The organism is Aeromonas sp. s7(2024), from assembly GCF_040907825.1.
Lineage (GTDB): Bacteria > Pseudomonadota > Gammaproteobacteria > Enterobacterales > Aeromonadaceae > Aeromonas > Aeromonas veronii.
Genome location: NZ_JBFOCM010000035.1, coordinates 1 through 114,559 on the forward strand (window position 1 = coordinate 1; position 114,559 = coordinate 114,559).

108 protein-coding genes, 3 tRNA genes, 2 pseudogenes and 1 other annotated feature (1 of these 114 cut by a window edge) are annotated in these 114,559 nt (G+C 55.1%); of the genes and pseudogenes, 67 read left to right on the forward strand and 46 right to left on the reverse strand.

The features are described from left to right. The first annotated feature begins 153 nt into the window (after positions 1-153). The 8 genes from ribE (at position 154) to AB5Y73_RS14285 (ending at position 8,416) form a co-directional block, all read left to right on the forward strand. Positions 154-624 carry a 6,7-dimethyl-8-ribityllumazine synthase gene (ribE, locus tag AB5Y73_RS14250; protein ID WP_019445931.1) on the forward strand — a complete coding sequence of 157 codons (471 nt, stop codon included), beginning with the start codon at positions 154-156 and terminating at the stop codon, positions 622-624. Between the two features lie 14 nt (positions 625-638). Further along, entirely contained in the window at positions 639-1,052 is a 414-nt protein-coding gene (gene nusB / locus AB5Y73_RS14255; RefSeq protein ID WP_005343514.1) for a transcription antitermination factor NusB, read from the forward strand. A 57-nt stretch (positions 1,053-1,109) separates the two neighbouring features. Further along, the gene (thiL, locus tag AB5Y73_RS14260) at positions 1,110-2,069 is read left to right on the forward strand and encodes a thiamine-phosphate kinase (protein WP_075115601.1); all 960 of its coding nucleotides are present in this window, start codon (positions 1,110-1,112) and stop codon (positions 2,067-2,069) included. After that, positions 2,066-2,560 (forward strand): phosphatidylglycerophosphatase A, encoded by a 495-nt coding sequence (locus AB5Y73_RS14265; protein ID WP_075115414.1) that lies wholly within the window; start codon positions 2,066-2,068, stop codon positions 2,558-2,560. Before thiL ends, AB5Y73_RS14265 begins: the two co-directional genes overlap by 4 nt. A gap of 486 nt (positions 2,561-3,046) precedes the next feature. After that, positions 3,047-4,771 carry an ABC transporter ATP-binding protein gene (locus AB5Y73_RS14270; RefSeq protein WP_005358467.1) on the forward strand — a complete coding sequence of 575 codons (1,725 nt, stop codon included), beginning with the start codon at positions 3,047-3,049 and terminating at the stop codon, positions 4,769-4,771. Positions 4,772-4,841: 70 nt separating this feature from the next. Beyond that, entirely contained in the window at positions 4,842-6,398 is a 1,557-nt protein-coding gene (locus tag AB5Y73_RS14275; RefSeq protein WP_075115415.1) for an ABC transporter substrate-binding protein, read from the forward strand. 99 nt (positions 6,399-6,497) lie between these two features. Further along, a complete protein-coding gene (locus AB5Y73_RS14280; RefSeq protein ID WP_005338853.1) occupies positions 6,498-7,472 on the forward strand; it encodes an ABC transporter permease in 975 nt (324 codons plus the stop codon). A gap of 2 nt (positions 7,473-7,474) precedes the next feature. Next, positions 7,475-8,416 carry an ABC transporter permease gene (locus tag AB5Y73_RS14285; RefSeq protein WP_040068611.1) on the forward strand — a complete coding sequence of 314 codons (942 nt, stop codon included), beginning with the start codon at positions 7,475-7,477 and terminating at the stop codon, positions 8,414-8,416. 74 nt (positions 8,417-8,490) lie between these two features. Here the strand turns inward: AB5Y73_RS14285 and dxs are convergent, their stop codons facing one another. From dxs to xseB, 3 genes are read right to left on the reverse strand one after another with little or no spacing between them, the layout of a single operon-like run. After that, positions 8,491-10,359, reverse strand: coding sequence for a 1-deoxy-D-xylulose-5-phosphate synthase (gene dxs / locus AB5Y73_RS14290; protein WP_075115416.1), 1,869 nt, complete (start codon positions 10,357-10,359; stop codon positions 8,491-8,493). 21 nt (positions 10,360-10,380) lie between these two features. Continuing rightward, positions 10,381-11,271, reverse strand: a complete 891-nt coding sequence (ispA, locus tag AB5Y73_RS14295; RefSeq protein ID WP_005349523.1) for a (2E,6E)-farnesyl diphosphate synthase — start codon at positions 11,269-11,271, stop codon at positions 10,381-10,383. Continuing rightward, the gene (gene xseB, locus AB5Y73_RS14300; RefSeq protein WP_005338838.1) at positions 11,272-11,523 is read right to left on the reverse strand and encodes an exodeoxyribonuclease VII small subunit; all 252 of its coding nucleotides are present in this window, start codon (positions 11,521-11,523) and stop codon (positions 11,272-11,274) included. A 211-nt stretch (positions 11,524-11,734) separates the two neighbouring features. Between xseB and pomA the strand changes: the two genes are divergently transcribed. From pomA to greA, 3 genes are all read left to right on the forward strand, one after another. Continuing rightward, positions 11,735-12,493: a flagellar motor protein PomA gene (pomA, locus tag AB5Y73_RS14305; RefSeq protein ID WP_005349525.1), complete on the forward strand. Its 759-nt coding sequence runs from the start codon at positions 11,735-11,737 to the stop codon at positions 12,491-12,493. An 8-nt stretch (positions 12,494-12,501) separates the two neighbouring features. Beyond that, complete coding sequence (locus AB5Y73_RS14310; protein ID WP_005349528.1) at positions 12,502-13,395, forward strand: flagellar motor protein MotB; 894 nt, start codon at positions 12,502-12,504, stop codon at positions 13,393-13,395. Positions 13,396-13,551: 156 nt separating this feature from the next. Continuing rightward, positions 13,552-14,028 carry a transcription elongation factor GreA gene (gene greA / locus AB5Y73_RS14315; protein ID WP_005338833.1) on the forward strand — a complete coding sequence of 159 codons (477 nt, stop codon included), beginning with the start codon at positions 13,552-13,554 and terminating at the stop codon, positions 14,026-14,028. A gap of 76 nt (positions 14,029-14,104) precedes the next feature. Here the strand turns inward: greA and AB5Y73_RS14320 are convergent, their stop codons facing one another. Together AB5Y73_RS14320 and yhbY are read right to left on the reverse strand one after the other, a co-directional pair. Then, on the reverse strand, positions 14,105-14,686 hold the full coding sequence (locus tag AB5Y73_RS14320; RefSeq protein WP_107682540.1) for a PilZ domain-containing protein: 582 nt from the start codon (positions 14,684-14,686) through the stop codon (positions 14,105-14,107). 103 nt (positions 14,687-14,789) lie between these two features. Further along, a complete protein-coding gene (gene yhbY, locus AB5Y73_RS14325) occupies positions 14,790-15,086 on the reverse strand; it encodes a ribosome assembly RNA-binding protein YhbY (RefSeq protein ID WP_005338829.1) in 297 nt (98 codons plus the stop codon). 97 nt (positions 15,087-15,183) lie between these two features. Between yhbY and rlmE the strand changes: the two genes are divergently transcribed. From rlmE to pnp, 15 genes are all read left to right on the forward strand, one after another. After that, positions 15,184-15,813, forward strand: coding sequence for a 23S rRNA (uridine(2552)-2'-O)-methyltransferase RlmE (rlmE, locus tag AB5Y73_RS14330; protein ID WP_005338828.1), 630 nt, complete (start codon positions 15,184-15,186; stop codon positions 15,811-15,813). A gap of 45 nt (positions 15,814-15,858) precedes the next feature. Beyond that, positions 15,859-17,805, forward strand: a complete 1,947-nt coding sequence (gene ftsH, locus AB5Y73_RS14335) for an ATP-dependent zinc metalloprotease FtsH (protein ID WP_005343537.1) — start codon at positions 15,859-15,861, stop codon at positions 17,803-17,805. 59 nt (positions 17,806-17,864) lie between these two features. Further along, complete coding sequence (folP, locus tag AB5Y73_RS14340; RefSeq protein WP_107682539.1) at positions 17,865-18,710, forward strand: dihydropteroate synthase; 846 nt, start codon at positions 17,865-17,867, stop codon at positions 18,708-18,710. 15 nt (positions 18,711-18,725) lie between these two features. Further along, positions 18,726-20,060 (forward strand): phosphoglucosamine mutase, encoded by a 1,335-nt coding sequence (glmM, locus tag AB5Y73_RS14345; RefSeq protein ID WP_005338823.1) that lies wholly within the window; start codon positions 18,726-18,728, stop codon positions 20,058-20,060. Positions 20,061-20,191: 131 nt separating this feature from the next. Next, positions 20,192-20,956 carry a triose-phosphate isomerase gene (gene tpiA / locus AB5Y73_RS14350; RefSeq protein WP_107682538.1) on the forward strand — a complete coding sequence of 255 codons (765 nt, stop codon included), beginning with the start codon at positions 20,192-20,194 and terminating at the stop codon, positions 20,954-20,956. Next, complete coding sequence (gene secG, locus AB5Y73_RS14355) at positions 20,957-21,283, forward strand: preprotein translocase subunit SecG (RefSeq protein WP_005338811.1); 327 nt, start codon at positions 20,957-20,959, stop codon at positions 21,281-21,283. It abuts the gene before it with no gap. 7 nt (positions 21,284-21,290) lie between these two features. Then, positions 21,291-21,375 (forward strand) — tRNA-Leu (locus AB5Y73_RS14360). 92 nt (positions 21,376-21,467) lie between these two features. After that, positions 21,468-21,544, forward strand: a tRNA-Met gene (locus tag AB5Y73_RS14365). 166 nt (positions 21,545-21,710) lie between these two features. After that, positions 21,711-22,169, forward strand: coding sequence for a ribosome maturation factor RimP (gene rimP, locus AB5Y73_RS14370; RefSeq protein ID WP_005338809.1), 459 nt, complete (start codon positions 21,711-21,713; stop codon positions 22,167-22,169). A 14-nt stretch (positions 22,170-22,183) separates the two neighbouring features. After that, positions 22,184-23,686 (forward strand): transcription termination factor NusA, encoded by a 1,503-nt coding sequence (gene nusA, locus AB5Y73_RS14375; protein WP_005338808.1) that lies wholly within the window; start codon positions 22,184-22,186, stop codon positions 23,684-23,686. 20 nt (positions 23,687-23,706) lie between these two features. After that, the gene (infB, locus tag AB5Y73_RS14380; protein ID WP_005338806.1) at positions 23,707-26,400 is read left to right on the forward strand and encodes a translation initiation factor IF-2; all 2,694 of its coding nucleotides are present in this window, start codon (positions 23,707-23,709) and stop codon (positions 26,398-26,400) included. 55 nt (positions 26,401-26,455) lie between these two features. Further along, positions 26,456-26,893 (forward strand): 30S ribosome-binding factor RbfA, encoded by a 438-nt coding sequence (gene rbfA, locus AB5Y73_RS14385; RefSeq protein ID WP_005338799.1) that lies wholly within the window; start codon positions 26,456-26,458, stop codon positions 26,891-26,893. A 1-nt stretch (position 26,894) separates the two neighbouring features. Then, positions 26,895-27,845 (forward strand): tRNA pseudouridine(55) synthase TruB, encoded by a 951-nt coding sequence (gene truB, locus AB5Y73_RS14390; RefSeq protein ID WP_005338798.1) that lies wholly within the window; start codon positions 26,895-26,897, stop codon positions 27,843-27,845. Positions 27,846-27,989: 144 nt separating this feature from the next. After that, positions 27,990-28,259 carry a 30S ribosomal protein S15 gene (gene rpsO / locus AB5Y73_RS14395; protein WP_005338797.1) on the forward strand — a complete coding sequence of 90 codons (270 nt, stop codon included), beginning with the start codon at positions 27,990-27,992 and terminating at the stop codon, positions 28,257-28,259. Positions 28,260-28,427: 168 nt separating this feature from the next. Then, positions 28,428-30,575: a polyribonucleotide nucleotidyltransferase gene (pnp, locus tag AB5Y73_RS14400; protein ID WP_005338796.1), complete on the forward strand. Its 2,148-nt coding sequence runs from the start codon at positions 28,428-28,430 to the stop codon at positions 30,573-30,575. A gap of 98 nt (positions 30,576-30,673) precedes the next feature. On the opposite strand, the gene AB5Y73_RS14405 is transcribed toward pnp, so the two are convergent. The 11 genes from AB5Y73_RS14405 to AB5Y73_RS14455 all read right to left on the reverse strand — a co-directional run bounded on the left by AB5Y73_RS14405 (position 30,674) and on the right by AB5Y73_RS14455 (position 42,907). Then, complete coding sequence (locus AB5Y73_RS14405; RefSeq protein WP_005338795.1) at positions 30,674-31,732, reverse strand: chemotaxis response regulator protein-glutamate methylesterase; 1,059 nt, start codon at positions 31,730-31,732, stop codon at positions 30,674-30,676. Further along, positions 31,729-32,220 (reverse strand): chemoreceptor glutamine deamidase CheD, encoded by a 492-nt coding sequence (gene cheD / locus AB5Y73_RS14410; RefSeq protein ID WP_005338793.1) that lies wholly within the window; start codon positions 32,218-32,220, stop codon positions 31,729-31,731. Before cheD ends, AB5Y73_RS14405 begins: the two co-directional genes overlap by 4 nt. A gap of 3 nt (positions 32,221-32,223) precedes the next feature. Beyond that, entirely contained in the window at positions 32,224-33,027 is an 804-nt protein-coding gene (locus AB5Y73_RS14415) for a protein-glutamate O-methyltransferase CheR (RefSeq protein ID WP_005349557.1), read from the reverse strand. Between the two features lie 57 nt (positions 33,028-33,084). Next, positions 33,085-34,839 carry a methyl-accepting chemotaxis protein gene (locus AB5Y73_RS14420; RefSeq protein WP_181497562.1) on the reverse strand — a complete coding sequence of 585 codons (1,755 nt, stop codon included), beginning with the start codon at positions 34,837-34,839 and terminating at the stop codon, positions 33,085-33,087. A gap of 43 nt (positions 34,840-34,882) precedes the next feature. After that, on the reverse strand, positions 34,883-35,452 hold the full coding sequence (locus AB5Y73_RS14425) for a chemotaxis protein CheW (RefSeq protein WP_042080654.1): 570 nt from the start codon (positions 35,450-35,452) through the stop codon (positions 34,883-34,885). 12 nt (positions 35,453-35,464) lie between these two features. Then, positions 35,465-37,390 (reverse strand): methyl-accepting chemotaxis protein, encoded by a 1,926-nt coding sequence (locus AB5Y73_RS14430; protein ID WP_058057307.1) that lies wholly within the window; start codon positions 37,388-37,390, stop codon positions 35,465-35,467. 10 nt (positions 37,391-37,400) lie between these two features. Next, positions 37,401-39,611, reverse strand: a complete 2,211-nt coding sequence (locus tag AB5Y73_RS14435; protein WP_107682536.1) for a chemotaxis protein CheA — start codon at positions 39,609-39,611, stop codon at positions 37,401-37,403. A 22-nt stretch (positions 39,612-39,633) separates the two neighbouring features. Continuing rightward, positions 39,634-39,960, reverse strand: a complete 327-nt coding sequence (locus AB5Y73_RS14440; RefSeq protein WP_107682535.1) for an STAS domain-containing protein — start codon at positions 39,958-39,960, stop codon at positions 39,634-39,636. A 13-nt stretch (positions 39,961-39,973) separates the two neighbouring features. Beyond that, complete coding sequence (locus AB5Y73_RS14445; RefSeq protein ID WP_005338778.1) at positions 39,974-40,342, reverse strand: response regulator; 369 nt, start codon at positions 40,340-40,342, stop codon at positions 39,974-39,976. Between the two features lie 9 nt (positions 40,343-40,351). Beyond that, complete coding sequence (locus AB5Y73_RS14450; RefSeq protein ID WP_005338776.1) at positions 40,352-41,566, reverse strand: methyl-accepting chemotaxis protein; 1,215 nt, start codon at positions 41,564-41,566, stop codon at positions 40,352-40,354. Between the two features lie 252 nt (positions 41,567-41,818). Beyond that, the gene (locus tag AB5Y73_RS14455) at positions 41,819-42,907 is read right to left on the reverse strand and encodes a ketoacyl-ACP synthase III (RefSeq protein ID WP_118854247.1); all 1,089 of its coding nucleotides are present in this window, start codon (positions 42,905-42,907) and stop codon (positions 41,819-41,821) included. 226 nt (positions 42,908-43,133) lie between these two features. On the opposite strand from AB5Y73_RS14455, the gene AB5Y73_RS14460 reads away from it, so the two are divergent. The 3 genes from AB5Y73_RS14460 (at position 43,134) to AB5Y73_RS14470 (ending at position 46,769) form a co-directional block, all read left to right on the forward strand. Then, on the forward strand, positions 43,134-44,075 hold the full coding sequence (locus tag AB5Y73_RS14460) for a LysR family transcriptional regulator (RefSeq protein ID WP_118854246.1): 942 nt from the start codon (positions 43,134-43,136) through the stop codon (positions 44,073-44,075). Between the two features lie 128 nt (positions 44,076-44,203). Next, positions 44,204-44,812: a LysE family translocator gene (locus tag AB5Y73_RS14465; RefSeq protein ID WP_041207998.1), complete on the forward strand. Its 609-nt coding sequence runs from the start codon at positions 44,204-44,206 to the stop codon at positions 44,810-44,812. Positions 44,813-44,909: 97 nt separating this feature from the next. After that, the gene (locus tag AB5Y73_RS14470) at positions 44,910-46,769 is read left to right on the forward strand and encodes a U32 family peptidase (protein ID WP_118854244.1); all 1,860 of its coding nucleotides are present in this window, start codon (positions 44,910-44,912) and stop codon (positions 46,767-46,769) included. A 66-nt stretch (positions 46,770-46,835) separates the two neighbouring features. Here AB5Y73_RS14470 and AB5Y73_RS14475 read toward each other — a convergent pair whose 3' ends face one another. Next, a complete protein-coding gene (locus AB5Y73_RS14475; RefSeq protein ID WP_088870007.1) occupies positions 46,836-47,309 on the reverse strand; it encodes a methylated-DNA--[protein]-cysteine S-methyltransferase in 474 nt (157 codons plus the stop codon). Continuing rightward, the gene (locus tag AB5Y73_RS14480; RefSeq protein ID WP_118854793.1) at positions 47,306-48,844 is read right to left on the reverse strand and encodes an AlkA N-terminal domain-containing protein; all 1,539 of its coding nucleotides are present in this window, start codon (positions 48,842-48,844) and stop codon (positions 47,306-47,308) included. Before AB5Y73_RS14480 ends, AB5Y73_RS14475 begins: the two co-directional genes overlap by 4 nt. Before the next feature lie 411 nt (positions 48,845-49,255). Here AB5Y73_RS14480 and AB5Y73_RS14485 point away from each other — a divergent pair, with 411 nt between their 5' ends. The 6 genes from AB5Y73_RS14485 to AB5Y73_RS14510 all read left to right on the forward strand — a co-directional run bounded on the left by AB5Y73_RS14485 (position 49,256) and on the right by AB5Y73_RS14510 (position 53,133). Then, positions 49,256-49,645, forward strand: a complete 390-nt coding sequence (locus tag AB5Y73_RS14485) for a type IV pilin protein (protein ID WP_107682528.1) — start codon at positions 49,256-49,258, stop codon at positions 49,643-49,645. A 1-nt stretch (position 49,646) separates the two neighbouring features. After that, the gene (locus AB5Y73_RS14490; RefSeq protein ID WP_107682527.1) at positions 49,647-50,066 is read left to right on the forward strand and encodes a GspH/FimT family pseudopilin; all 420 of its coding nucleotides are present in this window, start codon (positions 49,647-49,649) and stop codon (positions 50,064-50,066) included. Next, on the forward strand, positions 50,063-50,455 hold the full coding sequence (locus AB5Y73_RS14495; RefSeq protein WP_107682526.1) for a prepilin-type N-terminal cleavage/methylation domain-containing protein: 393 nt from the start codon (positions 50,063-50,065) through the stop codon (positions 50,453-50,455). The genes AB5Y73_RS14490 and AB5Y73_RS14495 overlap by 4 nt, the downstream gene beginning before the upstream one ends. Further along, positions 50,449-51,009, forward strand: a complete 561-nt coding sequence (locus AB5Y73_RS14500) for a PilW family protein (protein ID WP_181497561.1) — start codon at positions 50,449-50,451, stop codon at positions 51,007-51,009. Before AB5Y73_RS14495 ends, AB5Y73_RS14500 begins: the two co-directional genes overlap by 7 nt. Positions 51,010-51,041: 32 nt before the next feature. Then, the gene (locus AB5Y73_RS14505) at positions 51,042-52,637 is read left to right on the forward strand and encodes a hypothetical protein (RefSeq protein ID WP_235686290.1); all 1,596 of its coding nucleotides are present in this window, start codon (positions 51,042-51,044) and stop codon (positions 52,635-52,637) included. A 94-nt stretch (positions 52,638-52,731) separates the two neighbouring features. Beyond that, positions 52,732-53,133, forward strand: a complete 402-nt coding sequence (locus AB5Y73_RS14510; protein WP_005343580.1) for a VOC family protein — start codon at positions 52,732-52,734, stop codon at positions 53,131-53,133. Positions 53,134-53,249: 116 nt separating this feature from the next. On the opposite strand, the gene AB5Y73_RS14515 is transcribed toward AB5Y73_RS14510, so the two are convergent. From AB5Y73_RS14515 to AB5Y73_RS14530, 4 genes are all read right to left on the reverse strand, one after another. Then, entirely contained in the window at positions 53,250-54,728 is a 1,479-nt protein-coding gene (locus AB5Y73_RS14515) for a carboxypeptidase M32 (RefSeq protein WP_181497560.1), read from the reverse strand. A 138-nt stretch (positions 54,729-54,866) separates the two neighbouring features. Beyond that, the gene (gene smrA / locus AB5Y73_RS14520; RefSeq protein ID WP_107682522.1) at positions 54,867-55,448 is read right to left on the reverse strand and encodes a DNA endonuclease SmrA; all 582 of its coding nucleotides are present in this window, start codon (positions 55,446-55,448) and stop codon (positions 54,867-54,869) included. 187 nt (positions 55,449-55,635) lie between these two features. After that, positions 55,636-55,815, reverse strand: coding sequence for a DUF3149 domain-containing protein (locus AB5Y73_RS14525; protein WP_005338733.1), 180 nt, complete (start codon positions 55,813-55,815; stop codon positions 55,636-55,638). Positions 55,816-55,951: 136 nt separating this feature from the next. Further along, positions 55,952-56,839, reverse strand: a complete 888-nt coding sequence (locus AB5Y73_RS14530; protein ID WP_118854240.1) for a TraB/GumN family protein — start codon at positions 56,837-56,839, stop codon at positions 55,952-55,954. 88 nt (positions 56,840-56,927) lie between these two features. Between AB5Y73_RS14530 and AB5Y73_RS14535 the strand changes: the two genes are divergently transcribed. Then, a complete protein-coding gene (locus tag AB5Y73_RS14535) occupies positions 56,928-57,260 on the forward strand; it encodes a DUF1904 family protein (protein WP_118854239.1) in 333 nt (110 codons plus the stop codon). Between the two features lie 91 nt (positions 57,261-57,351). On the opposite strand, the gene AB5Y73_RS14540 is transcribed toward AB5Y73_RS14535, so the two are convergent. From AB5Y73_RS14540 to AB5Y73_RS14555, 4 genes are all read right to left on the reverse strand, one after another. Then, the gene (locus AB5Y73_RS14540) at positions 57,352-58,179 is read right to left on the reverse strand and encodes an SDR family oxidoreductase (protein WP_181497559.1); all 828 of its coding nucleotides are present in this window, start codon (positions 58,177-58,179) and stop codon (positions 57,352-57,354) included. 141 nt (positions 58,180-58,320) lie between these two features. Next, on the reverse strand, positions 58,321-59,769 hold the full coding sequence (locus AB5Y73_RS14545; protein WP_005338723.1) for an OprD family outer membrane porin: 1,449 nt from the start codon (positions 59,767-59,769) through the stop codon (positions 58,321-58,323). Positions 59,770-60,269: 500 nt separating this feature from the next. After that, entirely contained in the window at positions 60,270-62,207 is a 1,938-nt protein-coding gene (locus tag AB5Y73_RS14550) for a methyl-accepting chemotaxis protein (protein WP_107682518.1), read from the reverse strand. A gap of 105 nt (positions 62,208-62,312) precedes the next feature. After that, complete coding sequence (locus tag AB5Y73_RS14555; protein WP_107682517.1) at positions 62,313-63,197, reverse strand: DMT family transporter; 885 nt, start codon at positions 63,195-63,197, stop codon at positions 62,313-62,315. Between the two features lie 407 nt (positions 63,198-63,604). On the opposite strand from AB5Y73_RS14555, the gene AB5Y73_RS14560 reads away from it, so the two are divergent. Then, positions 63,605-64,939, forward strand: a complete 1,335-nt coding sequence (locus AB5Y73_RS14560) for a tyrosine-type recombinase/integrase (RefSeq protein WP_368148126.1) — start codon at positions 63,605-63,607, stop codon at positions 64,937-64,939. A gap of 11 nt (positions 64,940-64,950) precedes the next feature. On the opposite strand, the gene AB5Y73_RS14565 is transcribed toward AB5Y73_RS14560, so the two are convergent. Beyond that, the gene (locus tag AB5Y73_RS14565; RefSeq protein WP_368148128.1) at positions 64,951-65,925 is read right to left on the reverse strand and encodes a hypothetical protein; all 975 of its coding nucleotides are present in this window, start codon (positions 65,923-65,925) and stop codon (positions 64,951-64,953) included. 471 nt (positions 65,926-66,396) lie between these two features. On the opposite strand from AB5Y73_RS14565, the pseudogene AB5Y73_RS14570 reads away from it, so the two are divergent. From AB5Y73_RS14570 to AB5Y73_RS14590, 5 genes and pseudogenes are all read left to right on the forward strand, one after another. Then, positions 66,397-66,530: pseudogene (locus AB5Y73_RS14570) on the forward strand (IS630 family transposase); the annotation flags it as partial. A gap of 184 nt (positions 66,531-66,714) precedes the next feature. Continuing rightward, positions 66,715-66,891 (forward strand): helix-turn-helix transcriptional regulator, encoded by a 177-nt coding sequence (locus AB5Y73_RS14575; RefSeq protein ID WP_368148130.1) that lies wholly within the window; start codon positions 66,715-66,717, stop codon positions 66,889-66,891. A gap of 428 nt (positions 66,892-67,319) precedes the next feature. Next, a complete protein-coding gene (locus tag AB5Y73_RS14580; protein ID WP_368148132.1) occupies positions 67,320-67,988 on the forward strand; it encodes an inovirus Gp2 family protein in 669 nt (222 codons plus the stop codon). Positions 67,989-68,111: 123 nt separating this feature from the next. Beyond that, the gene (locus AB5Y73_RS14585; protein ID WP_368148215.1) at positions 68,112-68,573 is read left to right on the forward strand and encodes a hypothetical protein; all 462 of its coding nucleotides are present in this window, start codon (positions 68,112-68,114) and stop codon (positions 68,571-68,573) included. Then, positions 68,512-69,129 (forward strand): Fic family protein, encoded by a 618-nt coding sequence (locus AB5Y73_RS14590; protein ID WP_368148211.1) that lies wholly within the window; start codon positions 68,512-68,514, stop codon positions 69,127-69,129. The genes AB5Y73_RS14585 and AB5Y73_RS14590 overlap by 62 nt, the downstream gene beginning before the upstream one ends. A gap of 31 nt (positions 69,130-69,160) precedes the next feature. Here AB5Y73_RS14590 and umuC read toward each other — a convergent pair whose 3' ends face one another. Then, complete coding sequence (gene umuC, locus AB5Y73_RS14595) at positions 69,161-70,420, reverse strand: translesion error-prone DNA polymerase V subunit UmuC (protein WP_368148133.1); 1,260 nt, start codon at positions 70,418-70,420, stop codon at positions 69,161-69,163. Then, positions 70,401-70,844, reverse strand: coding sequence for a LexA family protein (locus AB5Y73_RS14600; protein WP_368148135.1), 444 nt, complete (start codon positions 70,842-70,844; stop codon positions 70,401-70,403). Before AB5Y73_RS14600 ends, umuC begins: the two co-directional genes overlap by 20 nt. A 754-nt stretch (positions 70,845-71,598) precedes the next feature. On the opposite strand from AB5Y73_RS14600, the gene dpdE reads away from it, so the two are divergent. From dpdE to dpdD, 8 genes are read left to right on the forward strand one after another with little or no spacing between them, the layout of a single operon-like run. Beyond that, positions 71,599-74,700, forward strand: coding sequence for a protein DpdE (dpdE, locus tag AB5Y73_RS14605; protein ID WP_368148136.1), 3,102 nt, complete (start codon positions 71,599-71,601; stop codon positions 74,698-74,700). Further along, positions 74,700-77,180, forward strand: coding sequence for a protein DpdF (gene dpdF, locus AB5Y73_RS14610; RefSeq protein WP_368148137.1), 2,481 nt, complete (start codon positions 74,700-74,702; stop codon positions 77,178-77,180). Before dpdE ends, dpdF begins: the two co-directional genes overlap by 1 nt. After that, positions 77,164-78,036, forward strand: coding sequence for a protein DpdG (gene dpdG / locus AB5Y73_RS14615; protein ID WP_234932878.1), 873 nt, complete (start codon positions 77,164-77,166; stop codon positions 78,034-78,036). Before dpdF ends, dpdG begins: the two co-directional genes overlap by 17 nt. Beyond that, positions 78,033-81,230 carry a protein DpdH gene (dpdH, locus tag AB5Y73_RS14620; RefSeq protein WP_368148139.1) on the forward strand — a complete coding sequence of 1,066 codons (3,198 nt, stop codon included), beginning with the start codon at positions 78,033-78,035 and terminating at the stop codon, positions 81,228-81,230. Before dpdG ends, dpdH begins: the two co-directional genes overlap by 4 nt. Next, positions 81,227-82,063, forward strand: coding sequence for a hypothetical protein (locus AB5Y73_RS14625; protein ID WP_323909629.1), 837 nt, complete (start codon positions 81,227-81,229; stop codon positions 82,061-82,063). The genes dpdH and AB5Y73_RS14625 overlap by 4 nt, the downstream gene beginning before the upstream one ends. Positions 82,064-82,067: 4 nt before the next feature. After that, the gene (dpdJ, locus tag AB5Y73_RS14630; protein ID WP_368148140.1) at positions 82,068-86,507 is read left to right on the forward strand and encodes a protein DpdJ; all 4,440 of its coding nucleotides are present in this window, start codon (positions 82,068-82,070) and stop codon (positions 86,505-86,507) included. Between the two features lie 12 nt (positions 86,508-86,519). Continuing rightward, the gene (gene dpdK, locus AB5Y73_RS14635) at positions 86,520-87,050 is read left to right on the forward strand and encodes a phospholipase D-like domain-containing protein DpdK (RefSeq protein ID WP_016349787.1); all 531 of its coding nucleotides are present in this window, start codon (positions 86,520-86,522) and stop codon (positions 87,048-87,050) included. Then, positions 87,043-89,220 carry a protein DpdD gene (gene dpdD, locus AB5Y73_RS14640; RefSeq protein WP_368148143.1) on the forward strand — a complete coding sequence of 726 codons (2,178 nt, stop codon included), beginning with the start codon at positions 87,043-87,045 and terminating at the stop codon, positions 89,218-89,220. The genes dpdK and dpdD overlap by 8 nt, the downstream gene beginning before the upstream one ends. Before the next feature lie 38 nt (positions 89,221-89,258). Here the strand turns inward: dpdD and queD are convergent, their stop codons facing one another. After that, complete coding sequence (gene queD, locus AB5Y73_RS14645; RefSeq protein WP_368148145.1) at positions 89,259-89,621, reverse strand: 6-carboxytetrahydropterin synthase QueD; 363 nt, start codon at positions 89,619-89,621, stop codon at positions 89,259-89,261. A gap of 190 nt (positions 89,622-89,811) precedes the next feature. Here queD and AB5Y73_RS14650 point away from each other — a divergent pair, with 190 nt between their 5' ends. After that, a complete protein-coding gene (locus AB5Y73_RS14650) occupies positions 89,812-90,033 on the forward strand; it encodes a hypothetical protein (RefSeq protein WP_128836355.1) in 222 nt (73 codons plus the stop codon). Positions 90,034-90,070: 37 nt separating this feature from the next. Here AB5Y73_RS14650 and dbpB read toward each other — a convergent pair whose 3' ends face one another. The 3 genes from dbpB to AB5Y73_RS14665 are packed head-to-tail and all read right to left on the reverse strand — an operon-like array spanning position 90,071 to position 93,440. Next, positions 90,071-91,189 (reverse strand): DGQHR domain-containing protein DpdB, encoded by a 1,119-nt coding sequence (gene dbpB / locus AB5Y73_RS14655; protein WP_368148147.1) that lies wholly within the window; start codon positions 91,187-91,189, stop codon positions 90,071-90,073. 14 nt (positions 91,190-91,203) lie between these two features. Then, positions 91,204-92,433 (reverse strand): tRNA-guanine transglycosylase DpdA, encoded by a 1,230-nt coding sequence (dpdA, locus tag AB5Y73_RS14660; protein WP_013724047.1) that lies wholly within the window; start codon positions 92,431-92,433, stop codon positions 91,204-91,206. A 53-nt stretch (positions 92,434-92,486) separates the two neighbouring features. Further along, complete coding sequence (locus AB5Y73_RS14665; protein WP_368148149.1) at positions 92,487-93,440, reverse strand: hypothetical protein; 954 nt, start codon at positions 93,438-93,440, stop codon at positions 92,487-92,489. A gap of 258 nt (positions 93,441-93,698) precedes the next feature. On the opposite strand from AB5Y73_RS14665, the gene queC reads away from it, so the two are divergent. The 3 genes and pseudogenes from queC to AB5Y73_RS14680 all read left to right on the forward strand — a co-directional run. Beyond that, complete coding sequence (gene queC / locus AB5Y73_RS14670; protein WP_368148151.1) at positions 93,699-94,394, forward strand: 7-cyano-7-deazaguanine synthase QueC; 696 nt, start codon at positions 93,699-93,701, stop codon at positions 94,392-94,394. A 36-nt stretch (positions 94,395-94,430) separates the two neighbouring features. Next, positions 94,431-95,102, forward strand: coding sequence for a 7-carboxy-7-deazaguanine synthase QueE (queE, locus tag AB5Y73_RS14675; protein ID WP_042080749.1), 672 nt, complete (start codon positions 94,431-94,433; stop codon positions 95,100-95,102). A 215-nt stretch (positions 95,103-95,317) separates the two neighbouring features. Beyond that, positions 95,318-95,437: pseudogene (locus AB5Y73_RS14680) on the forward strand (ISAs1 family transposase); the annotation flags it as partial. 203 nt (positions 95,438-95,640) lie between these two features. Here AB5Y73_RS14680 and radC read toward each other — a convergent pair. The 7 genes from radC to AB5Y73_RS14715 all read right to left on the reverse strand — a co-directional run bounded on the left by radC (position 95,641) and on the right by AB5Y73_RS14715 (position 99,365). Further along, a complete protein-coding gene (gene radC, locus AB5Y73_RS14685) occupies positions 95,641-96,138 on the reverse strand; it encodes a DNA repair protein RadC (RefSeq protein WP_181270187.1) in 498 nt (165 codons plus the stop codon). Positions 96,139-96,249: 111 nt separating this feature from the next. Next, positions 96,250-96,507, reverse strand: a complete 258-nt coding sequence (locus AB5Y73_RS14690; RefSeq protein ID WP_368148153.1) for a hypothetical protein — start codon at positions 96,505-96,507, stop codon at positions 96,250-96,252. Beyond that, positions 96,500-96,910: a hypothetical protein gene (locus AB5Y73_RS14695; protein WP_368148155.1), complete on the reverse strand. Its 411-nt coding sequence runs from the start codon at positions 96,908-96,910 to the stop codon at positions 96,500-96,502. Before AB5Y73_RS14695 ends, AB5Y73_RS14690 begins: the two co-directional genes overlap by 8 nt. A 9-nt stretch (positions 96,911-96,919) precedes the next feature. Continuing rightward, a complete protein-coding gene (locus AB5Y73_RS14700) occupies positions 96,920-97,345 on the reverse strand; it encodes a DUF2787 domain-containing protein (RefSeq protein ID WP_368148157.1) in 426 nt (141 codons plus the stop codon). 61 nt (positions 97,346-97,406) lie between these two features. After that, positions 97,407-97,985, reverse strand: coding sequence for a lecithin retinol acyltransferase family protein (locus AB5Y73_RS14705; protein ID WP_368148159.1), 579 nt, complete (start codon positions 97,983-97,985; stop codon positions 97,407-97,409). Between the two features lie 87 nt (positions 97,986-98,072). After that, entirely contained in the window at positions 98,073-98,528 is a 456-nt protein-coding gene (locus tag AB5Y73_RS14710; protein WP_335827185.1) for an IrmA family protein, read from the reverse strand. Positions 98,529-98,531: 3 nt separating this feature from the next. After that, positions 98,532-99,365: a hypothetical protein gene (locus tag AB5Y73_RS14715; RefSeq protein WP_368148160.1), complete on the reverse strand. Its 834-nt coding sequence runs from the start codon at positions 99,363-99,365 to the stop codon at positions 98,532-98,534. Between the two features lie 161 nt (positions 99,366-99,526). On the opposite strand from AB5Y73_RS14715, the gene AB5Y73_RS14720 reads away from it, so the two are divergent. Then, a complete protein-coding gene (locus AB5Y73_RS14720; RefSeq protein ID WP_016349802.1) occupies positions 99,527-99,877 on the forward strand; it encodes a helix-turn-helix domain-containing protein in 351 nt (116 codons plus the stop codon). An 11-nt stretch (positions 99,878-99,888) separates the two neighbouring features. Here AB5Y73_RS14720 and AB5Y73_RS14725 read toward each other — a convergent pair whose 3' ends face one another. From AB5Y73_RS14725 to AB5Y73_RS14745, 5 genes are all read right to left on the reverse strand, one after another. Further along, positions 99,889-100,869, reverse strand: a complete 981-nt coding sequence (locus AB5Y73_RS14725) for a hypothetical protein (RefSeq protein ID WP_368148162.1) — start codon at positions 100,867-100,869, stop codon at positions 99,889-99,891. Continuing rightward, positions 100,866-101,855 carry a YqaJ viral recombinase family protein gene (locus AB5Y73_RS14730; protein WP_111896866.1) on the reverse strand — a complete coding sequence of 330 codons (990 nt, stop codon included), beginning with the start codon at positions 101,853-101,855 and terminating at the stop codon, positions 100,866-100,868. Before AB5Y73_RS14730 ends, AB5Y73_RS14725 begins: the two co-directional genes overlap by 4 nt. Before the next feature lie 94 nt (positions 101,856-101,949). Beyond that, positions 101,950-102,900, reverse strand: a complete 951-nt coding sequence (locus tag AB5Y73_RS14735) for a DUF932 domain-containing protein (RefSeq protein ID WP_368148164.1) — start codon at positions 102,898-102,900, stop codon at positions 101,950-101,952. 210 nt (positions 102,901-103,110) lie between these two features. Next, positions 103,111-103,187 (reverse strand) — tRNA-Arg (locus AB5Y73_RS14740). A 50-nt stretch (positions 103,188-103,237) separates the two neighbouring features. Continuing rightward, on the reverse strand, positions 103,238-104,392 hold the full coding sequence (locus tag AB5Y73_RS14745; RefSeq protein ID WP_107682666.1) for a flagellar assembly protein FlgT: 1,155 nt from the start codon (positions 104,390-104,392) through the stop codon (positions 103,238-103,240). Positions 104,393-104,598: 206 nt separating this feature from the next. On the opposite strand from AB5Y73_RS14745, the gene AB5Y73_RS14750 reads away from it, so the two are divergent. Next, entirely contained in the window at positions 104,599-105,219 is a 621-nt protein-coding gene (locus AB5Y73_RS14750) for a FlgO family outer membrane protein (RefSeq protein WP_005338718.1), read from the forward strand. A gap of 10 nt (positions 105,220-105,229) precedes the next feature. Continuing rightward, complete coding sequence (locus AB5Y73_RS14755; protein WP_005349622.1) at positions 105,230-105,655, forward strand: LPP20 family lipoprotein; 426 nt, start codon at positions 105,230-105,232, stop codon at positions 105,653-105,655. A gap of 77 nt (positions 105,656-105,732) precedes the next feature. On the opposite strand, the gene pheA is transcribed toward AB5Y73_RS14755, so the two are convergent. Then, positions 105,733-106,905, reverse strand: coding sequence for a prephenate dehydratase (gene pheA / locus AB5Y73_RS14760; protein WP_107682476.1), 1,173 nt, complete (start codon positions 106,903-106,905; stop codon positions 105,733-105,735). Positions 106,906-106,943: 38 nt separating this feature from the next. After that, positions 106,944-107,065 (reverse strand) — a sequence feature (Phe leader region). A gap of 170 nt (positions 107,066-107,235) precedes the next feature. Between pheA and AB5Y73_RS14765 the strand changes: the two genes are divergently transcribed. The 10 genes from AB5Y73_RS14765 to AB5Y73_RS14810 form a co-directional block, all read left to right on the forward strand. Beyond that, the gene (locus AB5Y73_RS14765) at positions 107,236-107,847 is read left to right on the forward strand and encodes an HAD family phosphatase (protein WP_107682475.1); all 612 of its coding nucleotides are present in this window, start codon (positions 107,236-107,238) and stop codon (positions 107,845-107,847) included. Between the two features lie 18 nt (positions 107,848-107,865). Beyond that, positions 107,866-108,144: a DUF6482 family protein gene (locus AB5Y73_RS14770; RefSeq protein WP_005338699.1), complete on the forward strand. Its 279-nt coding sequence runs from the start codon at positions 107,866-107,868 to the stop codon at positions 108,142-108,144. 79 nt (positions 108,145-108,223) lie between these two features. Then, positions 108,224-109,060, forward strand: coding sequence for a hypothetical protein (locus AB5Y73_RS14775; protein ID WP_279499303.1), 837 nt, complete (start codon positions 108,224-108,226; stop codon positions 109,058-109,060). A 106-nt stretch (positions 109,061-109,166) separates the two neighbouring features. Continuing rightward, complete coding sequence (locus AB5Y73_RS14780) at positions 109,167-109,739, forward strand: DUF3157 family protein (RefSeq protein WP_107682474.1); 573 nt, start codon at positions 109,167-109,169, stop codon at positions 109,737-109,739. A gap of 189 nt (positions 109,740-109,928) precedes the next feature. Further along, on the forward strand, positions 109,929-110,576 hold the full coding sequence (locus AB5Y73_RS14785; RefSeq protein ID WP_181497537.1) for an autotransporter: 648 nt from the start codon (positions 109,929-109,931) through the stop codon (positions 110,574-110,576). 180 nt (positions 110,577-110,756) lie between these two features. Then, positions 110,757-111,704: a DUF523 and DUF1722 domain-containing protein gene (locus tag AB5Y73_RS14790; protein ID WP_181497536.1), complete on the forward strand. Its 948-nt coding sequence runs from the start codon at positions 110,757-110,759 to the stop codon at positions 111,702-111,704. A 69-nt stretch (positions 111,705-111,773) separates the two neighbouring features. Next, positions 111,774-112,661, forward strand: a complete 888-nt coding sequence (locus AB5Y73_RS14795; RefSeq protein WP_107682471.1) for a MerR family transcriptional regulator — start codon at positions 111,774-111,776, stop codon at positions 112,659-112,661. After that, positions 112,658-114,079 carry a deoxyribodipyrimidine photo-lyase gene (gene phrB, locus AB5Y73_RS14800; protein WP_107682470.1) on the forward strand — a complete coding sequence of 474 codons (1,422 nt, stop codon included), beginning with the start codon at positions 112,658-112,660 and terminating at the stop codon, positions 114,077-114,079. Before AB5Y73_RS14795 ends, phrB begins: the two co-directional genes overlap by 4 nt. A gap of 1 nt (position 114,080) precedes the next feature. Further along, positions 114,081-114,509: a nuclear transport factor 2 family protein gene (locus tag AB5Y73_RS14805; RefSeq protein ID WP_107682469.1), complete on the forward strand. Its 429-nt coding sequence runs from the start codon at positions 114,081-114,083 to the stop codon at positions 114,507-114,509. Then, positions 114,506-114,559 carry the beginning of an SDR family NAD(P)-dependent oxidoreductase gene (locus tag AB5Y73_RS14810; protein ID WP_118854232.1) on the forward strand. It continues 681 nt past the right edge of the window, so 54 of the gene's 735 nt are visible here — the first part of the coding sequence; the start codon lies at positions 114,506-114,508; its stop codon lies off the right edge, out of view. The genes AB5Y73_RS14805 and AB5Y73_RS14810 overlap by 4 nt, the downstream gene beginning before the upstream one ends.

Consider the following 114,559-nt stretch of genomic DNA (forward strand, 5'->3'; position numbering starts at 1 on the left):
GGAGTATTATGGGTCTTATTGACTGGCTGTGAAAAAAGTTAATAGATGGAATTTGTCGGAGTTATGAAGCTGGTTTTTGTCGTGGGTCTGTTGTGCTAGAATGTGCGCACTTTTGACTCCGGCCCTTTTGATTGCACAGATACAGGATTTCCAATGAAGGTTATCGAAGGAAATATCGCCGCTCCTGAGGCGCGCATTGCTATTGTTGTTGCCCGTTTCAACAGCTTCATCAACGACAGTCTGGTGAACGGCGCGGTGGACGTACTGAAGCGTCAAGGTCAAGTGCAGGACAGCAACCTGACACTGGTAAAAGTGCCGGGCGCGGTTGAAATGCCATTGGTCATCAAGAAGCTGGCCAAGAGTGGTCAATACGACGCCATCGTGGCGGTCGGTACTGTCATCCGTGGCGGCACCTACCACTTCGACCTGGTGGCAAACGAGAACAGCAAGGGCATGGCCCAGGTAATGATGGAATATGAAATTCCCGTTGCCTTCGGTGTGCTGACCACTGAAAACATTGAACAAGCCATCGAGCGTGCAGGTACCAAGGCGGGTAACAAGGGTGCAGAGGCTGCACTGGCAGCGCTCGAAATGATCAACGTCCTGAAAGAACTGGACGTGTAACGAGGAGAAGTACATTGAAACCGTCTGAGCGCCGTAAAGCCCGCCATTGCGCCACCCAGGCCATCTACCAGTGGCAGATGACCAAGGCTAACGTGGGTGACATCGAAGAGCAGTTCAAGATCGATCAGGACACCAAGGGTGTAGACCTGAACTATTTCCGCGATCTGCTGTTCGGGGTAGCCCTCCACTGCAGCGAGCTGGACAAGGTGTTTGCACCTTTCCTCTCCCGTCCGCTGGAAGAAGTGGACATGGTGGACAAGGCGATCCTGCGTCTGGCGACCTACGAGCTGACCCGTCGTGATGATGTACCGCCGCGCGTGGTCATCAACGAAGCGATCGAGCTGGCCAAAGCTTTTGCTGCCGATGACAGCCACAAGTTTGTCAACGGTGTACTGGACAAGGTGATCAAGTCGCTGAACAAGCGTTGATCCTGCTGTCCGTCAGCATCTAAGAGAGGAGCCAGCTTATTGCTGGCTTTTTACTGTATGGGTGAATTTGAGCTGATTGATAAGTACTTCAAGGTCCCCCACGCCCGCAAGGATGTGGTGATGGGCCCCGGAGATGACTGTGCCCTGCTGACCCTGCCCCCCGATACCCAGCTGGCGGTGAGCACCGACACTCTGGTGAGCGGCGTACACTTCTTTCCCGACATGGATCCGGTGGATCTCGGCTACAAGGCGCTGGCGGTCAATCTCTCCGATCTCGCCGCCATGGGGGCCGAGCCGCGCTGGGTGTCGCTGGCACTGACCCTGCCTGCCATCAACGAAGGCTGGGTCGCCGGTTTTGCCGAAGGGTTCCTGGAGCTGGCCGAGTATTACAATGTGGCGCTGGTGGGCGGGGATATGACCCGCGGGCCGCTCTCCATCACCATCTCGGTGAAGGGGTCGGTGCCTGCCGGTCGCGCCCTGATGCGCAGCGGCGCCAAAGCCGGTGACGGCATCTATGTGACCGGCACTCTGGGTGATGCAGCGCTGGCGCTCTCTCACCTGCTGGGCAAACGCACCCTCAACGAGAACCAGCTGGCCGCCGTGCTGCCACGGCTCGACCACCCCCATCCCCGCATTCTGGCCGGTCAGGCGCTGCGCGGGCTGGCGGGCAGTGCGCTGGATCTATCCGATGGTCTGGCATCGGATCTCGGCCATATCCTCAAGGCCTCCGGCGTGCGGGCCCAGATCGATCTCGATCTGCTACCGCGCTCGCCGGTGCTGCAGGATGCGGTGAGCGAGCAGGAGGCGTGGCAACTGGCGCTGGCCGGTGGCGATGACTACGAGCTCTGCTTCACCGTACCGGAGGAGCACCGCGGCGCGCTCGATACGGCGCTGGCCCACAGCGGGGTCAAGTTCAGCCGCATCGGCCGCATCGTGGCGGGCGAGCCGGGCATCGACTATCTGCGTGGCGACCAAGCGGTCGAGCTGCAACTGAAAGGGTGGGATCACTTCGCATGAGTTTGTTCAGGATAAAGCCCGAGCTGACACGACTGGATCTGAAAAATCCGCTTCACTTTTTGGCGGTGGGGTTTGGTTCCGGTCTCAGCCCCAAGGCGCCGGGCACCATGGGCACCCTGGCGGCCATTCCGCTCTATCTGCTGGTGAGCGGGCTGCCGACCCACTGGTTTATCGTCTTGCTGGCGGTGGGTTTTGTCGTGGGGATCCGTATCTGCCAGAGCGCCACCGATGCCATCGGCATGCCGGATCACGGTGCCATCGTCTGGGACGAGGTGATCGGCTTTGGCGTCACCATGATCGCAGCGCCAGCCAGCTGGGAGTGGGTGGTGGCGGGCTTCGCGCTGTTCCGGTTGTTTGATGTGCTCAAGCCCTGGCCCATCTCCTGGTTTGATCGCCGGATCCACGGTGGTCTGGGCATCATGCTGGACGATCTGATCGCCGGCCTGTTCGCCCTGTTTTGTATGCAATTACTGGCATTCTGGCTCGGTTGAGAGCCATCTTCCGGGGGATGACCGTTCTGGCATCCCCCGATTTATATCTGCTTAATTTTCATTCATCGGCATATGCTGCCGTTTATCATCCATTTCACATAAATATTCACTACTCATTCGGGGCTCGTGATTGTTTTGGAAATAGTGATAAATGCTGCTTGTTGCGTTGTTGTTGAAATTAAAGTAATGATACCAATAGAAGTACGGACGCACCGGCCATTTGTGTGATTAAAATCATCATTTATCTCTGCCGAATTGATGATTATCTGCACAAAACATTGCGGAATTGTATAACTCAATCATTTACACCCGTGGTCAAACCGTCTAAGTTACTCGCGGGTTATTCCAAAAAAATGCAAAAAACCCGCCCGGATCGCTGGTTTAACTGCTTCATGGATTGAGCATTAATTGCCCTGAGTAGCACCGGCATCTGCGGCTGATTTACGGACGAATTATTTGGGACGGATGTCCCCCGCAGAGGTAAACATGTCCTTGCTCGAAGTAAAGAACTTGCGGATCGAGTACCCCTCCCGCTACGGGGTGCTGGCCGCGGTGAAGGATCTCTCTTTCTCTATCGAAAAGGGTGAGATTGTCGGGGTGGTCGGTGAATCCGGCGCCGGCAAGTCCACCATCGGCAACGCCGTTATCGATCTCCTGAGCCCGCCGGGTCGCATCGCCCGTGGCGATATCTATCTCAATGGCGAGCTCATCTCTGGCAAGAGCCAGAACGAGATGCGGGCCATCCGTGGCTCCCGTATCGGGTTCATCTTCCAGGACCCCATGACCTCCCTCAACCCGCTGTTCACCGTTGAGCATCAGCTGGTGGAGACCATTCTGGCCAATACTGACCTCTCTCGCGAGGCCGCTTTTGCCAAGGCGCTGGAGCTGATGGGGGCGGTGGGTATTCCGCAGCCGGAGCTGCGCATCAAACAGTATCCGCACCAGTTCTCCGGTGGCATGCGTCAGCGGGTGGTTATCGCCATCGCGCTCTCCTGCGATCCGGAGCTGATCATCGCCGACGAGCCGACCACGGCGCTCGACGTCTCCATTCAGGATCAGATCCTCCAGCTTATCCGCGCCCTCTGCAAAGAGCGTCAGGTGGGCTGCATGCTGGTGACCCACGACATGGGCGTGGTCTCCAACGTTACCGACAAGGTGGCGGTGATGTATCGCGGCGATCTGGTGGAGTTCGGCCTGACCGAACAGGTGCTGGGCAGCCCCAATCACCCCTATACCCGCAGCCTCATCTCGGCGGTCCCCCGCTCCGATGTGAAGCTGGTGCGCTTCCCGCTGGTCTCCTATATCGAGGATGCCAGTGCGCCGGATACCAATATCGACCTCAAGACCCACTGGCTCGGCCAGAGTCAGGACGAGCGTGCCTATGAAGGGGCGCTGCTGCGGGTGGAGAACGTCGATCTGAAGTTCGTCACCAAGGACTCCATCTTCCCGAGCCGTCGCCAATATGTGCGCGCCTGCAACAACATCAGCTTCGAGATCTTCGAAGGGGAGACCTTCGGTCTGGTGGGGGAGTCCGGCTCCGGCAAATCGACCATTGCCCGCGCCATCACCGGCCTCTATCCGCCTGATACCGGCAAGATTTTCTTCGAGGGGATCGATCTGACCGCCCTCAAGAGCGAGCGCGAGCGTCGCCCGCTGCGCCGCCAGATGCAGATGGTGTTCCAGAACCCCTATTCGTCGATGAACCCGCGGATGAAGGTGCGCGACATCATTGCCGAGCCGATCCGCTTCCATCAGCTGGCGAGCAGCGAGAGCCAGATTGAGGGGATTGTCGGCGATCTGCTGGATCATGTGGGTCTCGGTCGTGGTGCCGGGGTCAAGTATCCCCACGAGTTCTCCGGCGGTCAGCGCCAGCGTATCTCCATTGCCCGCGCCCTGGCCACTCGCCCGCGCTTCCTTATCTGCGACGAGCCGACCTCGGCACTGGATGTGTCGGTGCAGGCCCAGATCCTCAACCTGCTCAAGGATCTGCAGCAGGAGCTCAAGCTCACCATGCTGTTTATCAGCCACGATCTGCCGGTGATCCGCCAGATGTGCGACCGCATCGGGGTGATGCAGCACGGCCATTTGGTGGAAGTGGCCGAGACCGAGAAACTCTTTACCAATGCCGAGCATGAGTACAGCCGCAAGCTGATCTCCCTCATGCCGGAGTTCAAGGGAATGTCCCGCGAGGGGCTGGAAATCGCAAGCTAGGAGAGCGCCGGTGCGCCGGTCTGCTTGTCAAAAAAAGTGTCATAAGAAAGCCAAAAGCATGGAGAACAAGATGAAGAAAGGATTGTCCAAGATTGCCCTGGCGCTGTTTGCCGCCGGTTTCGCCTTCAGTGTCTCAGCCGCTGATATCAAGGTGGGTGTCGCTTCTGACGCCACTTCGCTGGATCCGCAGGAGCAGCTCTCCGGTCAGACCCTGGAGATGTCGCACCTGGTATTCGATCCCCTGATGCGTTACACCCAGGACTTGCAGTTTGAGCCCCGTCTGGCCGAGAAGTTCGAGCGTGTCGATGACAAGACTGTCCGCTTCCACCTGCGCAAAGGGGTCAAGTTCCACTCCGGTAACGACTTCACCGCAGACGACGTGGTGTGGACCGTCAACCGCCTGAAATCCTCCGTCGACTTCAAGGCGATCTTCGATCCCATCAGCGAAGTGAAGAAGGTCGATGACTACACCGTGGATCTCGTCACCGCCAAGCCGTTCCCGCTGGTGCTGCAGACCGTCACCTACATCTTCCCGATGGACTCCAAGTTCTACACCGGCAAGACCGAAGCGGGCAAAGACAAGGCCGAGATCGTCAAAAACGGCGACTCCTACGCCTCTACCCACGTCTCCGGTACTGGCCCGTTCACCGTCAAGTTCCGCGAGCAGGGTGTGAAGCTGGATTATGCCCGCAACGCCAACTACTGGGACAAAGCCTCCAAGGGTAACGTCGAGAACCTGACCGTGGTGCCGATCAAGGAAGATGCGACCCGTGTTGCAGCCCTGCTGGGTGGCGACGTGGACATGATCTATCCGGTTGCGCCGAACGATCTGGAGCGCGTGAAGAATGGCAAGGACTCCCAGCTGGTCACCCTGTCCGGTACCCGCGCCATCATCATCGAGCTGAACCAGAACACCAACCCGGCACTGAAAGACAAGCGTGTACGTCAGGCGATCAACTACGCCATCAACCAGGTGGGCATTGTCGAGAAGATCAACAAGGGCTTCGGTACCCCTGCTGGTCAGCTGAGCCCGAAAGGCTATGCCGGTCACAACGAGGCGCTGGTGCCCCAGTATGATCTGGCCAAGGCCAAGCAGCTGATGAAAGAGGCCGGTTACGAGAAAGGCTTCAAGATGACCTTCATCTCCCCGGCTGCCCGCTACGTCAACGACGTCAAGATTGCCCAGGCTGTCTCCGCCATGCTGGCCAAGATCAACATCAAGGTGGATCTGAAGACCATGCCGGTGGCCCAGTACTGGCCCGAGTTTGACAAGTGCGCCGCCGACATGCAGCTGATCGGCTGGCACTCCGACACCGAAGATACCGCGAACTTCTTCGAGTTCCTGACCTTCACCAAGGACGCCAAGACCGGTATGGGTCAGTACAACTGCGCCGGTTACGCCAACGCCGAAGCTGACAAGCTGGTGATGGATGCCAACGCCGAGACCGATCCGGCCAAGCGTGCCGAGATGCTGAAGAAGGTCGAAGCCATGCTGATCGAAGATGCTGCCTACGTGCCGTTGCACTGGGAAGATCTGGCCTATGGCGCCAAGAAGAACGTCGACATCAAGCCGGTGGTCAACGTGATGAACTTCCCTTACCTGGGTGACCTGGTGGTCAGCAAGTAAGAGAACGTCGCAAGGAAGGACGGGGCGGGGTGGTCAGCTGGCCACTCCGCCCACTAACAGAAGCCTGTGCCACGACACAGGCCACGTAGAAGGACAAGCATGTTTACATTCCTGCTGAAACGGTTCTATCAGGCCGTGATAGTGATGTTCGTCATCAGCCTGGTCGCCTTCTCCATCCAGGATAACCTGGGTGACCCGTTGCGCGAGCTGGTGGGACAATCCGTCTCCGAAGCCCAGCGTCACGAGTTGCGCGAGAAGATGGGCCTTAACGATCCCTTCCTCATCAAATACAGCCGCTTTCTGAAAAATGCGGTGCATGGGGATTTGGGTACCTCCTATTTCTTCAAGCGACCCGCTCTCGAGGTGATCCTCGACAAGCTGGTGGCTACCCTTGAGCTGGTGTTTGCTGCCGCGCTCATCATCGTGGTGGTCTCCATTCCACTCGGTGTCTATTCGGCGATCCGCCCGCGCAGCATCCCCACCAAGATCATCATGGCGGGGAGCAGTATCGGCATCTCGATCCCGGTATTTTTGACTGCCATCATGCTGATGTACCTCTTCTCCATCCAGCTGGGCTGGCTGCCGGCCTATGGCCGCGGCGAGACCCGCAACCTGCTGGGCTGGGAGTCGGGCTTCTTCACCTGGGATGGTATCAAGCACCTGATCCTGCCCGCGGTGTCGCTATCTTCCATCATGCTGCCGCTGTTTATCCGGCTGGTGCGCTCCGAGATGCTGGAGCAGCTCTCCTCCGAGTACGTCAAGTTCGCCCGTGCCAAGGGGCTGGACAACAACAAGGTCTACTACAGCCACGCCCTCAAAAACACCATGCTGCCGGTCATTACCGTCGGCGGGGTGCAGATCGGCACCATGGTGGCCTACACCATCCTGACCGAGAGCGTGTTCCAGTGGCCGGGCACCGGCTTCCTGTTCCTTGAGGCGATCCACCGGGTCGATACGCCCCTCATCACCGCCTACGTCATCTTCGTGGGACTGATCTTCGTGGTGACCAATACCCTGGTCGACCTGCTCTACGGGTTGATCAACCCGACCGTTAACCTGACTGCCAAGGGGTAAGCATGAGTAACGCTGTAACTGCAAGCCCAAGCCGTTGGGCACGATTCAAGAACTCTGACATCGTCTACTACTTCCTGCGGGACAAGGTAGCCATGTTCAGCTTTGCGGTGTTCGTGGTATTTGTGCTGGCGGCGCTGCTGGCGCCCTGGCTCGCCCCGCACAACGTCTATGACCAGACCAGTTTTGATCTGATGGATGCCGAGTTGCCCCCCTCCTGGCTCGAAGGTGGCGAGGAGCGCTTCTGGCTCGGTACCGACAACCAGGGGCGGGATATCTGGAGCACCATCCTCTATGGCGCCCGTATCTCCCTCACCATCGGCCTGTTTGCGGTGGCGCTGCAGCTGGTGCTTGGTATCGTCATCGGTCTGATTGCCGGTTACTTCGGTGGTCGTATCGACAACCTCTTGATGCGCTTTGCCGATGTGCAGCTGTCGTTCTCCACCATGATGGTGGCGATCATCATCTCCGCCATCTTTCAGGCAACCTTTGGCTCCGAGTTCTACTCGAAGTTCGCCATCATGATGCTGGTGGTGATCATCGGTATTGCAGAGTGGCCGCAGTACGCCCGTACTGTGCGCGCCTCTGTGCTGGCGGAGAAGAAGAAGGAGTATGTGGAAGCGGCCAAGGTGATGGGGTTCCGCGCCCCGCGCATCATGTTCCGCCACATTCTGCCCAACTGTTTGTCGCCCATTCTGGTGATCTCCACCGTGCAGGTGGCCAACGCCATCATGAGTGAAGCTGCACTCTCCTTCCTCGGTCTGGGGATGCCGGTTGATCAGCCCTCGCTCGGTTCGCTTATCAGCGTCGGCTTCAACTACATCTTCTCCGGCTCCTGGTGGATCACCGCCTTCCCGGGTATCTGTCTGGTGGTGCTGGTGCTGGTCATCAACCTGCTGGGTGACTGGCTGCGGGATGTGTTTAACCCCAAGATCTACAAAGGGTAATCCAAGTCAGAAACGCAAAATAAGAAGGGCGCCAGTGAGGCGCCCTTCTTATTTTGGATTGCGTTAACTCGTTATCAGGCTTGCAGCCAGCTTTCGATGCTGCGCTGGATCCCTGCATCGTCCAGACCGAGCAGGGCATAGATCTCCTGCTGGGTGCCCTGTTCAACGAAGCGATCCGGCAGGCCGAGGTTGAGCACCGGCTTGCACTGCTTGCTGCCCATCAGCAGTTCGTTCACCGCCGAACCGGCGCCGCCCATGATGGCGTTGTCTTCGATGGTGACGAAGTGATCGTGGCTGGTTGCCAGCGACAGCACCAGTGCCTCATCCATCGGTTTGACAAAGCGCATGTCCACCAGGGTGGCATCCAGCGCTTCGGCGGCCGCTTTGGCGTGGTGCAGAAGGGTGCCAAACGCCAGAATAGCGGTGCCTTTGCCTTCTCGCAGGATACGCCCCTTGCCAAGCGCCAGTGCCTGCATCTCTGACGAGATGGGGGCGTCGCTCAGGCTGCTGCCGCGCGGGTAACGCACGGCGGCAGGGCCCTGATGGAGATAGCCGGTATAGAGCATCTGGCGGCACTCATTCTCATCAGATGGCGTCATCACTACCATGTTGGGCACGGTGCGCAGGAAGCTGATGTCGAACGCCCCCTGATGGGTCGGGCCATCGGCGCCCACCAGACCGGCCCGGTCGATGGCGAACAGCACCGGCAGATCTTGCAGCGCTACGTCGTGGATCACCTGATCGTAGGCGCGCTGCAGGAAGCTCGAATAGATGGCGACCACCGGCTTCTTGTCGGCGATGGCAAGACCGGCGGCGAAAGTGACCGCATGTTGCTCGGCAATGGCCACATCGAAGTAGCGATCCGGATATTGCTGGCTGAATTTCACCAGACCGGAGCCTTCGCGCATGGCAGGGGTGATGCCGACCAGCTTCTCGTCTTTGGCCGCCATGTCGCACAGCCACTGGCCAAAGATGGCGGAGAAGGTGGGTTTGGCGCTGCTCGCCTTGGGCAGGGCGCACTCGTCCGGATTGAACTTGGGCACGGCATGATAACCGATAGGGTCTTTTTCGGCCGGCTCGTAACCCTTGCCCTTCTTGGTTTTGACGTGCAGCAGCTGCGGGCCCTTGAGGTTGCGCATGTTGCGCAGGGTCTCGACCAGCGCCTCGATATCGTGACCGTCGATGGGGCCGATATAGTTGAAGCCGAACTCCTCGAACAGGGTGCCGGGCACCACCATCCCCTTGAGGTGCTCTTCGGCCCGCTTGGCCAGCTCCTTGACCGGTGGCAAACCCGCCAGCACCTTCTTGCCGCCTTCGCGGATGGTGGTGTAGAGCTTGCCGGACATGACCCGGGCCAGATGGTTGTTCAGCGCCCCGACATTCTCGGAGATGGACATCTCGTTGTCGTTGAGGATCACCAGCATGTCCTTGTGAACATCGCCGGCGTGGTTGAGCGCTTCAAAAGCCATCCCTGCGGTAATGGCGCCGTCACCGATCACGGCAACGACCTTGCGACCCAGCCCTTCACTCTCGGCGGCGACAGCCATACCGAGCGCCGCACCGATGGAGGTGCTGGAGTGGCCGACGGAGAGCACGTCGTACTCGCTCTCGCCACGCCAGGGGAAGGGGTGCAGACCATCCTTCTGCCGGATGGTGTGGATCTGATCTCGGCGCCCGGTCAGGATCTTGTGGGGATAGGCCTGATGGCCCACGTCCCAGATCAACCGATCGAACGGGGTGTTGTAGACGTAGTGCAGGGCGACGGTCAGTTCGACCGTGCCGAGACCGGAGGCAAAGTGTCCGCTGGAGCGGCTGACAGAGCGCAGCAGATATTCGCGCAGCTCGTTGCACAGCACCGGCAGCCGATCTTTGGGCAAGGAACGCAGCTCGACCGGAGTGTCCGCGAGGGCCAGGTTGGGGAAATTGCTAATATCAACGCTCATATTGTTACTGTTATCCAGCGTTTAGTGGGTTCGCTCGATGATGTAATCGGCAAACGCTTCCAGAATGTCGGTATTGTAGGGCAAGGATTGCAGGGCTGTTAAGGCTTTCCCATGCAGTTCGCGAGCCAGCTCACGGGCATTTTCGAGTCCGAGTAGGGCCGGGTAGGTACTTTTTTCCAGCGCCAGGTCAGAACCTTGTGGCTTGCCCAGGGTGGCGGTATCACCTGTGATGTCGAGGATGTCATCCTGCACCTGAAAGGCGAGGCCAATCGCGGCGGCATAGGTTTGCAGGGCAGCCAGCGTGGCGTCATCGACATCGGCTTTGCACAGGGCGCCGAGCGCCACGGCACATTCAATCAGTGCTCCGGTCTTGTGGCGGTGTACCTGCTCCAGCTCGGCGAGCGAGATCTGGCGCCCTTCGGCCTGCAGATCCAGCGCCTGACCGCCACACATACCGAGATAGCCGGAGGCGCGAGCGAGGGTACTCAGCATCCGCACCCGGTTGGCCATCAAGGAGTCGGGCATGGGGTGATCGGCCAGAATGGAGAACGCCAGGGTCTGCAGCGCATCACCGGCCAGAATGGCGGTTCCTTCGTCAAACGCCTTGTGAACGGTTGGCTGACCACGACGCAGGTCGTCGTTATCCATGGCGGGCAGGTCATCGTGCAGCAGGGAGTAGGCGTGGATGCACTCCACGGCAGCCGCAGGGCCATCCAGCAGTTCGCTCTTGACGCCCAGCATCTCGCCGACCGCGTAGACCAGAAACGGGCGAACCCGCTTGCCGCCCAGCAGCAGGCCATAACTCATGGCATCGCGCAGGCGCGGCGCCATGGCGGGCAAGGATTCAAGTTGTGCTGACAAACAGTCGTCAATACGCTGACGATGCAGACGGGAAAAATGGTCCAGCGCCACTCACTCCTCTCCTTGTTCTGGCTGGAAGGGGGCGAGCTGGTCACTGCCATCGGCTTGACTGAGCAGGATCTGGATCTTCTGTTCGGCCAGTTCCAGCTTCTGCTGACCGGCCCGTACCAGATGAACGCCCTGCTCGAACTGCTTGAGTGCCTCTTCCAGGGGTAGGGAACCTTGTTCCAGCTGATGAACGATGGTTTCCAGCTCTTCCAGAGTGGCATCAAAACTCAGACGGTCGATTTTTTTACTGGCCATGTCCATCCTCGGGGATTGAAAAAAACGGCTTATATTAACATCGACCGTCCACAGGGGGGAGGCAGAAAAGCATTGCCCTCTCAAACTCTCGCTAAACTGGCCGATAATGAGCCATCATTCTCAGTGGATGCATGCTTGCCGCATGGGTCGCAATAGCAGAAAATTCAACAGACTATAAATAGACATAAGAACCGGTGACAGGAGTAGGGACGTGGATCTAGGCAGTCTGATAGGGATAGTGCTGGGTTTCGGGGTGGTGGTGTACGGCATGCTGCTGGGTGGCCCCATGAGCATGTATGTTGATATGCCATCGGTCTACATCACTGTATTGGGCTCAATCTTCATCGCCATGATGAAGTTCAACCTTGGCCAGTTCCTGATGGCATTCAAGGTGGCGGGCAAAGCCTTTATGTACAAGGGCGACAAGCTTGAAGACCTGATTACCAAAGCCGTTGAACTGGCTGACGCGGCTCGCAAAGGTGGCTTTCTTGCGCTGGAGGCCGCAGAGATCCCCAATGCATTTATGAAAAAAGGGATCGACATGCTGGTGGATGGTCACGATGCCGAAGTGGTGCGTGCCGTGATGGAAAAGGATATCGACCTGACAGCCGAGCGCCATGTCATTGCCATCAAGGTCTTCCGTACCCTTGGGGATCTGGGCCCAGCCATGGGGATGATAGGTACGTTGGTGGGTCTGGTGGCCATGTTGGCCAACATGAGTGACCCCAAGTCGATCGGGCCGGCGATGGCGGTGGCCTTGCTGACCACCCTATACGGTGCGATAGAGGCCAATATGTTGGCGATCCCGATTGCCGACAAGCTGGAGCTGCGCAGCGGGGAGGAGAAGCTCAGTCGTACCTTGATCCTTGATGCCATTATGGGGATTCAGGATGGCCAGAACCCGCGGGTGATCCAGTCCATGCTGCAAAACTATCTGAACCAGTCCAAACGTAATACTGGCACCGAATAGGGGGCGCTATGTCTGATTGCAAGTGCCCACCACCAGGTCTTCCTGGTTACATGGGAACCTTTGCCGACCTGATGTCACTGCTGATGTGCTTCTTCGTGCTATTGCTCTCCTTTGCCGAGATGGATGTGCAGAAGTTCAAGCAGATAGCCGGTTCCATGGACAAGGCATTCGGGGTACAGAACATCCTTGAGGTGAAAGATATTCCCAAGGGAACCTCGGTGATTGCCCAGGAGTTCAGGCCCGGTCGCCCGGAACCCACGCCGATTGATACCGTGATGCAGCAGACCATCGATCTGACCCAGACCGAACTGGAGTTTCTGCCCGGCGAGTCGGATCAGGCCGGTGGTCAGGACAAGAGTGATGGCAAACAGACGGGGGGCGATACCGCGCAGGATGCGAAGAAGGCGCAAGAACAGTCCAATACCCTGGCCAAAGCACTCGCCGAACAGATGAAAGATCAGATCCAGGATGGCGCTATCGAAATTGAGGCGCTGGGCCAGCAGATCATCATCCGGATCAGGGAAAAAGCATCTTTCCCGGCCGGTTCGGCATTTCTGCAGCCACAGTTCTGGCCGGTCATTCGCAAGGTAGCGACCCTGCTCAAGGATGTGCCGGGTGAAATCACCATCTCCGGTCACACCGACAACGTGGCGACCGAAGATGAGCTGTTCCAGTCCAACTGGGAGCTGTCGTCGCAACGGGCGGTTGCGGTGGCGCACCAGATGCTGAAGGTCCCCGGTTTTGATCAGGGGCGACTGGTGGTGCAGGGGATGGCGGACTCCCAACCATTGGTGCCCAATACGACCCCGGAAAATCGTCGGATGAACCGGCGGGTGGAGATCGCCATCATGCAGGGCAAACCGACTGTTTCGGCCCCCATTTCCGTACCGGAAGGGAAGTAAGTGAAGGGAATGTCGATGACGCAAGTGGGATCTGCATCAGGGGGCTGACGTGGATTTTGTGTTGGCTTCATATTAAGATGCCTCATCCGAACCGATTGCTGCGGCCTCCTTGCAGATGGCCGCAGTTTCTATTTTCAAGCAACCCAGGTTTCGACTATGAATCATACTCCGATGACTGTTCGCGGCGCTGAGAAGCTGCGCGAAGAGCTCGATTATCTCAAGACCGAGCTTCGTCCCCAGATTATCGAAGCGATTGCCGATGCCCGTGAGCACGGTGATCTGAAGGAAAACGCCGAATACCATGCCGCTCGCGAGCAGCAGGGGTTCTGTGAAGGCCGCATTCAGGAGATTGAAGCCAAGCTCTCCAATGCGCAGGTGATCGATGTCACCAAGATGACCAACAACGGCCGCGTTATTTTTGGCGCGACTGTGACTCTGCTCAAGAGCGAGACAGAGGAAGAGGTGGTTTACCGCATCGTGGGTGATGATGAGGCTGATATCAAACAGAACCTCATCTCTGTCAACTCCCCCATTGCCCGGGCCCTGATTGGCAAGGAAGTGGACGATGTCGCAATCGTCAAGACCCCGGGCGGTGATGTGGAATACGAAGTGCTGGAAGTCGCTTATATCTAAGCGAATGCTACAGAAGATGAAACAGGGGGGCTTGCGCTCCCCTGTTTGCCTTTATCTATGTGATTTTTGATAAAAATCAGGACAGATACGCCTCGGAAAAGGCGTCCTGATGACGCTGAAACAACCAGTGGCGCAGCCGTTCGATGTTGCTCTCGCTCATTTGAAAGCTCAGCGCCCAGGTGGCATGGTCGGCATTGGCTTTAATGCGCCTAACCAGTCGTCCCTGCAGTGGAAGAGGGGCCTCTTGCTCGATGCAGAGCTCGCCGTTGATGGGGGTGTCGGCCACCATGTCGATTGGCAAATTTTCCACGATGAGGCCGTTGAGGGAGAGGCTGAGTACCTGAAACAGGCCCAGCTCGCTGCATAGCTTGGCTTTTTGGGTGAGACGCCAGGCGCGCGGTTGCGCAACCCCCAGCTCCCTGATGACCGGTGCAGATAACCGGGGCTCGACGAAGCCATCTTCCCCTTGAGTAAAGCTCAGGGGAAAACGCAGCTGATGGCCTGCGAAGCGGGCTTCGAGTACAAGGTGTTCGGCTTTTTGCAGCAAGCCAAGCATGGGGGCATCGAGGTGACCACTCAGAACATGGGTGTCCTGATTGCTCCCCAAGTCCCGCAGCATGGCCAGCTCATCGTCGGTCAGAATAGGATGGTGAGCCATAATGCGTGTCCGGAAGTATTCATCGCAGGTTAAGGGCTTTGCGACTACTTTGGCAAGCGACTCGGGAAGAAGTGGAATAAGGAAAGAGCGATGCTCTTTCCTTTTACTTGCGGGGCAGCTGGATTTTGGGTTCGTTGGCTTGACGATAGATGGTCAGCACATGACCCATGCTTTGCACCTTGATTGAACCGGTTTCACGGACGATAGCATCCATAACCAGTTGTTTCATTTCGCGATCTTCAGAGGCAACCTTAACCTTGATCAGCTCGTGATGGTTCAGTGCCAGATCGATCTCGGCCAGTACACCTTCGGTCAGACCATGCTGACCCAGCAGGACGACAGGCTTGAGGCTATGGGCAAGGCCCTTGAGGTACTGTTTCTGTTTATTGTTGAGAATCATCGCAATTTCTTCATAAGTCAGGGTTGAAAGGGGCGTATTCTACCCCCACTTAGCCCTTAATACTAATAACCCTTGTGGTTTTTTAAAGTCGATTATCATGACCCAGAAAAAACGTTCCCCCAGTTCAACTCGCTGGTTAAAAGAACATTTCGACGATCAATACGTCAAAAAAGCCCAGAAAATGGGCCTGCGTTCTCGTGCTGTTTTCAAGATTGACGAGATCCAGGGCAAGGATCGCTTGCTGAAACATGGCATGACCGTAGTGGATTTGGGGGCAGCCCCCGGTGGTTGGTCCCAGTTTGCGGTTGAACAGGTTGGTGATTCGGGTCGCGTCATCGCATGTGACATTTTGCCGATGGATCCCATTGCTGGTGTCGATTTCCTGCAAGGGGACTTTCGGGAGGAAACTGTACTCGGCGCCTTGCTGGAACGAGTGGGTCCCGACAAGGTCGATGTCGTGATGTCTGATATGGCGCCCAACATGAGCGGTACCCAGCAGGTAGATCAGGCTCGCGCCATGTATCTGGTCGAGCTGGCGCTGGACATGTGCAATCAGGTATTGCGTAGTGACGGCAGTTTCGTAGTGAAGGTGTTTCAGGGAGAGGGCTTTGATGCCTATCTCAATGAAATTCGTAAACTTTTCTCCGCTGTCAAAATTCGTAAACCAGACTCATCCCGCGCCAGATCACGGGAAGTCTACATTGTGGCTACCGGTTTTAAACTGTAGTACCCTAACCTTCATCGTTAACTGTCAGTCTGCGAGGTTACTGATTTGAGTGACATGGCGAAAAACTTAATCCTGTGGCTGGTCATCGCCGTCGTTTTGATGTCGGTGTTCAATAGCTTCAGCCCCAGCGATACCACCAGTCGCCAGCTGGACTATTCCAGCTTCGTTAAAGAGGTGACCCAAGAGCAGATCCGTGAAGTGCGGATGGACGGTAAGGTCATTAATGGCGTCAAGCGTACTGGTGAACGATTCACCACCATTATCCCTGCGCCGGATCCCCAGCTGCTCAACGACATGCTCAATCACAATGTCAAAGTGATGGGTGAGAAGCCGGAAGAGCCGTCTCTGTTGACCTCTATCTTCATCTCCTGGTTCCCGATGCTGCTGCTGATCGGTGTCTGGGTCTTCTTCATGCGTCAGATGCAGGGCGGCGGTGGCAAAGGTGCCATGTCGTTTGGCAAGAGCAAGGCTCGCCTGATGAGCGAAGATCAGATCAAGACCACCTTTGCTGATGTTGCAGGTTGCGATGAGGCCAAGGAAGAGGTGAAGGAGCTGGTCGACTATCTACGCGACCCGAGCAAATTCCAGAAACTGGGTGGCAAGATCCCGACCGGTGTGCTGCTGGTTGGTCCTCCCGGTACCGGTAAGACCTTGCTGGCCAAGGCTATTGCGGGCGAGGCCAAGGTGCCGTTCTTCACCATCTCCGGTTCCGATTTCGTGGAGATGTTCGTCGGTGTCGGTGCCTCACGGGTGCGTGACATGTTCGAACAGGCCAAGAAATCTTCCCCTTGCATCATCTTCATCGATGAAATTGATGCGGTCGGTCGTCAGCGTGGCGCCGGTCTGGGTGGTGGTCACGATGAACGTGAGCAGACCCTTAACCAGATGTTGGTCGAAATGGATGGTTTTGAAGGCAATGAAGGCATCATCGTCATCGCAGCCACCAACCGTCCTGACGTACTGGATCCGGCACTGCTGCGTCCGGGCCGTTTCGACCGTCAGGTTGTGGTCGGTCTGCCGGATGTCCGTGGTCGCGAGCAGATCCTGAAAGTGCACATGCGCAAAGTTCCGTTGGCGGATGACGTGAATCCGGCGCTGATTGCCCGTGGTACCCCCGGTTTCTCCGGTGCGGATTTGGCGAACCTGGTCAACGAGGCAGCCCTCTTCTCTGCCCGTGAGAGCCGCCGAGTGGTCTCCATGGCTGAGTTCGAGAAGGCCAAGGACAAGATCATGATGGGGGCAGAACGCCGCTCCATGGTGATGAAAGAGTCCGAGAAAGAGATGACTGCATATCATGAAGCTGGCCATGCCATCATTGGTCGTCTCGTTCCTGACCATGACCCGGTTTACAAGGTCTCTATCATTCCGCGCGGTCGTGCGCTGGGTGTTACCATGTATCTGCCGGAGCAGGATCGCTGGAGCCACTCCAAGCAGCATCTGGAGTCAATGATCTCCAGCCTGTATGGCGGTCGCCTGGCAGAAGAGCTGATCTATGGTGCCGAGAAGGTTTCTACTGGCGCTTCCAACGACATCGAGCGAGCGACCGACATTGCACGCAAGATGGTGACCCAGTGGGGTATGTCCGAGCGTCTCGGCCCAATGCTCTACGCGGAAGAAGATGGTGAGGTGTTCCTCGGTCGCAGCATGGCCAAGGCCAAGCACATGTCCGACGATACCGCGCGTGTCATCGATGCCGAGGTCAAGCAGGTCATCGACCGCAACTACGCCCGTTCCAAGCAGATCCTGCTGGATAACATGGACGTGTTGCACAGCATGAAAGATGCGCTGATGAAGTACGAGACCATCGACGCCAAACAGATCGATGATCTGATGGCGCGTCGCGAGGTGCGTGCTCCGAGCAACTGGCATGACGAGCACGGTGATACCCCGCAAGGCGGTTCCACCGTGGCTGCCGAGGCCAAGCCTGCCGATGAGGCTGCACCGGTGGCGGATGTCACTATCGACAAAGCCAACGACGCTCCGGCCAAATAATCGTGACTATCCAAACCCCGGGCTTGCCCGGGGTTTTTCTTTATCAGATGGATGTGAAAATGCAGTTAACCAGCAAGGGGCTCAGCCTCTCCCTCGATCGTCCCCATGTGATGGGGATCCTCAATGTGACGCCCGACTCCTTCTCCGATGGCGGTAATTTCAACCAGTTTGAACGGGCAATGGCCCATGCGCGCCAGATGGTCTCTGACGGTGCGACCCTCATCGACATCGGTGGCGAGTCAACCCGCCCTGGTGCGCCCGATGTGAGCGAGCAGGAGGAGCTGGACAGGGTCATTCCTGTCGTAGAGCAGATGGCCCGTGAGCTGGATGTGATGATCTCCCTCGATACCTCCAAAGCTGCTGTGATGCGGGAGGGTTGCAAGGCGGGTGCCCATCTGATCAACGATGTGCGGGCACTGCAAGAACCTGGAGCACTGCAAGCCGCGGCCGAAGCTGCTGTTCCTGTCTGCCTGATGCACATGCAAGGTCAGCCGCGAACCATGCAGGTCGAGCCGCACTATGACGACCTGATCGGGGAGGTACGCGCCTTCTTTGATGAGCGTATTGCGGCTTGCCTGGCGGTCGGGATCCGTCGTGAAGAGCTGTTGCTGGATCCGGGATATGGCTTTGGCAAGACCCTTGCACACAACTATCAGCTGTTGGCGGCTCAACAGGAGTTGCTTGATTATGGCTTGCCGCTATTGGTGGGGATGTCGCGAAAGTCTATGATAGGCAACTTGCTGGGCCGTCCGGTGGATGAGCGTCTGGCGGGCAGTCTGGCATGCGCCCTTATCGGTATGCAGCATGGGGCTCGCATCATCAGGGTACACGATGTAAGGGAGACCATCGACGCATTGCGCGTCGGTTGGCTGGCAATGACGGGACAAGATTTTATTTCCAGATAATAAAGAGAACAGACAATGGCAAGAAAGTATTTCGGTACCGATGGTGTGCGTGGCAAGGTTGGCGAATACCCGATCACTCCTGATTTTGTAATGAAATTGGGTTGGGCTGCCGGCAAGGTGCTCTCCAAGAAGGGCACCAAAAAGGTGCTGATTGGAAAAGATACCCGCATCTCCGGTTACATGCTGGAATCCGCGCTGGAAGCGGGGCTCTCTGCGGCAGGCCTCAAGGCCATTCTGATGGGTCCCATGCCCACGCCGGCGGTTGCCTACCTGACTCGCACTTTCCGTGCCGAAGCTGGCATCGTCATCAGCGCTTCCCACAACCCCTTCTATGACAACGGCATCAAGTTCTTCTCCGCCGATGGCACCAAGCTGCCTGATGATGTCGAGCTGGCTATCGAAGCCGAGCTGGATCACGAGCTCAAGTGTGTCGAGTCGGCCGAACTTGGCAAAGCAGTGCGCATTGATGATGCCGCCGGTCGCTATATCGAATTCTGCAAGAGCACCTTCCCTTCCCACATGAATCTGGATGGGGTGAAAATGGTGGTCGACTGTGGCCACGGCGCCACTTACCACATTGCGCCGTCGGTTTTCCGAGAGCTGGGTGCCGAAGTGATCACCATGGGCTGCGCCCCGGATGGCCTCAACATCAACGATGGGGTCGGTTCGACTGCGCCTGACGCTCTGGTTGCCAAGGTACTGGAGTGCAAGGCTGATCTGGGGGTTGCCTTTGATGGTGATGGTGACCGTCTGATCATGGTTGACCACACCGGCTATCTCATCGACGGTGATGAAGTGCTCTATATCATCGCGCGCGATGCTCTGCGCAATGGTCGCCTCAAAGGCGGTGTCGTCGGCACCCTGATGGCCAACATGGGTCTGGAGCTGGCGCTGCAAACACTGGGCATCCCGTTTGCCCGTGCCAAGGTGGGTGACCGCTATGTGCTGGAGATGATGGAAGAGAAGGGCTGGCGTATCGGTGGCGAGAACTCCGGCCACATAATCTGTCTGGATCAGACCACTACGGGTGATGGCATCGTAGCCGCCTTGCAGGTGCTTACCGCCATGCGCAGTGCCGAGATGCCGCTTGCCAAGCTGCGCTCCGGCATGAGCAAGTTCCCGCAGGTGCTGGTGAATGTTCGCTTTGCCGAAGGCAAGGATCCGCTGGCTGCGGATGCTGTCATGGCTGAGGTTGCCAAGGTGGAACAGGAGCTGGCTGGTCGTGGTCGCGTACTGTTGCGTAAATCAGGTACCGAACCGCTGATCCGGGTCATGGTCGAAGGGGAGCATGAACAGCAGGTGCGTGACATGGCTCAGCGCATCGCCAAGCAGGTTGAATCGGCGTTTTAATGAACAACCAGGGCGGCTTTTTAGCCGCCCTGGTTGTATCTTGTTCAAACGATTCAAAAATTTAAAAATAGCACTTGTCAGCTGAGCATCCTCTGGATATTATCAGCCCCGCTTTCGCAAGGGAGTTGCCGATGGGACATCGCAAGCCGTTTGTAGCAGCCAACTGGAAGTTGCACGGTAGTAGGTCGCAATTAGAGCAGTTTACGAGTCAGTGCCTAAACGGCGTTGACGGAAAAGTAGATGTGGTTCTCTGTCCTTCCCATGTGCATCTCGACTTTAGCGCTTCACTGCTCAATGAGCAGAAGGTAATAAAGTTGGGGGCTCAGAATGTGAGTCAGCACGCGACTGGCGCTTACACTGGAGAAATCTCGTGTCGGATGCTGGTAGAGGCAGGGTGTCGTTACGTATTGGTAGGGCACTCCGAGCGTAGGCGTCTCTTTGGTGAGACCAGTTTTATCGTCGCAGAGAAGTTTGCGGCAGCCAGAGCGGCAGGCTTGATTCCCATCCTCTGTTTAGGTGAATCAGGTGCGGCTAGGCAGGCGAGAAGAGCCTTTGAGGTGATCGCTGAAGAGCTGGATATCGTCATAGAGAAAAATGGCGCGATGGCTTTCGATAATGCTATCATCGCCTACGAGCCGATTTGGGCTGTAGGTACAGGTAAATGCGCCACACCCGAGCAGGCACAAGAGGTTCATTCCTTTATACGTGGTCGCTTGGCGGAGGATACTCCGGTAATAGGTGAAAAAGTTAGAATCATCTATGGTGGGAGCGTAACGCCGAGCAACGCGAGAGATTTGTTTGCACAGCCCGACATTGATGGCGGACTGATTGGCGGAGCAAGCCTCGATAGCGATGCGTTTTTAGGAATTGTTGAAGCGGCAAAGGGTGCAAGTTAAATGTACGAGATTCTTTTAGTCGTTTATCTGCTGGTTTCACTGGCTCTGATTGGTCTGGTGATGATTCAGCAAGGTAAAGGGGCTGATATGGGCGCCTCCTTCGGCGCAGGGGCATCGAACACAGTATTCGGCTCCGGTGGTTCAGGCAGTTTCCTGACCCGAACAACAGCAATTTTGGCTACTCTGTTTTTCGTTATCAGCCTGGTGCTCGGATCTATGTCCAGCAACAAGGTAAAGCAGGGTAGTGAATGGGAAAATCTGCAACAAACCCAACAGGTTGAGCAGACCAAAGCGCCAGTGAAGAAAGATACTGACGTTCCCGAATAAGAGTTTTGCCGTGGTGGTGGAATTGGTAGACACGCTATCTTGAGGGGGTAGTGCTCTAGGGTGTGCGGGTTCGAGTCCCGCCCACGGCACCAATTAAGCAGTGAGCTCGGGAAGCCGAGTGTATTATAGCCAGTCAGTCTTGTATCTAGAGAGTGAAGTGGCTATAATCTCGCACGATTTCGGACGCGGGGTGGAGCAGCATGGTAGCTCGTCGGGCTCATAACCCGAAGGTCGTCGGTTCAAATCCGGCCCCCGCAACCAAATTTCACGCATTTCCTACGCTCAGGAAGGCGGTCGCTGCGAGGCGACAATCAGGGTAAAGCGCCAAGCCCCGATTTGACATCGGGGCTTTTTGTTATGTGCAATTTACTCTGAATCGATATCTATCTGGGCTTTATGCCCTTTTTTTGTTTTTCGGAGGGTGACTTTGGCTACGTTGGAACAACGTTTGACCGATCTGCTCGAGGCTCCGGTCGTTGCCTTGGGTTTTGAACTTTGGGGTATTGAGTTTATCCGTGCGGGTAAACACTCCACCTTGCGTGTCTATATCGACGGCGAGCAGGGTGTGACTGTCGAGAACTGTGCTGAGGTCAGCCATCAGGTTGGCGCCATCATGGACGTCGAAGATCCCATCACCGAGGAGTATTACCTCGAGGTATCCTCCCCTGGCCTGGATCGTCCCCTGTTCAAGGTTGCCCATTTCGAAAAATACGTTGGCCAAGAGGCGGCGGTAACGCTTCGGATGGCAACAAACAACCGCCGCAAGTTCAAAGGCGTAATCAAAGCTGTGCAAGGCGACATGATCACCCTGACAGTAGATGGTAAGGACGACGTGTTGGCTTTCACCAATATCCAAAAAGCGAACATAGTGCCGAACTTTGGTTAACGAGGCTATCGGATATGAATAAAGAGATTTTGCTGGTCGTTGACGCAGTATCCAACGAGAAAGCGGTACCCCGCGAGAAGATCTTCCAGGCTCTGGAAACCGCGCTGGCGACTGCGACCAAGAAGAAATATGAAGGCGAGATTGAAGTTCGGGTCGAAATCGATCGCAAGACCGGTGACTACGACACTTATCGCCGCTGGGTAGTCATTGCGGATCAAGCCGCGATGGAGAACCCCTATGCTGAAATCACCCTGGAAGCGGCACAAATTGATCAGCCGGAAATCCAGATCGGTGAGTATGTTGAAGACCAGATCGACTCTGTGACCTTCGACCGTATCACTACCCAGACCGCCAAGCAGGTTATCGTGCAGAAAGTGCGCGAAGCCGAGCGTTCACAAGTAGTTGATCAGTTTAAAGATAAAGAAGGCACCATCATCAGTGGTGTGGTCAAGAAGAGCAACCGCGACAACGTCATTCTGGATCTGGGCAGCAATGCTGAAGCCGTGATCTTCCGTGATGACATGCTGCCGCGTGAAACCTTCCGCCCGGGCGACCGTGTCCGTGGCCTGCTCTATGCAGTGCGTCCGGAAGCCCGTGGTTCCCAGCTGTTTGTCAGCCGTTCCAGCCCGGACTTCCTGAAAGAGCTGTTCCGTATCGAAGTACCGGAGATCGGTGAAGAGATGATCGAAATCATGGGCGCTGCCCGTGATCCGGGTTCCCGCGCCAAGATCGCGGTGAAGACCAACGATCGTCGTATCGACCCGATCGGTGCCTGTATCGGTATGCGTGGCGCCCGTGTGCAAGCTGTCTCCGCCGAGCTGAGCGGTGAGCGTGCCGACATCGTGCTGTACGATGACAACCCGGCCCAGTACGTGATCAATGCCATGGCACCTGCCGATGTGGCCTCCATCATCGTTGATGAAGACAACCACACCATGGATATCGCCGTGGAAGCTGCCAACCTGGCTCAGGCCATCGGTCGCAATGGTCAGAACGTGCGTCTGGCCTCCCAGCTGACCGGTTGGGAACTGAACGTGATGACCGTTGAGGACATGCGTGCCAAGCACCAGGCCGAAAACGACCGCATCATGAACCTGTTCACCAGCACCCTGGACATCGACGACGATTTCGCCGGTCTGCTGATGGAAGAGGGCTTCTCTACCCTGGAAGAGATCGCCTTTGTACCGGTTAACGAGCTGCTGGCTATCGACGGTCTGGATGAAGACATGGTCGAAGAGCTGCGCAAGCGCGCCAAAGATGCCCTGACTACCAAGGCACTGGCCAAAGAAGAGTCTTTCGATGGCGTTGAGCCGTCCGAAGAGCTGCTCAATCTGAACGGTCTGAGCCGCGAACTGGCTTACGCTCTGGCGGGCCGTGGCGTGGGCACTCTGGAAGATTTGGCTGAGCAAGGTATCGATGACCTTGCTGATATTGAAGGGCTGACTGCCGAGAAGGCAGGTGAGCTCATTATGGCTGCTCGCAATATCTGTTGGTTCGGAGAAGAGCAGTCCGAGTAAGATCAAACGGAGGAAAATGAATGGCAGAAGTATCAGTCAAACAACTTGCCACTGACATCGACACACCGGTTGATCGTCTTCTCCAGCAGTTTGTCGATGCCGGTATCAGCAAGAGCAAGGCCGACGACATGGTCAGCGAGTCTGAGAAACAGGCCCTGCTGGCACACCTGAAGAAACAGCATGGAGGTGACGAGGTCGCCGCTCCTGCCCGCATGACCTTGCAGCGCAAGACCAAGAGCACCATCAGTGTTCAGGGGACTGGCGGCAAGAACAAGGAAGTGCAGGTAGAAGTGCGCAAGTCTCGCACCTATGTAAGACGCTCGGCGCTGGAAGATGAACAGCGTCAGGCGGAAGCCGAGGAAACAGCGCGTTTGGAAGCAGAAGAAAAAGCTCGTCGCGAGGCCGAAGAGAAGGCTCGCCTCGAAGCTGAAGAGAAGGCTCGCCGTGAGGCTGAGCAAGCTCGTCGTGAAGCTGAGGAAAAGGCGCGGATCGAGGCACAATCAAAGGCTCGACAGGCTTCACAGCCCGCCAAAGCAGCCAGTAGCACAGCTCAGCAAGAGGCAGAAAAGATGGCCAAGCGCGAAGCAGAAGAACTGAAGCGCCAACAGGAACAAACAGCTTTGAAAAAAGCTGAAGAACTCGCCGCGAAGAAAGCCGAAGAGGCTCGTCTCATGGCGGAACAGAACGCAGCCCGCTGGGCTGAAGAAGAGGCCGCTCGCGCCAAAGAGAGCAGCGACTACCATCTGACCACCAACAAGCATGCGCAAGCCGCAGAAGACGAGTTGGATCGGAAAGAAGAGACCAGCCGCCGCACTGCCGCAGCTGCCAAGGCACCGAAGAAAGCCGGTCGTCGTGAAGATGATCGCGACTCTCGCAACCCGCGTGCCCGCAAAGGCAAGCGCGGCAAGGTCGCCATGCCGAACGCCATGAAGCACGGCTTCAACAAGCCGGCTGCCGTGGTGAACCGCGACGTCGTCATCGGCGAGACCATCACTGTGGCCGAGCTGGCCAACAAGATGGCCGTCAAGGGCGTTGAAGTCATCAAGGTGATGATGAAGATGGGTGCCATGGCCACCATCAACCAGGTGATCGATCAGGAGACCGCTCAGCTGGTCGCCGAGGAGATGGGTCACAAGGTTGTGTTGCGTCGTGAGAACGAGCTGGAAGAGGCGGTACTGTCCGATCGTGACGAGACCTCCGAAGCCAAGCCGCGCGCACCGGTCGTGACCATCATGGGTCACGTTGACCACGGTAAGACCTCGCTGCTCGACTACATTCGTAAAGCCAAGGTTGCTGCTGGCGAAGCCGGTGGTATTACCCAGCATATCGGTGCTTACCACGTCCAGACTGACAGTGGCATGATCACCTTCCTGGATACCCCGGGTCACGCGGCGTTTACCTCCATGCGTGCTCGTGGTGCCAAGGCGACCGATATCGTTGTTCTGGTTGTTGCAGCTGACGACGGCGTGATGCCGCAAACCATCGAAGCTATCCAGCACGCCAAGGCTGCCGGTGTGCCGCTGGTTGTGGCGGTCAACAAGATCGACAAGCCGGAAGCGGATCCGGATCGCGTCAAGACCGAACTGGCCCGTTACAACGTCATGTCCGAAGATTGGGGTGGAGACTGCCAGTTCGTGCACGTATCCGCCAAGTCTGGCGAAGGCATCGACGACCTGCTGGAAGCCATCCTGATCCAGGCTGAAGTACTGGAGCTGAAAGCGGTGGTTGACGGCATGGCCAATGGCGTCGTGATCGAATCCTTCCTGGATAAAGGTCGTGGTCCGGTTGCTACCGTACTGGTACAAGAAGGTACTCTGCGTCAGGGCGACATCGTTCTGTGTGGTCTCGAGTACGGCCGTGTTCGCGCCATGCGTGACGAACTGGGTCGCGAGATCAAGGAAGCGGGTCCGTCCCTGCCGGTGGAAATCCTGGGTCTGTCCGGCGTTCCCTCTGCCGGTGACGAAGCCACCGTTGTCCGTGACGAGAAGAAAGCCCGTGAAGTGGCGCTCTATCGTCAGGGCAAGTTCCGCGAAGTCAAGCTGGCTCGCCAGCAGAAGGCCAAGCTGGAAAACATGTTCGCCAACATGACCGAGGGCGAAGTGTCCGAAGTGAACGTGGTGATCAAGGCCGACGTACAAGGTTCTGTGGAAGCGATCTGCGATGCGCTGGTCAAACTCTCCACCGACGAAGTGAAGGTGAAGATCGTGGGTTCCGGCGTAGGTGGTATCACCGAAACCGACGCGACCCTGGCTGCTGCTTCCAGCGCCATCCTGGTTGGTTTCAACGTCCGTGCCGACGCATCTGCGCGCAAGGTCATCGAATCCGAGAGCCTGGATCTGCGTTACTACTCCGTCATCTATGACCTGATCGACGAAGTGAAGCAGGCCATGAGCGGCAAGCTGGCCCCTGAGTATCGTCAGGAGATCATCGGTCTGGCTGAAGTGCGTAGCGTCTTCAAGTCTCCGAAGTTCGGCGCAGTTGCCGGCTGTATGGTTACCGAAGGTGTGGTCAAGCGTTCCAACCGTATCCGCGTTCTGCGTGACAACGTGGTTATCTATGAAGGTGAGCTGGAATCCCTGCGCCGCTTCAAGGATGACGTCAACGAAGTTCGCAACGGCTACGAGTGTGGTATCGCGGTCAAGAACTACAACGACGTGCGCGAAGGCGACCAGATCGAAGTTTACGAGACTGTTGAAATCCAACGGACTCTGTAAGCCGAGAGTTAGACAAAATAGGGGGCCGCGGCCCCCTTTTATCGCAGGATAGAATATGGCCAGAGAATTCAGCCGGACCCGTCGGGTCGGACAGCAGATCCAGCGTGAAATCGCGCTGATCCTGCAGCGCGAGGTGAAAGACCCGCGCATCGGCATGGTGACCGTTTCCGATGTGGAAGTGTCCCGTGACCTCAACTATGCCAAGATTTACGTCACCTTCTTGCAGCTGGAAAATGATGCCGAGCGTATCAAGGAAGGCTTGCAGGGTCTGACCGAAGCAGCCGGATATATCCGTAGTCTGCTGGGCAGTGCCATGCGTCTGCGCGTGGTGCCCGAGCTGCGTTTCTACTACGACCAGACCCTGGTCGAGGGGATGCGTCTCTCCAACCTGGTGACCAACACTGTGCGTGAAGACAAGCGTCGCATGGCCGAATCCGGCCGTGACGAAGAAGCTGAATCCGCACCGGATGACACGACTGAGGATAAAGCCTGAGATGACCCGAAGACGTCGTTTCAAGGGCCGTGATGTGCACGGCATTCTGCTGCTGGACAAGCCGACCGGCCTGACCTCCAACGATGTGTTGCAGAAGGTCAAGCGCATCTACAACGCCGCCAAGGCCGGTCACACCGGCGCACTGGATCCGCTGGCGACCGGCATGCTGCCGATCTGCCTCGGCGAGGCCACCAAGTTCTCCCAGTATTTGCTGGAAGCGGACAAGCGCTATGAGGTGACCGCCAAACTGGGCGAGCGCACCAACACCAGCGACTCCGATGGTGAGGTGGTCTCCACCCGTCCGGTGAACGTGGCTGTCGGTACCCTGATCGAGGCGCTGGACCAGTTCCGCGGCCCCATCATGCAGGTGCCCTCCATGTACTCCGCGCTCAAGCACAACGGCCGCCCGCTCTACGAATATGCCCGTGAAGGCATCGAGATCGAGCGAGAAGCCCGTCCCATCACCGTATTTGAGCTCAAACTGCTGAGCTTCGAAGGTGATGAAGTGCGCCTTGAAGTGCACTGCAGCAAAGGCACCTACATCCGCTCTCTGGTGGATGATCTGGGTGAAGTGCTGGGCTGTGGCGCCCACGTGACCCAGTTGCGCCGTACCCAGGTGGCCAGCTATCCGTACGAGCGTATGCTGACCTTGGAGCAACTCGAGTGCATCTTCGAGCAGGCCAAGGCCGAGAGTATCCCGCCGCGCGAGCAGCTGGATCCGCTGTTGCTGCCGATGGACACCGCCGTGGCAAGCTTGCCCGAGGTGAACATGCTGGCGGTTGTGGCTGCCTATGTGAATCAGGGCCAGGCCGTGCAGGTGGCGGGTGCGCCGCAAAGCGGTCAGGTTCGCATGACGGTTGGCCCGGAGCGCGAGTTCATCGGGGTTGGCGAGATTGATGATGATGGCCGCGTCGCCCCCAAGCGACTAGTGCGTTATCACGACGAGGAGTGATCCTCAGGCGGTATCAGCGCGTCTTTCCCGTTTCGCCTCTTTATCGTTGCGAAAAGGGGCGGGGACGATTATGATACCGCCCTCATTTCACGGCTGAATTAGAGATTGGCTGTGAACCTTTAAACACTCTACTGGAGTATTACCATGTCTCTAAATGCTGAGATCAAAGCTCAAATCGTTGCTGACAACGCTCGTTGCGCAAACGACACCGGTTCCCCCGAAGTGCAAGTTGCCCTGCTGACTGCCCAGATCAACCATCTGCAAGGTCACTTCAAAGAGCACTCCAAGGACCACCACGGTCGTCGCGGTCTGCTGCGCATGGTTTCCCAGCGTCGTAAGCTGCTGGACTACCTGAAGCGTAAAGATTCCGAGCGTTATGCTGCTCTGATCGCCAAGCTGGGTCTGCGTCGTTAATCGACCATCAGATTTCGCGAAAAAGGGGAACCGTCAGGTTCCCCTTTTTTATTGCTCTTCAAGCCGTTGCCTGCCTCACAGAATTCGCGTCACCGCTTACCTTTTGCATCGAATCAAGTATACTTGTGCGCGAATTTAAAGAGCCAAATTGTAAAAAAGGAAATTCACGTGAATCCTATTGTAAAGTCATTCCAGTACGGTCAACACACCGTCACTCTGGAAACCGGTGTGATGGCCCGTCAAGCCACTGCGGCCGTTATGGTCAGCATGGACGATACCTGCGTATTTGTGACCGTAGTCGGCAAGAAAGAGGCCGATCACGGCCGTGATTTCTTCCCGCTGACCGTCAACTACCAGGAGCGTACCTATGCTGCTGGTCGTATCCCCGGTGGTTTCTTCCGTCGTGAAGGCCGTCCGAGCGAAGGCGAGACCCTCATCTCCCGTCTGATCGACCGTCCTATTCGTCCGCTGTTCCCGGAAGGCTTCCTCAATGAGGTTCAGGTCGTTGCGACCGTAATGTCCGTGAATCCGGCCGTATCCCCCGACATCGTTGCCATGATCGGTGCCTCTGCTGCACTGGCCATCTCCGGTATCCCGTTTGGTGGCCCGATCGGTGCTGCTCGCGTGGGTTACATGAACGGTCAGTATGTGCTGAACCCGACCACCACCGAACTGCCGCAGAGCGATCTGGATCTGGTGGTTGCCGGTACTGCCAATGCCGTGCTGATGGTTGAGTCCGAAGCTGCCATCCTCTCCGAAGAAGTGATGCTGGGCGCCGTGGTATACGGTCACGAGCAGATGCAGACCGTGATCAATGCGATCAACGAGTTTGCCGCTGCCGTCGGCACCAAGCCGTGGGACTGGACTCCGCCTGCCGTCAACGAAGCTCTGAAAGCCAAGGTTGCCGAGCTGGCGAGCGCCGAACTGGGTGAAGCCTACCGCATCACCGAGAAGGCAGTTCGTTACGAAACCATCGCGGCCATCAAGGGTCGTGTGGTTGAGCAAGTTATCGCTTCCGGCGTGGAAGAAGATGCCAAGAAGATCGGCGAAGAGTTCCACAGCCTGGAAAGCCGCATCGTTCGTGGTCGCGTAGTACGTGGTGAGCCGCGTATCGATGGTCGCGATCCGGAAATGATCCGCGCCCTGAGCGTAGGTACCGGTATTCTGCCCCGTGCTCACGGCTCTGCCCTGTTCACCCGTGGTGAAACTCAGGCCATCGTGGTCGCCACTCTGGGTACCGAGCGTGACGCCCAGAACATCGACGAGCTGACCGGCAACCGTGCCGATCGCTTCATGCTGCACTACAACTTCCCGCCATACTGTGTCGGTGAGACCGGCATGATGGGTAGCCCGAAGCGCCGTGAAATCGGTCACGGCCGTTTGGCCAAGCGCGGCGTTGCTGCCGTGATGCCGAGCGCCGCCGAGTTCCCGTACGTGGTGCGCGTGGTCTCTGAAATCACCGAATCCAACGGCTCCTCCTCCATGGCGTCTGTCTGTGGTTCCTCTCTGGCGCTGATGGATGCCGGTGTGCCGATCAAGGCCTCCGTTGCCGGTATCGCCATGGGTCTGGTGAAGGAAGAAGAAGGTTTCGTCGTGCTGTCCGACATTCTGGGTGACGAAGATCACCTGGGCGACATGGACTTCAAAGTAGCCGGTACCACCGAAGGTGTGACCGCGCTGCAGATGGACATCAAGATCGAAGGCATCACCAAAGAGATCATGGAGATTGCGCTGAAGCAAGCTCGTGGCGCTCGTCTGCACATCCTGAAAGTGATGGACGAAGCTATCCAGGCTCCCCGTGCCCAGATTTCCGATTTCGCACCGCGTATCCACACCATCAAGATCAATCCCGAGAAGATCAAGGACGTGATCGGTAAGGGTGGTTCCGTGATCCGTGCGCTGACCGAAGAGACCGGCACCAACATCGAGCTGGATGATGACGGTACTGTACGTATCTCCGCCGTGGCCAACGAAGCCGCCATGGAAGCGATCCGTCGCATCGAGGCCATCACCGCCGAGATCGAAGTGAACCGCATCTATGAAGGTAAAGTTGTTCGTCTGGCCGATTTCGGTGCATTCGTCAACATTCTGCCGGGCAAAGATGGTCTGGTACACATCTCCCAGATCACCGACGCTCGCGTGCAGAACGTGGCTGACCACCTGACCATCGGTGACGTAGTCAAGGTGAAGGTACTGGAAGTGGACCGTCAGGGCCGCGTACGTCTCTCCATCAAGGAAGCGAACGCCCCGACCGAAGCAGCTGCACCTGCTGCTGACGCCGCTCCGGCCGCAGAAGAAGCGCCTGCTGCAGAGTAATCTGCTCGCCTGATACCGGATAGGTTCCGGTTGATGTAAAAAATCCGGCTCCCCAATGGGAGCCGGATTTTTTTATGGTCAAAACGCGCAATAAGGGATTACTTGCCGAGGATGGCGTACTGCATCTCTTGCAAGGGAAGTACATGGCGGGCTGCTCCCAGCTTGATCGCCTCCTTGGGCATGCCGAAGACCACGCAGGAGGCCTCATCCTGGGCATAGGTGTTGGCACCCGCATCCAGCATCTCGCGCAATCCCCGGGCTCCGTCATCCCCCATACCGGTCATGATGATGCCGGTGGCATTCTTGCCGGCATATTTGGCGACGGAGCGAAACAGCACATCTACCGAGGGGCGATGGCGGTTGATAAGCGGCCCGTCGACTACCTCGACGTGATAGTAGGCACCGCTGCGCTTGAGCAGCATATGCTTGCCGCCGGGGGCAATCAGCGCCAACCCCGGTATCACCCGGTCATTGTTCCTCGCCTCCCGCACTTCTATCTGGCAGACCCCGTTCAGGCGTTCTGCAAACATGGCGGTAAATTTCTCTGGCATGTGCTGCACTATGACAATGCCGGGGCTGACCCGGGGCAAGGCTGTCAGCACGGCTTCCAGCGCCTGGGTACCGCCGGTCGAGGTGCCGATGGCGATGAGCCGCTCGGTGGTTTGTGCCATGGCGTGCTGGTTGGGCGCCAGCATGGCATCTGCGTTGAGTTTGGTGCTGACCGGCACAGAGGAGGGCTTGCCCACGCGCTTGAGATTGGCCTGGGCCGCAGCACGTACTGCCATAGCCAGGTCGTGGGCAGATTCTTGCAGAAAGCTTTTTATCCCCATGGTCGGCTTGGTGATGATGTCCACCGCGCCGGCAGCCATTGCCTGCAAGGTTGTCTCGGCCCCCTTTTCGGTGAGGGAGGAGCAGATCACCACCGGGGTGGGATGCTCTGCCATGATCTTGGTGAGAAAGGTGATGCCATCCATACGGGGCATCTCCACATCGAGCACTATGACGTCAGGCCACTCTTTCTTCAGTTTTTCCTGGGCAAACAGGGGATCCGATGCTGTGGCGATCACCCGGATATCAGGCTCCTGCTCCAGCACCGCTTGCAATACCTGTCTGACCACGGCGGAATCATCCACCAGCATGACCCGGATCTGCTTCATTCTCGCGACTCCCGTTGATGTGGCAGACGATGATGGCGGAGCCAGACACTGCCGTTGCTGAGCTCAAAGAGCAAGCTTCGGTGGCCGCTATGGCCAAGATGATGAGCCTTGATATCAAGGCCAAGGTGTCGGGTCAGCTGCCAGGCTGCCTGAATATTTTTGGCGGCGACATTGTTGTCGCTCTGTGCGTATTGAGGCTCGGTAAACATGTTGCCACCCCCGAACAACTTGGCCTCATATTCATGGATGGGGGCAGGATAATGACTGGCCGCTTGCAGCAGCAAGGCGAGGGCCTCATCGGCATAGCGCCCATCCAGCTTGGCAGAGGGATTGCGCCGACTTGGCAGCATGTAGTGACACATTCCTCCCTGTTTCTGCTCCGGATGCCACAAGGTGATGGCAATACAGGAGCCCAGTACGGTTCTGACCACCACATCCTCCTTGCCAAAAAAGAGCTCTCCCGGTTGCAGGATCACCTCCCGAGTCATGACTTATCTCTTCTGATAGATGGAAGGCGAGACAAGCTGCAGGCCGTGGTGCAGGCCATGCAGGCTCTCGGCGTGGCTCACCAGCAGGTAGCCACCGGGTTTGAGTCTGGGTACCAGCCGCTGCAATACTTGCCCTTTGGTCTCCTTGTTGAAGTAGATCATCACGTTTCTGATGAAGATGACGTCAAACATGCCGATGTCCGGCAGATCCTGATTGAGGTTGATCTGCATGAACTGCACCTTGTCCCGCAACTTGCGATCGATGATGAAGATGCCCTCCTGCAGGCCCACACCCTTGAGGCAATATTTCATCAAAAAGGGCAGTGGAATATTTTGCGCCCGCTCGATGGGGTAGCGACCGCTCATCGCCTGTTCCAGCACCCGGGACGAGATATCGGAGGCCAGGATCTCCCAGTTGAAGGTGCTGCGTTTTTCCGCGAGGGTCATGGCCAGACTGTAGGGCTCCTCGCCGGATGAGCTGGCAGCGCTCCAGACCCGCAGCGATTGCTCGGGCGGGAGCGCTGAGACTATCTCCCGCGTCAGGAACTCGAAGTGTTTGGGCTCCCTAAAAAAGTAGGTTTCGTTGGTGGTAAGGAGATCAAGCGCCAGCTGCAGTTCGCTGCTGCGATCGTTCATGATGAGCTGGAAATAGTCGTCATAACTATCCAGCTCATAGTGGCAGAGGCGTTTCGCCAGGCGGCTGGCCACCAGCGCCTTCTTGGCAGGAGACAGCTCTATCCCCGCCGTTTGATGAAGCCAGCGTTGGAAACGGGAGAACTCATCATCATGCAGCTGGGTTTGATACAAAAAACTGTCCCTCTACCTGTGTTGTCGGAGATGGGAGAGGCAGCGCCTCTCCCGTGACTAGAACCGGACAAAATCGCCATCGCCCGTGGGGCGTTGGACTGTGGCGGCTCGTTCCCGACTGTTGGCATTGCTCTCGTTCATGAAGCGACCTCGGGTATTGGGGTGAAGATGCGAGGTGGCTGCTTTACCTTCTTTGGCGTGGACCTCCAGGGTAAAGAATTCCATGGCCAGCTGCAGCTGTTCAGCCTGGCTGCTCATCTCTTCTGCTGTGGCAGCCAGCTCTTCGCTGCAAGAAGCGTTCTGCTGGGTAACCTGACTCAGCTGGTTCATGGCCTGATTGATCTGGCTGACACCGGTGGATTGCTCTACCGAAGCGGCACTGATCTCCTGCACCAGATCCGAGGTCTTGTTGATTGAAGGAACCATCTGATCCAGCAAACGACCTGCTTTTTCCGCCATCTCGACACTGCTGGAGGCCAGCTCGCCAATCTCCTGTGCTGCCACCTGGCTGCGTTCGGCCAGTTTGCGCACCTCCGCCGCCACTACGGCAAAGCCCTTACCGTGATCGCCAGCCCGCGCCGCTTCGATAGCTGCGTTGAGTGCCAGCAGATTGGTCTGGTAGGCGATGTCATCGATGATGCCAATCCGTCTGGCGATCTGCTTCATGGCATCCACAGTCAGTTTGACCGCTTCTCCTCCCTCTACGGCCTCTTTGGCTGCCTTGCTGGCCATGCCATCGGTGACCTGGGCATTGTCGGTATTCTGGTTGATGCTGGCGCTCATCTGCTCGATGGAGGCGCTGGTCTCCTCCATGCTGGAGGCCTGTTCACTGCTGGATTGGCTGATCGACTGGGCGGTCGCGCTTACCTGCTCGGCGGCACTGGAGAGGTTGTCAGAGGCGCCGCGCACTTCGGTGACGATGTTGGTGAGCGAAGCGATAGTTTTGTTGAGCGCATCCTTGGTGGTGCCAAACACGCCAGGGTAGTCCGCCTCAATCTGTTGGGTCAGGTCACCTTTTGCCAGACATTGCACGACCCGGATGACGTCGTTGAGGGTGCTGTCGATCACTTCGGCAATCTGGTTGATCCCTTCTCCCATCGCCTGAAAGAAGCCGCTCTTGCCAGTAAGTTCCATCCTGCGGTGCAGCTCGCCATTGATCACGGCCTGCACAATGTCGGACATCTCTTTCTCTATCATCACCTCCTTGGTTCTGTCGGCCCATTCGACCACGGATCCCAACCGTTCACCGGTATCGTTGAAGACCGGATTGGCGATCAGGGAGAAGGTGCGCCCCCCCAGCTGGATCTGGGTACGGTAGGTGCTGTTGAGTTTGGCCAGCATGGCGCGCTGATGGTCGGGATTTTTATGAAAGCTGTCGATGTTGGCGCCCATCAGCTGATTGGCGTTGAAGCTGTATAGCTCTTTCTTGATGTCGGTCTCGGCCTGATTGAGCATGCCGGTCACTGCCTCGTTCATATAGATAATGTCGAGGTTGGTATCGGCAATCATCACGTTGGTGCTGGCGCAGTCGAGGGCTTTGCGAACCAGCTGGTTCTCATGGAGCAACACCTGGTTCTTTTTAATGTCGTTGCGGCTCTGTTCCAGCTTGTCACTGAGCAAGGTGACCACCTCGTTGATGGCATGTCCTACTTCACGCAAGGGGCTATCCATACCGGAAAGATCGAGTGGTGCTGGAACCTGCTCTGCCAGGACTGCGTGTTGCAGTTGGCCGATTGCGTCGAGTAACAGGGTCCGCTGCCTCACTTCGGTGGCATTGTCTCCGAAGAGTTTTCCTAAGAGTGATTGGGTCATGAGCGTTTCCTTATGCTGCATGTCGTGGAGTATGGAGGCCTGTTCAGGAGGGTTGCAGGTTGCCTTGTGGCAACCTTGCCTGTGGCTGGGCCAGTTCGTTGAGTTGAGCCATCTCATCGAGTGACAACACTTTTCCGGTATCGATGAGGATGACGAATTTGCCGTTGACCTTGCCCATGCCACTGATGAAATCGGCCCGGATGCGGGCACCAAAACTGGGTGGGGGCTCGATATCTGCTTGTGGGATACCCAGTACTTCCGATACGGAATCCACCACAACGCCAATATCCTGACCTACAGGTTCATCGCCCTGCGGGGCCACCCCCTCAATAATGACGATGCAACTGCGGCGAGTGATGACCGAAGGTGCATTGCCAAAGCGGGCATTCAAGTCTACGACCGACACTACCGCTCCTCTGAGGTTGATTACGCCGCGAATAAAACCCGGCATCATCGGAACCGGAGTGATATTGCCGTATTCGATGATCTCTTTGACCCCCAGAATATTGATGGCGAACATCTCGTTGTTGATCAGAAATGTCAGGTACTGGGCATCGCCACTGCTCTCGTCAGCGGCCGCTGATGGCACCGTGATGTCGGTGGATGTATGCATGGTCGCCTCCGGTTAAAAGCGGACAAAATCCGCGTCATCAATGGAATGGGATGATGGTTGATTGGGCTGGCTGGCCCGTTGTGGGGGGGCGATGAAACTGCCTCTGGGAGGCATGCCCTTGTGGCCGGTTTCATGGGGCCTGGTGTTGAGCTGTGCACTTTGTTCCAGAGCAAAAAAGGCCATGGTTTGCTGCAGTTCGCTGGCTTGTGAACTCATTTCTTCGGCCGTGGCCGCCAGCTCCTCGCTGCTGGCCGCATTCTGCTGTGTCACCTGATTAAGCTGGTTCATGGCCAGACTGATCTGGTTGGCTGCGCTGGCCTGTTCACCTGAGGCGGCATTGATCTCTTGTACCAGGTCAGAGGTCTTGCGAATGGAGGGGACGATCCTCTCCAGCAGGTTGCCAGCCCGCTCTGCCTTGCTGACGCTGTCGGAGGAGAGCTCGCCAATCTCCTGCGCAGCGATCTGGCTGCGTTCTGCCAGTTTTCTCACCTCGGCAGCAACCACCGCGAAGCCTTTGCCATGCTCTCCGGCGCGAGCCGCCTCAATGGCGGCGTTGAGGGCAAGCAGGTTGGTCTGGTAGGCAATGTCGTCGATGATGCTGACTTTCTTGGCGATTTGCTGCATGGCGGTCACCGTTTGTTGAACGGATTGGCCCCCTTCTGTGGCCTCCAGCACCGAGTTGCTGGCCATGCTGTCGGTGATCTTGGCGTTCTCGGTGTTCTGATTGATGCTGGCGCTCATCTGCTCGATAGAGGCACTGGTCTCTTCAACGCTGGCTGCTTGCTCGCTGGTGGCCTGGCTCAATGCCTGCGCCGTATTGCTCACCTGATTGGAGGCATTGGTCAGGTTGTCGGCGGCGTTGCGTACCTCTTCGATGATATTGGTCAGCGCAGTGATGGTCCGGTTTAGGCCGTCTTTGGTCTGGCCAAAAATTCCTGGATAGGGCTCATCGATCCGTTGGGTCAGGTCACCCTTGGAGAGCGCGGTGGCAATGCGCATCACATCTTCCAGGCTGGTATCTGTCACATGGGAGAGGCGATTCAGCAGCTCGGATACCCGCTTGATATATCCTTGACGATCATCCAGCGCAATCTTGTGGCTGAAGTCGCCCTGTTCGACAGCGGCGGTGACCAAGGTCTCGATATCCGTGATCAAGGCCCCCAGTTTCTTGACCATGTTATCCATCGCCATCAAGAGCTGACCCGCTTCATCGTTGGAGTCTATCTGGATCGATACATCCAGATTGCCATCGGCCAGACTATTGGCCACGCGCAGAGCCTGTTCGATGGGGGTGATGATGCTTTTGATTAGCAGCGTGCCAAACCAGGCTGCGAGTGCAATGCCGACCGCGATAACCACCGCCATGGTTATCAGCATGACGTCATACCAGGATTGCGCTGCGGTATATTCCGACTTGGCCACATTGAGCTGCAGGTTGACCAGCTCGGTGATTTTGTTGCCTATCGGGTCGATGGAGCCATAGAGGGCACCGTCAAAAGTGTTCAGCATGCCAGTAATCATGCCGTGCTGGGTGGCGAGGTATTTCTCCAGCTTGCCAATATCGGTATCGGCCGCGTTGAACAGGGTTGTCGCCTCGGCTGACAAACGCTGTTCATCTGGTGTGAGAGTGGTGGACTGGTAGTGATGCCACTCGTTTTTGATTGTCTGCTGTGCCTGTTGTATCTGCTTCAAAGCCTCTTCTGCCGGGATCAGCCCCGCATTGGCCTTGTTGAGGTTGTCGATGATCGAGACGGCATAGCTGTCGGAGATGGTCTTCAGCTGCTTAAGGGGAACCACCCTGTCGTTGTAAACGCGCTGCAACCCGGTATTGCTGCTCTGCATGTTGTATAACCCGAGGCTGCCAACGGCCAGCAGCAGTAGGCAGAGCATGCAGAGCAGTACAATAAGACGCAATTTGATGGTGGAATTTTTTAACATGATGGTCCCCTCAGTTGATGCTGGATTGAGGCAGGTTGCGCGACACTGTCAACCTGTTGAGCTGACAGGATTCCTGAGTGATTGCGTGCTGGATCAGAGAAGGAATGTCGAGGATCAGGGCTACCTCTCCCCCCCCCAGAATGGTTGAACCACTGATGCCCTGCAGGCGCTGGAACAATTTCCCCAACGGTTTGATGACGGTCTGGAATTCTCCCAGCAGTTCATCCACCACCAGTCCGGATTTTTTGCCTGCATGGCTGACCACGACAATGTTCTCGCGCCTTCCTTTGCTGCCATTGGTATCGAAGTAGTGTTGCAGGCGGATAAAGGGCAGCACCTCGCCACGCAAATTGATGTAATTGCGACCCTGGGTATCGGACAGTGCACTCTGGGTCAATTCAACGCACTCGATCACCATATCGAGGGGAATGACGTAGTGGGTGTCGCAGACTCGCACCAGGAAGCCGTCGATGATGGCAAGGGTGAGCGGCAGGCGGATCTGCACACGGGTTCCTTTTCCCGGGATGCTGTCCAGATCGACCGTGCCGCGCAGGGCAGTGATGTTGCGTTTGACGACATCCATGCCCACCCCGCGACCGGAGAGGTTGGTTATCGCCTCGGCGGTAGAGAACCCCGGCTCGAAGATCAGGTTGTATATCTCCTGATCCGTCAGCGTGGTGGTTGGGCTGATCAGACCGCGCTCGATGGCTTTTTGCTGGATCCTGGCTTTGTTGAGACCAGCTCCATCATCCCGAATTTCGATGACGATACTGTTGGAGTCGTGATAGGCATTGAGATTCAGGGTGCCACGGGGGGGTTTGCCTGCCAGCAGCCGTTGCTCTGCCGATTCGATACCATGATCCATCGAGTTTCTGACCAGATGCATCAGCGGATCGCCGATCTTCTCTACCACCGATTTGTCCAGTTCAGTCTCGGCTCCGGAGATCACCAGAGTGATATCCTTGTTCAGTTCCTGACTGACATCGCGCACCACCCGTTGGAAGCGGTTGAAGGTATCGCCGATAGGCACCATTCGCAGGCGCAGTGCACTGTCGCGGATCTCTTCCACCAGCATGGCAATGACTGAGGTGGCTTCCTGCAGTTGGCTTTCGCGAGTGCGTTGGGCCAGCAGATTGGCTCCTGAACTGGCGACTACCAACTCCCCGACCAGATTGATCAGATCGTCCAGCTTGTCGGCATGCACCCTGACGTAACGACCCTCTTTACTCTTGCTCTCCTTGGTCTGGTTCTGCTTTTTCAGGGCGGCATCGACTACGGCTTCATTGACGGCTCCCTGCGCAATCAGGATCTCCCCGAGTTTGGGCGCTTGCTCAGCCGGGGTCGCTTGCTGTGCCTGCAGACCGTTTGCTAACTCCTCTGCGGTCAAAGCGCCTGTGTTGACCAGCAACTGCCCCAGCATGGAGCTATCTTCCGGCAGCGACTCGATCAGGTTGATGAACTCGGTGATCTTGCTGTGGGGCGGCAAAATGGTGATCTGGCAGTCATCTCTAACAAATTCAAAAACATCGCTGATGGCCGTCTTGTCTGCCTGCGAGTCGAAGTCTATCTCGTAGCCTAGGTAGCAATTCTCCGGATCGAACTGCTCCCAATCCGGTAGCGCCTGATGGATGGTCTCCACCGAGCATATGGTTCCTAGTGTGCCGAGATAGCGCAGAAATGCGGCCGGATCCATGCCATTGCGCAGCACATCGGGGCCAAAACGCAGGGAGATATGCCACAAGGAGGCTGAGCTGGTCATGCCTCCCTCTTTTTCGATTTTTGGTTCAGGTGTATGCACCGTATCTGGCAGCCTGGCATGGGGGGCGCATTGATGACGGGTGAGAGTGAGCCTCAGCCGTTCATCCTGGTTGGCATCGCCCTCGCTTAAGGTGCTGCCCTGTTCTGCAACGACACTGATGAGCGTCTGGATGTGGTCACAGCTTTCCAGCAGGTCCTTGATTAGAGGAGAGGTGACGGTGAGCTGCTGATTGCGGATCTGGTCTAGCAGATCCTCGACAATATGGGTAAACCCGACTATTGGTTGCAGACCAAACAGGCCAGCCGACCCCTTGATGGTATGAGCAGCACGGAAGATGGCTCCAATCAGCTCGCTATTGTCAGGGTCCGATTCCAGTGATAGAAGGGCTGACTCCATCTCTTCAAGCAACTCGCGTGCCTCGGCGATATAGGTTTGTAAAGCCTGATCAAGATCGATGCTCACGGTGACTCCTTGTCATGGTGGCTCAGGGCCGTTCGCCATGGGTGATGAGGGTGGGGTCGCCAAAAAAGGCCGAGAGTTGGCAGAGCTCCAGCAGTTCAAGCACAACATGGCTGTGCCAGACCAGCGCCAGGGAGGTGCCCTGCTGCAGAGCGGTTTTCTTCGCTGCCAGCAGCAGTTGCAGCCCTGCGCTGTCTATCTCGGATACCGCCGCCAGATCCAGCTCCAGTTCGTTCCCCTGATGCAATAAGGGCGAGAGAGCATCTTTCAGCTCGCTGACTGTATAAATGGTGATCTCGTCCGGCATGGTCACCACTACCTTGTTGTCGAGTAGCTCACTCTGTAGTTGCATGATGTGCTCCGGATCACGGCATGATGAGCTTGGCGACTGCGGCCAGCATCTGTTCGGGCTGGAAGGGTTTGACCACCCAAGCTTTGGCTCCTGCGGCTTGTCCCTCCTGCTTCTTGCTGTCCTGAGACTCGGTGGTCAGCATGATGACAGGGGTAAATTTGTAGTTGGCCAGCTTTTTGGCCTCTTTGACGAAGGTGATGCCATCCATGTTCGGCATGTTGACGTCACTGATGATCAGGTTGATCTTCTTGCCATCAAGTTTGTTGAGCGCATCTTTGCCGTCAGAGGCTTCCATGACCTCATAACCGGCGCCCTTGAGGGTCATGCCCACGACTTGGCGAATAGTTGCCGAGTCATCCACGATCAGGATCGTTTTGCCCATATCTCTCTCCTAGAAAAATGTGATGTCGGCGCTGCTTGGTTGCGCGTTGACAGAACGGGTGGTGCGACCATGGTGAATATTGCGCTGTTCGTCGGTGGCGTATGAGAGCTCCATCTCTGCCAGCCAGCGATTGGCATCGATCTGGATTGGCCCTGTCGCATTGCTGCTCTGCTCCGAAGCAACCAGATGGCTGGAGAGGCTCTCCATGTTTTGTCTGACGTGGCTGAGGATCTGGCTGACCCTGTCTTGAAATTGCAGCGAGACAATGACACTGGAGATTTCGCGATGGATATCGGTGCTCTCGTTTTGCAGCAGGGAGGCGGATTCCGCCAGGCTGTCAGTGGCATGGCGAAAACGGGCCAGTACCTGTTCGATTGTCTGCTCCGAATTGAGCGCCGAGGCGTGATCCCGTGCGGCAGCATTTTCGGCAATCTGGAAGGCGCGGCCGATAGCAGTATTGATGGTATCAACCTTGTCGGTCATCTTCTGGGCGGTTTCGCTGGAGAGGCGGGAGAGGTTGCGCACTTCATCAGCGACCACAGCAAAGCCACGGCCTGCTTCCCCTGCACGAGCCGCTTCAATGGCGGCGTTGAGGGCCAGCAGGTTGGTCTGGGAGGCGATTTTGGCCACATCCATGGCCATGGTGTTGAGTTCTATGGTGTAGGTGGTCAGGCTTTTTATCTCACCCAGCATGGCGTCCCGATTGGCCTGGGCGGAGTGCAGGATTGCCACTACCTCATTGAGCTGCTGTTGGCTCTCGCTCAAAACTCCTGCCATGCCACGGGAATTGGCATCACCCAGTTCTCCGGCTGCCAGATGAGAAGCATTGACTGCTTCTTCCAGCTTGTTGGCCAAGCCGCTGAAGCGTTGAGTCAGGTCAATCATCGCGGCTTCGGTTTGTTGACGAGAGCTTTCAATTTGCTGGGACCAGATAGGTAGAGCCTTCTCACACACCTGTTCGAGCCCGATGATGGAGTGGGCGAGAGGATCGGTCGCGACGGTTTGTTCCTCTCCTGCACGATGTCGGTGTGTGTGCTGGTGGAAGTGACTCGATGTCCAGAGCGCGGCGGCAATACCAACCAGCACATTGAGCAGCAGGTAGAGAGGTGACAGCGCATCGGCAAGCTGTAGCAACAGGCAGCTCAGCAGAGCAAGACCGATGCAGCAAATCCAGCAAACCGGTTCCCAAAGCGGTGTGTTCACGCCACTTTTGTGTTGTGCCATACGTAGCTTATCCCTGTGCAATTATTTGGTAAGAGGTAAAGGCGCAGGACCGAAACAGTCATGGTGCCCCTTGACGCTCTTTTCTTTATTTACAGTTGGCACAATAAGGTTAGCGGAAAAAAATTAATTGGCTGCAAATCGGAGTTGTTTGTATCAGCGATTGCCGTATCAAGCGGCTTGCGAAGTGGGGGAAGAGCCAGGTGGGGATGAAAAGGAGAGAAGGAGCCTGAGGATTCAGGCTCCTGATGAGGATCAAGCCTCGTTGGCGTGAGCCTTCTGGCACCCTTCGACGGCGTGAGCAATCAGTTCCAGTGCGCTCTTGTCGCAAGGGGGCAGCTCGGCATCGCACGCCTTGATGGGGGTAACGCGATCGCCCCACTTGATGATGGCGGCACCCCAGGTCAGGCCGGCACCGAAAGCGGCGGTCAGCAGATAGGAGTTCGGCTTGACGCGGCCCTGCTCCATCGCTTCGCACAGGGCGATGGGCACAGTGGCGGCGGAGGTGTTGCCGTAATTTTCGATGTTGACCATCACCTTCTCCATCGGCGCATTCATCCGCTTGGCGAGGGTCTCGATGATGCGGATATTGGCCTGATGGGGAACGATCAGGTCGACCTGCTCCGGCGCAATACCGGCCTGCGCCAGCACAGTGCTGGTGGCTTCCCCCATGCCGCGCACGGCGCGTTTGAAGATCTCCGGCCCTTCGAAGTTGAAGGTGAACAGACCATCGATGTCGGCAAAACGCACCCGATCGGTACCGAAGTTCGGCACATGCAGGATCTCCCGCGCTTCGCTGTCGCAGCCGAGCTTGTTGGCGATCAGGCCACACTCCTGCTCGCTTGCCTCGATTACCACGGCACCGGCACCATCGCCAAACAGCACGGCAGTATCGCGGCGCGCCCAGTCCAGCAGGTAGGTGAGGCGCTCGGCGCCAATCACCAGCACCTTCTTCATCATGCCGGTCTGCACCAGCGAGGTGGCGACGGAGAGGGAATAGACGAAACCGGTGCAGGCAGCATTGAGATCAAACACGGCGGCATTGACGGCACCGAGCTTCTTCTGCACCGCAGAGGCGGCGCTTGGCAGCAGGTTGTCCGGGGTGGCGGTGGCCAGGATGATGCCATCGAGATCGCTCGCTTCCAGACCGGCGCAGGCCAGCGCGCGGCGACCGGCCAGGGTGGCGAGATCCGAGGTACTGACATGGGAGATCCGGCGGGCCTTGATGCCGGTGCGCGGATAAATCCACTCGTCTGACGTATCCATGATGGTGCTGAGGTCATCGTTGGTCAGCACGGAGGGAGGCAGGCATTTGCCCCAGCCGGTGATATTGGCGTATTTCATCTTGTTACCGCTTCTCAAAGTGGATCGCCCGCGGGCGGAAAATCGTGCAATTATGCCGTACGAGACAACCACTGTCATCTTGTGGTCATGGTTATGTGCGGGGGGCTCCGCTGTGCCATCTGGTCGCAAAGGGCTGCAATGTGCCGAACATGGCAGGAAATTTTGCTTAAAACGCGGGACTCCTCTGCCCTAAGATAGGCGTTTCACCACCGATGAGGGTATCTCCTTGCTCAGAGCCAATCTCAACTTGTTGCCGACCCTCAAGGTGCTGCTGGAGACCCGCAATATCAGCCGCGCCGCCGAGCTGCTGCACCTGAGTCAGCCCTCTATCAGCAAGCAGCTTGCTCAATTGCGCAGCGAGTTTGATGACGAGTTGCTGGTGCGGGAGGGGCAACGCTGGCTGCTGACGCCACGGGCCGAACTGTTGGCCGCCCAGCTGGCAGATTCTCTCGGTGCTCTGGAGCGGCTCTACGAGGCGCCCGGATTTGACCCGGGCCGCTGCGAGCGAGTATTTCAGCTCGCCTCCTCCGATTATGTGGCCCAGCATATTCTGCCCGATATCTGCGCCGCACTTGCCAAAGAGGCGCCGTTGGCGGCGCTGGAGTACAGCCTGTGGGACAAACGTCAGCTACCGCAACTGTGGCAGTCCGAGCTTGATCTGGTCTCCACCATCACCGAACAGGTGCCGGATCAGATACGCGGCCTGCATCAGGGGGAAGATCGGCTGGCGGTGTTGATGGGACGTCATCACCCGCTGGCGGGCAAGGCGCTGAGTCTCGATGACTATCTCGCTTGGCCTCACTTGCAGGTGAGTGGGGGAGGCGACAAGGACAGTCCGGTTGAGCAGGTGTTGGCGCCGCAGGGACTGCGTCGGCGCTGGTTTGCCCGAGTCCCATTCTTCCAGGCCGCAGTGGAGGTGTTGCTGCGCACCGATTGCCTGATGACAACCCCGGCCCATATCGCCTGGCAGCTCTCTTGCGGCAATGAGCTCACCTTTGTCGAGCTGCCATTTGCTACCCGCGACCAGCAGTATCATCTGCTGTGGCATCAGCGCCACCATCAGGATCCGGCCCACCGCTGGTTTCGCGAGCTGGCCTACCCATTCCTGCGGGATCACCTGCAACGTACCGTCGGCGAGAGTCGCAAGCTGCTCGATCACGGCTGTTAGCCGCAGTCAGTTGTGTGGTGCCATAGCCATGGGTTATGGAATCTATTCATAACTTTCACTACTGGCATAATGGCTCAGCCCGTACCCTGAATGCAGGGCATCATATCGAGCATATAAAGAGGAAAAGCATGGAACTGACGAGTTGGCTGGCACTGGCCGCAATCTGCGTGATGGGCGCCATCAGCCCGGGGCCGAGCCTGGCGCTGATCATCCGCAACACGGTGCAGGGCGGGCAGGGGCATGGCGTCGCCACCGCGCTTGGCCACGGCCTCGGGGTTGGTATCTATGCGCTGGTTACCGCGCTTGGCCTATCCATCCTGATCACCCAAACCCCGATCCTGTTTGATCTGATCCGCTACGGCGGCGCCGCATTTCTTGCCTGGCTTGGGGTGAAAGCCCTGCTGGCAAAACCAGCCAGTGGTGAAGCGAGTGAAGAGGTTCATCAGCTGCGTGGTCGGCAGGGAGCCTTTGAAGGTTTTATGGTGGCCTTCCTCAACCCCCAACTGGCGGTTTTCTTCATCGCTCTGTTCAGCCAGTTTGTGCGGGCCGATACCGGCTGGAGCGAAGGGGGCATCATGATGCTCACCGCTGGCGGGATCGATGCCGTCTGGTACGTGCTGGTGGCGCTGGTGCTCTCGCGCGGGCCTGTGCTGGCGTGGCTTAAAGCCAAATCCTTTGTGATCGATAAGGTGAGCGGCTTGGTGCTGCTGGGACTGGCACTCAAGGTGGTTATCTAATCCTGCATTTTGCGGATACCTTAAGCGGGATCAAGGCACGCGGGTGGTGAATGGGCTAGAGTAGCGGCCATTTGCTGTCCGCCCTGATCCCGAGACCATGCACCAGAACAAGCACCCGTTAAGCCACAACAACCGGTTGGAGCTGCTGGCTCCGGCCAAGAACCTCGCCTACGGCATCGAAGCCATCAACCATGGCGCCGATGCCGTCTACATGGGCGGCCCTGCCTTTGGCGCCCGCAGTGCGGCGGGCAACTCCATCGAGGATATCGAAGCGCTGGCACGTCACGCCCACCGTTTCGGCGCCCAAGTCTTTGTCGCCTTCAACACCCTGCTGCACGATCATGAGCTGGAGCAGGCCCGGCGCCTGACCCACCAGATCTACGAAGCCGGTGCCGATGCGCTCATCGTGCAGGATATGGGGCTGCTGGCGCTGGATTTGCCTCCCATCGCGCTCCATGCCAGTACCCAGACCGACAACCGCACGCCGGAGAAGGTGAAGTTTCTGCAGGATGTGGGTTTCTCTCAGGTGGTGCTGGCGCGCGAACTGTCTCTTGCGCAGATCCGCGAGATCAGCGCGGCGACCAATGTGCAGCTGGAGTTCTTTATCCACGGCGCGCTCTGTGTCTCCTATAGCGGCCAGTGCAATATCAGCCATGCCCGTACCGGCCGCAGCGCCAACCGTGGCGAGTGTGCCCAGCTCTGCCGTCTGCCCTGCTCGCTGCAAAAGCCGGATGGCGAAGTGCTGGTGGCCGACAGCCACTTGCTGTCGCTCAAGGATATGGATCAGACCGACAACCTGGAGGCCTTGATCGAGGCGGGGATCCGCTCCTTCAAGATTGAAGGGCGACTCAAGGGGCTCGACTACGTCAAGAACGTTACCGCCTGGTATCGCCAGAAGCTCGACGCCATTCTGGATAGTCGCTCCGATCTGGTGGCCGCCTCTGCGGGTCGTTGCAGCTACAGCTTCACGCCTGACCCCAAGAAGAGCTTCAACCGCGGCAGCACCGACTACTTCCTCCATGGCCGCCAGCAGGGGATCGACTCCACCAAAAGCCCGAAATATGTGGGTGAACCGCTGGGGCGTGTCACCAAGGTGACCCGTGACGGTATCGAGATTGATGGCAAACAGGTCACCCTCAACAACGGCGACGGTTTGGGCTTCTTCAAGCCGAACAACGAGCTGGTGGGGATGCGCCTCAACAAGGTCGAAGGTAAGCAGTTACTCCTGTCTGAACGTATGCCGGGGTTGAAGGTGGGCACCGAAATCTACCGCAACCACGATCAGGCGTTCAGCAAGATGCTGGAGAAGGCGAGCGCGGATCGCCGCATCCGGGTCGATATGGTGCTGGCTGAGTGCGATGAGGGCGTGAGCCTCACGCTCACCGACGAGCAGGGCATCAGTGCCGCAGTGACCCTGCCTTGCGACAAACAGCCTGCCGACAATCCGGAGCGGGCGCTGCAACAGGCGCGGGATCAGCTTGGCAAACTCGGCAATACCCTGTTTGTGGCGCGCAAGATTGAGTTGGCATTCACTCACCCGCTATTTATCGCCGCATCACAGCTCAACGGTCTGCGTCGGGAGGGCATCGCCGCGCTGGAGGCGGCGCGAGTGGCCAGCTACCAGCGCCCCGAGCGACGGATCGCGCTGCGGGATATCAGCTATCCCCAGCACCGTCTCTCCTACCTTGGCAACGTGCTTAACAGCGCGGCCGAGCAGTTCTTCCGCGAACATGGGGTGGAGCGGATTGCTCCCGCCTATGAGGCGAACAAGGAGGAGCGGGAAGTGGTGCTGATGATCACCAAGCATTGCATCCGCTATAGCCAGAACCTCTGCCCGAACGAGGTGCCCGGTCTCAAGGCCGAGCCGCTGGAGCTCAAGATGGGTAAGGACACCTTCCGCCTGCGTTTTGACTGCAACCGCTGCGAAATGCATGTGATGGGCAGCCTGAAACGCTGATCAATGAGCCCCTTTCTCCATCCGGAAAGGGGCAATTTTTATCGCAGGTTCTCTGCCTACCCTCCTTTAATTGCCCCTCTCCAGCGCCAGCAGCGTTTTTTTAATCTCCAATCCCCCCGCATAGCCGGTCAGGCTGCCGTTCTGGCCGATCACCCGATGGCAGGGAACGATGATCGAGAGCGGATTGCGGCCGTTCGCCGCGCCCACTGCCCGCACCGCATCGGGTTTGCCGATGGCGCGGGCAATATCGCTGTAGCTGCGGGTCTCGCCGTAGGGGATGTCGCACAGCGCTTGCCACACCGCCTGCTGAAAGGCGGTGCCACGGGCGGCAAGGGGCAGGGAGAAGTGCTGCAAGCGACCGGCAAAATAGGCGTCAAATTCGGCGAGGAAGGGGGTCAGCGCTTCGTGATCTTGCTGCCAGCCACTCATATCGGGCAGTGCCCGCAGGCCTGCCACAAAGTCCACGTGCACCAGACCAGATTCATTGATGGCGACTAGCAGATCGCCGCAGCGGGTCGGCAGGATATCGTAGCGGATCATGGGGTTATCTCCTGTTGTTGGTAGCCGGAGTGAGCTTCATTGCTACCGATATCGGTAAGCATGGCTGGTGCTTCACTCATGGCGTGCCACAGCCAGCTGGTTGCATAGCTGCGCCACGGCTGCCATGCTGCGCTTTGCGCCAACACCTCTTTTACCGGCAGCTTGGTGCCGCCGCCGAGTGCCTTTTGCAGCACCAGATCGGAAGCGGGGAAGGCATCGGTATCCAGCCCGCAACGCAGCCGCCAGTAAGAGACCGTCCAGGGGCCTATGCCCGGTAGTGCCAGCAACTGCTCATCACTGGCTGTCGTGAGGGTCAGCTCACCGCTGGCCAGTGCCTTCGCCACTCCCCGCAGGGTACGAATACGGCTGCCGGGCATGCCGATACCGTCGAGATCGAGTTCGCACAGCTGGATGGGGGTCGGCAGTTGCGCCACCCCGAATTGCGCCTCGGTGCGGGCTACCAGTCGCCCTAGTATGGTGATGGCTCCCTTGACCGACACCTGCTGGCCGACGATGGCGCGCAGCATCACCTCGTATTCGTCCCAGCCACCCGGCAGTCGCACGCCGGGCCAGCGTGCCTGCAAGCGGGCGAGCAGCGGATCCTGACCGAGCAGATCACCGATCCGCTGCATGTCGGCATCAAGATCCCACATCCGACGCACCCGATAGAGCAGATCGGGCAGCGCAGCGAGCGGCAGGTCATGGACGGTGAGCTGCAGGCTGTACCCCTTGCCCTGCGCGATGCGGACCAGCGCGACCTGATCGCCGACCCGATAGCGCCGCTCATACACCTCGCCATCTACCCGCTCCAGCCCCGGGATTGCCCGCAGCCGGTAGAACGCCAGCATGGCCGCCACGTCATATGGGGGGCGGTAGGGCAGTTGCAGCGTCAGGGTTGCGCCGCGCGGCTGCGCACTCATGTGCTCTGACGCATGATCCTCTAGTTGGCGCAGGGTGCGTGGGGCCAGCCCGTAGGCGTTCAGCCAGGCGTCGTTGAAGCGGCGGATGCTGGCAAAGCCGGCGGCAAACGCGATGTCGGTAATGGGCAGCCCGGTTTCAGTCAGCAGCCGTTTCGCGAGCAGCAGGCGGCGCGTCTGCTCCACCTGTTTTGGCGAGGCGCCGAGGTGCTGCTCGAACTGGCGGCGCAGGGTGCGTTCGCTGATCCCGGCCTCAGCGGCCAGTTTGGCGAGCGTGCCCTCAGCCAGCTCGCCGCGATCGATGCGCGCCAGCAGACGTGCCAGTTCAACCGGCAGATCTCCACGGGCGGCGGGGGCCAGCTCAGGGCGGCAGCGCAGGCAGGGTCGCAGCCCATACTGCTCGGCGGCCGCGGCGCTTTGGAAGTAGCGCACATTGTGCTCGTGGGGTGGCCGTGCCGGGCAGACTGGCCGGCAGTAGATGCCGGTCGAGAGCACGCCGGTAAAGAAGCGGCCATCGAAGCGAGCATCGCGGGCGAGCCGTGCGGCGTGACACTGTTCGCGGCTGAGGGTGTTGATCACCTCATCCGGTGACGACTCTGGGCTGGGCTTTGCATTCATGGTGTTGGCGGCGTTGCTGGAATAGATGGCAAGAGAGTAAGGGGGCTCGGGGGCTGTGGCTAGCCAGAAACGGACAGGGATAGCAAAAATTGGCCAACGGTTTTTTTGCTCTTTCATTGCACGGCCGGGTTTCACTCTTCGTCACGCTGTTATTCATGTATCGCGGCTCGGCAGAAGGGGGCATAACGGACGGGTCGGAGGCACGATTGGCTTAGCTTTATTTTCTGAGCGAGATTAGTGGCGGCGAAAACTGCTTAAAAATTAATAACAGATCACATAACTATCTTTTTTACATTGAGTGTGGTGATTTTGTGTTGTTCAATCGAGTCAGTTAATTTTTTATGATTATTAAGTCATCGCATTTGCGGCCCAGGGCTGACCAATAACAACAACACTTGCCAAGGATGATAAGTGAACGACTGTAAGGCATGGCCCCATTGCCGGGGGTTTAGTCTGATCGAGTTGTTGATCGCCATGACGGTTGTCAGCATTCTCGCGGCCATCGCGTTGCCAGCGTATCAGGGTTATCTGCAACAGGGACGTCGTTACGAAGCACAGCAGCAATTGCTGGAGCAGGCGCTCGCCCTTGAACTTATCTATACCCAACAGGGCCGCTATCCCGACACGTTTGCCACCCCTGCCAACACGGATTTCTACCAGTTCAGCTACAGCCAGCAAGATGCTGGCGACTACTTGCTCAAAGCCATTCCAACGACGCGACAACAGGATGAGTGCGGCACTCTGACCCTCGATCAGACCGGTTATCGTGCGGCCAATCGCCATGACTGCTGGGGATCATAAGATGAATGTGCGCGGATTTACTCTGATTGAGTTGATGGTCACTGTCGGCATCGCCGCCATCTTGCTATTGGTCGGGTTGCCCTCCATGAGTCAGCGCCTCGCGGCCGAAAGGCTCGATCGCAGCGCGACCGAGCTCGCGTCTGCCTACCGTTTTGCCCGCAGTGAAGCGGTCAAGCTGACCCTGCCGGTGGTGCTGCAGGGCACCGAGAACGGTGGCTGGGAGGTGATGGCCGACAGCCAGCGGTTGCGTCAGGCATCAGCTCCCGGTGGCGGCGTGGTGATCAAGCCGTTTGACCCCATCCAGATCGCGCCAACCGGCAGCAGCAGCCACGCCGAGATCATTCTGGCCAATCGCCTCGGTGAGCAGCGGGTGCTCTGCGTGGCCCCGAGCGGCCAGCTGCTGCAAGGGAGCTGCTCATGAGACACGCCGCACTTGCCCGCCAGCAGGGCTTCAATCTGGTGGAGATCATGGTTTCCATGGTGTTGGCGGTGATGGTGTTTCTCGGTCTCGCCAAGGGGCAGGTGGTCTCGTTGCAGCAGGCGCATTACAGCTTGCAGAGCACGCTGGCCACGATCGAGGCGAGCAATAGCGTGGAGCAGATCTGGAGTTCGCTGTGTGAAGTGCAGCGCAAGCCCGAGCGGTTCACCCAGGCCGATTTTCTTGCCCGCTTCACCCTGCACGAGGGCCACCGGCTGGTGCTACCGGACCGTTATAGCGACAACTTTGTGGTCGCTATCGAGTGGCAGGATGAGCGGGTCTCCGGCGCCAAGCGGGTGGAGTTGAACGCAGGATTTCCGCCTTTATGCTGAGCGTCCCCTCACGGCAACGAGGCGTCAGTCTCGTCGAGCTGATGATCTCCATGGTGCTCGGTCTGATGCTGATGCTGGCGATTTTTGCCGGTTACGCCCCGATCAAGAGCACGGTCGAGCAGAGCAAGGCGCTGGAGCTGGCGAACGAGGTGTTGCGCTTTGCCACTCTCACCTTTACCAACAGCATCAAGCAGGCGGATCAGCTGATAGCGGTCACCCCTGATCGCCTGACGCTGGCCTTCAAGGTAGAGGGGGGCAGTCAGGTGCTCTCCTGCCTTGGCAACCAGAAAACCGCCGATTTTACCGAGCAGTACCGCTTCACGCCGCCGGTACTCAGTTGCGATGACGGAGATGGCCCGCGCCTGTTGCTGGCACATCTTCAGGATCTTGAATTCGGCCAACAGGGGGCGCTGGTCAATATCCGCATCTTGCCCGAAGGGCTGCCCAGCTATCTGGCGCCGGGAGTCGAGGTGCAGGTGGCGCGCCGCAAGGCGGTCTGGGCGGCAGCGTTGGCCACATCCGGTGCCAACACCACAGCAGGGGGAGCGGGATGAACAAGGGATTGCAGGGGCAGCGGTGAGCCGTATTGCTAGTGGTGCTGGTGGTGAGCCTGCTGTCGAGCCTGCTGGTGTTTACCAGCATTCAGGAGAATCAGCTGCAAACCCGCCTGAGCGGCAATTTTCACAAGAAGATCAATGCGCAGCTCAGCGCCGAGCAGGGGATGAACGAGAGTTATCGTGCCCTGCATCAGGCCCTTGGCGCCGAACCACGGATAGAGTGGGCTCAACTGGTGCAGAAGGTGCCAAGCAAGGGCGAAGGAGCCATGGCGGGCAGCCGCTTCAGCATCGAGCAGTTGGATGCCGCCACCGGCAGCAAGCTGGCGTTGCAGAGCCATGGCAGCTATCTGGAGGGCAATGCCAGCCTCAACGCCCTGTTTGCCCTTAAGCGCGAGCCCGGCAATCTGATCTTTCAGGATTCGGTGGTGGCGTGTGAAGGGCTAAGCCTCTCCGGTAGCGGTTTTATCGACAGCTATGACTCGCGCAAGGGGGCGTACAAGGAGTCTGTTTCCGGGACTCTTAATCAGGGGCAAAACGCCAAGGTGGCGACTGTCAGCGACAAGGCCAATGTAGTGCTCGCCGGGCACTCCCCCATCTGGGGTGATGTGCGGGCGACCGGCTCGGTGACCTTGAACGGCTCTTCACCTGTTGCGGGTAATGTACTTGCTGGTGGCGACATCACCATTTCTCCCTCTGATGGGGTCGTCAGGGTTGAGGGCAGCGTAAACGGGAGTGGAAATTTTGCCTTGCAAGGGGGGCATATTGCCGGAGCTGTTGCGATCAATGGTGATGTTTCTATGGGTCATGGCACAAGCATTGCTGGCGACAAGTTGAACTATGGTGGGAACGGGGCATTCCTTGATGCCAAGCATCAGAAGTATCTGGATCCCCAGTACCGCACTCATCCCAAGCTGCCACCCGTGGCCGGGCAGGTGTGTGACCCGCTCAATGTGGCCGCGCTGCCCAAATCGTTTCCCCCTGCAACGCTGCCCATCAATGGTCCCCTGACGCTGGGCGCCACCCAGCAGATGGTGCTGACCACGGATCCTGCCACTGGCTCGGTCACCAGCAGCAACCAGCACAAGCCCGGGCTACCGCTACCCGGCAAGGGGGAGCTGTTTGGCAAGGAGCAGACCATTTATCAGCTCGACAGCCTCAATATGGGGGCCGATGCCAGTCTCACCATCAAGGGGGATGTGGTGCTGCTGATCGACAAGGATTTCACCATGACTGGCAGCAACCAGTTGACGGTGAGCGAGGGGAGCAGTCTGACCTTGATCGTCAGCGGCAAGGTCGATCTCGGGGCCGGTGCCGAGGTGACGGCAGCCAAGCAGGGGCTGACTGCTGGCGGTACGCCCGCTATCTCCCTCTATTCCGCGTATAGCGGCAAGGATGGGATCAAGCTGTCGGGCAATACGCCGCTCTATGCCGCCCTCTATGCCCCGCTGACCGAGATGCAGATCAGCGGAAGTGGCGGTTTGTACGGGGCGGTGCGTGCCAAGCATCTGACCGAGAGCGGTGCGGGCGGTGTGCACTACGACGAGGCGCTGGGCATGGCAGATCTGGGGGACGATCAGGGGCCGCCTCCGAGATTGGCACTACGGCAGTGGCACTTTGTGCAGTGAGGCTGGCGAGCCGCTAAAAAGGATCGAACGGGGCGCGCAACTGTGAGAAGGTGGAGATCTGTCCACCCAGCCGTTCACTGTTGAGGAGAGCTCCATGCCAGGCCCCGCTCGCGCCGGTGCCCTGATCTATGCCAAGGATCCGGGCCTGCTGACCCACTTTTATCGTACCTTGCTGCAGATGGTGGTCTGCAGTCAGGATGAGCAGTTGGTGGTGCTGGAAAACAGCGATATCCAGCTGCTGATCCACGCCATTCCAGAGCCTTATGCCGGGCAGGTCGTTATCAAGCGGCCGCCGGAATTGCGGGAAGAGGGGGCCATCAAGCTGTTCTTCACCGTCTCCAGCCTCGCCTGGGCAGAAGCGAAGGCGGCGGATCTCGGCGGCGGTTTGCTGCCACAGCAGTGGACGGGGCCCGGCTTTGTGGTGCGCAACGCCTTCGACCCTGAGGGCAATATCCTGCAACTGCGCGAGTTGCTGGGTTCCCCTGATCCTCTCTGAATTTTCTCTTTTTACAGCATGGTGGCGGCGTGCTGTGCCATGCACCGCCATAAAAACGGGGCCCTGTAGTGGTCAACTAAAAAGGGCCCCGTTCTGCTGTTAGCTTACTGCGCTCATTACTTCAGGTAGCGCTGTTCCAGATGCTGGCGCAGCCAGTGCGGATTGAGCGCTTCACCGGTGGCGCGGCGCACCAGCTCGTCGGTGCTGTGCAGGCTCCCCTGTGACCAGATGTTGCGTCCGAGCCAGCCGAAGATCTCCGGCAGGCGGCCCGCCGCGATCACCTCACCCATGCTGCCCAGCTCTTTCTCGAGGGCAAAGCGCAGCTGGGCGGCATACATGGCGCCCAGGGTGTAGCTCGGGAAGTAGCCGAACGAGCCGTCGGTCCAGTGAATATCCTGCATGCAGCCATTGCGGTAGTTGCCCTTGGTGGAGAGCCCCAGCCACTGCTGCATCTTGGCGTCCCACAGCTCGGGGATGTCGGCCACCTCGATCTTCCCTTCCACCAGATCGCGCTCCAGCTCGTAGCGCAGGATAACGTGGGCTGGATAGGTCACCTCGTCCGCATCGACCCGGATAAAGCCCGGCTCGACCCGGCTGTAGAGCTTGGCCAGATTGTCCGGCGCAAACGCCGCCTGCTCGCCGAAGTGGTGACGAATGCGTGGTGCCAGCAGCGCGAGGAAGGCCGGATGATGCCCCAGCTGCATCTCGCAAAACAGGCTCTGGCTCTCGTGGATCGCCATGGAGCGCGCTTCGGCCACCGGCTGACCCAGCAGATGACGCGGCAGCCCCTGCTCGTAACGAGCGTGACCGGTCTCGTGCACTATGCCCATCAGGCTGGAGACAAACTCCTGCTCGTTATAGCGGGTGGTGATCCGCACGTCGGTCGGCACGCCGCCGCAGAAGGGGTGGCAGCTCACATCGAGACGGCCGTGGGCGAAATCAAAGCCGAGCAGTCCCATCACCTCCTGACCGAGTGCCTGCTGGGTGGGGATGGGGAAGGGGCCTTGCGGCAGCAGCAGGGCATCGCCCTTCTGCTGTTCACTCACGGTCTGGATAAGAGCCGGCAGCCAGCTGGCGAGATCGCCGAAGATCTGATCGAGCCGTGCGCTGGTCATACCCGGCTCATAGAGGGCCAGCATGGCGTCGTAGGGGCGCACGCCAAGCGCATCGGCCCGCAGCTGCGCCACTTCACGGGAGAGTTTCACCACCTCCTCGAGATTGGGGGCAAAGCCGGCCCAGTCGTTGTTCTTGCGCTGGTTGCGCCAGGCGTGCTCGCACTTGCTGCCAGCGAGCGATAGCGCTTCGACCAGCTCACCGGGCAGCAGGCTGGCATCTTGCCACTGGCGCTTGATCTCGCCGAGGTTGGCCCGTTGCACTTCATCCAGCGGCTCACTCTCGGCCTTGGCAATCCAGTCGCCCAGCTCGGGAGCGGTGCGCTTCTGGTGGATCAGCAGACCGAGTTCGGCCATCGCTTCGGAGCGGGCATCGTTGCCCCCTTCCGGCATCATGGCCGCCTGATCCCAGCCACAGATGGCGGCGAGGTGGCTAAAGCGGTGGATCTGTTGCTGATGTTGTTCAAGCTTTTGATATGACATGGGATTGTCCTTGTTATCGTCCCTGATGGTATGCCGCCCCGTACCTGGCATGATCGGGGCCGTTCGATGCTAACACCGCCGCCGCATCGTTGACCACCATCATGCAGGTGGGCCAAAGGCGTAGTGGCGAGAGGCGGGTTAGCCGAGCCGCTTCTGGTGCCGCTCGCGGTTTTCCGCTTTTTTGCGTTCGCTTTTGCGCAGCAGCACATAGAGGGCACCGCTGCCGCCGTGGCGACGCTCGGCACTGTGGATCGCCATGACGGCGGGCAGTTGCGGCAACCAGGCGCTGATATAGCTTTTCAGCAGGGCGCGCGGGGTGCTGCGCTCCCCCTTGCCGTGCAGGATCAGCAGACAGCGGATATCCCGGACTTCACAATCCGCAATGAACTGCACCAGCGTCTGGCGCGCCTCATTGAGGGTTTTCTGGTGCAAGTCCAGACTTGCCTGCAGCTCATATTTGCCGAGCCGCAGCTTCTTGTAGACCCCCTCCTGCACCCCATCGCGTTTGAAGCCGACGATTTCGTGCGGATCGCGCATCTCGATGGCCTCCATGGTGAGGTGGTCGAGGGCGAGTTGTTCAGCGGTGGCAGCCTGACGGCGAGCGAGCTGCGCCTCGGTCGGGGCGGATTTGGCCGCATGGGGATGGATGTTGTCGCTGCGAATGGGCCGCACGTCGGCCACTTCATTCATGAATAGCGAGAGTTCGTCGTTATGAGACACGGCAGGCTCCCCATAAGAAAAAGTGGGGGCCATTATAACGGCCGCAACCGGCACAGAAAACGGGGAAAGGGGCAGGGGATAAGGGAGGCCCAGCATGGATACCAGTGCAGCTTGGCCCGGGAATCACAGTCGCGAACCATAAAACAGCACAGGCGGTCAGTGTGAACTGTCGCCTGTGGTCAGAGGATTATTTGCCCTCTTTGGGTTGTTGAGAATGGGGTTGCTGTGAATGAGGCGGTTGCGAGTGCATCACCTTGTAGATGAAGTAGGCCGCGTAAGAGCTGATGAGCAAGAAGGTGCCGATAATCACCAGCATCGACATCAATCCCACGCTGTTGCCAAACATCAGGTCCAGCCAAAAGTCCATTTTATTGCTCCTGTCACCCGGTTGATGACAGGCATGATAAATACCTCTTTGCCTTGCACGGGATGATCCCGATCAACTCCCTTGCAGGTTGTTTAATAACCAGTACGATCTGTGATCGTTCTCACTGGACTCCTTGCTACCGAGCCTGCACAGGGCCAGGTGTGGTGAGCGGGGTAATGCGCCACCCTTGCTGCTCCAGCAACGCCAGCAACCCCTGTTCGCCGTAAAGGTGCAGGGCGCCTACCACGATAAAGCTCTCGTTGGGCAGGGTGGACCATTTTTTCAGCCAGTTATGGTTGCGCTCGGCCAGTAGGGTCTGCTCCATCCAGCTTTGTAGCGAGGGCGGGGCCATCTCATCCTTGAGCAGATTGATCAGCGTCGCCTCATCTCCCTGCTGCCATGCCTTCATCACGGCGGCGAAACCACTCTCCAGCATTGGTAGCTCATCCAGGGTGCTGGCGAGCATCAGGGTCTGGTTGTCACCCACGCTGGCCAGATAACCGAGCTGCTCCAGCAGGGTTTCAAAACCCACTACCTGTTTGCCCTCTTTGGCGGCCCGGGTGGCAAAGTGCTGGTCTATCCCGAGTTCACTCTTGAAGTCGGAGCGGGCCATGGCGGCCTGGGTCAGGGTAATGGCGGCAAACCATGGGCGCAGGGTGGCGAGGGTCGCCTCGTTGATGCCATAGCGGGACCCCGCCATCAGGGTGCGTTGATAGAGCTCGGCAGGCAGATGATCCTTGAGCGGTTTGCCATCCACCAGTTGGGTGAGGGAGGCGGTCTGTTGCCACTGATCCGGCGTGATGCTGTTCATGTCCACCTCCATTACCAGAGTGCGGCTCTGCAGCCAGGCGCGCTCCACCGGCTCAGGCAGAGGATAGAGGGTTGGTTTGCCCGCATGGATGGAGCCCAGCAGCCAGTGCTGCTGGTTGCCTTTGCTCACCCGATAAAATGCGGGATCGGCAAAGGCGTGCAGCGGTAGCAGCAGGCAGAGCAGGAAGGCAAAGAGGGTGCGATGAAATCTCATGGGGATCCTTAATGTGCGCCGGGTGACTTCTCTTGCTGGCAATAACTCCTATGATAAGTCCTCATTTCAGATAACCAAGAGGTTTGCCATGCCCCATCTTCGTTTTCGCGCCGTGACGCTCGATACCCTGCAACAGGTGAGTGGTCCGCTGCAGGCCGAGCTTTGCGAGCTGACCGGCGGCAAGCCGGAGTTTGTCACCATGGAGCGGGTGGAGAGCTGCTGGATCCGCAACGGCGAGCCAGAGACGGGTTTTCCGTTTGTTGAGCTGCACTGGTTCGAGCGGCCACAAGAGATGCAAGACGCGGCCGCGCGCCTTATCACGCGCCATTTGAAACGGGTGCAGGGGGAGCAGACCTATGTGGTGGTGCAGGTGATCCCTCTGGTCAAGAGCGCCTACTACAGCAATGGCGAGCACTATTGAAGAGAGGGAAAAACCAGGTTGGCGGGACGGGTGATGCCGCTACCCGGCTAACGCCACTTGGGCGGCAGGATGCTTGTCGCCCATCACGGGATCAGGCCGATTTGGCCAGCAGTTTATCGAGCCAGCGAGTGGGCAATACCCGTCGCAGGAAGGCAAACAGCCGGGTCGGAGTGGTCACCGGATAGCGTGCCTTGGGATGGGCGTGGGTCAGCGCATGGAGCAGCGTCGGGATGCAGGCTTCGCTTGGGAGGGTAAAGCCGCTGGTGGCCCCCTCTTTTTCCAGCCGTGTCAGGGTCTGGCGGTAGGCCGACTGATGACGGCTCTGGGCCGGATCGATGTGCCGCAAGAAGGCGCTGCGGGCATTGGCACGAAAACGGGTATCGATGGGGCCCGGTTCAATCAGGCTGATATGTACCCCGCTACCCGCCAGTTCGAGGCGTAGAGTGTCGCTATAACCTTCCAGCGCAAATTTGCTGGCGTTGTAGGCGCCGCGATACTTCATGGCAACCAGTCCCAGAACCGAGCTGTTCTGCACTATCCGCCCCTCTTTGGCCTCCAGCATCGGCGGCAGCACCTGACGGATCAGATGGTGCCAGCCAAACAGGTTGGTATTGAATTGTTCCCTGAGCGCTTCGGTGGGCAGATCTTCCAGCGCCCCGGGTTGGCCATAAGCGCCATTGTTGAACAGGCCATAGAGGCGCCCGCCCGCCAGATGGAGCGCCGCACTGGCACCCAGCTCGATGGAGGCAGGGTCCGCCAGATCCAGCTGTACTGCCAGCAATCCCTGTTGCTGCAGACGGGCCACATCTTCCGCCTTGCGCGCCGAGGCGATCACGGTAAAACCGTGCTGCTCGAGCGCCTGTGCGGCGGCGAGGCCAATACCGCTGGAACAACCGGTGATCAGAACAAAACGGGGCATGATGGCGTCCTTGTGACTGCTGACAAAAGCGTGTGGGCAGGTGAGCGGGTAAAATCCTTATCCGGCTCGCATGTTAGCCTGCCAACCGGTAAAAAGAAAACCGGGCCAAGTGGCCCGGTTTGCTGACATCGTATTGCCTGATTACATGAAGGTAAGCGGCATGATGATGTGGAACTTGACGTCGTGCTCGGAGGCGAAGATGTTGGGGTAATCGGTCCAACCGCCGCCCTGGCTGATGTCGTTGTTGTAGTCGGTGTAGTGCAGTTTGAACAGGGTGCCTTTCAGCTTGCCATCCTGCACGGTATAGGTGACATCGAAGTTGGCTGCCCATTCGGTATCTTCACCGTTGGCTGCTTTCTTGCCTTGACCGGTTTCGATATCCCAACCGTAAGCACCGGATACACCGACGGACCAGCCAGGCGCACCAACCAGGTCATCCAGAGAACGGGTCACGCCGAAGAACAGTGCTTTCTCGTTGTTTGCGTTCCAGTCAGAGCGGGAGTCCCACCAAATTTCGTTGGCACCCTGGGAGTTGGCGTAGCCACGGGTCAGACGGGGCAGGTAGTTGCCTTCCGCACCTTCAGCCTTGGTCCACAGACCTTCCAGACGGAAGCCGTACGGGCCCATGCCCCAGGCGGCTGTCAGAGCTTGTTGCCATGCCAGACCGTCATAAGTCTCGATCTGGGAAGCGCCCTTGGTGTAGGTCTCGGTCTCGGAACCGTAGAACTGGTAGCTGGTGGAGAGGCCGCCCAGTACGTCAAACTTGTGAGCCAGTTTGAAGTGGTAGCTATCCATGTAGCCTTCGGACTGACCGAAAGAACCGGTCACTGCAGTGCCATTTTCGAAGGTGTAACGGGCTGCGATACCGTGGATGTAGTCGATGACGTTTTCATCAGCGAACGGATCCATCCACGCTTTGGCACGGGAGAAGACCTGAGTCTCTTTGTACCAGGGGGCCTTGTACTCGTCAGCGATGGCGTAGGTCAGGTAGAGGCCACCGAAGTTACCTTCAACTTGACCACCACGATAGGTACCCGGCTGATAAGACCAGTTAACACCGATTTGGCCAGGGACATACAGCTGGGTATAACCACCCTTGGCAGTGATGCCGCCGTCCAGGAATTTCAGCTTCATCGCTGCGTTGGAGAGGCTGAAACCACCTTCAGGGGAGCCATCTTTGGCGTTGTTGCCCCAAGAACGGCCAGCGAAGGAGAATTCGTTTTCCTGGTTGACCGGGTGATTTTCGGTAACGGCCAAGTCATAGGCACCGAAGCCGCCCAGATCCAGACCTACGGTGTCCCAGGCATAACCGGAGTTGAAGTTAAGAGCGGCTTGAACGGTGGAATGGCTCAGGTTGGACTGGTATTTGCCTTCTTTCTTGGCTGCAGTCGGGTCACCATCGATGCGCTGACGATCACGCTGGAAGTAGAACAGACCGCCGGTCAGTTTGGAGTCTTTAACGAAGGTTTCATAGGACTGGCCGTATTCCGGGCTCATCATATCCTGAGCTGCCAACGCCATACCGGGGGCGACCAGAGCGGCTACCACAGCGGCACTCAAAGCGGCGCGCTTGAAGATCACTTTTTCCATTTTTATTGCTCCTGATTTTATGGACTTAGCTTTTTTTCCGGCAGTTGGCATCGGGCCTACCGCTCGGTATTGGCATTGCAATCAAAACCCCGAAGGGCAAAAAATCTTGTCTTGGCTACCTGCAAACCCGGATGTCTTGGCACATCTGTAGTTGGCAGTCCTGATCATCACATGTTGTTTTTTATGTTCCGATTCTTGGCTATCGGACAACCCCAAGAGTACGTTCGCGGTGCGAAATATCAATGAAAAGTTCCCTCAACGTTTCAAAAGTATGACCGAGTGCAAATAATCATGGGCAAGGTCGTAAACGGCCTCATGGCAGGTATCACGGTGATGAGAGCGTTTTCTTGAGGTTGCGACCAGCGCCAGTGCGGGTTTTCATCCGGTACGGGGGAAGAGGTGTCGGTTAACCTGCCGATAACAGATAATTTTGTGCTACAAAAAAACTTTCCCTCTGGTCGAGGGAAAGTGCTCTGGCAAAGATGTGAAGCGAATAGGGTTCAGCCTTGCTGGCCGAGGATGCGGGGGATCTGCTGCGCCTGATGGTGGATATGGGAGGAGACCTGAACCGAGAGCTGACTCACCTGACGGGCATGCTGATGGATACGGGTGATCAGATCGGCAAAACTGGCCAGTTTGTGCTCCTGACTTTTGGCGTTGTCGGCGCCCTGCAGGGCGATCACGGCGGTGTTGCGGGCGATCTCCCGCACCGCCTGGGTAGTCTGGCGCAGTTGTTCCGCCTGCGCCCGCTGGCGGCTTGACTCGCTGGTGATCCGGTTCAGTACAGTGCCAAGCTGTTCACCGGATTGGGTCAGGCGCCCCAGAATATCGGTGATCTGGTTGAGGGATTGCTGGGTATTCGCTGAGAGGTGGCGCACTTCATCGGCGACCACGGCAAAACCACGTCCCTGTTCCCCTGCGCGGGCCGCTTCGATGGCGGCGTTGAGGGCCAGCAAGTTGGTCTGCTGAGCGATATGACCGATCACATCGACAATGGCCGTCACATCGGCAACCGAGCGGGTAAGGGCTTGCAGCGCCTCATCGCTCTCGTCAATCGCCAGTCCGGTCTGATGAGTGGCGTGCAGCATGCTCCCCACCAGGTCTTCGCTCTGGCTCATCGCCTGTTCGTTATGGTGGGCATGCTGGGCGATGTCGGCGGCGACCTGATGGACCTCTCCGGCCAGCTGGTTCAGCTCATCCATCATCTGGCCGCTCTCGTCGACCACCTGTTCGGTGGTGCGGGTGCTGTGGTGGATCTCGTCAACCTGGCTGACCATCCCTTGCAGACTGAGGGATACCGCTGACAGCTGCCCCTCTTTCTGTTGCTGGTCCAATTGCAGGCGACCGATCAGCCGATTGTAGCTGGCAACGATATCGGCCAGCTCGTTGCGATCGCGCCCGCCAGGCAACGGCTCGGCCTGCCCCGTCTGATCGAGCTGCAGAAAGGCTCCGCGCAGTCGCATCAAGGGGGCGAGCAGCCAGCGTCGTTGCACCAGCGCAAACAGCAGGGCGACAACCACCAGGCAGAGCGCCAGCGTACCGAGGATGGTGGCCAGCTCCTGATTGACGGCTTGCCGATCGCGGGAAAGTTGTTCCCCCATCTGTCTGGTCGCTTGCAACATGGCCATGATGTCTTGCTGCACGGTCTGGCGGCCAGCCTGTTGTTGCTGAAGCGCCGTGCGGCTGTTGGCCAGCTCCTGCGGATAGCGGCCCAGCAGCGAGCGTAATTCGCTGCGCGGTTGATCTCCCAGCTCCTTTCGCAACGGCTCCCCCAGCGTGAATTCATCGGCGGGCGCCTCTTCATACAGGCCGAGCAGCGGCAAGGCTTGCAGCGCTTGCGCCTGTTTTTGCAGTGCCTCCAGCTCAAAGCGGATCCCTTCGAGCATCTTTTCATTGCCCTGCTCCATATAGCTTTGGCGCAAATGGGCGAGGCGCGGCAGGCCCGCCAGGATCTCGGCCGCACCGCGGCGATATTGCTGTGCCGCGGCAGATTGTTCCGTGTTGGCACCTTGCTCCCCATAGCGGATCAGCTCCATGGCCTGGCTGCCCAGCTCACTCTCGGCATTTTGCAGCAGCAGCTGGCTGTTGCCCGAGAGCTTGCCTGCGGCCTGATAGTCGTGCGCGATGCGCTGCGCCATCTGTTCGAGTTGCTGTCTGAGCGGGGCTGCCACGGCATCATCCTGAGCGGCCAGCGAGGAGAGCGCTTGCTGGCGGACCTTCTCCGCTGCTGTCAGTTGTTGCGGATCGCCGCTGTTGAGGTAGTCACGCAGGCTGTTTTGCAGGGTCACGGTCACCAGTTGTTGCAGCGTCTCGTGCTGATGCTGGGCCTGATTGGTACGGGCAAGCTGCTGCCAGCCGTGGTAGAGGGCCAGCGCCTGTCCTCCCGCAACCAATAACAAAACAAGGGAGGATAGGGTGGCGTAATGGGCGATTTTCACGGGGTAATTCCTGTCAGCACAGACCATGGGGGAGCGTGGCCCGAGCCTAAACAGGGATGATGGCGTTTTTATGACAACATGGTCAGGTGGCCCTATTTTATCGGCTTAACGGGCTGGGGATGCCAGTGCTCTGTTGCGTTGGCCCAGCATACCGAGCAGGGCGCCTCCCATGATAAGTGCACCGGCCAGCAGATGGCGCGAGGTCAGTGCTTCTCCATTGAGCAACACCAGCAGCAAGGTGCTCAGCAGCGGTGTCAGGTAGGCAAGGGCACCGATCCGGCGTGGATCGCCGTCTCGCAGTGCCAGATACCAGGTCACAAAGGCCGCCCCCATCGGGCCCAGCGCCAGCCCGATGATCAGCCACCAGTCACTGGTGGGGATCTGCGCGAGTGGCAGGGGCCCCTCCAGCAGACGGGCGAGCAGCAGAGCCAGCAAACCAGCGGGCAGGCAGGCTGCCGCAGTGACCACGGCAGGGGCTGGCGGCAGACGGCGTGATAGCACCGAATAGGCCCCCCAGACGACAGCTGCACCGAGCGCCAACAGGTATCCCGGCAGATAGGCCTGCTGCAGTTGCAGCTCGCCATTGACCATCACCAGCATGGAACCCGCCAGACCAAAGGCGCCAGCCAGCAGGTGACGGGCATGGAGGGGATGGCCGGGCAACAATAGCGGGGTGAACAGAATGATGCAGAGCGGCCAGAGGTAGTTGATGAGGTTGGCCTCCAGCACGGGGGCGTGGCGAAAGCTCATAAAGAGTAGCAGATGGTAGAGCAGCAATGCCGTAACCGTCACCAGCCAGGTAATCGGGCGAGCACGCCACTGGCGCCAGAACGGCAAGGCCCCGACCCCGCAGAAAAACAGCACCAGCCCGACCAGCACCAGTGGTGACACGCTGGTGACCCGTGACGTCAGCGCCGCCAGCGAGGCCCACAGCACAATGGTCAGCAAGGCAAAACCGGTGGATCTATCCCACCAGGAACATCCGGACATCCAACACTCCTTTGCAAGATGAAACAGGGCTTGGCCTCACAGACAAGCCGAAGAGAAGCAGTCTATCAGAGAGCGCATGCTCTGAACGCAGAAAGGAGAGGGTCATTACGGTTGGATGGTCGGATTCATTGTCGCCAAAAACGACCAAGGGGTTGGCATCGTGATGATGCCAACCCCTTGTTTTATATGGCGCTCCCGACTGGAGTCGAACCAGTGGCCTGTCCCTTAGGAGCCAAGGTAGGTAGTGTTTCAGAAGGTTTTATAAAGTTGAATTTCTGATGGCAACCTATTGTTTTTAATGTTTATTTTTCTTGTTGTGGGTTTCAGCTAGTTTCATGAAGTCTCACCCTATATCATGTTTTCTGTGGTACCCCAAGTGGTACCCCAAACAGGGGGGAGAGAATGCTATGGCAAGAAAACCGGTAACGCAGGATCGAGAGATCCCCTCATTGATTTTGCAAGGTGAGGCTTCGATTACCCGCTATGCGGTGAAATCTCCTCATGGCGGTGGATTAGCCATTGAAGTTAGGGCAGGGAAGAGCAAGCGGTTTGTCTATCGTTATCGGATTGCTGGTACTCAGGCGACAGTTGTTCTGGGTAATTACCCGGCGTTGTCATTGGCGCGAGCCAGGCTTGAGCATGCAGAGCTGGCTGCCTTGGTAAAGAAAGGGATAGATCCACGCAAGCATGTAGCTAGTGAAAAGGCTAAAAATGAAACCGCCCTGACGATGGATGAGTTACTTGGGCGATGGCTCGATGCACAACGTATTGCTCAGGTCGTCAAACCCAAGACCCTCCAATGTCATCAGGATCGTTGGAATCGTCATCTCAAGAAGACCCTCGGCAATATTCGTTTAATCGATCTGACTCGTGCACACCTGGCGCAAGCGTTAGAGATAACCCGGCGTGCAACAAAAGACGAAACCCGTAAGGGGTTGGGAACGCTGAACCAGATGCTGGATTATGCGGTGGTTCACTGCCTGATCGAGGCCAACCCTGCGAGACTGTTGCGACCCAAGGATTTTGGTGCCAGTGCTGGTTCGCCAAGAGAGAGATGGCTGACAGTCCCCGAATTGCGCAGGCTATGGAAGGCGATTGATGAGGATCTTGGAAGTGGTGGTAGCTTGGTGGCTGGAGGGCGTGGCGTTTCTCGCCATGCCACTATTTCTCTACCAGCAGCGAATGCGATCAAGCTATTAATACTGACTGGATGTCGTAGAGGTGAAGTCGCCAATATGCGTTTTTCACACATTAGAGACGATATGTGGACGATCCCTGATACCAAGAATGGGAGGCCACATTCGGTATTCTTATCTCGACAGGCGAAAGCGTTGATTGATGAACAGGCACTATATGTAAACGGTGACTTTGTTTTTGAATCAGACAGACCTAAAAGTGATGTTATTGAGCCAATTTTAGTTGACTCGATAACTAGAGCTTTAAGGCGTTTCATTTCTCGTTCACTATCTGATATGGAGCCATTTACTGTACATGACTTACGACGTAGTGCTGCAACCAATTGGGCTGAGAGATTAGATGCAGAAGAGAGAGTGATCGAATTGTGTTTGAATCATCTCCCACTCAATAAGTTGGTTAGAACCTATCATCGTTCACGACATGATGATAAGAAAAAAATGCTATGGCAACGCTGGGGAGAATTGATTGAACTTGAGGTGGCAAATGAGCCGCAAAAAACTAATCTTCATGGAAATGTTGTCGAGTTTGTAAGAAAAGCAAAATAAAAAAAGGCGGACTAGTGTCCGCCTTTTTTTATTTTTTCATATTCTGCTTGTATTAATCTAGTTATTACTTCATTTTTTCTTCTGTCAGTTTTAATGCAAATTTCATCTAGCATGCTAATTATTTTTTCTGGCAAGACAACACTAACTGATTTTTTCCCATTGTTCTTGTCACGAAATGATTTTTGTGACCAGGCTGACTTCATTTTTCTAAGCATCAGTTCTCTGGCAGGTGGAACTTCATTTAGCAGGTCAAAGAGTGTAACAATGCATTCTTTGGTTGCCGAAGAATTATCTCTGTTGATAAACCATATTGGAGGATTATTATTTCCTGTTTTGGGATTTTCAAATAAATAACTCCATGCCCATTTGCTATCACAATTTTCTATCCATGTCTTCACATCCATTTTTTTGCCGGTACTTTGCCATCTCAATTTTAAAAATTCTACATCCTTTATTTTTTGTTCATTTGTCGCGTTGATTATATCAAAAAAAGAAATGATGCAGTTTTTTTTGCTGATATTGTTAGTGGGTGAAAGGTCTAGACTCCAGTTGTTATATACATGAGATGTCTGGGATGCTTCAAATGCGCCGTCTATTCGGATCCCAACGTCCATAGTTAAAGGTGACGCATCAGGATATTTAGTTAAAGAGCGTATGTATGCCCATACGTAACTACACAAACGATCGTTTTTTGTATCTATCCAATTGAAATTTGTTTCGTTTATACACTCAGATTTAATGCTTTTTATTACTAGTTCATGAGAGGCTGGTTGACCCATCAAACTGTTAAGGGGGGAGTCTAGTCCACAGTTAGCTCTTTTTATAAGGACGCTGCTGTTTTTAGATAAGTGGTTAACTATATCCTCATCACTTATAGATAAAGATATTTCAGCATTTAATAGTCTAAGGGCCAGTTCCCTTTCTCTTTTAGATAAAGACACAGAGGGCGGTATTTCCTGGCCATTCTCATCATAGGCTCTTTTCATAATACTATCAGCTCCGAAAATAATGATTACTAAGTAATTTAATCATGTATTTATGTTGTTTTGTGGTTGATTTTTAACCTGTTTTATAGTGATTTGCAATGTTTTTATGAAGCTTTTTGTTTCATGGTTTAGTGATCAATTGCCGTGTTTTTGCACATCACCAGCCTACTTTTTTGGGTTTCGTTGAAGGTCGTGAAGGCCACACTGTGTGTGGGAGTTGCATGTAATCTCTATCAACGGACAAGTTGATAGGCGCTCTTTGGTCATCACTGTGGATTGGTAGAGGGGGCGGCATTATTTGAATCGGACGCTAATGATAGGCGCACTGGGCTTGCCAAAATACAACCGATAGGCACTCGAATGTCTATGCCAATAATTGGGTCACTTGATCCTCTGTGGGAAGATCACAAAGAGATGCCTTCTGCTGGTAAATGTTGGGTAATGATATCTGGATCGCTAACGTTGAATACATGGCATAAGTTACATGAAGCCATCACACGCAATCACCAATGCAGAGCAATGGCAACCTGTTGGCTAGAGTGAAACACTTCATGGATACCATGTATCCTTTCCTTGGGTATAGCTATGGAACAGCGAAGGTGTAGAACTATTAGGATCAGCAATTTAGCTTAGCTCACCAAGCAGGTGGCTCAGTTCTACTAATGAGACATAGACCTATACATTTTAAATTTCCTCTTGGGTAACGGAGTGTGTTCAAGATATATGGTTGCTGTTCCGCTATATTTTTACACGAGCACCACGTCCTATGGACGACACAAGGAGCTCATCATGAAACTACTTAAGTTGAAAGATGTCATGGCAATGACATCACTCTCTAAGGCATCAGTTTATCGTCAGATGAAGGACGGGAAATTTCCCGCATCAGTCAAGATCGGCCCAAGATCTGTTGCTTGGATTAGCTCTGAAATAGAGTCATGGATTGAAGAGAAAATAAATCTTCGCTAGGGCTAATTTCTGAATAATAATTTGAACAAATTAGCTTGTTGCTCATGCTACAAGTCTTGTCCTATCTGGGATAAGAGTTTTCTGGCTGGTTTGATATTCAATGCATTTGTGTAGGCAATAGTAATATATGTTTTAAGTTGAATGAACGTGTATATTTAAATGCGATGACACCTTCATTGGTGGTATATTGACAGCCTATGAAGTTGCCTGCTTGAACCATGCTAAGCAATAGCCATCACTTATCATGGTAGTTTAATTGCTCTATTCCGTATTCAAAGAAAGTGTTAATCGCATCTATACACAAACCATCCTGGTGATTACACCAGTTAATAGACCGTGTTTGACACATACTACGGCACTATCCGCAAAATATACACATCATTATTTAAACCTTCAATGTCTATCAACAATCTATTGGGAGAGTTCAAATGTCTATTTCTATAGAAGAGTATGTCCTGCTTGCTCAGCAGTTCTACGAAAGTCGGAACTATAGCTTTAATGTGGATAATTTAGAGAAAATCCTCTCTGTATCGGAGAGCGCTCTTAAGCATTACCCCAGAGTGTTTGCCTTTCGAGTTGATCTCCGTTTTCAACAAGACCCTGCTTTTGGAATGTATTTAGCATTAAAACCTGAGGAGGGCTCAAGGATAATTAAAGAGTTCTTCTCTAGGCTTAAACGGCTCATTGAGTGCGATGAGTCAGAACGACGTTATGAAGGCAAAAGGGTTCATTCGACTGATATTAGATACGTTTGGGCTAAGGAGCAAACAGCTGATGCTCCCTGTCCTCACTATCACATGATGATATTTTTGAATAGGGATGCTTACTACAAACTAGGGAATTATGAATCGGAAAGAATGAACCTTGCCAATAAAATAAGAGTGGCTTGGCACAGCGCTGTGTCTGATGAAAATATCACTCCGCAAGATTGTAAAAAAATGGGACTGGTGCATTTCCCCAAGAATGCTGAGTATCTCATTGAGCGGAATGATACCGAGTCACTCAAGAAGATGCTTGTGCGGGCAGCCTATCTGGCTAAAAACGAGACAAAGAGACGCGGAGAAGGGTACCGCTGTTTCGGGGGGAGTAACATTTGAAGGCTTATTAGTGTTGATAAAAAAACTTTTACTGCTGCTTTACATGGCATCTGATCCGGGAGTTTCTGCTCCCGGATCTGTTAAGCTAACCCTCATTTGTTATCGCATCAGTTGGAGTAACCCATGGCAGCCTATTCCCCTCCCTTCACCCTGACCCACGCCATGTTGAGCCGGGTGGCGGAGATCGCCGAGTTGGTGGGGCAGTGGCGGTTTGCTCAGAGTTCTCAGGTGCCGATGCTGCGTCGAGAGAATCGGATCCGCACCATCCAAGCCTCCTTGGCTATAGAGCACAATACCCTGAGTGTCGAGCAGGTGACGGCAGTGATTGAGGGGAAGACGGTGCTTGGGCTTCCACGGGAAATCCAAGAGGTTCGTAATGCGTTTGCGGCCTATGAAGCAATGCCTGATTGGGATCCTGCTTTAGCGGAAGATTTACTTGGTGCTCATGGACTCCTGATGCGTGGACTATGCGATGATGCGGGTCACTGGCGTAGGTATCTATCGAGGCGAGCATTTAGTGCATATGGCTCCCCCTGCGAACCAGGTCCCTCGTCTAATGGGACAGCTATTGACTTGGCTGGCTGAGACCGAGGCTCATCCGCTGATCGCTTCCTGTGCCTTGCATTATGAGTTGGAGTTTATTCATCCTTTTGCGGATGGAAATGGTCGGATGGGACGTTTATGGCAGACAGTGAGCTTGAGCCGCTGGCAGCCTGTAATGGCCTTCTTACCCGTGGAGACGGTCATTAAGGCACGGCAAGATCACTACTATCAGCAGCTAAGTCAGGCTGACAGTCGCAGTGATTGTACCGAGTTTATCCTCTTTTTACTGGAAGCGCTGCGCGATGCGCTGGCCCAGGCGATTGCGATTCAACCAGCAGCAGTATCACCTCATCAGGAGAAAATACGGGTAGAAATGAAGGTTGAAACGCAGGTAGAAAAACGGATGAAAACTCCGCAGGTCATCTTGGCGGAACTGGCGGCTGAGCCGACCATAACTCTCAAGCAAGTCGCAGAGCGGATTGGCAAATCGACCAGTACAGTGGAGAGAGCTGTTGCCATGCTAGTCAAAGACGGGCGATTACGTTTTGTTGGGCCGCGTAAGAGCGGACGTTGGGAGGTATTGGATCCTGATGTGTAACCACCTAGCCCCGCAACTAACCGACTCAGGACTACCTCGCCACCGGCAGGTCCTCCCAACGTGTGGTGTAACAGGGGCTCAGGTGCGCTTGTCGCATCATCCACTCAGGCGACCCCGTGCCTTGGCTGGCAAAGCCTACGCGCCCCAATCCCTTGGCTTTGATCTGGTCCATCACGGCCATCAGTGCATCCGATTGAGCAGAGGACGGGGCAAACAGATCGGCCTGTTGCTGCCCCTTGGGGGTGAACTCACTCAGCATGACCCCACCCTTCTGATAGCGGTAACCGTCGCGCCAAATCTGCGGTAGCAGCACGTTCACTTGCTGCAGCAGCAACCGGGTATCATCGCTAGGGCAGACCAGCCGGATGCCAGCCTGCTCACTGTAGTAAGGGGCTCGTTCATCAAAGGGGCTGGTTCGCATGAACAGGTGCACCCGCTGGCAACACATTCCCTCGGCCCGCAGTTTCTCGGCTGCGCGAGCCATAAAGCCTGACAACGCTTGGGCCATTTCTCCACGGTCAGTCACGCGCTCCCCGAAGGAACGGCTTGAGAGGATCTGCTGCTTCGCCGCCGGTTCAACGGTCAGCTCTGCGCAAGGCAGACCACGCAGCTCCTGTACGATCCGCTCGACCACCACGCCGTATTGGGCGCGTAACCCTTTGGCATCACTGGCCACCAGGTCAGCCACGGTGTTGATGCCTTGAGCCACCAACTTGGCCCCCAAGCGCCGCCCTATGCCCCACACCTCATCCACCGGGGTGATAGCCATCAGTCGGGCACGGCGCAACTCGTCACGCAAGTCCACGACGCCGCCCGTGGCAGGCCACTTCTTGGCTGCATAGTTGGCCAGCTTGGCGAGGGTCTTGGTAGGGCCGAGCCCAACCCCTACCGTTAGGCCGGTCCACTGCCACACTCGCTGCCGGATCTGTTGTCCATAGGCTGTCAGGTCCCCGGCAAACGACTCCGACAGTGACAGGAATGCTTCATCGATGGAGTAGACCTCCAGCTCGGGGGCCATTGTCTCCAACGTGCTCATCACCCTGCCAGACATATCGCCATAGAGCGCGTAGTTGGAGCTGAATGCCACACCGCCATGCGCCTCGAACTGCTCGCGGATCTTGAAGTAGGGCCCAGCCATCTTGATACCCATCGCCTTGGCTTCGGGGCTGCGCGACACCACGCATCCATCGTTGTTGGAGAGCACCACGATCGGGCGGCCACGCAGCTCAGGGCGAAACAGCCGCTCACAGCTGGCGTAGAAGTTGTTTACATCAACGAGCGCTATAGCCATCACGCTGCCTCAGATTGCCAATCACATGGGTGACCACCCCGAACAGCTCCAGGGAGAGGCTCATACAAGGGTCGATAGGCGCGAACGCCGGATTGGCTGGCAGCAACCGCAGCCTCGGCTTGAGCTGCAAGGTCTTGACCGTGAATCCGCCATCGAGCAGTGCAATCACCACATCTCCATGGCGCGGGGTCAGGCTCTTATCGACCACCAGCAAGTCACCGGGAAAGATGCCGACCCCGGTCATGCTCTCCCCCTCGGCGCGCAGATAGAAGGTTGCAGCAGGGTGCGGCACGCAGTGGGTGTTGAGGTCCAACTTCCCTTCCAGATAGTCGCTGGCTGGGCTGGGAAAGCCGCAAGAGGCGCGGTGCAAGAACAGCGGGATGGTCACCTCGACGGGTGATGGGTCTGGGGTTAACAACTTCATGGCAACAACACCTGTATTTATATACAGCTATTATAGCGCGCCACCTTTGAACCAGCGCAAGTTCTGCATGCCAATGATGGTGTACTATGGAGTCTCTAGGTGATAAATGAGTCAATAGTTAGTACAATCTATATGCCCTGGCCGATGAGGTTGTAAAGATAAGATAGGCAAGCACGATGCGATAATATCCAGCAGAATTGGGGTTAGGGGTAGGTAGTTAATTAATTGTCAAAATCTTGAGCAAATGGGCACTTCTACGGAACTGAAAAATGATTATACCTACCACGAGGATAGCATCGGCAACATTCGGCATCAGTGTAACTGATGGTAAAACCAGTTCCCTGTGCACCGACGGTTTTGGTAACCAGACAGTTTTTGACCGCACTGTCTATCGCATGATTCGCAGGTACTTTGGGCTGTGATGATAATAGTGCATTACACCACACCATGCCACGGTCTGACAGGTCAAATGATTACTTTTGGAATAAAGCCTCGGTAATTAGTAATGATGTGATGTAAGGCATGGTATAAGTAGGAGTGAAGGTGTAAAATAAGTAGATTTTCGCTATCAGGTTAGACATGATGTCTATGCTTGTAATCGCCCGGCATTCCCATAAATATCAAAAGGTTTACTTTAATCTGTAAAGATTATGGCGAGAAATGGTTGTAAAAATTAATTGAAAAGCCATAATCTGTGCCAGACGAAAATGATGTTGTGGTAATGGAAAGATATAAATAAACATGGTTTGTACGCATGCTTACGATTGGTTCATTAGTTACTTCTGGATGTTTTTATGGTGTTGGCAAGGTTGTAAATATTTTTTTTGATAAAAATTCTGCGACGGTTGCTTTCTTCGAATCGCCAGCAAATCCCTATGCTCGTCAGATTGAAATTAGCATTGATAAGCTTGTAGTTACGGCCCTGCATGATGAGACAGTCATTTACTGTAAACATCCAAAAAATACTCGGTGGACCAGAGGTCGTTTTGGTGGAGTGCGACCTAATGGGGATTTTTTAGTCATTTTTCGGGAGGATGAATATGCGGTCATTACAATCAGTGATATTCATGTTTTAAATAAAGATCCAAATGTGCCGTTAAATCCTGCACATTTCCTCGCTTACCAGGCCAATGATGCGCCATTCTTTTTCCCCCGTAGACAAAATTTCATTGACTCATATATCCAGCAGCGTGCTGCGTGCTTAGGTATTGCATCAGTTTCTAGTAGTGCTGTAGAGCTTGAGCCTCATCAATTAGCTGTTGTAAAGCGCATCTTACAAGATGATATACCAAAATATATTCTTGCTGATGAAGTTGGTTTGGGGAAAACAATTGAAGCGGGAATGATTATTCGTGAGCATGCTTTGGAAAAAGAAGGGCGAGCGAGTATGCTTATTGCAGTTCCTCAATCACTGATTGAACAGTGGACCAAGGAACTTGCTGAGCGGTTTCAGTTAAAACAATTAATTATCGCTGCTACCGTAGCGTTCGAATTAATTGTTGAAGGTAAATGTGCTGAAGGTATTGTTGTTTGCAGTTACGAAGATGCCTGCAACCTTTTAGAAAAGGGGTTTAAGCCATCATTAGTAACAATTGATGAAGTTCATCAAATTGCTTCATGGCCTTGGTCTGACAATACCGATGAAGTTAGTAATTTTCATTTAATTTCAGAGACCTGCAAGCTTTCCACCTACGTGCTTTTGCTCACTGGTACACCTTTGCACGGCCATGAACGCAATTTTTTGTCGATGCTTCATTGTATCAATCCTGATGCATATCAGGTTGACGAGAAAAATTTGCTGGCATTTACCGAACTAGTGAAAAACCGTGAAAGTCTTGGGGGAATGTTCTCCGCCTTGGTTCCCTCTGCTTCCAACATTAGCCTTCGTCGCAATCTTGATGAATTGCTTGCGCAATTTCCACATGACAGCGATTTATTCCTTCTGTGTCAAAACCTATTTCCTCTAATTGGCCGCTTTACTCCACCTTCACCTGAACGTGAGGTCGGTATTCGGGCTGTTCGATTACATATAGGTGAACGCTACCGTATACACCATCGCTTATTAAGAAACCGCCGTCAGGTTTCCATTAGCCAGGATGAAAATAAAAATCTTAACCTGGAACTTCTCTTCCCTGGTCTGGATGGTGTGATCGAGTGTCACTGGAAAACAGAGGGGTTGACGCTGGATGAATTATTGGAAGAATATCGTGCCCTTTCTACACAACCGCAGAATAAACACTGGTTGCTGAAGGAAGCGGACTATATCACTTGGATTGATGATCTTTTTTCCAGCCCACTATGTGTAATGGAGCATGCCAAAACCATACTCAGGTCCAGTTCGCCCAGTCACGATGAGCAGGCTTTACTGGAGCACATCGTTACGACGGCCAAAAACGAACTAAAGGCCATCGACAGCATGCTAGTTGCTGCCCTCAATGACTGGTTGCAGAAGTTCCCAGAGGGTAAAGCAATAGTGTTTTGTGACCGCCCGGAAATTGCGCAGCACCTTTTGGTTAAACTGAGCATCGGCCTAGAGTACCCAATAGAGTGTTACCACCCAGGCCAACCATTGCAATTTTCCCAACAGCAGAATCCTGTGCGGGTTCTGTTGTGCGATAAAAACGGCGAAGATGGTTTGAATCTTCACGGTGGGCGTCGCCTAGCCGTCCACTATGGCTTACCGCGTTCTTGCAGTCGTATTGAGCAACGTACTGGCCGACTGAATCGCTATAGCGCCAACCTCCGAGGCATCAAGCCTATTCAAAGCATGATCTTGAAAAACAATGCGACTCATAGCTTACGTAATCGCTGGGCTGAAGTTCTGGTTAAGAGCATCGGTGTCTTTCACAACACTATTTCCAGTCTGCAATTCGTGCTGGATGAGTATGTTGGTGACGTTTGGCTCCGGCTCTACCAAGAAGGACCACAGGTTCTGGAGAATCTTGCTGCCGCACTGCCAGGTGAGCATGGTGTGCTGACCAGAGAGACCAATAAAATTAACATGCAGGAAAAACTGCTAGCCATGGATGAGGAGGTAGCCCAAGCTGCGCTCTTCGCTCAGAGACTAAGTAATGAAGACCTTCTCGCAGTAGCACAGTGTGAAGCGTTGATTCCTTGGATTACTCAAGTATTACGTTTTCGCCATGTGGGAAATGTGGAGGAGGGGATGCGGTTTCGTTTTGAACTCGGCGAGCGCAACTCAGGCACTTTGGTTGACTTTAAAACGTTCTTGACAACATGCATGCTCAGTTTCGACAAAGATGGCGGTAACCCACCATCAACCTATCTGATGAGCGCTGAGCGCATTCCTGCCATCAATGGGACAACAGTTTATCCGTTGCGTTACGGTCAACCCTTTGTTGACTCCGTATGGCGCCTTTTGAATAAGGATGCGCGAGGCAGTTCAATGGCCATCCTGCGCGTTGTACCCGCTTCACTGAATGAGCCTCGCTATTTCTTCCAAATGAGTTGGTTGGTCACCCACTGCAATCCACTAAGCGATTATGCACAAATCCGAAAAGGTGATGAGAATCATCCACCCTACATTTTGCAGGAGTGGTTGACGATTGATGGAACCGTAGTTACCAATTCACAGATTATTGAGTTGCTTAATAAAGAATACAGTAACAACGAATCGCCTCAAAAAAATTATGTCGACCTCAACCTACGGCCTAGCTTATGGCAAGAAATTGAGGAATTGGTCTCCCCGGATGACTGGAAGGAAATGGTAGAACGGGTATACGGGAAATCGTTGGAAAAACTTCGTGAACAAACTGGCAGTGAAAGCTTCCTGCAACTAATGGCAATGAAAGGCGTTATCGTTTGTAGCAGAAATATTTTAGCAGGAGTTGCTTGATGGAAGAACAATGGTCGCGCCTGCAGCAGGCATTAGCAACATGTTTTAATGACGATGTCACTTTCAAGGATGGTATTGAGAACCCCTTTTTGCTGCGGTTAATGAATATCGTTACCGACGCCTCAGCAAAGACAAGTGATATTTTTGCTGGTTATGTCGATGCACTCCGCACGGCACAGGCAAACGGCATCGACAACCCTTGGCTTCCCTCTCCCCCTTCATTGAAGGAGTTGCCAGACCCTCGCTGGGGGCTGGAAAAAAACGTCGTTGGGCAGACGCTGTCACTCTCTGTTGAAGTTGACCTGACGAGCACCAAAGCCACCTACCAACTCAGAACTCGACGTAATTTATTGCAGCCGGAGATAGATCCTGCCCTCAAAAATCTGCTGGCCGACACGCCCCATACGCACTATCGCGGCTTCGGACAGCAGGCAGCGATTCGCACGTTGCTCACCTCAGACATCAACAGCACCCTGGTGGTTAATCTTCCCACTAGTTGCGGTAAGAGTCTCATCACGCAAGTCCAGGCTATCAGTGCACCATTCGGTTCGTTAACGCTGGTTATTGTCCCAACTGTAGCTCTCGCAATTGAACAGGCGGATTTTATGCGAGATATGCTGCGTAAGGCCGAGCAAGATCACGGCGGGAACTACGCGTGGGTCGGCGGCCAGGATCAGACAACTCGCCAGACGTTGAAAGAACGGTTGAAAAACGGCTCACAGCGGGTTTTGTTTTGCTCACCTGAGGCAGCCAAATCGTCGTTGGTTCCGGTGCTGTTTGAGTTGGCAAAAAATAACCTGATTAGTGCAGTTGTTATCGACGAAGCACATCTTATCGACCAATGGGGTGCTGAATTCCGCCCTGATTTTCAGCTGATCGCGCCACTTATTCGCTCATTAAAAGCACAATCCGGATGCCGGTTTCGTACTCTGCTGCTCTCTGCCACCTGGAACCAGAGTACCCGTGATGTTATCGTTGAGCAGTTCCGTACAGATGACAGCGAACTCATTGAGATTACGGCGAACTTCCTGCGTCCTGAACCTGAATATTTCATTCATGCCGAGCCCAATCCTGAAGCACACCAGCAGCGCGTTGAGCGACTGTTGATGACGCTTCCACGCCCACTCATTCTATATTGCACCACTCAGGAAGAAGCGGAAAACTGGCATCGCCGACTTCAGGTACAGAATTACCAGCGTGTTGGTCTGTTCCATGGAGACACGGAAGTCCTAGAGCGAAAAAAGCTGATTTCACAATGGGCAAGTGATCAACTGGACATCATGATTGCCACCTCGGCATTTGGTGTAGGCATGAATAAGAGCAACGTCCGTACGGTCATTCATGCAGCCATTCCAGAAAATATCGATCGCTATTATCAGGAGTGCGGACGTGCCGGGCGTGATGGCAAAGCCTGTCAGGCGCATCTGGTCTGGCATAGCGAACAAATGGAGACCGCAGAAAGTCTCTCGGTCGAAAAACTGATCAGCGTCGAAAAAGGCTTCTTGCGTTGGAAGGCTATGTTTGAACAACGCCAGCCAAGCGATATCGCCAGTTATTGCATCTCGCTGGATACCAAACCCGATCACGTCGATTATCAGGGCAACCGGAATCAGGCCTGGAATCGCAGAACTCTGTTGCTGATGCAGCGCACCGGGCTGATTGAACTGGTATTCGCCGCACCGGACCTTCCTCACTGGCTTCGGGAAAGTAGGGACGAAAATGATCAGGTAGTCCGCGACTGGTTTGCCAGTTATTACAGCAAAGTGCATATTCGTCACTGCAACGATTTGCACCACTCTGAAGAGTACTGGAACACCTTTGTTGATAAGGCTCGGCACGAGGAACTGAGCAAGCGACGCACCGCCTTTGACCTGCTGAAAATGTGTATCCTCGCTCCCCGCCCTTCTCTGTGTCAAATATTTAGAAAATTTTATATTTATCAGCACCATGCACCAGAGTTGACCTGCGGCGGCTGTCCGGGTTGTCGGGCTCAGGGCAAGACCTCATTTTCTCCCACCGTCGGGGCTGATGTAAAAGTTTTGCAAGCAACACCGAAGAAAAGAGCACGCTTCGTTGGTGCAGAGAAGAAAGTGTATTACAAGGAGGATTTGGATATTCGAACTCTGCTGTCAGAACTTCGTGTGCCACTTCGCCAACTGATCGGCTCCGGTGATTATGAGACGATTCGAGCAGAAAAAGCCGATTTCATCTATCTGGAACGCTTCCTAGATTCCGTCTCCCCCTTCTGGTGCGTACAAAAAATGGCTGCGCCAACCTCAGACAGTGCGGAAATTGTGATTGTGGCCAATACCGCCACGGCGCTACCGGCACTGCCAGCGTCGCGCTATGAACGTATCATCATCGCTCCGCAGCATTTGTTAGACCCACAGCATCCTTACAGAAAATGGTGGGACAGCGCAGGAAACGCGCAGTCCCTGGACACTTTCATCAGGCAACTACAGCATGTCAATCATCAATAACGCAAACCCCGGAAGCAGCCTGGTGCTGATCCCCCTGTTTGATCGCATTGTACAAAACGCCCCGGTACCACTTTCTCTGGAGGAGATTGTGGATCGTTATCGCCCCAACAGCCTGCCCGCTAACGATAATGCCTGGGGAAAAGTCAGAGAGAACCTCACCTTTTGGTGCAGTCTGAAACTTTGGCCGATGGAAGAGGGAATGCTCCTGCCGCAACCAGAGGAGTCTCGTCCTCTCTATCAGCGAGTGCTGCAGTGCACCATTGAAGCATGTAAAGGAAAAGGCATCACCGAAGGCAACGAATGTGAACCCCTATGGCGGGTGTTAACATGCTTGATGAGTCTCCAGCAGCATTCGTTGGGTGGCAAGGAACCGTTGACTCTTGGCCTCATTACCGAAAAAGTGCAGCGGTGGCTTCCAAATGAAACTATCAACAACAATACCGAAAAGATGGTCAGGGAATACGGGCGTTATCTCGGTTTTCTAGAACTGGCTCCAAACCAACATTATTACACCGACCCGACCCGGGCAATTCAGTGTTTCTTGCCGCAAATTTTTGGCGAGCAAAAAAACCTACCCATCAAAATTTTTATGGCCAACATGGCCGAAGTGATGCCGATGATGGATGGCGGTGAGTTCAGAGTGAAAATACAGGAAATCATGGCTGAACGAGGTTGGTCTGCGCCGGAAGGTCAAAATATCAGTACCAGTACTTCGCTTGCACTACGTCGTTTGGAGATCAGCCAGAAGATTCAGTTGATCACTGGAAGTGATGACGCCGCATCGTTACTGCTACAACTGCCCGGTGGTGAAATCCGCCCAGTCAGCCAAGTCAGCATCAGGGAGGGCGCGCAATGAGCATCATGAATTATTGGCCATCCCATGAAAACATCGTGCAGTGCATTCGTAATGAAGCTGAGGAGTTGCAGGATGATGTGCTGCTGGCGGTACATGAACCGATGGTCCTTACCCGCCGCGACGTCAACAACAATCAGGAACTTTTCCGCGATGAGGATCTGTTTATTCAGTTACTCAGCACCGAGCGCGCCATCCCTCTGATTGGTCGTTCGGGGATGGGAAAATCGCATCTAGTGCGCTGGCTGGACTGTCGTCTCAAAAGCTACCTCCAGGCAAATGGCCTGCTTGAACAGTGGGAAGTTATTCGTATTCCGAAAAATGCCAGCCTGCGTCAGGTGCTGTTGCTGATCCTGAGAAACCTGCACGGCGGTCTTTTTGATGACGCGCGTAAACGCGTTGACGATGTGGCCCAGGCGCACTCCGCCAAAGATCTCGCTGACCTACTGCTGACGATGATGTCGCACCAGTTGCAGAGTATGTATGAACAGGCGATGGCGGAGGGCATGGAGTACGAATCGCAAGGGAAAGAGATTCCAGTGGAACGTCTGGGCCGGCTGGAGGCCATTATCGAAGAAGTCGAAAACGGCATTGGCAACCTGATCACCGACCCTAACTTCAAGCTGAATTTGCTAAAGCCACAACATTGCATCTACAGGCGAGCTAGTCGCATGAGCGATGGACTTAAGGAAGGCGATGAGGAGCACGATAACTATGAACTGGTGCCTGCCGACCTATTCTTTCAAGACAACATTGATGACCTGTCGTCGCTTGCCCGCGAATACGTTCGCCATTCGCGTATCGATGAGTATGACAACGAAAAGGCCCGCGCCCAGGCGGTTGGGGTTCTGAATGAGGCTATGCATGTGGCGCTGAAGTCACTGTTTGCCAAACTCTTTACCTTCAACGGCGGTAACTTCCAGGAACTGTTTCAGGAGATCCGCCGCGAACTGCTCGCGCAGGAGCGTCGCCTGGTTATTCTGGTGGAAGATATGGCAGCCATTTCCGCGATCGAAGATGTGCTGATAGACAGTTTGATCGAAGAAGGAATTCGTGACGGAGTGAAAACGCTCTGTCCGGTTCACTCGGTCATCGCGGTCACCGACAACTATCCGGGCTATAAGCGTCGTCAGGAAACGCTGATGACGCGCGCAGGTTATGAATGGATCATTGAAAGCATCGGCAGAGACGACAACGAAGAACGTATTGTGTCGCTGTGTGGCCGTTACCTTAATGCTGCACGTCATGGCGCAGCAGCCCTGAAGCAGTCGCGGGGGCTGGGGCTCGCTGAATGGCCGCCCGTTTGGCAGGATGAAGAAACACCTGAATGGCTGGCGGATTTTGGCAGTACAGCCAAACAGGGGGTTCCGTTGTTCCCCTTTAACCGCAACGCCATCCGGGCACTGGCGGTGAAAAATTGTCGCGACAGTAGTGGTCAGCTCGTTTTTAATCCGCGAATTGTGATTAACCGCATCCTACTGGATATCCTGCGCGATTGCCGTGTAGAAGCGGAACGCGGTTCGTTTCCACCACCTAATCTTGCCGGCATTACCGCTGACGCTGAAATTCAATCCAAAATCAACCAGTTAACCATCAACAGAGTTGCCAGCGCGGCGTCGTTGACCGCGCTCTGGGGCTACGGCTGTGACTCCTGGGATGAAATTAGCAAGCAACTCCCGCAGGGAGTAGCCAAAGCCTTTGGCCTGGAAGAATTAGCCGCGGGCCTGAGTGGCAAAAAACCACTTTCGATGATCGAAGAGAACCCCCCCCGGACAACCAATAAAACCGATCTGGGAGATCCGCAGAAAAAAAACTCTGTTACTGACAAGAAAAAACCGGAGAAATTAGAAGAGAGCGAAACCATCACAGCGCTGCCTTTTGTCAGACACCTCAAAGCCTGGGTCAACAATAAGGTCGTTTTACCTCAGGACGTTGCCCGTGATCTGCGCGCCGGGCTTAACCGTTGTTATGAGCTCTACGCTCAGACGGAGTTCTTCAGCATGGTCGACAGACCGTCGTTGCTTGAGCGTATTATCCCTCTGATTAGCCTGCCACTGGCGGCTTCCGATCCTTCGAACTTCATTGTGAAATTCTACGATAGTAAAGACCTCGACGATCCGTTACGCAGAATCGAGATCTTTAATGTGTCTCAGGCGGTGCTACGCATTCAGCATTACGACAGCCTTGGGAAGGGGTTCAACTACCCTGAGGCGCTGGAAGACTATGCCCATTATGAAAACTTTGTCAGTTGGTGGGTACCGCAGGCTACCGAGATTGCAGTCAATCATGCCCGTGCGCGGAAACTGAAGCCCGCGCTGCACAATCATTATCAAAAAGCGCTGCTGCTGGGTCTGTTAACGGGAAAAGAGAATCTGGCAGAACTGGTTGATACGCTTTGCCTGACCCAGAAAGGGGTTGGCAGAATCGAGGGGAGACCCCGGGGACGTACGCCAGACACCAATCCTTCCGACCTCTGTTTCTACGGACTCGAAGCCAACCAGAAACCTCACACCAGCGCTAAAGTTGCTGAAACGCGACAAACAGCCCTCCAGGGCTGGGACAAGGCGCGGGACGCATGGCTTGCTCAGGTTGCAGTCCCTGAACTGAGTTATGGGCTCTCTTCCGCCCGAGCCCTTGAGGCCGATGTCGTCACCACGGTGCTCAAAGAGATCCGAAAGGAGCCGCTTGGTGCGGAAGTGCAACGCGCTGCAGAGGCGGCCCGTAGAGAGATTGCGTTGACGATCGAGAATGCACAACTCTTTGCAAATGTGAAAAATCAGGATGAGCTCATTGCCCTTCTCGATGACTGGCTGGCGTTCATTGAAGCTGTTCGTGCCTCATACTACCCGGCGGAAAGTGATCAGGTCAGGAATTCAATCTGGCTGATGGGTGAAATTGAGGCATTAAAAGTGGATGTCGAAGCCAGCCTGAACACCTTGATGACACTCAATTCCTTTGTCAGACAAAACGATACCTACATGCTGTGGCATGATATTACCCACCTTGACGGTGATGTCGTCCACCGTATTGGCAACCTTCTTGCTCAATGGCAGAGCATTCAATCGAAAATCCGTTTTACGCTTCAGCAAATAAATAGTAGGGGGGACGCGCCAAAGTTGGAGAGTGCCCGCAAGCAGGTTGAAGAGCGACTGAAAAATCTGGCCACTGATATCAGCGCCTCTGGAGTCAATGAATGATTACGTTACGCCAACAACTTGCAGAGCTGCAGCAGCAACTGGATCTGAGCATTCAGGCGAGTAAAGCCACGCTGATTATTGAGAAATGCGGTGTAGTGCTATCAAAAACCGAAACGGTCGCTGGGCATTATGGTCGTCTGAAATTCCAGTACCCGGCCTTACAGTGTTTGCCGCCAGAATTGAGAGTAATTTGGAGTGAAGATCAGCGCAATGAGCTAAAAATCGCGGCAAACAGCGTCAATAATCTGCTGTCCCAGTGGAGTCGCTGGCTAAATAATCAGACTCAGGCCGCTGCTGCCATCGATGCGCAAAACCCTGATGAAACGTTGGCCGAAGAGCTAGAAGAGATAGCCGCACGGGAACCTACGGCATATGACATCATTCAGAATGACTCCTTAACCAACTGCATGAACCTGACGCTCAGTTTGCATAGAACACTGAGCGACCAACTGAAAAGCGCATGGGAAGAGTGGTTGCAGGTACTACATCAACAGATTCATGTTGACAGCAAAACCCTCGAAGCTCAGCAGAAAGTCGGAAAACTAAAAGAAGTTGCCGACGAATACCTAAGCGTACGCAACACGTTTGATCTCCTGATCCAGTCTTTGCCTGAAAACGGCGAAAGCATTACGAATATCCAGGCAATGGCGGATCACCTAAACACCCTGCGCAGCATGATGAAAACCGACTGGCCTGAAGCTGTGCAGCAGTTCTTTGACCGTATTAACGGCCCGCTGCACGGCAAACCAACTCTCAGCGCGCTGACGCCGGAAGTGCTGAATTGGCTGCATGATGAAGATATGTTGGAAGACTTTGTTATCACAAGGAAATAGTGGCATGACTGCAGAGGATTTAACCCGTCTACATGCGGCGCTGGACGTACTCGAAGGGCGAGAAGCCGAACTACTGGTCTGGGGAGACACGGAAGGTGCCTTTACGGATGCGGATATTCTGTCCCTGTTCGCCCACCATTTTCCCGATGAGAATGGCAAAGTGCTGATGCAGGATCTACAAGACGCCGCGATGTTGTTTAGCATCCCCAATACTCAGGGAATGAGGCTTTATCGCACGCGTATGGCGGAATCTGTCCATCTTTTTCGCCATCAGCGCCAGTGGTTTCGCGGCCAGCAACTGAGTCGCACCCGGACGTTGGTGGCCGACTATCGCTTTATCCGCCGCCCACGCAGTTATCCCGCAAGGATACATCCGGCTGAAGAGGTGTTGAACCAGTGGTCCGACGTTGAGTGGATGAACGACATCAAGCGTCAGGCCTTACGGGCGCTGATAGGTGATTTCTCCATCGCAGGTTTTCAGTCCCGGGCGACTGCTCGCATCCTGCGTGCATGGGATTTTCACAGCGGCCATACGCACATCAAAGAACCTACGGCCACCATCGTTTGTGCAGGCACAGGCAGCGGTAAAACGCTGGCATTTTATCTGCCAGCGCTGACTTCACTCATCAATGACCTGCAGCGCGATCGCTCGACGCGAGTCCGCACGCTGGCTCTGTATCCTCGTAATGAACTGCTCAAAGATCAGTTTATGGAGACTTGGGGAAAATGCCGTGAAGTGGACAATCAGGCGGTTAAACTTTCCGGGCGTAAAATCCGCATTGGAGCTTACTTTGGCGATACGCCTTACAGTGCTCAAAAAGTGGCTACCGATAAAAAAGATCAGGATCTTCCTTTCGGCTTTCTGCGCTGTAACACGCCCAAATGCCAAGGCGAAATGCGCTGGAAAGCCGAGGATATCCGCCATGGCAAAGAGATACTGCGCTGTACGCACTGTACACACAGCGTGGGTGAAGATGAGGTGGTGCTCACTAGAGTCTCACTGATGAGCAGTCCGCCAGATATTTTGTTCACCACCACTGAAATGCTTAACCAGCACCTCGGCAACAACCAAGCCAACCACCTGTTTGGCGTAGGCATAAATGTGATTGCGCCGCCAGTGGTGCTGCTCGATGAGGTTCATACTTACTCTGGCAATAGCGGAGCACAAACTGCCTATCTGTTGCGACGCTGGATGCAACTGGCGCGCTGTCGCCCGCACTTTGTCGGCCTATCTGCAACCCTTAGTGATGCAGAACGTTTCTTCGCAGATCTTGTGGGTGCCAACAAAAAACATGTCATGCTGATTGAGCCCGCTTTCCAAGAGATGGTGGATGAAGGGGCTGAGTACCTGCTGGCACTGCGTGGCGATCCTGTTTCGCAAACGGCGCTGCTTTCTACCACTATCCAGACCAGCATGCTGGCCCGTCGGATCATGGATACCCGTAAAGCCAGATCGCAGGGTACCTGGGGACGCAAAACATTTGTCTTTACCGACGATCTGGATATCAATAACCGCCTGTATCATCAACTTTGCGACGCCGAGGGGTGGCGTACACGTGGGCAGCAACTGGTGCCCAATGAAACCCCTCTGGCGGCGCAGCGTAACGAAAGCAATGGGGTAGCAGATGCGCTAACTCTCGCTGGTCAAAACTGGCGAATGCCTATCGATATTGGGCACCCTCTTGATAATCTCGATAGAGCCATTGTGGCGAGAACTTCAAGCCAGGATGCTGGGGTGAATCCCAAAGCTGAAGTGGTCGTCGCTACAGCCTCGCTGGAAGTCGGTTTTAACGATCCCTCCGTCGGCGTTGTCATTCAACACAAAGCACCGCGCAATGTCGCTTCTTATCTTCAGCGCAAAGGCCGCGCCGGTCGTTCCAGAACGATGCGCCCCTGGATGATCGTGGTACTGTCGGAATTCGGTCGTGACCGCGTGGTGTATCAGCGTTATGAAGAATTGGTGGCGCCAGAAATAAAGAGCCAGTCGCTGCCACTTGGCAATATCCATATTCAGAAAATGCAGGCGGCAATGGCGACGCTGGACTGGCTGAGCATCAAGATTGCCAAAAGTAATATCTGGTCACTGCTGAACAATCCGCCCAAAAGCGCAGCGCAGCACGGGCAACTGGAACGCATGCTCAACCTGATTTCCGCCGTGCTGGAACAAAATACTTGGCAACAAGAGTTGGAGCAGTACTTATTCTACGCGCTCAAAATCACCGAGTCGCAACTTCAGCGCGTCATGTGGTCGCCGCCGCGTTCCATTATGATGGAATTGCTACCGACTCTGAAACGCCAATTGACGACCCAGTGGTCGCTGATGGGCATCCCCGGTGCAGACAGAACAGCGGGTCGCTCTCCGCTACCTTCATTTATTCCGGCAGCCCTCTTCAGTGAACTGAACTTACCTGAGTTGGGCATCCAACTCGAGCGTCGTTTTAAAAAACATGAATACCTACCGTTTATTCAGGGGTTGAGGGAGTTTGCTCCGGGCCGTATTTCCAAACGCTACGCCATTTATTCCGATCTGGAGGCCGACTGGCTGGTGCCGAAAAATTTTGTTCCATTGATGGACGAGGTATCGGACGTCGATTTCGACATCAATGAAGCATTTGGCGAAACCTGGCAACCAGAGTGTCTGATTGGACGGCCGGATGCACCACCGCTGAGGGTGATTCGGCCTTTACAGGTTCACACCCGAGCCCTTGATTTCAAGCAAAATCTGACCGAGAAAAGCAACTCGCAGTTGCAATGGCATACCCACTTTGCCGCTGACGCCCAGGCTGAAGCGATGGCGATTCCCTCCGGGCCATGGGCGTCAGCGTTGCAGTCAGTGACTTTTTATACCCACCAGCATATGACGCCGCTTGAGTTAACGCGTTATGCCACCACAGCAAGCGCTTCGCTTCGCAGTAAAAGAAAACAAAGAGCCTTGGTTAACTTTAGATGGGTTGAGAATGGTCAGCCTGTGGGGGTGGGCGCTCGCCAGTGGGTCGATGGCATGAAACTGTGCTTCACACTGTCTGAAATGTTGAATAAAGAGGCGATGAGAGATGCTCGGTTATCAGGCTCACTGAGGACGCTATATTTTCACCACTGTATTCGTTGTGAGGCAAAATTCGAAAACGACAGTTTCATCGCTGACTGGGTCTTTGAATGCTATCTGGCAGCGTTGACGAAAGAGATTGCCAACCACCACACAGTATCTGACGCACTTCTGGCGCTGCAAACACATGAGGGTAGAGAGTCGCTGGCGAGCATTGCTGATTCGCTGTTTCAGGCGGAGAACATTTTTGAAAATAATGATGAATGTGACAACAATGCAGAGCGCCAAGAGTTGCAGCAGCAACTGAGAAGCTTGTTTAAAGATCCAAAACTGATAGGGATGCTTGATAGGCATAGCGCAGTTTTCACCGACGAACTCAGCGAAAATCCCCATTTTTGTCAGTGGTTGCAGACACTGCTGATCAATACTTTATCCGGCGCAGTCAAACACACCAGCCAACTGCTGCTTCCTGACGTGGACGAGCGGGGACTACTCGTCGATGCCGTGCTCCACGGAGAGCAACTCGAGGTCTGGCTGACCGAATCTGAGCCTGGTGGTTGCGGGATCATCACTCGCTTCGAAGAGGCGTTCCATAACGATCCGGTCGCCGTACTGAATCTGTTCATCCGCAGTTTCGCGGCCAGTGACTATGAGCAGATTGATGACGATCTCTTCGCGTTGCTTTCACAACTTCCATCAAACGAAGTTCTACGACGGGCGCTGAGTGATTTGCGCAACGCTGACAGTCATCAGGCGCGTAGGGCGGCAAATAGGCAATTGCGTGCGCAACTTAAAAAGCAAGGATTTGCCCTTTCCCATAGCTTTATGTCCGTGCTACACACCCGAATCCTACGACCAGGAAGCCAGGCGTCTCATGACGAACAACTGCTCGAGTATCTTCGCAAATGGCGGGAACTGGAGGCGAAAGCAGGCTATGAAATCAGCCTCAATATCTTCGCTCATACGCAGGCCACACAGGAGTTGCCTAGCGCAAACGTCACCAAAATATTTAACCGTTTTTGCCAGATTCAGGGCAGGCTCTGGCAACGGGGTAATACGCTTCGCCAGTCAATACTCAGCTACTACAATCCGTTCGATAATGGACCGAAACTGACGGAAAGACTGCTGCTCAGCACGCTTTTCCAGCAGTCAGCGACTCAAATTAAGGTGACCGACAGCGATTGGTTGCAGCAAATCCACGCAACGATAGCCCGCGAAGGATTCGCTGAACTGCTGATCCCTCGAGAAGGCCGCCATCAAATTGTACAGACTATCTCTACGTTACAGACGAACCCAGTGGAGTATTTCGGTCTGCATCTTTATCCACGACTTGGAGCGATTGACTATCAGAGCAGCAATATCGTATTGCGAATTGAACTTGCGGAAGCCCTGCAGTAAGGAGCATATGGAATGGAAGAACAACGGCAAATATTTCTCCATGGGCCTCTCGGACAACGGCAACTACGTGAGGTTCTGAGCGCGCAGTTTTGTGGGCTTATTTTGTATCCAGAAATTATCTGGTTGATTTCACCATGGATGAGCGATTTCGATGTCATTGATAATCGGGGGGGGCAATGGAACTTTCTTGACCCTTCTTGGGGTGCTAGGATGATCAGTTTCCAGGAGGTTCTAGCCACCGCAGTAAATAATGGTTGTCCACTGCGGATTGTCACTCGTCCTGATAACATAAGCAAAGTATTCATAGAGCGTATGCGGGCACGACTCTCACCAGATCACGATATGCAGTACAAATATCATGACAACTTGCATGCTAAAGGCATGCTGACGGCAAATTTCTTCCTGAAAGGTTCAATGAACTACACCTGGAGTGGCGCGAACCTCAATGACGAGCATTTACTGTTTACGATAAATAAGGCAGCGATATCTGATGCTTTGATTGAATTCAGCGGGAATTATGCCTTTGGAGATACCAATGATTAACGTTCCTCACTGGTTAACGATGTTCTTTGACGCTGGAAACCTTCTTTGCATAGATAAATTGTTGGGCGACAATGAAAATTCATATCCTGATGATTTAAAGATTGTTTTACTTCCACTACTTGAGAGTGCCCTGGACGGTCAGTGGCCGATAATCCTCCCGTGGTGTGATAAACAGCATTGGGTCTTCTTCGCTGCAAGTGAGAATGAACGCGCTATGTCAGAACTTAGCTGTGTTCTTAACGCTAGACTGGGGTCAGCTGATGTTATACCAGACTGGCAGGTTGAGTTTAGCCCAAGTGCGGGAGCAATGGGGTTGGCTGAAGCTGAAATGCTTAAACATTGTAAAGCTGGTTTCATTCGAATTGAGTTGCAACCGGGAATACGAGCAGATAAATCAGCCAAAGTACGTGTATTCAATGCCCTCAAAGATGTGATTAATCTTTTTCGTTCTCGCCCCTCGCTTGTTGGTTCGATCAAACGACCATTTGGCCGGATTCTCAGTGATTTTATTCTCGCGAATAAAGAGAGGGATGAAGGTTCAAGTACTTTATATCTACAGGAACTTCGGGACAGTGGGGGGGTATCCCAGCGAAACATTGTACTACTGGAACTTCAGCAAGCCGGTAAACTGCAGAAATGGGAAAGCCTGCTCAACCATGAAAAGTTGCCAGACTTGATCCATGGTCGTATCACTACATCGCTTGTCAGAATGCTGCTTAATGCTTATCAGCAATGCTATTTTGATGTAAATAATGGTAATTATACCCAATACACGCCTAATCAATTGCGCGCGCATTGTCTTTCCCTTTATCCACTGTTTACGCAAGTGCCTTTGCTCCTTAACGATGAGTCATCCTTGTGTTACTGGAAAACCTGGGCAATAGGCGCAGCTTTAGTTGGGGAACTGAAATTGCTGGACGTCGTTCCAGAAAGCCTTAAGACCGACTACATACCAGCATTACTTTCATGGATAGGGCTTCCCTCCGATATCTTGCAGAACGATTCCACTCTATTGCCTGTGACACAGCCAAACTCTATACGGTTACTAGCAGAACAGTTACAGAACTCTCTTACTGCAACGCAAGAGGAACTTCCGCACTATGAAGCGATGTTGAATTCTTTAGACGCATCATTGCTTGAGCAAGCGTATAGTGTGCCACTTTTGAAAAAGTTGATTGATGGAATATACCTATTGTCTGCACCACAAATAGTGGGCTGGGACATGTGGTTTGCTCAATTGTGCCAGCATGAAATTGATGTTAGCGCTCTCGTGCAATTGGTCGCTATTGAGAGTGAACATTGGTCAATACAAACATTTCATGAAGAATTGTTGTTCCACGTCTTGTCAACTGAACTACCTGAGGATGCATACTCAGTATTGCGAAATATAATGCCCTCACTTGTAGAATGGCTCGAAATACATCAAATTTTGCTAAGTGCTCGAACATGGATAAAATTGATGAATGTTCTTGCTATGCAACAAAAAATCAGTCAGTCAGACATTAAATTAGCAGTGATAGCATCAAGTGATTTTCTACAGGGAACATTTAATCAACCAGAGTACGAAGATTTTATAGCCACATTGCAATTAATAATTGAGCGTTCAAGTTCGCTTAAAAGTTTATATTCACTTTCTGAGTTGATGGAAGTTTTTCTTGATGGCCCTTGTCTTTCTATCCCTATGCGCACCGTACTGTGGATGGATATTCAAAAAGTTGTAGGAACCCTTTGGTCGAGGCTAGATTATCAGACAAGCATATTAATGCGAAACATCGCGATAGATGTGATGGGGGAAGGTGCAGAACAGGCATTTCCTAGAGAGATGCAAAACGAGAATATCGTAAACATAGCAAAATGGCCGGACTTGGTGGGTAAATTAGTGGCAATATACACCTTAACAGAAGGCGTCGCGAGACGTACAAAAAGTATTTTGGAAGATATGTTTAACGGAATAAAAATTGAAATAAATAATGACCATGCGAGCACTGAATGTCTTTTGCAATTAGCAGAAAAGGCAGATTATTTTATTTGTTCATCTGAAAGTGCAAAGCGCCATGATCTTTGTGCAATTACTAGCAGATGTAAAAAAATAATATACTCACAGGGAAAGGGGTCTGCATCACTGATAAATGCATTTATTGATGCAATTAGTGATCGGACCTTAAAATGATAAGGCTAGTTAAATTTAAAAAGTTAAGCGAATTAGAACTATTCTCCTCTATATGTACAACTAGCTGTGCAAGTCTCCTTTACTATTACTGCGCTTAAATATGGTAAGGTTGGTTTGAGTTTATGCCAAATCCAACTAGACAAAACCTCACTGGTTGGGTTTTCTAAACCAGGTATTTCATTAAGGTAATGGTGGTCAAGTTGTTCTAGTATTGGTTTAAAAACAGTTTTTATTTCGGCGAAATCCATCACCCATCCGGCATGGCTATCAACTTTACCTGTAATTTCTAATCCTACAATAAAAGAATGGCCGTGCAGTCTTCCACACTTATGTCCTTGAGACACATAAGGTAGTCGATGCGCACTTTCAAACGAAAATTCTTTATAAAGAGTCGCATTCATTTTCGAAGTTCTCAGTTTCAGGCATCTAAAAAACACCTTACGTCAATAAAAATTGACAGTCAACTTTTTATGGATTGTGAAAAGGCCACATTAACATGCTGCACATTTTTTGGCGATTTACTTGAAAGTCAACCTTGTTAATGTTTTACTGTTTTATAGTTTAACGTGCTTTCTTTTTCAAGGAGCGGAGGTGAAAATGACGTCTTTAGAATTTGATTTATTTAAAATAATAGAGAAAAGTCATGGAACATTTGATTGTGCTACGCTTGCTCACGCATATTTTGTCAAAGTAAATTACAGGGGCGATTATTTAGAGCTACACTCAAAGATCACTGCTTGCTGCGAGAGGCTTTATGATGCAGGCAAGTTGAAAAAAATTGGAAAAAATATGTACTCATATCATTCAAGATAAGCTCGTGGCGGTTCATAACCCGCCACGAACCTGACTATCAGGCCTTATCGTAAGCTGTTATGAGGTAATCACTAACAAGCACGATATCTTTTTGGACATTTTGTAACTGATTCCATTTTCTAGTAATTGCTATACCATCAGAGTCCATTCCAAATTCCCATAAGCCATGACTCCAGTGACAACAATGTTTGATGAAATTTAGTTGTTCTATATAAAAGTCAATGGTTGGAATAGGTGTCCATTCTTTTTCAATTGTCTTGAACAGCATATGTTGTTCATCAATATGGTCCATAAAACTGCCAAGTGAAAGAATACCTACCCCATGTAATAATCTAGAATGTCTAGGCTTTTTATCCCAATCTTCATTAAACACAACCTTAACACCTTCCCAGAAATTATTTAATAGTGATAGCATCATTTCGGGATCGCCAGTACCATTTTGATGGTCACGAAATCTATATAATGCACCTTCTTTTAAACTAGCATCTACCATTTTAATGATGGATGTATCTGCTATTGTTCCACTAGGATTAGTTGCCGTCTTAATTCGACCATTTAACGGACCATCTTCAAAGTTCAAACATAAAGTCAAGTAGGATGCAAACTTTTTTGCTTGTAAGTCTGATGGCAGTCGACCATTTGTATATGGTGATAATTCATTAAGTAATGATTTCGGCAGCGGTTTTGTCGAATTTACTAGCATAAATTGTTCGCGCTGTTCTTCATCTGTTTTTGTTATAAATGCCGATACAGGCATAACAAAGTCATCAACATCTGCTTCTCTCAGGGCTGCAGTTCGCTGTTGCCCATCGACAATAAAACCAGGTTTTAAACCATCGACATTTAATGGAATGTGTAAAAAACCAAAGCAGTCTGAATCATCCGTTGCTTCAAATTTAACGCTATCATTAAATGCGATTATAATTGGGTTAGGGATTAATGGATTGTTACTTTCGATATACCGTTGAATTTCTTTAATATGAGATTGAACCTCAGGTCTTTGATAACCTTTTAGTTCTCGATTATTACGGCTAATTCGTGAAATACTTGCTACCTCAGGAATTAATTTTCCATTAATGGCAAGACTGTACAGGCATCTGTTGTTACCTTGTTTAATTTTCAGAGCCGGGACTCGAAGTGTAGCCTTTTGGGTCATTTTAAAGCCTTAATTTAGTCAAAAATAGAGGTTAGTTTTTCGTAAAAAACTTGAATGTTGTGAAAGCCTCTGCGTCTATTTCTTTCTGCGCCACGAAATATCACAACATTTATTCCAATTTCGCGACATATTTCACATGAGCAATGTTCCCAAGGTCTATCTGCCAGCGTTTTTTCGTAATCATCCTTTATTGATATTGCATTTTTTTCGCCAGAATGAAGGCGTTCATATGCTAACAATACATCTAAGGTATAATTTAGCGAGGCTCTTCTTTCACTATATTCGAATAGTGCCTTAAGGGTTGCTTTTTCCAACTCTCGTGCAATATCTTGATTAATCACTCCGGATTTTATTTTTCTTCCCAGAGATACATTACCATCTAATTGAGGAACTCTTAAGGCAACATAATTTTTGCCAGATAATGTATGATAATTGTTTTTTCTATCTTTGAAAGCCTGTTGCAATGGGGTTGTGGAGTCAATACTCACGACTCCCAAGTCTGAAAAACGCGCTAACTCTTGAGGTCTTGCAATACCTAATAAATGGAGCTTGGTATTACTTTTTCTTACAAGGCTGACTTCCTCTAGAGTTTCAATTATTTGCTCAGTCTTTAGAGGAACCATACCCCCCATCGTAATATATTCATAACCCATTGAAATTAGTTTCTTTACTGAGTCGGCATAAGATGCTCTATCCCATCCATGAGCAACACCAAATGGAATGAATTTTGAATTTTTAGATTTAATTAAAAATTCATCCGCCAAGGAAAGTGTAAGCTCTTTTCGCCGACTGAACTCTTTGAGTTCAGTTTCAGAAAAGCATCGACCTGCTTTTTCGTAACCAAAAACAATGTGATCTAGCGATACGCCATAATCAAACTGAGATGCCTCATAAAAATTAATAACATCCTCAACTCTATATGGAGGTTCGTATTGAGTCACATAAGTAAATGCGCCACAATCCCCCATACTTTCCATGTTTTCTGGTAGCCTAAAGAAGCGTGACATTCCTTCTCTGAAGAAACGTAAACGCTGAGGTCTTGAGTATTTTGACTCACCAGTACCAAGCCCATCCACAACTGCCTTAGAGACAAGCATACCATCATACGGTCGAGAAAAGACTTCGTGTGGATACAAGTCATCACGTTGTCTAATTCGATGTTCGTTCCTCGTTTCTTTAAAGAAATTAAAACTAGGATCAATGAAGTCTTGGCTATCAGGAAAAAAGTACTTAAGTCGTGGCAATTGGACCTCCAACAGTTGTCAGTTGACAGCTGGTCATTATATCATGCGCCACATTACTTGTAACTATTTTTTATATCTAAAAAAACTTTCCTGAATCTGCGTTCTTCTGCACATCTCCCGCTACTTCTTAGCTTAATAAGACATTTTGTGGCGCTAAGATTAGAGTTAGATTGCAGTTCAGTTGATATATAAATGCGTAAATACTCATCTGTACATTTTATTTTATCTGATTTAACTATGGCAGGAATCGTGTTATGCATCTGATTGATAGAGTTTTTTGTTGAGCAATAGTCGAAATTTTGCTCCTTTAACAATTCAATAAATTTATTGGCCAAGCAGATATTTAATGATGTAGCATTGCACTTAAGCCAAGGTAGCATTAGTTTGCTACTTGAAAGAAAACAATCCTTTATTATTTTTTTTTCACTAAAAGATTCAGTTGAGGAGGTAATTATAACCAATTGTTTTTGAGGGTTAGATAGAAACTTTGCTCCTTGGATGAGGTCATCTAGAATCGCATTAATATATATATTAGAACCTGCGATTATGAAAAGTTCATCGTGTTTACTCTGCATCAGATGCGCAATTGATTTACATCTTGAATAATTATTTTTAATCTTGCAAAGGTGAGACCACCACACCCTAGAAGATTCTTTACTCGTCATTCCATACGTGGGGATAGAATCATCACAATTAGGTGTGAATGTGGCTTGGTAATTTATTGTGGAATCATTGGCATTGATAAGGCCTAGGCCAGCAGAAATAACCCACAAATCGACGAATTCATGCTTTTTTGCTTTTAAAGCATTGGTCCAATGACTACCTTTGTATAAATTGATAGCATCAGTTGGCTGATTATTTTGCATGTTCTCTGTGATAAGATTTGACCATGAAAGTGCAAGTTCATGTAAATTATCATATTTATGCTTGATACCATCAAGCCTCAGAGTGCTATTGCTTTTTCCTTTGGAATTGGAGCAGGTTGTAATCAGGTTGATATGTGGCATATATATAATTTCTGTAGGCTAGTGGCGCAGAAGCTACTGGAATCAATTGGTTTTTACAAGTTTTTTTGGCACAATTTCTGACCTGATGATGATTAATGAGCCCATTGAGGCTCATGGTTGTCTTGCGGAGGTGTCTCAAGTGGGGTCTTCGTGAGAGTGCAGGGATAAAGGTTAACCAATTCAACATTAGGCTCGCAAACTTTTGCTCTTGGGACCTTTGTTGGCTCGTTTGTCCTGAGAGATAGGGAGATGACTTAGATGAGAGTTGCTGTTGTGGTATTCAGTGGTGGTCAGGATAGTACTACTTGCCTGATACGTGCCCAGCAAGTTTATGATGAAGTTCATGCAATCACCTTCAACTATGGTCAGCGTCACTCGGCAGAGGTTGAGGTTGCACGGACCTTGGCAACACAACTGGGAGTTAAGGCCCATAAGATCATGGATGTCAGTTTGCTCGGGGAATTGGCTCTATCATCTTTAACTCGGGATGAGATCCCAGTCAGTTGCGAACTACAGCATAACGGGTTACCCAACACCTTCGTGCCTGGGCGGAACATTTTGTTCCTCACCCTGTCAGCTATCTACGCCTATCAAGTGGGGGCCGAAGTGGTCATCACTGGCGTGTGTGAAACCGATTTTTCTGGCTACCCAGATTGTCGTGACGAGTTTGTTAAGGCTCTCAATCTGGCCGTGGTGCTTGGGATGGACAGGCCGGTTAGGTTCGAGACACCACTGATGTGGCTTGATAAGGCTGAGACTTGGGCGTTGGCTGACCACTGTGGCCACCTTGAGACAGTACGTCGTCAAACCCTGACCTGTTATAACGGTATTCAAGGGGACGGTTGTGGCGAATGCCCCGCCTGTATACTGCGAGCAAAGGGTCTCGAAGAGTACATGGCGCAGGGGCCGGCAGTTCGTATCCGCCTCGAGGCCAAATTGGCATCGGCTTCCTGAGTCGGTCATTTTCACCCTTTCAGACAGACATTGATGATTCATTACCCGATTAACGAAATCTTCCAGACTATACAGGGAGAGGGAGTTCATACTGGACTTCCCGCCATCTTCGTGCGCCTGCAGGGCTGTCCGGTGGGCTGCTCTTGGTGCGATACCCGTCATACTTGGGTGGTTGATCCCGAGCGTCGAGTGCCGAGTTGTCAGATACTTGATGTCTCCAGCAATTCGGATGCCTGGAGTTCCATGTGTGCAGACGAGATCCGTAAGAGTTTCAGTTGTCTCGGCTACTCGGCTCGCCACGTGGTCATCACAGGTGGTGAACCTTGCCTGTATGATCTGAGCGAACTTTCTACCCTGCTGCTAGCCGAGGGTTTCACTGTGCAAGTTGAAACCAGTGGTACTCTGGAGGTGCGGGTTCATGAAGAGGCCTGGGTGACCGTTTCCCCGAAGATCGGAATGAAGGGGGGGCTTACCGTTTTGCCCCAGGCCTTGTCACGAGCCAACGAGATCAAACATCCGGTTGCAACTGAGCACCACATCGAGGAGCTTGATACTTTATTGCAATTTGCTGATCTGCGCCCGGACGTACAAATTGCTCTACAGCCAATCAGTCAAAAAAAACTAGCGACAGAACTGGCTATAAATGTGTGTATCGAACGTAACTGGAGGCTTTCAGTACAAGTACACAAATATATTCATATCGATTAATGTGTCGAAGTAAGGACTTACGATAGGAGCATCACCGTCTGCGGAGGCCCATTTGCAGATGGTATCTTGACTACGGAAATTTCTGTTCCGGCAACTATGCGCACTCTTCTGCACTCACCATCACATGAGCAGGGCGGGATCGCACTTTGTTAAGGAAATTAGAAAAGGCCGATCGTCTGTGATCTAATCACGCCTCCATGCAGGAGGCGCGCTCCATGACCTTGATTGAACATCTTACCCTTGTCGAAGAAACCAGCTCTGATATCAATCGTAAGCATGACCTGGTTGATGTCATGTTTCTGGTCATCAGCGCCATCATAAGTGGCGCCGAGGGTAGACGCCGCAGCGATCCCAAAGCAGGGAAACCCTGCTGAGTTCAACAATTGCACGTGCGCCAAAACCTGGTTGAACTTGAGTGTGTAATCCCCAACTCCCTATGGTTCCCATTTTTTGTGTACTCCTAATGATGGTAAGTCGTTGTAGAGATCACTGCTGGCCATGCCTTCTTCCTCCATGTGCCCCTTGACCGGCGTGGCCGTTACAAATTCCCTCGTTCTGTCATCGACACAACTCCCTCAGTACCGACGACCAGATGATCCAAAATCCGGATATCCACCAGTGCCAGGGCATCCTGTAAGCGCAGGGTGATCTCGATATCTGCCCGGCTGGGCTCCGGGTATCCCGACGGGTGGTTATGCACCAGCATCAGGGCGGCAGCATTGTGGTGCAGTGCCCGCTTGACGACATCGCGGGGGTAGACGGTTGCAGCGGACAGGGTGCCAAGGAACAGCTCCTCGTAGGCCAGTATCCGGTGTTGGTTATCGAGGAACAGTGCCGCAAAAACTTCGCGATCCCGTGTTTGCAGCAGCCCTTGCAGGGCTTGATGGGCCAAGTGTTTATCGGTAATAGCTTCCCCCTTGCCCAGTTTCTGCCGGGCAATAGCTTGGGCGATGGTGAGCAGGTCATCGTCGGTGACAAGGTCAGTCACCCGGTAGGTGCCGGGGGTCTCCCCGGCGATCAGTTTGTGATGCAACATGATTAGGCTCCATACGCCATCGCCCCACCGCGTTGGATGCAGCAGGGTAGGCGAGCTATTTGGTTAATGGGTTACTGAATGGGGTGTGATCGCAGGCTTGGTTGGCAGTGTTCAGGCCGCCAAGGTGTGCGGGGTGTAGTCGTGCAACGGAACGTGGTAACTGGTCGCCAGCAGGGTGCCGAACTGGATTAGCCAGCGGTGATCCGGGTGGTCGCACAGCCATTGTGCCAGGGCGTCGCCCCGTTCGTTTTCATAGCGCAGGTAGAGGGCATAACCGTTCACCGGCTGGCCTTGGTTATGCACCACTTCAATTTGGCCATTGTGCTCAAGGTAAGCCTCCAGCTCGATAGCGATCACGGCGTTAATCATCTTCGGTCTCCTTGTCAGGGATGGGGTTACTCTCCACGGCATAGCCGCGATGGATGCAGATGCGTTGCAGGTCAGCCAAGAAGCTTGCCAGCACGCGGGGTTGCTCGGTGAGCGGCACCGGCCCTGCTTGGCAATGCCAGAAGCAATTGCGTTTGGGGTCGATGCAGATCTCATCTCTCGGCTGGCTCATGGTGTGCCAGTCCTCAGCATTAGTGAGGGAGAGCAGTTGCCACTGTGCGCCAGACCAGCGCACTTGTAAGGTGACTGTACGGGCTGGTGGGCTATCTGGAGTCAGGTGCAGCAGCCAACGCTGACCACTGCGAGTGGGGGTTAGCTTGGCGCTGGTGGCGACTCGCCCCAGCCACTGACGCGTGTAGTGGGAGAGCGCTAATTCTTGGTTCATAGTTACCTCCTAATCTCCTGCGACCGTGACGCTGAAGCACTCCAACCGGCAGTAGGCAATAAAGTTGCTCTGCCAGATATCGAACAACTCCCGCGCTTCGGCCAGCCGCAGCGGTCCCCAGCCCAACATGGTGTGGTCCCCATCGAGGAAGTTGAAGTCGAGCTCCTTGCAGAGCTCAGCATCATGGCCGAGCCCTTGGTAGCTGAAGTCGGTGACGTAATCGAACAGCCAGCCATCTAGCCCACGGATCAGGCGGATCTCGACTGGGTGCACACCGCCTTGTTCGACGCTGTAGCCGGGGTTGCGAAAGTTGAAGGTCAGTTGGGTTAAGCGCTCGATATTGAGATCGGTTTTAGCGATTTCCTGGTCGAGCAGAACCAGCAATGCTTGTGCAACGGGCAGGGCAAAGCCGTCCTGGAAAAAGGGAATGGTCATGGTGTTTCCTCATTGAGTTCAAGCAGGAGAGCACCCCTGCGTTTTGCTTTGAAGTGATGGGTCAGTCGTTCAACCAATCCCAGAGTTTGCTGACGCCATAGGCAGCGACGGTCCCCACTACAAGAGGAACTAACAGCGGGGCCGTGGCAATACCGGTCACCGACACCACCGTCGCGGCAGCGCCACTACCGCCAGCCGTTGTCGCCAGCGTACTGGCAGCAAGTCCAGCCGTTGCACTGGTGGCAGCCTTGCCTAATGTGTGACGAGCGACTTCGGCAGCCACCACCGTTGCTACAGCGGTCTGCAGCAGCTTGGGGGGATGCTTAACCCCTTCTATGCACCAAGTAACAAACTGCTCGCCACAGGCAAATGGTTGGCCTTGCTCACCTTCATTGAGTCGGGCGTAAGCCCGTGTCAGGCTTTCCTCTCGACTGAACAGACGTTGGGCATGGGGCTGGACCTCAATGGTGCAGTGCTGACTGAATTGATCCAGCGAGGCTAGCGCCAGTTGGCCTGAATGCTCTCCGGAAGGGGATGGTCGACAGTGAATGACCTGGTCATGGCCAACAAAGAGGCCGTGATGGCGGCCTTCAGGCTGTGGTGTTACTAAGTGATCGCCAATAATGAAATGTAGTGGCATGGGATGATGATCCTCATCAAAGGTTGGAAATGAAAAAGGGCGTCACTGTGATGGTGACGCCCTTTGGCTTTGTTTTTCTTAAATGGGCTACTGGTCGCCCACGGTGATCTTCAGTGGTTGATGAAACTGGGGGGTGAAGGTTGATATCGGCAGTCGGGTGACTTGGTTGTGAGCGAGCACCTCGGTTGCCTGAATAATGGCGATTGACTTGGCCTGCTCTACCTGGGCGCAATCCACTTCTGTAAAGCCACTACCATAGCGGGTAGCGTCGCTCCCACCGAATGGCTCAACCTCCAGCGTTGACTCGGCCAGCGATTTGCCCTTTTTGTCATTAAACTGCAGCGTGATATACAACCGCCCAAACTCATCGGCTCCCCCACTATCAAGGGAGAAATGGTACGCGCAGACGCCCTGGTTGGCGTAGATGGTGTCGGTGTGCTGGATAGCGAGGTAGCGCTGTTCTTCCGCATGGCTTGGGTGGCTCCAGAGCAGTCCACAAGCCATCAGGGCAGCTATCGAGCATTTGGTTGAAGTGATGTTCATAAATCACCCGTTGTAATAGTCGCAAGTAGAGGCCAGCTTCGTGGGCTTGACCGTCCATGTGGCTTTTTGATCCTGCTCACGGTAGATGCTCAGGGTTGAGGCGGAGAGGATCGCGTTGACGAGTTGAGTCCATTCGGCCTGGCTTTTGGCTTCACCGGACAGACGTTGACCATTGACTTCGATCTCCTCAACACTGCTTGAGGCATCGTAGGCGCTGGTGTATCTGAGTTCAGAGTGCAGGGGCCAGGTTGCCCCCGCCATCTGATAGGCGCATTTGATTTCCAGTACGTATCGTGAGTAACCCTGGCCCTGTGTCAGGGTATAACGAGGGCCATAGCGCCCCTCTTCGGCCACCCACTGTGCAGGGGGACCTTTTGGTGCATCCAGCATCTGAGGCTTCTTGGCATTCTCTTCTGCCTTGCTCCAAGACGCCCCTTTACCCGCCTTGCGTATTTCTCCCCACATCCAAGCATCTAACGGATAACGCTTGATGAGTCGGTCACCGACCATGACATCGATGTTGTTCAGCCGATTGTAGGTATTGACCTCGATACTGGCCGAGGTGCTGCAGGTGCCGGTATCGAGCTTTTTAAAGCTGCGGCTAGCGTGTTCGGCAACCAGCAGGTCACCGATGGCACAGCCTGTTTGGGAGCGGTTGTTTACCAAGGTAATGTAGTGGCTGTTTTTGTAGAGCAGCTCACAGGTACTTTTGTTATTACACGCTTGAGTCAGGGTGGTGCCATCACTGTCTTGATAGGACCAGATGTCATTGGTGTTGCTGGCCATGATACTCGGTGCAGTGACTGCCAGGGTGAGCAATGGAATGAGCTGTTTCATGAGAGCTCCTATTGGTAGTAAGTCGTAGAGAAGGGGATAACCCTAGTCCGGTGAGATAGGCAGAAAATACCTAATAACAACCTTTTAGGTTGATCTTCGCCTTTTGTGGTTCTTCATGTCAACGAGTCCACCCCCAACCATAGAGGTTGGTTGGAGGACTTATGACAGATATCAACTTTGAGCAGTTAGCCAAGAACGTGGGTAAGGCTATTGGGCGTCAGCGTAACCAGGCCGGGTTTACCCAAGAGCAGGTGGCTGAACACCTCAATATCGGGATGGAGGCCGTCTCTCGAATGGAGCGGGGGATTGTGGTGCCGACCGTGGTGCGGCTGGCGGAGCTCGCTCAACTGTTTGGTTGTGAGCTGGCGGACTTTCTGCGCGAGACCAGTAACCGCCCGACCGAGCAGGGCATTGTGCTGAGCCAGCAACTGGCCCGGCTCGATGATGCTGACCGGACCCTGTTGCTGGAAACAGTAGAACGGTTGGTGGAGCGGTTGGCGCGTCCCCGCTGATCATCCACCATTCACTGGGGAGGGGATGGGTTCTCTTTCCCCAATTTGTTGGTGAGTGGACTCCTTCTTGGTTGTGGTCTCTGTGGCGTTCTGGTTGCTTGGCTTTGTGATGGGTTAAGCGATGCAGTCGCCACTGCCCCTGTGTTTCCATTCGCCGTCTCGTCGCGGCTGGCTTCGGGATAAAACTCCTCCAACAGCATCGGCACCTCTTCATCGATATCTTCAAACTGGCCATTACGCAGCAAGTCACGAGCGGCCTGCTCCATCTGGTCGATGGCGAGCCCCGCCTCTTGGTCACGCTGTGCCGCCTCCTGTGCTTGCCTGACTGCCTCAGTCAGGTTGGTTTCTTCCCGTAAGGTTAAATCCACGTAGTAGACCGGTGTGCGGTAGGACTGGGTAGTGCTCTTGGCCCGCAACCGCAGGGTGAGCGGCAGATAGCGGGTATGGCCCCCGCTCACTGCCTCCAGATACTTCAGTCGCGCCGCCAGGGTGCGTACCGAGTTGTAGCCGGTGGTGCGGAAGATAAAACTGCCCAGCTCATCCCCTTGCCCCTCCACAAACAGGTTCAGTCGCCCGTACAGCTTGCAGTCCTGTTGCCCGGCAAAGGCGCAGCGCTCTGGTCCAAGGCAGCTGACCTCCTCCATGCCTTGTGCCCCCACACGTCTTGCCACTTCCCCATTACCGACACAGAGCGGCCTGCCGGTTTGGCGGTCAAACGCGCTGTATTCCGCCCGCAGATTCAAGTCGCTGTCGTTGAACAGCACCCGCACCGGAATGGCGCGGATCTTGGTTTGCTCCTGCCCTTGGCCACTTTTCTGCGATGAGTAGTGTTGATGCAGGGGATGGAGCAGCCACCCCCCCTTTTGTTGTACCTGGGTGGTGAGAGTGAAGCTGTCGTCCTTCTCCGGTACCCACTTATCCTGTTTTTGCACCAGCTTGCCGATGCAGATCCGCCCGATCACGGGCGGGGTGATCGCCAGTCCTTTGATCATGGTGTTTGCCTCAAGGGTTGAATGGTGAAACGGCGCACGCCGGGCACCGGTTTGACGTAACGGGTGAGCAGGTCAGGATGATCCTGACCGAGCTTATCGAGATCCGGTGCTAGCCGGTCTTTACTGCGCTTCCAGGTGATCTTGCCATCGGCAAACAGCCCGGCTGTCGCTTCACCCAAGGTCGCTTGCAGCCGCTGTTTGAGTTGTGACTCCTGCAGTTCGACGGCTTCCTTTTGCTGTCGCAAGCGCAGCAATTCGCCAAACAGCTGGTTGAACTCGGGGGAATCGGAGAGATCCACCGTCTGGCCATCGTCACGCGGAAACAGCCAGCTCAGGGCATTGGCGGCATCACTGGAGCCGTCAGGCTCGGGCTGCTGGTCTTGTTGCACCATCTGCCAGAACTGCGCTTCCCGCTCGGTGAGATCCTGGATCTTCTCTTCGTCACGCTCGATGCGATAAATCCGGAAATCCTGGCCGCCGATCAGCACTGCCACTTCGGCCCAGGCATGGCCGGTGACGGCCAGCTGATGGAGTACCTGACACTGGTAAGCCACCGGCACCCCTTCCTCCCACTGGGGGGCGCTGTGATAGCTGGCGGTCTTGATCTCCAGAATGCCAGGCCCATCGGGATGGCCGACCACCTCTCGGTCTAGGTTGGCGAGCATGAAGGGTTGCTCGGGGTGTTGCAGCACCGCATTGACCCGGCGCACCTTATAGCCGGTGCGTTTGGCATAGACCTGCGCCAATACCGGCTCCAGTTCAATGCCCCACAGCACCGCTTCCTTATGGGAGATATCCTCCGGCTCCTTGCGGCCAGTCTTCTCCAACCACAGGCTGAGCGGGCATTTGTAGGGGGATAGCCCCACTGCCACGGCGGCATCGGAGGAGCCAATGCCGAGTTTGCGGATAGCGAGCCACTGCTCGCGGGTTAATTGGGTAGTGGAGGCCAGCCGCAGGGCTTGGCCGTATTTGGCTTTTGCTTTCATGACTATTCCTTGTTGACGGCATAAATGGCGACGCCCGGATTGGCTTGTGCCAGTCCGGGTGAGGTCGTTATGCGGTTTGAATGGGGAAGCGGAATTACTGCAGCAGAGTGAGTGCCTGATTCAGGGCTTGGGATTTGAGTTGGGCGCCCTGACCAAACCAGGCGGAATCGAGCCGGTGGTCTTGGCTGCGAGCGCGGCGGTGGTGATCAACGTATTCGGTGACCGCATTGACTAGCCCCCAGGCGGTATTGCGGGAGCTGGCAAGCTCTGAGCCCATACCCGCGCCCTGATAGAGCTCATGCAGCCGTTGTACCGGCTTGGTGAGGATGATGTTCTCCTTATCGAGCGGTTGCGCCAACAGGTCGCTGAAAAAGCGTAGCGCTTCTTCGGGGGCTACGGGCCGCTGTGCCAGCGCCTTGGTCTGCACCTTGAACTCATCCCAATGAGACAGCCCGAGCCCAAGCGACTCTTTGACGGTCGCCGCATCGAACTGAGTGGAGTGGGGCACCTTGATGGCTCCGGTAGCGCCACGCAGTGCCATCTGCAGGGTGTTGTTGCAGACCACTCGCAGCGAGGTGAACTGCGCCGTGGTGCAGAGCGTCCCGTCGCAGCTGGTCGCCAGCAGCAGATAGGACTTTACCAAGTCATTGCCTTTGAGTTTTAGATCCTGGCCGGTCTTAGCCAGTGCCCACAGCTTGCGGCCGCCTTTAAGCGAGCCTGCTGTTTCCAGCTCAAAGCCACCGGCTTCCACCAGGTCTTGATAGAAGTGCAGTACCTCGTGAGGCTGTACCACGTTGTAGCGACTTGAGACCACCGACAGGGGGGCGAGGGTATCGGAGCGATAAAGTACCTTGCTGTCGCTGTAGGGGCGGATATGCAGTGCATCGGAGGCGACGTTAAACATCACGTCGCTCTGCTCGATGCTCCAATCCATCCCGGCTGCCTGTAGCCAGATATCGAGAGATTGTTGCGGGGGTAAAACATTGCCAAGGCCATGCCAGGGCGTTTGACCGGTGTAGGCCATCGTATCGATCAGGTGAGCCATGAGAAATCTCCAATGAAAAAGGGACTGCACAGAGCAGTCCCTTGGGTAGGTTCATGGAGATAATATATATCTGAAATCAATTAAAATGAGACTTATTTGCTTCTCTGGTTTCTAGCATATGGAATGCGCGCTGTGGTACCCCGTGTGGTACCCCAGGCCAAAAACGACCAAGGGGTTGGCATCGTGATGATGCCAACCCCTTGTTTTATATGGCGCTCCCGACTGGAGTCGAACCAGTGGCCTGTCCCTTAGGAGGGGACCGCTCTATCCTGCTGAGCTACGGGAGCTGTGTGGCGGGCATTATACAAGAAGCAACTCCCTTTTAAACCCTTGATTCTTATTCCAATACTGCCAAATCCCCATTCTGGATGTTAAACGGCGAATATTTGTTCTGGCTGCTGATGATGGCGCCATCGTCGAATACCTGCACCACTTCGAACAGGCCGTCGGCCGGGTTGCGCATCATGCGCGACTTGCCGTATGGGTCGATGAAGTCAGCGTTGTGCTGGATGCGGAACTGATCGCCAAGCTTGACACCGTTGCGCCGTCCCAGATTGATGTAGGGGCCGCGTTCGTTCTGGCCGACCACTCTTGCGGTGACCGGGGCACAGGTGAGCTGTGCCACCAGATCCTGAGCGGCTTGCTGCAGCTGGTAGTTGACCTCCTGGCCGTAGCTCGACTGCCAGAACTGGCCGCTGTTGCTGCCCACCTGATCCCGTTTGCCAAAGGTCCAGGTGGCACGCCCTTCGTAGACCTTTCGGTTTACCAGACTGCCGTTGATGCCATCGAACAGGTAGAGCTGCATGCGAAAGTTGCGTACGGGATCCTCATACCAGCTGGTCAGCTGGTTGCCCTGCGGCTCGATGGAGAGATCGTCGATGCTGCCGAGTACCAGATACTGACTGTCGGTACGCAGGCTGAGCGCCTTGATCTCCTCGAGGGCACTGCGATCCCCCTGTTGCAGATGGAGCGGATCGATGCGCAGATTTTCATCCAGCCACTGGCGCACCGCGACCCCTTGCGGCGCGTTGGCGAGAGTCTCGAACAGTCGTCGCGAGAGGTTTTCCGGCATGTCGTCCATGGCGCCGTAGCTGGCTTGGTCCGGATAACGCATCCGCAGCCTGACCAGTGTCAAATCCTTGGCGAAGTGCTGGGTCTGGCAGATCTGGCGCTCGGCCTGAATGTCGGCCACCAAGGTGATATACATGCGGCCGTTGCGCACCTCTTCCCGCTTGAGCCGGTATTGGCGAATGTCGCCGCCGGAGCGGATCTGGATCTGCTCGGAGCGCAGGCTGCCATTTTCCAGACGCTGGACGCTGGAAACGGCCGCGCCGCTGGCCAGCAGCGCCTGACGCAGGGCGTCGCGGGTCGCCTGCTCGCGGGCATAGACCTCATCGCCCCCCAGAATGGCGGCGCTGCCCTGCGCTTCGATAAGCTCGGCTCGGGCACTTAGGCTGGCCAGCAGCAGGGTCAACAGCAGCGGTAATTTCATAGCAGATACCTTGAGTTGGCGGGCCGCCGAGCCATTTTGAGGAAATGGCGCCTGCTGGCCGACATGGATCACAACACGTTCCAAGTGGCAGCGCACGTTGGCGCTGACGATGTCCATTAAAGAGCAAGAATCATGCCTCATTCCCGGCTCAAGCTTTGTCCGGCGCGTCCGATAATAAGTCAGGTGCAGATACAGGAAAGGTATCCATGAACAAACTCATCACGGCGTTGGCGCTTGCCCTGGCATTGACCGGGTGTGGCTCCGACCCTATCAATCGGGATCAGGGTGACCCCCGCCAGGCGGCGCAGGGGATGGAACTCAACTGGCTGGTGGCGCGCATGACCGATCAGCTGATGGAGCGCAAATCGCTGACCACCCTGACCGAGCCTATCGCGGTGGCCTCTTTCGTTGATCTCGACACCCTGCAGGATACCAACTGGATGGGGCAGCAGATTGAGGAGAGCTTTATCTACGAGCTCAACCGTCGCGGCGAGGTGGTGGTGGACTTCAAGCTGACCGGCAGTATCAAGGTGACGCCGCAGGGGGACTTCGTGTTGAGCCGAAACTACAAGGAGCTCTCTTCCCGTTTGCCGATCTCCCGCATTCTGGTCGGCACCTTCAGCCGCAACAGCAAGGGAATTTTGGTCAATGCCCGCGTTATCGACATGCGCACCAAGATGGTGGAGACCACGGCCCAGAGCCTGATCCCGCAAAAATATCTGTTCGGTGCCAACAATTCGTTTGGTCGGGCATCGATCAATCGCGGTTATCTGATGCGTGACAGTCAGGCCCGGCCGGGCGGTCATCTGGTCAACCTGACCCCGTGAGGAGCGAGTCATGAAGATCCTTTTTGGTTGCCTGTTGGCACTCTTGCTCACCGGTTGCAGCTACAACCGGGTGGTGGATTACACCCAGGGTGGCAAGCCCGATGATTTTCCGGTGCTCAAGGCGGTGGGCTATGCGGTGATCGACATCCAGCCCGGCCCCTCCCAGTCGGAGAAGATGCTGCAAGCCATTCGCGCTTCCAAGATGGATGCATATCGCGAGCTGGCCGAGCAGCTCAATGGTCAGCAGGTGCGCGGCCAGAGCAGCTATCGTGACCTGACCCAGACCTCCAACTCGCTGGATGTGTCGGTCGCCGGTGTGGTGCGTGGTGCCCGGGTGGTTGCCTCCTATCCGCGCGGCAATACCTATGCCACCGAGATGGAGCTCGATACCCGTGCCCTCTACAACATCAACCAGCTGATGGCCGGTCAGTTCTGAGTTGATGGGCTTGCCGTGAAAACCGGCATCAAAACAAAAGGCGAGCAGGGTGCTCGCCTTTTGTCGTCGTGGGCTGGTTAGCTCCCCATCAGCACCGGCGGCACTGCGGTAGGTTTCACATCCTCGCTCGGGTAGCAGCCCAGCACCTTGATATAGCGGGTGATCTTGGTCAGTTCCACCAGTGCGGCCTGCATCGCCGGGGTCTGCAGGTTGGCGGAGACATCGAGGTAGAACATCTCTTCCCACGGGTTGCCCTGCACCGGACGGGACTCCAGCTTAGTCATGTTGATCTCGTGGCTGCGTAGTACCAGCAGCGCCTCGACCAGCGAACCCGGCTTCTGGGAGGTGGACATGATGAGGGTGGTCTTGGCCGGGATCTGCGGTGCCACGTCGATGGGTTTGCGCGCCACCACGATGAAGCGGCTGTAGTTCTCTTTCTGGTTGGCGAGCTGCTCTGCCAGCACGTCCAAGCCATACAGTTCGCCACCGGCGGCGCTGCCGATGGCGGCGGCCTCCGGGCTGGCCAGCTCTTTCACCTTCATCATGGCGCTGGAGGAGGAGTCGCAGATCTCGTGACGCGCCCCTTCCAGCTTGCTCAGATAGTGGGAGCACTGCTGGAACACCTGCGGGTGGGCATAGAAGGTCTTGATGCGGCCAAGCTCGGTCGGTACGGCGGTGAGGATGCAGTGCTCGATGGGGTAGGTGAGCTCGCCGACGATGGAGAGGCTGGTGTGCTGCATCACGTCATAGACTTCGTTGATGGAGCCCGAGCTGGTGTTCTCGATGGGCAGCACACCGAAGGCGGCGCGGCCTGACTCCACGGCATCCAGCACTTCGCGGAAGTTCTGGCAGTTCACCTCGATCACCTGATCCTTGTAGCGCGCCAGATATTTGCGGGCGGCCAGGCTGGAGTAGGAACCGCGCGGCCCCAGATAGGCGACGCTGGTCATCGGCTCCTGCTGCTCCGGGTTGAGCAGGCTCTGCAGATAGGCCTGCTGGGAGAGCACAGAGTCTTCGATGATGGTGTGATAGATACGGGTGATGTACTGGGCATCCAACCCAAGCGCGCGCCCTTTCTGGATCAGGGCGACCAGCAGCTCCTGCTCACGCTGGTGGTCACGGATGGGGCGCGGGTTGGCTTGCTTGGCACGGGCGACCTCGATGCTGAGGGTCTTGCGTTTCGCCAGCAGGGCAAGCAGCTCCTGATCCAACCGGGTGATGTCTTGTCTGATCTCGTCGAGCGTTGCCATGATTGTTCCCTATCCAAGTAATCGATTGATATTAATGCAAAAAAAAGCCTCCGCTAGGGGAGGCTCGATTCGTCTTTGCTTTCTGTTCACACGACGACAGGCCTTCCCTCAAGCGGGCCGGATAAACGAGAAAGCAAAGAAGAATGGTGCGTGCATAGGTGTGTCCTTGAAGTAACGTCATAACCATTAAGGGATTTGCCGGTCTGATGCAAGTAAAACTTGCCCGCGGGCGGGGATGGGGGCAGGGTATCCGGTTAAGAAAATGGTGTATGAGCGATGTTCTATTGACTCTGTTTTAATGACTGAAACCCCGTGGGGGAGGTAAAGACGATGGCGATTATTTTCGATCTGGGACGGGTGGTGGTGAGCTGGGATCCGGTAGGCATAGTGCGTTCCGTGCGTGGCCCGCAAGGGGCCGAACAGTTGGCCGAGCAGCTCTTTAACCACCCGGACTGGCTGGAGGTAGACAGAGGCACCATGTCGCTCCACACCATGGCCCGGGAAGCGCAAGCGCGCACTGGCCTCTCGGCGGCACAGAATCTGGCCATTTTACAGGCAGTTCCCGCCTCCCTGCTGCCAGATCCCGCTATGCTAACCCTGATAGCCGATCTGCACGGGGCGGGGCACACCTTGTATGCCCTCTCCAACATGGGTCATGCCAGCATCGACTGGCTGGAGCAGCATCAGGATTTCTGGCGCTTCTTTAGCGGCAAGGTGGTGTCGGCGCGGGTGCGGATGATGAAGCCGGAGCCGGATATCTATCGCTATCTGCTGGTGTCGTTCGATCTGAAACCGGCAGAGTGCATCTTCATCGATGACAGTCCCGCCAACATCGCGGCCGCCGAGGCCCTCGGTATCAGGGGGATCGTCTTTACCGACGCGGCGAGTTGTCGTCATCAACTGGGTGAGCTGGGCTGTTTGCCCGCCGCCGGCAAGGGGTGATGCCCCTGTAGGAGCACTATGGAGCATGGCCGGTTTCGCAATTGGCTCAGTCACTATCCCGAGGCGACCCTGATCATCGCCTGCAAGGATGGCAGCGGTTATCAGCTCTGTGTTGAGGCAGAAGGAGAGTGCCTCTGCCTGACTGACAGCGAGGGAGGGCGCCTGACTTTCACCTCGCTGGATCAGGCGCAGGGTTTCTTGCGAGCCCATCGGGTTCACCAAGCAAGATTACGAATTTATGACGCCCAAAATGAAGATTTAGCAGCAGAATCACAGGAAATAATCATCAAGTTTTAATTTTAACCAGACTCTTTAAGGGTCTATTCAGTTTGTTTGCCGCACAATACTGCACCTGTTCATCATCCGGAGCTGTTTAATGGGTGCCAATGTAGTTGTACTGAATCAGGGATATGATCACTCTTTTCAAGCCAGGGAACAGCTGCTGATTGAGCGACTGGCAAGTTTTGACGAGCTGGTTGTCTCTTTTTCGGGACGGTTGGAATCCTGCTACAGCATCGAGCTGTGCCGCGCTGCCGGTGTGAAAATCCACGCAATTACCCTCGATAATCCGACCCGCAGTCGTAGCGAAGTGGCCCGTGCCCGCCGTTATTGCCAGCGTTATGGCATCGATCACTGGGTCATCAAGAGTGACGAGATCGTCTTTTGCGATCGCCTGCCAAATATTGAAGGGCTGATCGACCCGGTTCGCCGCATTGGTGAGTATGCGCAGACTCGTCCGGAATGGGCTCATTTGCCGTTGCTGGTTCCGGCAGCGGTGGAGGAGCGTGATGATTATCTTGCCCAGTTCGGGTCTCTGCCTGCCAACTCAATCTGGTTTTTTGCCGACAACGGATTGATGCGCCGCGATTATCGTTACGGCTTCAACAAGCGTCAGCTCGGTCGTTGGGGCAAGGGGAGCAACGGTTGCCTCAGCAATCGCTTCACCAATCCACGGCAGCTTGAGCAGCGTTATCTGCGAATGGTGGATCAGGCCGAGCAGATGCTGGCCGACATGGGTCTGGACGAGGCACAGGTCTTTTTCCATACCCTGTGCGACTGCTCCACCACCCTGGCCCGGGTGCGTCTGCCCGAGCATCAGCGTGCGCAGGCATTTGATATGCAATCGGATATTTTGTCTGCCCTCAAGGGGAGCAAGTTCGATCTGGTGACCCTAGATATGGCACAGAAAGAGCGGCACGATCTCGCCATCTAGCCTGCGGGCAAGCGATGCGGGTGCCAGAACGTGAGTGCTGTCATAGGCAAGGGGCGACGGGACTGTTTATACTGTCGCCCTTTCACCCGTTACCGAGCTTCGCCCTATGAAACCCTTCTCCCGTCTGCTGATTGCCCTGTGCCTCTCCCCCGTATTGGCGCAGGCTGCCCCTCTTTCTCAGGTGACGCTGCCCGATGGCCGGCAGGTTCAGCTCAACGACGACTTCACCTGGGAGTATCTGGTGGTCAAACCGGCCGAGCCTGTGCAGGGCGTGGCTGCCGATGGGAAGGCTGGGGCCGTGGTGGCCGTCGCGGCCCCGGTGTTGACCGATCAGGCCAAGGCCAATCCGGACCTGCTTGCCCAGATGGCGCGTGACGGTGTGGTGGTCAAGCTCGACAAGATCGAGGGATCTGACCCGCTGGTGCTGACCTTTATGGTGAGCAATACCGGTACCCGCAATGTAGTCGGGGTGCGTGGCATGGTGACCCTGTTCAGTGCTGACGGGGTGCAGCTGAGCCGTCATGAGGCCCGCTTCTGGGTTGCCGAGAACCGCCTGCCGGAGACCTATCTGCGCAAGGGGCAAGCCCGTCCGTCGCTGGCCCTCGAGATCCCCCGCCCTGCCGGATTGACCGGTCAACCACTGGTGCGGGTTGAAATTGACGAGGTGGTCTTCCGCTGATTTGGCGTTGTTCCGGCCCATGCAAACCGTGTGGGCCGGCAACTTGTTGCCGCTGACACCCCCTGCAATATCTGCTTACATCTGACATGGTTCTGCAACAGCTTGCAGCTCGGCAAGCCGGGAACCTGATCGCACAATGACTCCATACCAGCTCGCTAGCAACGGGCCCAATCACATGGAGTTATCATCATGAAAAAAGCAACTGTCTCTCTTCTGGTTCTGGCCGGGTTTGCCTCTACTTCCGTCATGGCGCAGGATGCCTTCAGCTACGCCAAGGGTTCCGCCACCTGGGCGCACACCAAATCCGACTATCTGAACAACAACCCGCTGTTCCCCCGTGATGCCAGCAATCAGGGCACTCGTGATTTTGGCGGTGTGACGCTGGATCTCTCCAAATCGTTCTCCAACAACTTCTATGGTCGTCTGCTCTCCGAGGGCACCTCTGCCCAGCACGGCAATGACAGCATGGGTATCGGCAGCCTGGGTATCGGTGTTTTCACCCCGCTTAGCACTGGCCTGAGCCTCTACGGTGAAACCGGTCTGATGGGTTACACCATGGAACGCGAGCAGGCGTATGACGTTAAGGGCTGGGATCTGATGAGCCGCAAGAGCAGCGGCAGCATGTACGGTGAAGTGGGTCTGCGCTATGACATCGGTAATGTCGAGCTCTCCACTGCCTACCGCTACGCCAACATGACCGATGATATGCACGACTTCAAGGTGGGCGGTGCCTACAAGCTCAACCAGAACTGGGCACTGACAGCCGATTACACCTATCGCAACTGGGATCTGCAAAAAGGTTCCATCTCCAGCCTGGGTGTGAAGTACAGCTTCTAATTTTCCTTCCCGTAGTCCGTAGTGTCTTGTTTTTTACCCATGGCGTTCGCCATGGGTTTTTTCTTTTTCCGGTGATCCCTTTTTTCTCCTGGTGTCGTATTAGTCGCAAATAGTTATACAACTTTCATTTTTTTGTATAACTGCTATAACTGAATCAATGCTTATACAAGGAGCGTCATCATGTACAAGATTAAAGTCGGTATCAGTGCCTGCCTGCTGGGACAAGAGGTACGTTTCGATGGGGGCCACAAGCGCTCCAGCTTCTGCGAACGGGATCTTGGCGCTCACTTTGACTATCACCCCGTCTGTCCCGAGATGGCCATTGGTCTAGGGGCGCCTCGCGCCGCCATCCGGCTGGTCAAGCGCAACGGCGAGATCCGCGCCGAGGCGAGCAACGGTAGCTTCGATGTCACCGAAAAGCTGATTGCCTTCAGCGAGCAGAAAGCGCGCCAGCTCGACTTTATCTCCGGTTATATCCTCTGTGCCAAATCACCCAGCTGTGGCATGGAGCGGGTCAAGGTCTATGGCGCCAACAACGAGGGGAGCGCCAAGGAGGGGATTGGCCTCTTTGCCAAGGCGTTGATGGAGGTCAACCCCCTGCTGCCGGTAGAGGAAGATGGCCGTCTGTGCGACCCCATCCTGCGGGAGAACTTCGTACTGAGGGTCTTCGCCTACCACGACTGGCAGCAGCTCTGCGCCCGCGGCATTACCGCCTCTGCGCTGATCCGCTTCCACTCCCGCTACAAGTATCTGGTGCTCTCCCACGCCACCACCCACTACCGGGCTCTTGGCAAGATGCTCGGCAATCTGGGCAAGTCCACCAATTTGCAGGAGGTGGCCGACAACTACATCAAGGGATTGATGACGGCGCTGACCCTGCGGGCCAATCGGCGCAGCCATACCAATGTGCTGATGCACCTGCAGGGCTACTTCAAGCGAGTGCTGACCCCGGCCCAGAAGCAAGAGCTTGCCGATACCATCGACAAGTACCGCACCGGCATATTCCCCTTGCTGGTGCCGCTCACCCTGATCCGCCACTACCTGCGCGAGTACCCCAACCCCTATCTCGCCGAGCAGGTTTATCTCAATCCGCACCCCGATACGCTGAAATTGCGTTACGGGCTCTGAATCCGTTCTGTTGCCCCGGTGCAGGCCTCGCGCTGGGGCACTTCACCCTTCTGTTTGATGGACGTTGTCATGTCTGATTTATCGCAAGAAGTTGCTCCTCTGGCTGATGAGGGGATCTACCCCATTCGCGAGGTCTCCCGCCTCACCGGCGTCAACGCCGTGACCCTGCGCGCCTGGCAGCGCCGCTACGGTCTGGTGCAACCGGCCCGCACCGAAAAGGGCCACCGCCTCTACAGCGAGCAGGATATCCGCCAAATCGGCGAGATCCTGAGCTGGCTGGAGCGGGGAGTGAGTATCGGGCAGGTGAAGGGGCTCTTGAGCGAACCTCATTCCGCGCCGGTGAGCGATCACTGGCAGCAAACTCTGGAGCAGTTCAGTCAGGCGCTGCTCGCCTTCAACCAGCGCAAGGCGGAGGCTGAGCTCAACGATCTGCTGGCGAGCTACCCGTTCGAGCTGGTGCGCAGCCGGATACTGCAACCGCTGGTGGAGCGGCTGCTGGGGCTGTGGCGCGAGCGGCCCGATGGCGAGCTGCTGCAACAGGTGTGGCTGGGCTGGCTCCATACCCGCTTCGCCCGCCACCTGATCGAGCAGGAGAAGGGTGTGCCGATCACGCTGGCGAGTTGGGGGCAAGTCGGCCCCCTCGATCTGGTCTGGGCCGCCTACGAGCTGAGCGGTCAGGGCTATGAGGTGCAACTGCTGGGGGCGGTGGAGCCGCGCCATGCCAGCCTGCTGGAAGGACGTGCGGCCACTCCCTGGCTGGTGCTGCTGGGGGCCGGGCTTGGCAAACAGGAGCTGGCCGCCGGGTGGCCCGCAGGCACACGCCTGTTTGGCGAACTGGGGCGCCTCTACGACGATGAGTGGCTTAAAGCCCATGGCTGGCAGGCGAGCCTTGCCGAGCTGATGGCGGATGCCCCAGATGCTGCTGGCACCAGCGGACGCGGGAGGAAAAAGTCATGAAACTGGTCTGGTTTCGCAACGATCTGCGCCTTGCCGACAACCCTGCGTTACGGCATGCCTGCGCCGGTGATGAGCCAGTGGCCGCGCTCTTTATCATCTCTCCCACCCAGTGGCGGCAGCACAAAATGGCGCCGATTCGTCAGCGCTTTATGTTGGCGCAGGTCGATGTGCTGGGCCGCGAGCTGGCGGCCCTCGGCATTCCGCTCCATCTGCTGCGAGTGGAGACCTTTGCCGAGGTGCCCGTAGCGTTGGCAGGCCTCTGCCGCGAGCAGGGGGTGACCCAGCTCTATGCCAATCAGGCTATCGAGATCGACGAGCAGCGCCGCGATCACGCCGTCAGCGCCGCGCTGGCTGAGCAGGCGGTGAGCTGTCACTGGCTCAACGGTTGTTGCGTATTGCCGCCGGGGCGGGTGCTGACCGGCTCGGGTGAGATGTTCAAGGTCTTCACCCCTTTCAGCCGCGCCTGGCTCAAGGCACTCGATGAGGAGGGGTTTGTCATTCACCGTGCCCCAGCGCGCCGTGGCGAGCCCTTGCCTTGGTTACCGCTGGCCGAGCGGGAGTGGGTTGATGAAGCGCTCGGCGAGCTGATGGCTGATCCACGCTGGCCAGTGGGGGAGGCGGAAGCTCTGCGTCGTTTGAACGATTTTCTGGAGCAGGCAGTGCTCGACTATGGGGAGACTCGTGATTTTCCTGCCATCGCGGGCACGTCCGTGCTTTCCCCCTATCTGGCGGCGGGCATCATCAGCCCCCGTCAGTGCGTGGCGGCGCTCCAGCAGCGGCTTGGCTATCGGCCCCAGTCCAAGGCTCAGCCCGGCTTTGTCTGGCTCAACGAACTTATCTGGCGTGAGTTCTATCGCCACCTGCTGGTGCTGATCCCGACCCTCTCCATGAATCGCCCCTTCAAACAGGAGACCGCAGCGCTGCCGTGGAGCTGGGATCCGGATGCCTTCGCCGCCTGGTGCGAGGGGCGTACCGGTTACCCCATCGTCGATGCGGCGATGCGCTGTCTCAATGCCACCGGCTGGATGCATAACCGGCTGCGGATGATAGTGGCGAGCTTTCTCACCAAGGATCTCCATATCCACTGGCGGCTCGGGGAGGATTACTTCATGAGTCGGCTCATCGATGGAGATCTGGCGGCCAACAACGGCGGCTGGCAGTGGGCAGCGGGCACCGGCGCCGACGCGGCGCCCTACTTTCGGGTCTTCAACCCCACCACTCAGGGGCAACGATTTGATCCACAAGGGGAGTTTATCCGTACCTGGGTAACTGAACTGGCCGATATTCCCGCCGCTTATGTGCATCAGCCCCACGACTGGCTGCGGCTCAAGGGGCGACAGGATTATCCGGCACCCATGGTGGATCACGCCGTTGCCCGGGTGAGAGCCATCGAGATGTTTCGCTCTCTGGAGAAATAGGATGAACGAGCCGCTGGCCCGCTTTATTGGCCTCTATCAGCAACTGGACAAACAGCAGTTGCACCGCTTGCCCGAGGTCTATGCCGAACAGGTGGTCTTTACCGACCCGGCTCATCGCATCGAGGGGCTGGTGGCCCTTGGCGACTATTTTGCCGCCCTCTATCAGCGCCTCGCCTACTGTCGCTTCGTCATTACCAGTCAGCAGCAACAGGGGCCGCAGGCCTGGCTCGGCTGGACCATGACCTTCTCGCACCCCAGCTTGCGAGGTGGTGAGCCGGTGACGGTGGAGGGGGCCACCCGCCTCGAGTTCGACGAGGCGGGCAAGGTGTGCCAGCACCGGGACTATTTTGATCTGGGCGCCATGCTCTACGAGCAGTTGCCGCTGCTCGGGCCCGTGGTTCGCGCCATCAAGGGGAGACTCGGCGCATGAGCGGCCGGGTGCTCATTACCGGCGCGACTTCCGGCATCGGTCGCCAGTTG

Coding starts and splice junctions, on each gene's coding strand:
- nusA (WP_005338808.1), top strand. CDS start 22,184: ATGAATAAAGAGATTTTGCTGGTCGTTGACGCAGTATCCAACGAGAAA.
- AB5Y73_RS14710 (WP_335827185.1), bottom strand. CDS start 98,528: ATGAACATCACTTCAACCAAATGCTCGATAGCTGCCCTGATGGCTTGT.
- AB5Y73_RS14560 (WP_368148126.1), top strand. CDS start 63,605: ATGGCAAGAAAACCGGTAACGCAGGATCGAGAGATCCCCTCATTGATT.
- AB5Y73_RS14310 (WP_005349528.1), top strand. CDS start 12,502: ATGTCTGATTGCAAGTGCCCACCACCAGGTCTTCCTGGTTACATGGGA.
- dpdJ (WP_368148140.1), top strand. CDS start 82,068: ATGACTGCAGAGGATTTAACCCGTCTACATGCGGCGCTGGACGTACTC.
- secG (WP_005338811.1), top strand. CDS start 20,957: ATGTACGAGATTCTTTTAGTCGTTTATCTGCTGGTTTCACTGGCTCTG.
- AB5Y73_RS14750 (WP_005338718.1), top strand. CDS start 104,599: ATGAACAAACTCATCACGGCGTTGGCGCTTGCCCTGGCATTGACCGGG.
- dpdD (WP_368148143.1), top strand. CDS start 87,043: ATGATTAACGTTCCTCACTGGTTAACGATGTTCTTTGACGCTGGAAAC.
- AB5Y73_RS14765 (WP_107682475.1), top strand. CDS start 107,236: ATGGCGATTATTTTCGATCTGGGACGGGTGGTGGTGAGCTGGGATCCG.
- dxs (WP_075115416.1), bottom strand. CDS start 10,359: ATGAGCGTTGATATTAGCAATTTCCCCAACCTGGCCCTCGCGGACACT.
- AB5Y73_RS14320 (WP_107682540.1), bottom strand. CDS start 14,686: ATGGCTCACCATCCTATTCTGACCGACGATGAGCTGGCCATGCTGCGG.
- AB5Y73_RS14475 (WP_088870007.1), bottom strand. CDS start 47,309: ATGATCCGCTACGATATCCTGCCGACCCGCTGCGGCGATCTGCTAGTC.
- AB5Y73_RS14530 (WP_118854240.1), bottom strand. CDS start 56,839: ATGAGATTTCATCGCACCCTCTTTGCCTTCCTGCTCTGCCTGCTGCTA.
- pheA (WP_107682476.1), bottom strand. CDS start 106,905: ATGGCAACGCTCGACGAGATCAGACAAGACATCACCCGGTTGGATCAG.
- yhbY (WP_005338829.1), bottom strand. CDS start 15,086: ATGATTCTCAACAATAAACAGAAACAGTACCTCAAGGGCCTTGCCCAT.
- AB5Y73_RS14495 (WP_107682526.1), top strand. CDS start 50,063: ATGAGACACGCCGCACTTGCCCGCCAGCAGGGCTTCAATCTGGTGGAG.
- infB (WP_005338806.1), top strand. CDS start 23,707: ATGGCAGAAGTATCAGTCAAACAACTTGCCACTGACATCGACACACCG.
- AB5Y73_RS14430 (WP_058057307.1), bottom strand. CDS start 37,390: ATGTTAAAAAATTCCACCATCAAATTGCGTCTTATTGTACTGCTCTGC.
- AB5Y73_RS14555 (WP_107682517.1), bottom strand. CDS start 63,197: ATGTCCGGATGTTCCTGGTGGGATAGATCCACCGGTTTTGCCTTGCTG.
- tpiA (WP_107682538.1), top strand. CDS start 20,192: ATGGGACATCGCAAGCCGTTTGTAGCAGCCAACTGGAAGTTGCACGGT.
- AB5Y73_RS14425 (WP_042080654.1), bottom strand. CDS start 35,452: ATGCATACATCCACCGACATCACGGTGCCATCAGCGGCCGCTGACGAG.
- umuC (WP_368148133.1), bottom strand. CDS start 70,420: ATGGCTATAGCGCTCGTTGATGTAAACAACTTCTACGCCAGCTGTGAG.
- AB5Y73_RS14510 (WP_005343580.1), top strand. CDS start 52,732: ATGCCAGGCCCCGCTCGCGCCGGTGCCCTGATCTATGCCAAGGATCCG.
- dpdG (WP_234932878.1), top strand. CDS start 77,164: ATGTCAATCATCAATAACGCAAACCCCGGAAGCAGCCTGGTGCTGATC.
- AB5Y73_RS14490 (WP_107682527.1), top strand. CDS start 49,647: ATGAATGTGCGCGGATTTACTCTGATTGAGTTGATGGTCACTGTCGGC.
- queC (WP_368148151.1), top strand. CDS start 93,699: ATGAGAGTTGCTGTTGTGGTATTCAGTGGTGGTCAGGATAGTACTACT.
- AB5Y73_RS14745 (WP_107682666.1), bottom strand. CDS start 104,392: ATGAAATTACCGCTGCTGTTGACCCTGCTGCTGGCCAGCCTAAGTGCC.
- AB5Y73_RS14770 (WP_005338699.1), top strand. CDS start 107,866: ATGGAGCATGGCCGGTTTCGCAATTGGCTCAGTCACTATCCCGAGGCG.
- AB5Y73_RS14440 (WP_107682535.1), bottom strand. CDS start 39,960: ATGCAACTACAGAGTGAGCTACTCGACAACAAGGTAGTGGTGACCATG.
- AB5Y73_RS14805 (WP_107682469.1), top strand. CDS start 114,081: ATGAACGAGCCGCTGGCCCGCTTTATTGGCCTCTATCAGCAACTGGAC.
- AB5Y73_RS14455 (WP_118854247.1), bottom strand. CDS start 42,907: ATGAAATACGCCAATATCACCGGCTGGGGCAAATGCCTGCCTCCCTCC.
- dpdF (WP_368148137.1), top strand. CDS start 74,700: ATGGAAGAACAATGGTCGCGCCTGCAGCAGGCATTAGCAACATGTTTT.
- AB5Y73_RS14725 (WP_368148162.1), bottom strand. CDS start 100,869: ATGATCAAAGGACTGGCGATCACCCCGCCCGTGATCGGGCGGATCTGC.
- AB5Y73_RS14420 (WP_181497562.1), bottom strand. CDS start 34,839: ATGACCCAATCACTCTTAGGAAAACTCTTCGGAGACAATGCCACCGAA.
- truB (WP_005338798.1), top strand. CDS start 26,895: ATGACCCGAAGACGTCGTTTCAAGGGCCGTGATGTGCACGGCATTCTG.
- AB5Y73_RS14700 (WP_368148157.1), bottom strand. CDS start 97,345: ATGACCATTCCCTTTTTCCAGGACGGCTTTGCCCTGCCCGTTGCACAA.
- AB5Y73_RS14795 (WP_107682471.1), top strand. CDS start 111,774: ATGTCTGATTTATCGCAAGAAGTTGCTCCTCTGGCTGATGAGGGGATC.
- AB5Y73_RS14535 (WP_118854239.1), top strand. CDS start 56,928: ATGCCCCATCTTCGTTTTCGCGCCGTGACGCTCGATACCCTGCAACAG.
- AB5Y73_RS14600 (WP_368148135.1), bottom strand. CDS start 70,844: ATGAAGTTGTTAACCCCAGACCCATCACCCGTCGAGGTGACCATCCCG.
- dbpB (WP_368148147.1), bottom strand. CDS start 91,189: ATGACCCAAAAGGCTACACTTCGAGTCCCGGCTCTGAAAATTAAACAA.
- AB5Y73_RS14445 (WP_005338778.1), bottom strand. CDS start 40,342: ATGGGCAAAACGATCCTGATCGTGGATGACTCGGCAACTATTCGCCAA.
- dpdK (WP_016349787.1), top strand. CDS start 86,520: ATGGAAGAACAACGGCAAATATTTCTCCATGGGCCTCTCGGACAACGG.
- AB5Y73_RS14775 (WP_279499303.1), top strand. CDS start 108,224: ATGGGTGCCAATGTAGTTGTACTGAATCAGGGATATGATCACTCTTTT.
- AB5Y73_RS14720 (WP_016349802.1), top strand. CDS start 99,527: ATGACAGATATCAACTTTGAGCAGTTAGCCAAGAACGTGGGTAAGGCT.
- ribE (WP_019445931.1), top strand. CDS start 154: ATGAAGGTTATCGAAGGAAATATCGCCGCTCCTGAGGCGCGCATTGCT.
- AB5Y73_RS14625 (WP_323909629.1), top strand. CDS start 81,227: ATGATTACGTTACGCCAACAACTTGCAGAGCTGCAGCAGCAACTGGAT.
- cheD (WP_005338793.1), bottom strand. CDS start 32,220: ATGACTCGGGAGGTGATCCTGCAACCGGGAGAGCTCTTTTTTGGCAAG.
- AB5Y73_RS14545 (WP_005338723.1), bottom strand. CDS start 59,769: ATGGAAAAAGTGATCTTCAAGCGCGCCGCTTTGAGTGCCGCTGTGGTA.
- rbfA (WP_005338799.1), top strand. CDS start 26,456: ATGGCCAGAGAATTCAGCCGGACCCGTCGGGTCGGACAGCAGATCCAG.
- AB5Y73_RS14515 (WP_181497560.1), bottom strand. CDS start 54,728: ATGTCATATCAAAAGCTTGAACAACATCAGCAACAGATCCACCGCTTT.
- AB5Y73_RS14715 (WP_368148160.1), bottom strand. CDS start 99,365: ATGAAACAGCTCATTCCATTGCTCACCCTGGCAGTCACTGCACCGAGT.
- AB5Y73_RS14565 (WP_368148128.1), bottom strand. CDS start 65,925: ATGAAAAGAGCCTATGATGAGAATGGCCAGGAAATACCGCCCTCTGTG.
- AB5Y73_RS14735 (WP_368148164.1), bottom strand. CDS start 102,900: ATGGCTCACCTGATCGATACGATGGCCTACACCGGTCAAACGCCCTGG.
- AB5Y73_RS14525 (WP_005338733.1), bottom strand. CDS start 55,815: ATGGACTTTTGGCTGGACCTGATGTTTGGCAACAGCGTGGGATTGATG.
- glmM (WP_005338823.1), top strand. CDS start 18,726: ATGGCAAGAAAGTATTTCGGTACCGATGGTGTGCGTGGCAAGGTTGGC.
- xseB (WP_005338838.1), bottom strand. CDS start 11,523: ATGGCCAGTAAAAAAATCGACCGTCTGAGTTTTGATGCCACTCTGGAA.
- thiL (WP_075115601.1), top strand. CDS start 1,110: ATGGGTGAATTTGAGCTGATTGATAAGTACTTCAAGGTCCCCCACGCC.
- AB5Y73_RS14465 (WP_041207998.1), top strand. CDS start 44,204: ATGGAACTGACGAGTTGGCTGGCACTGGCCGCAATCTGCGTGATGGGC.
- AB5Y73_RS14590 (WP_368148211.1), top strand. CDS start 68,512: ATGGCTCCCCCTGCGAACCAGGTCCCTCGTCTAATGGGACAGCTATTG.
- folP (WP_107682539.1), top strand. CDS start 17,865: ATGCAGTTAACCAGCAAGGGGCTCAGCCTCTCCCTCGATCGTCCCCAT.
- AB5Y73_RS14265 (WP_075115414.1), top strand. CDS start 2,066: ATGAGTTTGTTCAGGATAAAGCCCGAGCTGACACGACTGGATCTGAAA.
- AB5Y73_RS14705 (WP_368148159.1), bottom strand. CDS start 97,985: ATGCCACTACATTTCATTATTGGCGATCACTTAGTAACACCACAGCCT.
- dpdH (WP_368148139.1), top strand. CDS start 78,033: ATGAGCATCATGAATTATTGGCCATCCCATGAAAACATCGTGCAGTGC.
- AB5Y73_RS14405 (WP_005338795.1), bottom strand. CDS start 31,732: ATGAAGCAGATCCGGGTCATGCTGGTGGATGATTCCGCCGTGGTCAGA.
- AB5Y73_RS14580 (WP_368148132.1), top strand. CDS start 67,320: ATGTCTATTTCTATAGAAGAGTATGTCCTGCTTGCTCAGCAGTTCTAC.
- AB5Y73_RS14690 (WP_368148153.1), bottom strand. CDS start 96,507: ATGATTAACGCCGTGATCGCTATCGAGCTGGAGGCTTACCTTGAGCAC.
- AB5Y73_RS14285 (WP_040068611.1), top strand. CDS start 7,475: ATGAGTAACGCTGTAACTGCAAGCCCAAGCCGTTGGGCACGATTCAAG.
- AB5Y73_RS14785 (WP_181497537.1), top strand. CDS start 109,929: ATGAAAAAAGCAACTGTCTCTCTTCTGGTTCTGGCCGGGTTTGCCTCT.
- AB5Y73_RS14280 (WP_005338853.1), top strand. CDS start 6,498: ATGTTTACATTCCTGCTGAAACGGTTCTATCAGGCCGTGATAGTGATG.
- AB5Y73_RS14790 (WP_181497536.1), top strand. CDS start 110,757: ATGTACAAGATTAAAGTCGGTATCAGTGCCTGCCTGCTGGGACAAGAG.
- AB5Y73_RS14695 (WP_368148155.1), bottom strand. CDS start 96,910: ATGAACCAAGAATTAGCGCTCTCCCACTACACGCGTCAGTGGCTGGGG.
- phrB (WP_107682470.1), top strand. CDS start 112,658: ATGAAACTGGTCTGGTTTCGCAACGATCTGCGCCTTGCCGACAACCCT.
- AB5Y73_RS14665 (WP_368148149.1), bottom strand. CDS start 93,440: ATGCCACATATCAACCTGATTACAACCTGCTCCAATTCCAAAGGAAAA.
- AB5Y73_RS14270 (WP_005358467.1), top strand. CDS start 3,047: ATGTCCTTGCTCGAAGTAAAGAACTTGCGGATCGAGTACCCCTCCCGC.
- AB5Y73_RS14730 (WP_111896866.1), bottom strand. CDS start 101,855: ATGAAAGCAAAAGCCAAATACGGCCAAGCCCTGCGGCTGGCCTCCACT.
- rpsO (WP_005338797.1), top strand. CDS start 27,990: ATGTCTCTAAATGCTGAGATCAAAGCTCAAATCGTTGCTGACAACGCT.
- greA (WP_005338833.1), top strand. CDS start 13,552: ATGAATCATACTCCGATGACTGTTCGCGGCGCTGAGAAGCTGCGCGAA.
- AB5Y73_RS14540 (WP_181497559.1), bottom strand. CDS start 58,179: ATGCCCCGTTTTGTTCTGATCACCGGTTGTTCCAGCGGTATTGGCCTC.
- AB5Y73_RS14500 (WP_181497561.1), top strand. CDS start 50,449: ATGCTGAGCGTCCCCTCACGGCAACGAGGCGTCAGTCTCGTCGAGCTG.
- radC (WP_181270187.1), bottom strand. CDS start 96,138: ATGTTGCATCACAAACTGATCGCCGGGGAGACCCCCGGCACCTACCGG.
- AB5Y73_RS14450 (WP_005338776.1), bottom strand. CDS start 41,566: ATGGCACAACACAAAAGTGGCGTGAACACACCGCTTTGGGAACCGGTT.
- AB5Y73_RS14780 (WP_107682474.1), top strand. CDS start 109,167: ATGAAACCCTTCTCCCGTCTGCTGATTGCCCTGTGCCTCTCCCCCGTA.
- rlmE (WP_005338828.1), top strand. CDS start 15,184: ATGACCCAGAAAAAACGTTCCCCCAGTTCAACTCGCTGGTTAAAAGAA.
- AB5Y73_RS14755 (WP_005349622.1), top strand. CDS start 105,230: ATGAAGATCCTTTTTGGTTGCCTGTTGGCACTCTTGCTCACCGGTTGC.
- AB5Y73_RS14585 (WP_368148215.1), top strand. CDS start 68,112: ATGGCAGCCTATTCCCCTCCCTTCACCCTGACCCACGCCATGTTGAGC.
- dpdE (WP_368148136.1), top strand. CDS start 71,599: ATGCTTACGATTGGTTCATTAGTTACTTCTGGATGTTTTTATGGTGTT.
- AB5Y73_RS14575 (WP_368148130.1), top strand. CDS start 66,715: ATGAAACTACTTAAGTTGAAAGATGTCATGGCAATGACATCACTCTCT.
- AB5Y73_RS14480 (WP_118854793.1), bottom strand. CDS start 48,844: ATGAATGCAAAGCCCAGCCCAGAGTCGTCACCGGATGAGGTGATCAAC.
- AB5Y73_RS14275 (WP_075115415.1), top strand. CDS start 4,842: ATGAAGAAAGGATTGTCCAAGATTGCCCTGGCGCTGTTTGCCGCCGGT.
- queD (WP_368148145.1), bottom strand. CDS start 89,621: ATGAATGCGACTCTTTATAAAGAATTTTCGTTTGAAAGTGCGCATCGA.
- AB5Y73_RS14470 (WP_118854244.1), top strand. CDS start 44,910: ATGCACCAGAACAAGCACCCGTTAAGCCACAACAACCGGTTGGAGCTG.